Below are 87,827 nucleotides of genomic sequence, written 5' to 3'. Positions count from 1 at the left end.
GCCGTACCGTGGGCGCCGGCGTCGTTGCCAAGATCATTGCGTAATCCAGCAAAGCACTGAAGGAATACACAATGTCCAAGCAAAAGATCCGCATCCGCCTGAAGGCATTCGACTACAAGCTGATCGATCAGTCTGCAGCCGAGATCGTTGACACCGCCAAGCGTACCGGCGCCATCGTCAAGGGCCCCGTGCCCCTGCCGACGCGCATGAAGCGCTTCGACATCCTGCGTTCGCCGCACGTCAACAAGACCAGCCGCGACCAGTTCGAAATCCGCACGCACCAGCGCCTGATGGACATCGTCGATCCCACGGACAAGACGGTGGACGCCCTGATGAAGCTGGACTTGCCGGCTGGCGTGGACGTCGAAATCAAGCTCCAGTAATCCCTTCCTGTTGCTTGCTTCGTCCCGGTCCTCGCTGAGGACCGGGCACCCCCAACGCGGACTTGCTTGTAAAAGCAGTCCGCGTTATACTTTGCGGCTTCGCGTTTTTGCGTCCAATTTTGGATGCGTGATGCGGAGTTTTATCAACCTTCTTTCGCGCACATAGGTGCAAGCCGTCGAGGCCAGCGCCCGTCGTGCAAACGTTCTGGCCAATTGAAGTCGGGGCGGCGGAAGTTTTGGAGAACAACCAATGAGTCTGAGCAACTCCCTCGGGTTGCTGGGCCGCAAGGTGGGCATGATGCGTCTGTTCACCGATGACGGGGACGCAGTGCCCGTCACGGTGGTGGATGTGTCCAACAACCGTGTGACCCAGGTGAAAACCCAAGAGAACGATGGCTACGTGTCCCTGCAGGTCACGTTCGGTTCGCGCAAGGCATCTCGCGTGACCAAGCCTGAAGCTGGCCACCTCGCCAAGGCTGGTGTCGAAGCCGGTGAAATCATCCGTGAATTCCGCGTGACCGCTGAAGCCGCTGGCAAATACGCCGCAGGCAGCACCGTGCCCGTGACGGATGTGTTCAGCGTGGGCCAGAAGGTCGATGTGCAAGGCACTTCGATTGGTAAAGGCTTTGCTGGCACGATCAAGCGTCACAACTTCAGTTCGCAGCGCGCATCGCACGGTAACAGCCGTTCGCACAATGTTCCTGGCTCCATCTCGATGGCGCAGGATCCGGGTCGCGTGTTCCCGGGCAAGAAGATGACGGGTCACATGGGTGATGTCACCGTCACTACGCAAAACCTCGACGTGATTCGCATCGACGAAGCGCGTCAACTGCTCTTGATCAAGGGCGCTGTTCCTGGATCCAAGGGTGGGTTCGTTACGGTGCGTCCGGCCATCAAGGCGCCAGCTTCCAAAGGAGCGAACTAATGCAGCTCGAACTCCTGAATGAACAAGGCCAGGCAGCTTCCAAAGTGGAAGTCCCCGAGACCGTGTTCGATCGTCAATACAACGAAGACCTGATCCATCAGATCGTCGTGGCCTACAAGGCCAATGCTCGCCAGGGTACCCGTGCCCAGAAGGATCGCGAGCAGGTCCGTCACTCGACCAAAAAGCCTTTCAAGCAAAAGGGTACTGGCAATGCACGTGCCGGTATGACCTCTTCGCCACTGTGGCGCGGGGGCGGTCGCATCTTCCCGAACCTGCCTGAAGAAAACTTCTCGCACAAGATCAACAAGAAGATGTACCGCGCCGGTATGGCGTCCATTCTGTCGCAGCTGGCCCGCGAAGGTCGCTTGGCTGTGGTGGAGTCTTTGAAGATTGACACGCCCAAGACCAAGGTTCTGGCTGACAAGTTCAAGGCCATGAACCTGCAATCGGTGATGGTGATCGCTGATGAGGTCGATGAAAACCTGTATCTGGCATCGCGCAATCTGAAGAACGTGTTCGTGACCGAGCCGCGTTATGCAGATCCCGTGTCGCTGGTGCACTACAAGAAAGTGCTCGTCACCAAGGGCGCGATCGACAAACTCAAGGAGATGTTCGCATGAGCACGCTCAAGTTTGACGAAGGTCGTCTGATGCAAGTGTTGGTTGCTCCCATCGTGTCCGAGAAGGCCACCATGGTTGCCGAGAAGTCCAACGCTGTGACGTTCAAGGTGCTGCAGAACGCAACCAAGCCCGAGATCAAGGCCGCCGTGGAACTCATGTTCAAGGTGGAAGTGAAGGGCGTTTCTGTGGTGAACACCAAAGGCAAGACCAAGCGCTTTGGCAAGAGCATGGGCCGCCGCGACAACGTGCGCAAGGCCTATGTGCTGCTGAAGGAAGGTCAAGAGCTGAACCTGTCCGGGGAGGCTGCGTAAACCATGGCCGTTATCAAGATCAAACCCACTTCCCCGGGCCAGCGTGGCGCGGTGAAGATCTCGCGTGACCACCTGTACAAGGGTGAGGCGTTCGCAGCCCTGCTGGAGCCACAGTTCCAGAAAGCCGGCCGCAACAACAACGGTCACATCACCACGCGCCACAAGGGCGGTGGTCACAAGCACCACTATCGCGTGGTGGACTTCCGTCGCAACAAGGACGCTATCCCCGCCAAGGTGGAACGTATCGAGTACGACCCGAACCGCACGGCCCACATCGCTCTGGTGTGCTACGCCGACGGCGAGCGTCGCTACATCATTGCTCCGCGTAACCTGGAAGTGGGCGCCACGATTGTCAGCGGCTCCGAAGCCCCGATCCGTGTGGGCAACACGCTGCCGATCCGCAACATTCCGGTGGGTTCGACCATTCACTGCATCGAGCTCAAGCCCGGTGCCGGTGCGCAGATTGCTCGCTCCGCAGGTACGTCGGCCACGCTGCTGGCCCGTGAAGGCGTGTACGCCCAGGTGCGTATGCGCTCGGGTGAAGTGCGCAAGATCCACATCGAATGCCGCGCCACCATCGGTGAAGTTGCCAACGAAGAGCACAGCCTGCGCCAGTTGGGCAAGGCCGGTGTGAAGCGCTGGATGGGTATTCGTCCCACGGTGCGTGGCGTTGCCATGAACCCGATTGACCACCCGCACGGTGGTGGTGAAGGTCGTACCGGCGAGGGCCGTCATGCTGTTGACCCATGGGGCAACCTGACCAAGGGCTACCGCACCCGTAATAACAAACGCACACAAGTCATGATTGTGTCGCGTCGCAAGAAGTAAGGGGTAGCAAATGACTCGTTCTCTCAAAAAGGGTCCGTTTGTTGACCATCACTTGCTGGCCAAGGTTGAAAAAGCCATTGCCACCAAGGACAAGAAGCCAGTCAAGACCTGGTCGCGTCGCTCCATGGTTCTGCCCGATTTCATCGGTCTGACCATTGCCGTGCACAACGGCAAGCAGCACGTCCCGGTGTATGTCACCGACCAGATGGTGGGCCACAAGCTGGGTGAATTCGCCCTGACGCGCACCTTCAAGGGTCACCCCGCGGACAAAAAAGTCCAGAAGAAATAAGGAACGACCATGTCTGAAACACGTGCAGTCCTCCGGGGCGTCCGTCTGTCGGTGGACAAGGGTCGCCTGGTCGCTGACCTGATCCGCGGCAAGAAAGTGGACCAAGCCCTGAACATCCTGGCCTTCACGCAGAAAAAAGCTGCCGTGATCGTCAAGAAGGTGCTGGAGTCCGCCATCGCCAACGCCGAGCACAACGACGGCGCCGACATCGACGACCTGAAGGTCAAGACCATCTTCGTCGAGCAAGGCACCACGCTCAAGCGCTTCACCGCGCGCGCCAAGGGTCGCGGCAACCGCATCAGCAAGCCCACGTGCCACATCTACGTGACCGTGGGTAACTGAGGCCTAAAGGAAGAATATGGGACAGAAAATCCATCCTACCGGCTTCCGCCTTGCTGTAAGCCGCAACTGGGCCAGCCGCTGGTATGCCAGCAACCGCGACTTCGCCGGCATGCTGGCCGAAGACATCAAGGTGCGCGAGTACCTGAAGGCCAAGCTGAAGAACGCCGCTGTGTCGCGCATCCTGATCGAGCGTCCTGCCAAGAACGCCCGTATCACGATCTTCTCGGCACGTCCCGGCGTGGTGATCGGCAAGAAGGGCGAGGACATCGAGAACCTGAAGAAGGAACTCGCAACCCGCCTGGGCGTGCCTGTCGCCGTGAACATCGAAGAAGTGCGCAAGCCCGAAATCGATGCCAAGCTGATCGCCGACTCGATCACCCAGCAGCTGGAAAAGCGCATCCTGTTCCGCCGCGCTATGAAGCGCGCCATGCAGAACGCGATGCGCCTGGGCGCCCAGGGCATCAAGATCATGTCCTCGGGCCGTCTGAACGGTATCGAAATCGCCCGTACCGAGTGGTACCGCGAAGGCCGTGTGCCGCTGCACACCCTGCGCGCCGACATCGACTACGGCACCTCCGAAGCCAAGACCACCTATGGTGTGATCGGCGTGAAGGTGTGGGTCTACAAGGGCGACACGCTGGGCCGCAACGATCTGCCCGCCGCCGAGACGCCGCGCCCTGAAGAAGAGCGCCGTCCCCGTGGCCCGCGCCGCGATGGCCGCCCAGGCGACCGCGCCGGTGCTGGCCGTGGCGGCCGCCGCCCGATGGGCACCAATGCAGCCCCTGCCGACGGTAGCGACAAGCCTGCCGGCGCTGGTGGCGATTCCGTTAAGCGCGTCAAGAGCGCGCCCGCTGCCGCAGCGGCGGACGGTAAAGGAGAATAAACATGCTGCAACCTGCTCGCCGCAAGTTCCGTAAGGAGCAAAAAGGCCGCAACACCGGCGTTGCCACGCGTGGCAATTCGGTGGCTTTCGGTGACTTCGGTCTGAAGTGCACGGACCGTGGCCGTCTGACGGCCCGCCAGATCGAGGCCGCACGCCGTGCGATCTCCCGCCACGTCAAGCGTGGTGGCCGAATCTGGATCCGCGTGTTCCCCGACAAGCCGATCTCTACCAAGCCCGCTGAAGTGCGTATGGGTAACGGTAAGGGCAACCCCGAGTACTACGTGGCTGAGATTCAGCCCGGCAAGGTGGTGTTCGAGATCGTTGGCGTGCCCGAAGAACTGGCCCGCGAAGCGTTCCGCCTGGCTGCCGCCAAGCTGCCGCTGCGCACCACGTTCGTTGCCCGTCAGATTGGCGCCTAAGGAGAAATCAACATGACGAAATCTGCTGAACTCCGCCAAAAAGACGTGGCCGGCCTGGAAGCCGAAATCAAATCGCTGCAAAAGGCCCATTTCGGCCTGCGCATGCAAAAGGCCACGCAACAGCTGGGCAACACCGCCACGCTGAAGGCCACGCGCCGCGACATCGCCCGCGCCAAGACCATTCTTGCTGAAAAGCAAGCCGCCAAGTAAGGAGCCGACATGACGGAAGCTAAAAAATCCCTCAAGCGCACCTTGGTTGGCAAGGTGGTCAGCGACAAGCGTGCAAAGACCGTGACCGTGCTGGTCGAGCGCCGTGTGAAGCACCCCATCTACGACAAGATCATGATCAAGTCGAGCAAGTACCACGCCCATGATGAGAATGGCGAGTACAAGATGGGCGACACCATCGAGATCACGGAGAGCCGTCCGCTCTCCAAGACCAAGAACTGGGTGGCCACACGCCTGGTGCAAAAGGCCGGGCTGCTCTAAGCCTTCGCAGACGCCGTCTGCGCGCCTCCGAGAAACGACCCACAATGTGGGTCGTTTTTCTTTTTGGGGCCCGCAGATCCTGCCGGGGCCCTCCAACCCAGCAAGGAGATTCTCATGATCCAAGTCGGCGACACGCTGCCCGCCATCACACTGATGGAGTACTCGGAAGTCGAGGGCAATGGCTGCAGCCTCGGCCCGAACCCGGTGGATGTGCAAAAGGCCGCCGCGGGCAAGACGATTGCGCTGTTCGCGGTGCCGGGCGCCTTCACACCCACCTGCTCGGCCAAGCACGTTCCCGGCTACGTGGAGCAGGCGGGCGCCCTGAAGGCTGCCGGCGTGGACGAGATCTGGTGCCTGTCGGTGAACGATGCCTTCGTGATGGGCGCGTGGGCGCGCGACCAGAAGACCGATGGCAAGGTGCGCATGCTGGCGGACGGCGACGCCGCCTTCGCCAAGGCCACCGGTCTGACGCTGGACTTGAACGGCAAGGGCCTGGGCCTGCGCAGCAACCGCTATTCCATGCTGGTCAAGGACGGCAAGGTGGTTGCCCTGAACGTCGAGGCGCCGGGCAAGTTCGAGGTGAGCGACGCCGCTACGCTGCTCGGCCAGGCCAAGGGCTGAGGCTGCTGGTGCTGGCATCGGAGGGCTCCGGTGCTGGCACCACGCCGCAGGCGAAACGCCGCCCCGTCGCGAGATGCGGGTGGCTTTGCTATTATTTGAATAGCTATTAACGCTTTCCTGATAAGCGCTAGAGGCCCAAAAGGTTAGTAAATTTCCGCTTTCAGGTAGTGCGAACCCGGCAGGGGGTTGTGGTAATACGGCGGTATTTCCTCGAAGCCCAGTTCGGAATACAGCGCACGCGCCGATTCCATGCCGTCCAGCGTGTCCAGCAACACGCAGGCATAGCCGGCCTGCCGCGCCTGGTCCAGCATGGCCTCGGCCAACTGCCGCCCCAGGCCGAAGCCGCGGAACGCCTTGCGCACGTACAGGCGCTTCATCTCGCAGGCGTTGGGGTAGTCAGCGGTGTCCAGCGGCCGCAGGGCGCAGCACCCGGCAATGCTGCCCTCCACTTCGGCCAACAGGATATGGCCGCGCGGCGGCGCGTATTCGCCCGGCAGGGTGGCGAGTTCCTGCGCAAAGTTCTGGAACGACAGGTCCACGTCCAGGGTGTCGGCATATTCCTGGAAGATGTCGCGCACCACGTGCATCTCGTGGGGCAGGGCGGGGCTCAGCAGCGTAATGTCAGGGGAATGGTCCACTGTGCAGAAAGAATCCGGCATGAAAAAGGCAGGGGCCAGTGTAGCCGCACCGCTGTGGGCACTCAAAAAGCCCCCAGGCTGGCGACCCACCAGGCCAGCAGCGCGCTCAGAGCCGCCACAAGGGCCGCCCCTGCGCGGCTGAGCGCATCGTCGCGCGACGCGGGTGTGGCCCCGGGCAGTTGACGATCGCCGTGCACCATGGGGCCCACCAGGGCCTGACGGCGCACCAGGGTATAGAAAACAATCGCCGCCAGGTGCAGCGCGACGAGCCCCAACAGCAGGAATTGGCCCACGTCCTTGTGATACCAAGTGGCCTGCGATACCCACTCGCCAGAAACGAAACGCGTGAGCGGACCGGCGAAGGCGATCTCGTCGTCGCTCAGCAGGCCGGTGCCTACCTGGGCCAGCAGCACCGCCAGCAGGGCAAAGACCGACAGTGCGCCCAGCGGCGAATGGCCGGGGCTGGTCACCTTGCCTTCCTGGTTGGCGAAGTGGCTGCGCAGGCGCGCGGGTGTGGGTAGGAAGCTCGCAAAACGCGACCAGCGTCCGCCCACCAGGCCCCAGGCCAGGCGAAAGGCCAGCAGCGCCAGCATCACGTAGCCCAGCCGCAGATGCCACTGCATGGCGTTGCCGCCCAGCTTGGCGGTGACGACCAGGGCGACGGTGGTCACGGCGAGCGACCAGTGGAACAGCCGGGTCGGCAAATCCCAGATGCGTACGGTGTGCGGCATGGCGAAGCGGGGGAGCGGAGGACGCGGCTATTGTGCCCAGCGTGCCCCCGTCGGGCTATATCCGACTGCCCTTCGGGCGCTTGCGGCCATGGCGTCACGCGGCCGCGCCATACTGCGCGCCGGCGCAGGGCGTCCAGCCGTCGCCGCAGCCATTCCCTTCCCCACGACAAGGTGCATTCCATGCCAATCAAAGCCCTCGCTCTTGCCGCCACCGCAGCAGCCGCCACGCTGGTGTCGCTGCCCGCCGCTGCCCAGTTCGCCAAGCCAGAAGATGCCATCAAGTACCGCCAGGGTGCGCTGTTCGTGATAGGACAGCATTTCGGCCGCATCGGCGCAATGGCCAATGGCCGCGTGCCGTTCGACGCGAAGGCTGCGCAAGAGAATGCCGATACCGTCGCCGCCCTGGCCGCTTTGCCGTGGGCCGGCTTCGGCCCCGGCACGGACAAGGGCGCTCCCACCAAGGCCAAGCCCGGCGTGTGGACCGAACAGGCCAAGTTCCAGGAGCATGCCGACAAGTTCCAGGCCGAGGCCGCCAAGCTGGCCGCCGCCGCCAAGACGGGCAGCCTGGACAACCTGAAGGCCGCGTTCGGCCCGGCGGCCAATTCCTGCAAGGCGTGCCACGACGCCTACCGCGCACGTTGATGCGCTATTGAACTAGTAGCTGCTAGCGCTTGCTGCATAAGCGCGAAAGGCCGATTTCGTTCAGGAACTCGGCCTTTTTTTCTGAAGAAAGGTGCCTCAGGCTTCGGCCAGCAGGCGTTCGATGAGCTTGTGCAGCTCCTCGAAATCGGGTGCGCCGATGTAGCTCTTCACGATCTCTCCGCGCTTGTTGACGATGTACGTGGTGGGGGTGAGCTTCACGTCGCCCCAGGCCTTGGCCACGGCGCCGGTGTTGTCGATGGCCACCTTGAACGGCAGCTTGCGCGTTTCGGTGAAGTTGACCACGTAGCTCGGCGGGTCGTAGCTCATGGCCACGGCCAGCGTCTCGAAGCCCTGGCCTTTGTACTTGTCGTAGGTCGCGACGATCTCGGGCATCTCCGCCACGCAGGTGGTGCAGCTGGTGGCCCAGAAGTTCACCAGCGCCACCTTGCCCTTGAGGTCGGCGGTGGTCTGTTGCGAACCGTCGAGCAGAACGAACGTGGACTGCGGTGCCTGGGACGTGCCAGAGCCCAGCACCACCACGGCGCCCACGGCAGCGCCCGCCACCAGGGCGCCCGCCGCCAGCCATTTCTTGATCTGCATAACCAGGTACTCCGTGTGGGCCGCCGTTCGGGTGGCCGTTCGTGTGTTTGACGCGATAGGTACGGGATTGTGCCGCGCGGGGCGTTCCAGCACTCGCCACCATGGGATTGCCTGCAAGGCGGTAAGTTCACCAGACGGCCGGCCGCGAGCGCGCGGTTTGCGCCAGCGTAAAGCCCTGGGGTCCATACCGTGCGCCGTCTAGAGGGGCAACCGCCAGCAGCCAGCCAGGGCGGCGCTGGGAATAATCAGGCACATGACCCTTGCTCCTGCCGGCGCGCGCCGTCTCCTGACCCTGGCCTTCGCGGCCAGCATGCTGGCGCTGGCCGCCTGCAGCCCTGCGCTGAATTGGCGCAGCGTCACCTTGCCCGACGCCGGCCTGGCGCTGACGCTGCCCTGCAAGCCCGAGTATGCGAGCCGGCCCGTGGACCTGGGCACGGGTGCCGTGCCGCTCGCCATGGTTGGCTGCGAGGCCGATGGCGCCACCTTCGCCGTATCCCACATGCCGCTGGCCGAAGCGGCGCTGGCCGGGGCGATGCTGGCGCGCTGGCAGGCGGCCGTACAGGCCGGCATGCGCGCTTCGCAGCCGGCTGCACCCGTCGCCTTCGTGCCCACGCGCGCGCTGGCTGTGCCGCAGTCGGTGCGGCTGCAGGCGCAGGGCCAGGCGCCCGGCGGCTCGGCCGTCACCGTCGATGCCGTGTGGTTCGCGCGCATTGAGGGCGGCCAGGCACGTCTGTACCACGCGGCGGTCTATGCGCCGCGCCGCACGACGGCCACGGCGGCTGACACCTTCTTCGCCAGCCTGGCGCTGCAGCCATGAGCGTGCTCACGCGGCGCACGGCCGTGGTCGTCTTCCTGGCCTTTGCGTTCACCTACTTCATCTCGGCGCTGCTGCGCGCGATCACCGCCACTCTGGCGCCCACACTGGAGGCCGAGTTCCAGTTGCACGCGCGCGACCTGGGGCTGCTGGCGGGTGGCTACTTCCTGGGTTTCGCGCTCACGCAACTGCCGCTGGGCCGGTGGCTGGACCGCCACGGCCCGCGCACGGTGCTGCTCGGCTTTCTGGGCGTGGCGGTGGCCGGGTGCCTGGTGTTCTCCTGGGCCACGGGCTTCTCGGGGCTGCTTGCGGGGCGCATGCTGTGCGGCGCGGGCGTCAGCGCCTGCCTGATGGCTCCGCTCACGGGATTCCGGCGTTGGCTGGAGCCCGGTGCGCAGCTACGCGCCAACTCCTGGATGCTGATGACCGGTTCGCTGGGCATGGTGGCGTCCACGCTGCCGGTGCAGTGGCTGCTGCCACTGGCAGGGTGGCGCCCGTTGTTCTGGGGGCTGGCGGCGCTCATCGTGCTGGCCATGGCGCTGCTGGCGCTGGGCGTGCCGCGCTGGCCGCAGGCGCCGGCAGAGTCGGGAGCAGGCGTAGAAACGGGCTATGCACAGGTGTGGCGCCATCCGTACTTCCTGCGCACGGCGCCGCTGGGCTTCTTCTGCTATGGCGGCATGGTCGCGGTGCAGACGCTGTGGGCCGCGCCCTGGATGCAGCACGTGGCCGGCTATACGCCGTTGCAGGCCGCCACCGGACTGTTCTGGATCAATGTGAGCATGCTGCTCACCTTCTGGACCTGGGGCATGGCCAGCCCGTGGTTGCTGCGTCGCGTGGGCGGGGCCGACCCGGTGATGGCCGCGAGTTTGCCGCTGTCGCTGCTGGTGCTGGCGGGCATTGTGTTGGCGGGCGGACGTGCGGGCGCCGCGGCCTGGGCGCTGTATTGCGTGTCATGCACCAGCGTGGCGCTGTCGCAGCCCGCGGTGGCATTGGCGTTCCCGCAGGCGCTGGCGGGGCGCGCGCTGTCGGCGTACAACCTGGTGATCTTTGCGGGGGTGTTTGCCGTGCAATGGGGTATTGGCCTGGCGGTGGACGCGTTCGTGGCTGCCGGGCTGGACATGGCGCGCGCCTACCGGGCCGCCATGGCGCTGCACCTGGCCTGCACGGCGGGGGCCTATGCATGGTTCATGGCGCGGCGCGGGCACGGTGATAATGCACTGCACTGCAGTACCCCATGAATACGCGCATTCTCATCATCGCCCACGCCCCTTTGGCCCATGCGCTGCGTGAATGCGCGCTGCACGTGTTCCCCGACTGCTGGCAGGAGGTGCTGGCGCTGGACGTGCCGCCCCATGAGGCCCCCGAGGCCACGCTGTCGGCCGCCCGCGCGCTGATGGAGCAGCAGGGCGAGGCCTCGGTGCTGGTGCTGAGCGACCTGTTCGGCGCCACGCCCTGCAACGTGGCCCAGCGGCTGGTGGACGGCCTGCAGTCCCGCCTGGTGGCGGGCGTGAACCTGCCCATGCTGCTGCGCGCCGTGAGCTACCGTAGCGAGCCGCTGGATGCGCTGGTGGCACGCGCCCTCGTGGGTGGCACGCAGGGCGTGATGCAGGTGGGCGCGGCTGCGCCGCAGAATCAAAACCGACGTCCGTCTCATGATCAAGAAGAACATCACCATCAGCAATAAGCTGGGCCTGCATGCCCGCGCCTCCGCCAAGCTCACCAAGATGGCGGGCAGTTTTCCCTGCGACGTCTGGATGCGCAAGGGAGAGCGCCGCATCAATGCCAAGAGCATCATGGGGGTGATGATGCTGGCGGCGGGCATGGGGTCCGAGGTCGAGATCGAGACCGATGGTGCGCAGGAGCAGGAAGCCATGGATGCGCTTGTCGCGCTCATCGATGGCAAGTTCGGCGAGGGCGAATAAACCGCAGGCGAGGCACGCATGACCTTCTCCATCCACGGTCTGGCTGTCGCGCGCGGCATCGCCATCGGGCGGGCGGTGCTCGCGGTATCCAGCCGCATGGAGGTGGTGCACTACTTCATCGAGCCCGGCCAGGTTGAGGCCGAGATCCTGCGTGCGCGCCGCGGACGGGACGCGGTGGCCGAGGAGCTGCAGCGCCTGCAGGCCGACATGCCGCACGACGCGCCGCCCGAGCTGGCCGCGCTGCTGGACGTGCACCTGATGCTGCTGCAGGACGAGATGCTGGTCAACGGCGTCAAGCACTGGATCACCGACCGCCTCTACAACGCCGAGTGGGCGCTGACCACGCAGCTGGAGATCATCAGCCGCCAGTTCGACGAAATGGAGGACGACTACCTGCGCGAGCGCAAGGCCGACCTGGAGCAGGTGGTGGAGCGCATCCTGCGCCACATGCGCGGCGTGGCCAGCCCCGTCGCGCCGCCGCCCTCCGCCCCGCGCCGCCAGGCCGAGGCGGGTGCGGAGGCGGAGTTCCTGCTGGGCGGCGCGGCCGATGCGCCGCTGGTGCTGGTGGCGCACGACCTGTCGCCGGCCGACATGCTGCAGTTCAAGCAGAGTGTGTTCGCCGGCTTCGTGACCGACGTGGGGGGCAAGACCAGCCACACGGCCATCGTGGCGCGCAGCATGGACATCCCCGCCGTGGTGGGTGCGCGCAGCGCCAGCCAGTTGGTGCGACAGGACGACTGGGTCATCATCGACGGCGATGCCGGCGTGGTCATCGTCGACCCCACGCCGATCATCCTGGCGGAATACGGCTTTCGCCAGCGCCAGATCACGCTGGAGCGCGAGCGCCTCATGCGGCTGCGCCACACGCCGGCCGTCACGCTGGATGCACAGGCCATTGAGCTGCTGGCCAACATCGAGCAGCCCGGTGATGCGGGTGCCGCGTTGCGCGCGGGCGCGGCGGGCGTGGGGCTGTTTCGCAGCGAATTTTTGTTCATGGGCCGCAGCGGCCGCCTGCCGGACGAGGAGGAGCAGTACCGCGCCTACCGCGAGGCGGTGGAGGGCATGCAGGGCCTGCCCGTGACCATCCGCACCGTCGATGTGGGCGCCGACAAGCCGCTGGACAAGGGGTACAAGGACAGTTCGCTCAACCCGGCGCTGGGCCTGCGCGCCATCCGCTGGAGCCTGGCCGATCCGGCCATGTTCCGCACCCAGCTGCGCGCGGTGTTGCGCGCGGCGGCACACGGCCCGGTGCGGCTGCTGTTCCCCATGCTCGCGCATGTGAGCGAGATCCGGCAGACGCTGGCCCAGGTGGACCTGGCGCGCGCCGAGCTGGACGCACGCGGCGCTGCCTACGGTGCGGTGCAGCTGGGCGCCATGATCGAGGTGCCGGCTGCGGCGCTCATGGTGCGCCAGTTCCTGCGCTACTTCGACTTTCTCTCGATCGGCACCAACGACCTGATCCAGTACGCGCTGGCCATCGACCGCGCGGACGAGGCCGTGGCCCACCTGTACGACCCGCTGCACCCGGCCGTGCTGCGGCTGGTGGCCGACGTGATCGCGGAGGGCGCGCGCCAGGGCAAGAGCGTGAGCGTGTGCGGCGAGATGGCGGGCGATGTCGCCATGACCCGGCTGCTGCTGGGCCTGGGCCTGCGCAGCTTCTCGATGCAGCCGGCGCAGATCCTGGCCGTCAAGCAGGAGGTGCTGCGCGCCGACGCGCGCAAGCTGGGCGAGTGGGCGCAGCAGCTGTTGGATGCGGACGATCCGGCTGCGTCGTTGCAAGCGCCCTGATCGCTATTTAGATAATAGCTGCTGGCGCTTGTCAGTATTGGCCTGGAGGTCGATTTGACTTGTATTCCGAGTCAAACGCCAGCGGCGTGCGCCTGCTGGTCGGCATGGTAGCTGGAGCGCACCATGGCACCCACTGCGGCGTGGCTGAAGCCCATCTTGTAGGCTTCTTCCTCGAACATCTTGAAGGTGTCGGGGTGCACATAGCGCCGCACGGGCAGGTGGCTGTTGCTGGGGGCGAGGTACTGGCCGATGGTCAGCATCTCGATGCCATGGGCGCGCATGTCGCGCATGACTTCCAGAATTTCCTCGTCCGTCTCGCCCAGGCCTACCATCAGGCCGCTCTTGGTGGGTACGCCGGGGTGCAGTTGCTTGAACTTCTTGAGCAGGTTGAGGCTGAACTGGTAGTCAGAGCCGGGGCGCGCTTCCTTGTACAGGCGCGGCACGGTTTCCAGGTTGTGGTTCATCACGTCCGGGGGCGCGGCCTTGAGGATTTCGAGCGCACGGTCGTCGCGGCCGCGGAAGTCGGGCGTGAGGATCTCGATCTGCGTGCTGGGCGAGAGTTCGCGGGTACGCTGGATGCACTCCACGAAGTGGCCCGAGCCGCCGTCGCGCAGATCGTCGCGGTCCACGCTGGTGATGACCACGTACTTCAGGCGCAGCGCGGCAATCGTCTTGGCGAGGTTCAGCGGCTCGTCTTTGTCCAGCGGGTCGGGGCGGCCGTGGCCCACGTCGCAGAACGGGCAGCGGCGCGTGCACTTGTCGCCCATGATCATGAACGTGGCCGTGCCCCTGCCAAAGCATTCGCCGATGTTGGGGCAACTGGCTTCCTCGCACACCGTGTGCAGCTTGTGCTCGCGCAGGATGTTCTTGATCTCGTAAAAGCGCGTGGTGGGACTGCCTGCCTTCACGCGAATCCACTCGGGCTTCTTGAGCACCTCGCCCTGCTCGACCTTGATCGGGATGCGCGACAGCTTGGCCGCGGCCTTCTGCTTGGCCAGCGGGTTGTAGGCTTCGGTGGACTGCGCTTCGCGCACGACGTCGGGAGTGCTCATGGCTGCTGAGGGAGAGGTCAGGGCGCGAGGCGGCGTGCGAGCTGTTGGCCCAGCATGGCCGCGGCATCGTCCCAGGGGATGTGGACGCCGATTGTAGAAAGGTCCACCGTTTGCAAACCTGCGTAACCGCAAGGGTTGATGCGGGAGAAGGGTTCCAGGTCCATGGCGACGTTCAGCGCCACACCGTGGTAGGTGCAGTGGCGCGCGACCTTGATGCCCAGCGCGGCGATCTTGCCCAAGCCGGTGAAGTCCGGCTGGGGTGGGCCGTCGGCGTGGGCACGTTTTTGCGGGCGCTGCGGCAGCATGCTGTGGCCGTGCGGATCGTCCAGGCGCACGTAGATGCCGGGCGCGCCGGCCACGCGGTGGCCCGTCACGCCGTAGTGGCCCAGCGTGCGGATCACGGCTTCCTCTATGCGGTACACGTATTCCTTGACGTAGTAGCCCGCACGGCGCAGATCGATGAGCGGATAGGCTACGACCTGGCCGGGGCCATGGTGCGTCACCTGCCCGCCGCGGTTGGTGGCAACGACGGGGATGCCGCCGGGCGAGAGGACGTGGTCGCTCTTGCCGGCCAGGCCCTGTGTGTACACCGCGGGGTGCTCACAAATCCACAGCTCGTCGGGCGTCTCGTCAGTGCGCTCCTCCGTGAAGCGCTGCATAGCGGCCACCGTGGCCGGGTAGTCCACCCGGCCCAGCATGCGCAACTCCATGGTGCGGACGTTCAGAGCACGACCTTGACCATCGGGTGCGAGGTCAGAGCCCGGTACAGATCATCGAGCTGCTCCCGGCTGGTGGCAGTCACGGTGATGGTCACGCCCAGATAGTTGCCCGCGCGGCTGTCGCGCAACTCGATGGTGGAAGCGTCGAAGTCGGGGTCGAAGCGGCGCGCAACCTCGGTGACGGCATGCACGAACCCGTTCACGTTTGCTCCCGTGACCTTGATGGGAAAGCGGGACGGATATTCGATCAACGAGTCCTTGCGAGGATCGGCGGAAGAGGGCTGGTTGGGCGTCGTCATTAGGCTCTTTCAAGGCCGGAGGGGCCGAAGGGAAGGGGTGCCCCAAGCGGGTAGCGATGGTATACCCGCGGTTCGCTGTGGCTTTAGGCGGGCCCCGTGGCCGCGCTGCACCACAATAGGCGTTGGCGCGTTGCCACAATGGTGCGGCTATGTGCAGTGATCCACCCGCGCTCCGTTACCGATTGTGGATCGGCCGGGGTTTTTACTTATAATCAAGGGCTTTGTGAAAGTTTTGGTCTGTGGCGCAGGCGTCTTCCAACGATAAAAAAATCGCCTCCGAGACTGAATCTGAGGTTGAGGATTCCGACTTCAAGCCCCTGACTGCACAAGAGGCGCGGGAGTGGCGGTCACGCCATCCGGCGCTGTCGGTCTGGCGCATTGTCTGGGGCCAGGCGGCGGTGGGGGCGGTAGTGGCCCTGCTGGCATGGTGGCTGACGGGCAGGCTGCCGGTGGCATGGTCCGCCGGGTACGGGGCTCTGTCCGTCGTGGTGCCGGCGGCGCTGTTTGCCCGTGGCATGGCGCGCAGGCGCTCCACGGCTGGTGCTGCGATGGTCGGGCTTCTGGGTTGGGAGTTGGTCAAGATTGCATTGACCGTCGCCATGTTGGCGGCGGCGCCCCGGGTAGTGCCGGGGCTCAGCTGGCTGGCGTTGCTGGTCGGCATGGTGGTAACGATGAAAACGTACTGGATCGCGCTGCTGGCGCGGCCTGGTGTCCGACGAACCGATTGATATTTGAGAGAAGAGTTGTCCGATGGCCGCAGATGCGCACGCCCCGACTGCAAGTGAATACATCGTTCACCACCTGCAGCATCTCCAGAACATCAAGCAGAAGTCCATCATCGACTTCTCGGTTGTCAACCTCGATTCCGTTGCCGTCAGCGTGATCTTGGGTGTTTTGGGTCTGTTCGTCATGTGGCTCGCTGCCCGCACGGCCACTTCCGGTGTGCCAGGCCGCTTCCAGGCGGCTGTCGAGATGCTGGTCGAGATGGTGGACAACCAGGCCAAGGCCAACATCCACAACGCGCAAAGCCGTAAGTTCATTGCACCTCTGGCGCTCACCGTGTTCGTCTGGATTTTCCTGATGAACGCCATGGACCTGCTGCCGGTGGACCTGCTGCCCGTGCTCTGGCAGGTCGCCACAGGTGACTCGCATGCCTACCTGCGCGTCGTTCCCACCGCCGACCTGTCCACCACCCTGGGCCTGTCCAGCGCCGTGCTGATCCTGTGCTTCGTGTACAGCATCAAGATCAAGGGGCTGGGCGGCTGGGCGCATGAACTGGTGACCGCGCCCTTCGGCACCAGCAAGAACCCTGTTTTCGCCCTGATCCTGGGCGTGGTCAATCTGCTCATGCAGATCATTGAATACGTTGCCAAGACCGTGTCGCATGGCATGCGACTGTTCGGCAACATGTACGCTGGTGAGTTGGTGTTCATGCTGATTGCCCTGATGGGTGGCGCAGCGGCTATGTCGCTCTCTGGTGTGTTGCTCCCCGTGGGGCACATCATTGCGGGCTCTATCTGGGCGATCTTCCACATCCTGATCATCACCCTGCAGGCCTTCATTTTCATGATGCTGACGCTGATTTATCTCGGCCAGGCGCATGAAGCTCACTGATCCTTTCGTTTCCTTTCTCAACCTTCCTTTCTTTTCATCCTAGGAGTCATCATGGAAAACATTCTCGGTCTCGTCGCTCTGGCTTGTGGTCTGATCGTGGGCCTCGGCGCTATCGGCGCTTCGATCGGTATTGCCCTGATGGGTGGCAAGTTCCTGGAATCCTCCGCACGCCAGCCTGAGCTGATCAACGAACTGCAAACCAAGATGTTCATCTTGGCAGGTCTGATCGACGCCGCCTTCCTGATCGGCGTGGCCATCGCTCTGCTGTTCGCTTTCGCCAACCCCTTCGTTCTGGCCTAAGCCTCCGTCAACGCCCTAGAAAGAAAGGTGTTGCCGTGAGTATCAACGCGACCCTGTTCGTTCAGGCCATTGTTTTCCTGATCCTGGTGCTGTTCACGATGAAGTTCGTGTGGCCCCCGATTGCGAAGGCGCTGGATGAGCGAGCCCAGAAAATCGCCGATGGTCTCGCAGCTGCCGATCGTGCCAAGACCGAGCTTGCTGCTGCCGACCAGCGCGTGAAGCAGGAACTGGCCGCCGCCAGCAACGAAACCGCGACACGCTTGGCCGACGCTGAGCGCCGCGCACAGGCCATCATCGAAGAGGCCAAGGCGCGCGCCAACGACGAAGGCAACAAGATCGTCGCTGCTGCCCGTGCCGAGGCCGAGCAGCAAGCGATCCAGGCACGTGAAGCCCTGCGCGAGCAGGTGGCGGCCCTGGCCGTCAAGGGGGCTGAGCAGATTCTCCGCAAGGAAGTCAATGCCGGCGTTCATGCCGATCTGCTGAACCGTCTGAAGACCGAGCTGTAAGGGAGCATTCAATGGCTGAACTCGCCACCATTGCCCGCCCTTACGCCGAGGCGCTGTACAAGGCCTGCACCGACCAAGCCGGTGTGGACCTGAATGGCGCTACAGCCTGGGTGGACGAGCTGGCGGCGATTGCCGCCAATCCCCAATTGCGCCAACTGGCGGACAACCCCAAGGTGACGGGCGAGCAGGTGTTCGACGTCATCGTGGGCGTGGCCCGCTCGGCGTTGCCTGACCTGGCCAAGAACTTCCTGCGTACCGTGATCGATAACGGGCGCGTGCAGGCGCTGCCTGAAATCGCGGCCCAGTTCCGTACGCTGGTCAATCGCAGCCACGGCACTTCGGATGCCGTGGTGTACAGCGCCTTCCCGCTGGATGCGGGCGCTCTGACCGATTTGGGTGCCACGCTTGAAAAGCGCTTCGGTCGCAAGCTCAATCTCTCCGTGCAGTTGGATGAGACCCTGATCGGCGGCGTGCGCGTGGTGGTGGGCGACGAGGTGCTCGACACTTCCGTCAAAGCCCGTCTGGAACAAATGAAAGCTGCCCTCACCGCCTGATGGGCGTGAGGTCTCAGCTATACCCCCAAGAAAGAAGGAAAGAGTCATGCAACTCAATCCCGCAGAAATTTCTGAACTGATCAAGAGCCGCATCGAAGGTCTGGCAGCCAGCAGCGACATCCGCAACCAGGGCACCGTGGTGTCCGTGACCGACGGTATCGTGCGCGTCCACGGCCTGTCGGACGTGATGCAGGGCGAAATGCTCGAATTCCCTGCCGCGGCAGACGGTCAGCCCTCCTTCGGCCTGGCCCTGAACCTCGAGCGCGACTCCGTTGGCGCTGTGATTCTGGGCGAGTACGAACACATTTCTGAAGGCGATACCGTGAAGTGCACGGGCCGCATTCTGGAAGTGCCGGTGGGCCCGGAACTGATCGGCCGCGTGGTGAACGCTCTCGGCCAGCCGATCGACGGCAAGGGTCCGATCAACGCCAAGATGACGGACGTGATCGAGAAGGTCGCTCCCGGCGTGATCGCGCGCCAGTCCGTGGACCAGCCGCTGCAAACCGGCCTGAAGTCCATCGACTCCATGGTGCCAATCGGCCGTGGCCAGCGTGAGCTGATCATCGGCGACCGCCAGACCGGCAAGACGGCAGTGGCCATCGACGCCATCATCAACCAGAAGGGTCAGGGCGTGACGTGTATCTACGTCGCCATTGGCCAGAAGGCATCGTCGATCAAGAACGTGGTGCGCGCTCTGGAACAGGCCGGCGCCATGGAATACACCATCGTCGTGGCGGCTTCGGCTTCCGAGTCCGCCGCCATGCAGTACGTGTCGGCCTACTCCGGCTGCACGATGGGCGAATACTTCCGCGACCGTGGCGAAGACGCGCTGATCGTGTACGACGACCTGTCCAAGCAAGCTGTGGCCTACCGCCAGGTTTCGCTGCTGCTGCGCCGCCCGCCAGGCCGCGAAGCCTTCCCCGGCGACGTGTTCTATCTCCACAGCCGCCTGCTGGAGCGTGCAGCCCGTGTGAATGCCGACTATGTGGAAGCCTTCACCAAGGGCGAGGTCAAGGGCAAGACGGGTTCGCTGACCGCACTGCCCGTGATCGAAACCCAGGCCGGCGACGTGTCTGCCTTCGTTCCAACCAACGTGATCTCGATCACCGACGGTCAGATCTTCCTGGAAACCAGCCTGTTCAACGCTGGTATCCGCCCCGCCATCAACGCCGGTATCTCGGTGTCGCGCGTGGGTGGTGCCGCCCAGACCAAGCTGATCAAGGGCCTGTCCGGCGGTATCCGTACCGACCTGGCCCAGTACCGTGAACTCGCGGCGTTCGCACAGTTCGCCTCCGACCTGGACGAAGCCACGCGCAAGCAGCTGGATCGCGGCGCCCGCGTGACGGAACTGCTCAAGCAGCCCCAGTACAGCCCGCTGAGCACGGCCCTGATGGGCGCGACGCTCTTCACGGTGAACAAGGGCTTCCTGGACGACGTGGACGTGAAGAAGGTGCTGGCCTTCGAAGCCGGCCTGCACCAGTACCTGAAGACGAGCCACGGTGCGCTGCTGGACCGCCTGCAGCAGAACCGCGCGTTCGACAAGGAAGGCAAGGACGAGGCCGAACTGACGCAAGCCATCACGGCGTTCAAGAAGTCGTTCGTTTAAATCGGACGAGGAACCATCATGGCAGCAGGTAAGGAAATACGCGGCAAGATCAAATCGGTGGAAAACACCAAGAAGATCACCAAGGCCATGGAAATGGTGGCCGCGTCCAAGATGCGCAAGGCGCAAGACCGCATGCGTGCCGCCCGACCCTATGCCGAGAAGGTGCGCAACATTGCCGCCCACCTCGGCGAGGCCAACCCTGAGTACGTGCACCCTTTCATGAAGGCGAACGATGCGAAGGCGGCTGGCATTATTGTCGTGACGACCGACAAGGGCCTGTGCGGAGGTATGAACACCAACGTGCTGCGCGCCGTCACCACCAAGCTGCGCGAACTGCAGTCTACGGGTGTCGATGTGCAGTCCGTCGCTATTGGCAACAAGGGGTTGGGCTTCCTCAACCGCGTGGGTGCCAAGGTCGTGGCGCATGCCACCGGGCTGGGCGATACGCCGCACCTGGACAAGCTGATCGGACCGGTGAAGGTGCTGCTGGATGCTTACGCGGAAGGCAAGATCAACGCGGTGTACCTCAGCTACACCAAGTTCATCAACACCATGAAGCAGGAATCGGTGGTGGAGCAGTTGCTGCCCCTGTCGTCCGAGCAAATGCAGGCCCAGAAGACCGGCCATGGTTGGGATTACATCTACGAGCCTGACGCGCAGAGCGTGATCGACGAACTGCTGGTGCGCTATGTCGAGTCGCTGATCTACCAGGCAGTGGCAGAGAACATGGCCTCGGAGCAGTCCGCGCGCATGGTGGCCATGAAGGCCGCCACCGACAACGCCGGTAACGTCATCAACGAGCTCAAGCTGGTCTACAACAAGACGCGCCAAGCGGCGATCACGAAAGAACTTTCGGAGATCGTTGCAGGTGCCGCGGCAGTCTGACGCCGCCTTCGGGTCTCGGTTTAAATTTTTGGAGCAAATCAAATGGCTCAAGTGCAAGGCAAGATTGTTCAATGTATCGGCGCCGTGGTGGACGTGGAGTTCCCGCGCGACCAGCTGCCCAAGGTGTATGACGCCCTGAAGCTCGAGGGCTCGCCCCTGACGCTGGAAGTGCAGCAGCAGCTGGGCGATGGCGTGGTGCGTACCATTGCGCTCGGTTCTTCGGACGGCCTCAAGCGTGGCCTGATGGTCACGAACACCGGCAACCCCATCACCGTGCCCGTGGGCAAGGCCACGCTGGGCCGCATCATGGACGTGCTGGGCAACCCCATCGACGAGCGCGGCCCCGTGGACCAGAGCCTGACGGCTTCCATCCACCGCAAGGCCCCCGCTTATGACGAGCTGAGCCCTTCGCAGGAACTGCTCGAGACCGGCATCAAGGTGATCGACCTGGTGTGCCCGTTCGCCAAGGGCGGCAAGGTGGGCCTGTTCGGTGGTGCCGGCGTGGGCAAAACCGTGAACATGATGGAACTCATCAACAACATCGCCAAGGCGCACTCGGGTCTGTCCGTGTTCGCTGGCGTGGGTGAGCGTACCCGCGAGGGCAACGACTTCTACCACGAGATGGCCGACTCCGGCGTCGTGAATCTGGAGAACCTGGGCGAGTCCAAGGTGGCCATGGTCTACGGCCAGATGAACGAGCCCCCGGGCAACCGTCTGCGCGTGGCCCTGACCGGCCTGACCATCGCCGAGTCCTTCCGCGACGAAGGCCGCGACGTGCTGTTCTTCGTGGACAACATCTACCGTTACACGCTGGCCGGTACCGAAGTGTCCGCCCTGCTGGGCCGGATGCCTTCCGCCGTGGGCTACCAGCCGACGCTGGCCGAGGAAATGGGCCGTCTGCAAGAGCGTATTACCTCGACCAAGGTCGGGTCCATCACGTCCATTCAGGCCGTGTACGTGCCTGCCGACGACTTGACCGACCCCTCGCCCGCCACCACCTTCGCCCACCTGGACTCCACCGTGGTGCTGTCGCGTGACATCGCCGCTCTGGGTATCTACCCTGCCGTGGACCCGCTGGACTCCACCAGCCGCCAGCTGGACCCGCAGGTCGTGGGTGAAGAGCACTACCAAGTGGCCCGCCAAGTGCAGGGTACCCTGCAGCGCTACAAGGAACTGCGCGACATCATCGCAATTCTGGGTATGGACGAGCTGGCGCCCGAGGACAAGCTGGTCGTGGCCCGTGCCCGCAAGATCCAGCGTTTCCTGTCGCAGCCGTTCCACGTGGCCGAGGTGTTCACGGGCTCGCCTGGCAAGTACGTGCCGCTGTCCGAGACCATCCGCGGCTTCAAGATGATCGTGGCTGGCGAATGCGACCACCTGCCCGAGCAGGCCTTCTACATGGTGGGCACCATCGACGAAGCCTTCGAAAAGGCGAAGAAGGTGGCCTGATGGTCCGAAGGCCGGCCCCGCGTCCGGCCCTCGTGAGCCCCACAGGCTTGCCATTCCCTTTTTCTAGGAGCAAAGATGAACACCATCCATGTTGATGTGGTCAGTGCCGAAGAGTCCATCTTCTCCGGCGAGGCGCGCTTCGTCGCGCTGCCCGGCGAAGCGGGCGAATTGGGCATCTATCCGCGCCACACGCCACTCATCACCCGCATCAAGCCGGGTTCGGTGCGCATCGAATTGCCTGACGGCAATGAAGAGTTCGTTTTCGTGGCCGGTGGCATTCTGGAAGTGCAGCCCGACTGCGTGACCGTGCTGTCCGACACCGCCATCCGTGGCCATGACCTGGACGACCAGAAGGCGCAGGAAGCCAAGGCTGCGGCCGAGGAAGCCCTGAAGAACGCCAAGAGCGAGATCGATCTGGCGCGCGCCCAGGCCGAGCTGGCCGTGATGGCAGCGCAGATTGCCGCGCTGCGCAAGTTCCGCCAGAAGCGCTGATCGACTGGTCGCCTTCCATCGCAAAAGCCGCCTTCGGGCGGCTTTTGTCGTTATGGGTGGGCCCGCTATGGCGCTCGTCCATCGGCGCCGTCCGACGCCAGCCAGGCCCAACGCGACGCTAGCATGGGCCATGGTCAACCCTTTGGCAGAGACTGCGGCAGGCGACCTGGTGGTAGCGCGCCCCGAAGGGCTGTATTGTCCACCGGGTGGCTTTTACATCGACCCCTGGCGGCCGGTGGACCGGGCCGTCATCACCCATGGCCATGGCGACCACGCGCGGCGCGGACACGGACACTACCTGGCGCACGAGCACAGTGCGGGTGTCCTGCGCGGTCGGCTGGGGGCGGACATCGCCTTGCAGACGCTGGCTTACGGCGAACCCCTGCACCACAACGGCGTGCGTATCTCACTGCACCCTGCGGGCCATGTGCTGGGCTCGGCCCAGGTGCGGCTGGAGCACGGCGGTCGCGTATGGGTGGCCTCGGGGGATTACAAGCTGGAGGCCGACGGCACCTGCGCGCCGTTCGAGCCCGTGCGCTGCGACACGTTCATCACCGAATCCACCTTCGGCCTGCCCATCTACCGTTGGCCCGCCCAGGCCGTCCTGCAAGCCCAGGTCAACCACTGGTGGCGTTCCAACGCGGCCCTGCGCCGCCCTTCGGTGCTGTTTTGCTACGCGTTCGGCAAGGCCCAGCGCATCCTGCATGGCGTAGATGCCAGCATTGGTCCGCTGCTCATGCATGGCGCGGTGGAGCCCCTCAATGCCGCTTACCGCGCCGCCGGCGTGCGCCTGCCGCCCACGCAGGGGGCCACCGACGCGTCACTGGACGCCGCGACGCGCGAGACCGCGCTGGTGCTGGCGCCGCCCTCGGCCCAAGGCAGTCCGTGGATGCGCCGCTTCCCACGCCACGCCGATGCTTTTGCCAGCGGCTGGATGCAGTTGCGCGGCACGCGTCGCCGCCGCGGGGTGGATCGTGGTTTTGTGCTCTCCGATCACGCAGACTGGCCGGGGCTGCAGCAGGCGATTGCCGCCACGGGGGCCGAGCGCGTGTTCGTCACCCATGGCAGCGTGGCCGTCATGGTGCGCTGGCTGCGCGAACAAGGGCTGGATGCCCAGGCTTTCGCCACCGAACACGGCGACGAGGACGAGGCCGCGCCGACCGACGCGCCAACTGCAGCGCCCACTGCATCGGAAGGCGACGCAGGCGACGCGGCCGGAGGCACCTCCTGATGCAAGCCTTTGCCGCGCTCTACCAGGCGCTGGATGCCAGCACGTCCAGCCTCGTCAAGCAGGCCGCGCTGCGCGACTATCTGCGGGGTGCGCCACCCGAGGATGCCGCCTGGGCCGTCTACTTCCTCGCGGGTGGCAAACCACGCCAACTCGTGCCCACCAAGCTGCTGCGCGCGGTGGCGCGCGAGGCGGCGGGGTTGCCGGAATGGCTGTTCGACGAAAGCTACGAGGCTGTGGGCGATCTGGCAGAGACCATCGCACTGCTGCTGCCCCCGCCCACGCAGGCGCACGCCCTGGGGCTGGCCGCATGGATGCGCGAACACCTCTTGCCGCTGCGCGGCCTGGCGCCCGACACCCAGGCTGAACGGCTGGGTGCGCAATGGGCGCGGCTGGCGCCCGAGGAGCGGCTGGTGTACTTCAAGCTCATCACGGGGGCCTTCCGCGTGGGCGTGTCGCGCTTGCAGGTCACGCAGGCGCTCGCGGCCGTGAGCGGCGTGGACGCCAAGCGCATCGCCCAGCGCCTCATGGGCTACACCCACGTGGGCGCGCAGCCCGGGGCGGCCGACTACCAGCGCCTCGTGGCGCCCCAGGGAGATGGTGCGGGCGCGCAGGCTGTGGAAGCCCAGGGCCATCCCTATCCCTTCTTTCTGGCGCACCCGCTGCAGCTGCCGGTGGCGCAGTTTGACGCCGCGCTCGGCCCGCCGGCGGACTGGATCGTGGAATGGAAGTGGGACGGCATCCGCGCCCAACTCGTGCGGCGCGCGGGCGCCACTTGGCTGTGGTCGCGCGGGGAGGAGCTGGTGACCGATCGCTTCCCCGAGCTGCAGGCGCTGGGCGACGAAGCCCTGCCCGACGGCACGGTGCTCGACGGCGAGATCGTCGTCTGGCAGCCAGCGCGAGCGGCTGCGCCGGCGCAGCCGCGCCCGTTTGCCGACCTGCAAAAGCGCATCGGCCGCAAGTCGCTGGGCGCCAAGCTGCTGCGCGAGGTGCCCGTGGTGCTATTGGCCTACGATCTGCTGGAGGAACACGGCCAGGACCTGCGAGGCCTGCCGCTGCAGGCGCGGCGCGCGCGGCTGGACGCGCTGCTGGCGCGCGTCGACCACCCGGCGCTGGTGCCCAGCCCGGTGCTGCCGGGACAGAGCTGGGCCGAACTGGCCCGCCTGCGGGACAGCGCGCGTGCCCTGGGCGTGGAGGGCATGATGCTCAAAGGGCGCACGGCGCACTATGGTGTGGGCCGCACCCGGGACGTGGGTATCTGGTGGAAGTGGAAGATCGACCCGATGAGCGTGGACGCCGTGCTCATCTATGCGCAGCGCGGCCATGGGCGCCGCGCCAGCCTGTACAGCGACTACACGTTCGCCGTGTGGAGTGCGCCGCAGGGCACCCAGGGGCGCACTCTGGTGCCGTTTGCCAAGGCGTATTCGGGCCTCACCGATGCCGAGATGGCGCGGGTGGACGCCATCATCCGCAAGACCACGGTGGAGAGCTTCGGCCCGGTGCGCAGCGTGCGGCCCACGCTGGTGTTCGAGCTGGGCTTTGAGGGCATAGCGCGCAGCGCGCGGCACAAGAGCGGCATCGCCGTGCGCTTCCCGCGCATGCTGCGCTGGCGTGAAGACAAGCCGGTGGACGAGGCTGATTCGCTGGATACGCTGGCAGCGCTGTTGCCTGCTACGCCATGATCTGGTGCTATGAATACAAGAGCTGTTGGCGCTGGATGGACGGGCGCTGCAGGCGATTTTCCCTCGAAATGCCATGGCCCGCGCGGCGGCAATGCCTTGGCCGCGCGGTGCAACGGGGGGTGCCGTGACCGCCCCGCGCTTCCCCCTCGCAACCGGCTGGCTGGCCACGCGCGGCTGGGCGCCATTCGCCTTCCAGCGCCAGGTGTGGCGCGCCATCGCGCAGGGACGCTCGGGCCTGCTGCATGCCACCACGGGCGCCGGCAAGACTTATGCGGTGTGGCTCGGGGCGCTGCAGGCCTTTGCGGACTTGGAGTCAAAACGGCCTGTAGCGCCCGTCCATCCGGCGGTACACGCTATAAATAACGAAGCAGCACCGCAGACCGCACCACTCACCGTGGTGTGGATCACGCCCATGCGCGCGCTGGCCGCCGACACGCTGCGTGCGCTGGTGGCGCCGCTGCAGGCCCTGGCCGCACAGCATGCCGGCCTGGCGCGCTGGAGCCTGGGCGCACGCACGGGCGATACCGGCAGCGCCGAACGCAGCGCCCAGGCGCGGCGTCTGCCCACGGTGCTCGTCACCACCCCCGAAAGCCTGTCGCTGCTGCTGGCGCGCGCGGACTCGCGCGAGCAACTGGCCCGCGTGCGCCTGGTGGTGGCGGATGAATGGCACGAGCTGCTGGGCAACAAACGCGGCGTGCAGGTGCAGTTGGCGCTGGCGCGGCTCGCGGGCTGGAACCCGCGGCTCATGGTCTGGGGCATGTCGGCCACGCTGGGCAACCTGCCCGAGGCCATGCAGACGCTGCTGGGCCGGGAGGGCGGCACGCTGGTGCGCGGCCGCGTGGAAAAGCGCCTGGTGGTGGACACCCTGCTGCCCGAGCGGCCCGAGCGCTTCACCTGGGCCGGCCACCTGGGCCTGGCCATGCTGCCGGCGGTGGTGCGCGCGCTGGAGGAGTCGCCCGGCACCACGCTGGTGTTCGTCAACGTGCGCTCGCAGGCCGAGCAGTGGTACCAGGCGCTGCTGGACGCGCGGCCGGACTGGGCGGGGCAGATCGCCATCCACCACGGCTCGCTGGACCGCGGTGTGCGCGAATGGGTGGAGGCGGGGCTCAAGAGCGGCAGCCTGCGCGCCGTGGTCTGCACCAGCAGCCTGGACCTGGGCGTGGACTTCCTGCCGGTACAGCGCGTGCTGCAGATCGGCTCGGCCAAGGGCGTGGCGCGCCTGCTGCAGCGCGCCGGCCGCTCGGGCCACGCACCAGGGCGGCCCTCGCGCATCACGCTGGTGCCCACGCACAGCCTGGAGTTGGTGGAGGCCGCCGCCGCGCGCGCCGCGGTGCATGCCGGGCGGGTGGAAAAGCGCGTCTCGCCGCACCAGCCTGTCGACGTGCTGGTGCAGCACCTGGCCACGGTGGCGCTGGGCGGGGGCTTCGAGCCCGAGGCGCTGTATGCCGAGGTGCGCCGCACGGCCGCGTACCGCGCGCTGCCGCGCGGCGTGTGGCAGTGGTGCCTGGACTTCGTTGCGCGTGGCGGCAGCGCCCTGGCGGCCTACCCGGACTACTGCCGTGTCGTGCCGGACGAGAACGGTGTGTGGCGCCTGCCCGATGCGCGCCTGGCACGCCGCCACCGCGCCAACATCGGCACCATCGTGAGCGATGCCAGCATGCAGGTGCAGATTCTGCAGGGCGCTCGCCTGGGCGCGGTGGAAGAGGGCTTCATCGCGCGGCTGTCGCCGGGCGATTGCTTCGTGTTCGCCGGGCAGGTGCTGGAACTGGTGCGCACGCGCGAGATGACCGCCTTCGTGCGGCGCGCGCCGGGGCGCCAGCCCACGGTGCCGCGCTGGAACGGCTCGCGCATGCCGCTGTCCACCGTGCTGGCCGACTACGTGGTGCAACAGCTCGCGCAGGCGGGGCGGGGCCGCTACGCCAGCCCCGAGCTGCGCGCCGTGCGCCCGCTGCTGGAGGTGCAGCGCCGCTGGTCCGCCCTGCCCACGCCGGGCACGCTGCTGGCCGAAACGCTGCGCACGCGCGAGGGCTGGCACCTGTTCCTCTACCCGTTTGCCGGCCGGCATGCGCACATCGGGCTGGCCAGCCTGTTCGCCTGGCGTGCGGCCCAGGGGGTGCCGGGCACCTTCTCGATCGCCGTGAACGACTATGGATTGGAGCTGCTGTCCGCCACAGAACGCGACTGGCCGGCCTTGCTGCCCGACCTGCTGCGCACCGACGCCGCCGCGCCGCAGGCCGCCCGGCAGGCGCACGCTCTGGCGCCCGACGAGGCGCTGGCCATTCGCAACACTGCCAACGCCACGGCGCCCGAGTCGGTGCCGCAAGAGCGTGACGCGCGCGCAGCGTTGCTGCACGAGGTGCTGGCCAGCCTCAACGCCACCGAGATGGCGCGCCGGCGCTTTCGCGAGATTGCGCGCGTGGCGGGGCTCATCTTTCAAAGCCACCCGGGCGAGCAGCGCAGTGCGCGCCAGCTGCAGGCGTCTTCCCAGTTGTTCTTCGAGGTCTTTCGGCGTTATGACGCGGGCAACCTGCTGCTGCGCCAGGCCGACCAGGAAGTGCTGAGCCAGGAGCTGGACGTGGCACAGCTGCTGGCGACGCTCACACGCATGCAGGCGCAGCAGCTCATGGTGCAGCCTCTCGTGCGACCCGGGCCGCTGGCCTTTCCGCTGATGGTGGAGCGCTTTCGCGAGCAGCTCAGCAACGAGGCGCTGGCCGACCGCATCGCGCGCATGCTGGGCGACATGGAAGCCGCCGCCAGCGCGCGCAAACCCGTACCCGCCCCGCCGGTGCAGGACGTCGTGCCCCCTGACCCGCCGCGCCGCCGGCGCGCCGCCCCCCCGCGGCAGGAAGCATCGTCCGCCGTCACCGACGCACTGCGCGGCACGCTGGACTTTGCCGATGCCTCCGAGGGCACGGGCGCCGCGCGCGCAAACCTTCGCGCCCGTTGCCGCGCCTGTGACCCATGCATGCGCCTGATCCGCCCGCCGACCTGGCCGTGGACCTGGCCGGCACCACCGTGTGGCTGCTGCCCGAGCGCGCGCTGTGGTGGCCGGAGGGCGCCATGCTGTGCCTGGCCGACCTGCACCTGGGCAAGGCCGCCACCTTCCGCGCGCGCGGCCTGCCCGTGCCCGCGGGCACCACGCGGGGCAACCTGGCTCGGCTGGCGCAGTTGCTGGCGCGCCACTCCGGCGTGCAGCGCCTGGTGGTGCTCGGCGACTTCCTGCATGCGGCCGAGGCCCACGCGCCCGCGTTGCTGCGCGCGTTGGCCGCTTGGCGCGAGGACCATGCGGCACTGGAACTGGTGCTGGTGCGCGGCAACCACGACCGCCACGCGGGCGACCCGCCGGCGTGGCTGGGCGCGCGCATCGTGGAGGAGCCTTGGTCTCTGGGACCTTTCGCCTGCTGCCACCATCCACAGCACCGCGCGGGGCAGTGGGTGCTGGCCGGACACCTGCACCCCACGGCCGTGCTGTACGGCGGCGGGCGCGATGCGTTGCGCATGCCCTGTTTCGTGGCGGAGCCGGGACTGCTGGTGTTGCCGGCTTTTGGCGAGTTCACCGGCGGCCATGCCGTGCCCGCCGCGCCGGGGCGCCAGCGCTTCGCGGTGGGGGCGGGGCGCGTCTGGGCGCTGCCCTGAAGGAGTGATCGAAAAGGGAGTTCCGCCTCGCAAGGCGTGCTCTGGTACTCAGTCCACCGTGCCCGGGATGACGGGAGCGTCGGGCAGCTCGTTCGGCCGGTCCACGCCCTCGGTGGCCGGGAAGTGCTCCACGAGCAGCGCAGAGACCTCGCTCAGCGCCTGGGTCAGACCGTCCTCGTACCGGCCTTGGCGGAAGGCCTCGGCCATGTGCGACACCATGCTGCGCCATGTCGCCGGGGGCACGCGGCGCGCTAGAGCGCGGTCGGCCACGATCTCGATGGCATGCTCGGCCAGCATCAGGTAGATGAGCACGCCGTTGTTGTGTTCGGTGTCCCACACACGCAGCTTGCCGAACTGCGTGACCGCGCGCTCGCGCGCCGTGGCGCCGCGCCACAGGTACGACAGCGGCAGGCCGCCTTCCACGCAGATGCGGATCTGGCCGGTGTGGCGGCGCTCGCTGGCGGCCACGCGCTGGCCCAGGCGCTCCAGCACCTCGGGTGGCAGGGCCTGGTGCAGGCCGCCGTCGGACCAACGGTGCCGCAGCAGCCGCGTCAGGCGCGCCAGCACGCCGGAAGGTGGGGATGAAGAGGGTGTGACCATGGTGTTTCGCTCTGTGCTTGCCGCCCTACCAGTCGCCCGATGCACCGCCGCCGCCGAAATCTCCGCCGCCGCCCGAGCCGAATCCACCACCGCCTCCACCGCCCCAGCCACCGCCGTGACCGCCTCCCCAGCCGCCGCCGTGCCACACCACGGGGCCGCCGCGGCCCGCAAAGATCCAGGTGTAGAGCAGCGCCAGCAGCCCCGCGCCACCCGCCAGCAGCAGGCTGGAGGTGACGATGAAGGCCAGGAACCCAGCGCCGCCGCCCATCACCAGGCCGCCCAGGCGCTGGCCGAACAGCCGGCGCACCACGGGGCCCGCCACCATCACGCCGAAGAAGAGGAAGACGGCCAGGTCTGTCCAGTCAAAGCCCGCGGACGCGCCGCGGCCCTGCCCGTCGCCTTGCTGGCTGCTTTGCGGCGCGGGCAGGTTTTCGCCCGCGATGCGCGCGCCGATTTGCTGCACCGCGGCGTCCAGCCCGCCGGCAAAGTCGCCCTCGCGAAAGCGCGGCTTCATCGCGCCGTCGATGATGCGCGCGGCGGCGATGTCGGGTATGGCGCCTTCCAGCGCCTTGGCCACCTCGATGCGCATGCGCCGGTCGTCCTTGGCCACGACCACCAGCACGCCATCGCCCACGTCCTTGCGGCCGATCTTCCAGGCGTTGCCCACGCGGTTGGCGAAGGCGGCGATGTCCTCGGGCGCGGTGGTGGGCACCATCAGCACCACCACCTGCGAGCCGTGCTGCTGCTCGATGGCGGCCAGCCGCGCCTCCAGCCTCTGGCGCTGCGCGTCGTTCAGCGTGCCGGTCTGGTCGATCACGCGCGCCTGCAGCGCAGGCACCGCGCGCAGCGGCTGCGCGGTGGCGGGGAGGGCTCCGATAGCTACAAGAAATATAGCTATCAGCGCTTGAAGGGCAAGCGCTAGCGGCATATTTTGCTTACAACCCCGATGTCAGGGCTTGGAGGCGGGTGCGGGGCTGGAGAAATCCACCTGGGGCGGCGCAGAGATCTCGGCCTCGTTCGCCACCGTGAAGCTGGGCTTGGGTTCATAGCCGAACACCATGGCCGTGAGGTTGGTGGGGAAGCTGCGTGCGAGCACGTTGTACTCCTGCACGGTCTGGATGTAGCGGTTGCGTGCCACGGTGATGCGGTTCTCGGTGCCCTCCAGCGTCACGCGCAGGTCGCGGAAGGCCTGGTTGGCCTGCAGCTGCGGGTAACGCTCGGCCACCACCATCAGGCGCGACAGCGCGCTGGACAGCTCGCCCTGCGCCTGCTGGAACTTGTTGAACGCCTCGGGGTTGTTGAGGGTTTCGGGCGTCACCTGGATCGAGGTGGCCTTGGCGCGCGCCTCGATCACCTTGGTCAGCGTCTCCTGCTCGAACGCCGCCTCGCCCTTGACGGTGGCCACGATGTTGGGCACCAGGTCGGCGCGGCGCTGGTACTGGTTGAGCACTTCGCTCCACGCGGCCTTGGACTGCTCGTCCAGGCGCTGGAAGTCGTTGTAGCCGCAGCCCGAGAGGGCCAGCACGGCGGAAAGCATGGCGATGAGTCGTTTCATGGTGAAGAGGCCTTTTCAATGCAGAAGAAAGACGGGCGGCACGGCGCCGCGCATGCCGATCATTGTGCATGCATCGGCCAGGCGCATGACAGGGCCATCGAACGGCACAATACGCGGCTGGGTTGCAACCACCGACACTTCGCCATGCCCCGAACCCCGCTGCGCGCGGCCGCCCTGGCCGGTTCCCCCGACGATCTGGAAGCCGCGTTCTACGACGCCCTGCAAGCCGGCGACGTGGAGCGCGTGATGGCCTGCTGGGCCGACGAGGACGACATCGTCTGCGTGCACCCCGGCGCCGCGCGCCACGTGGGGCCCGCCGCCATCCGCGCGGCGTTCGCCACCTTGCTGCAGCAGGGCGGCCTCAACGTGCATCCCGCGCAGGTGATGCGCGTGCAGGCCCTGGCGAGTGCCGTGCACAGCGTGCTGGAACATGTGCGTGTGATGCTGCCCGACGGTCCGCGCGAGGCCGTGGTACAGGCCACCAACGTCTACCACAAGACCCCGCAAGGCTGGCGCCTGGTGGCGCACCATGCCAGCGCCGCCGGCATGCACGAGGCCGAGGGCGCTGCGCCCGCCGGGCACCTGCTGCATTGATGCCAAGCCTTTGGTAGGCTGGTTTATGGATCAAATGGGCCTTTAGCACAATACCAGCAAGCGCTGCCAGCTATGAAATATGAAGCGCCTTGGTGGTTGCCCGGCGGCCATGCACAGACCATCTGGCCCGCGCTGTGGGCGCGGCGCACGCTGGGGCCGCCGCCGGCCTATGTGCGCGAGCGCTGGCTGGCGCCCGACGGCGACTTCGTGGACGTGGACTTCCTGTGGCCGTGTGCCGCGGCGGGCGCGGCCCCCGCGCCGCTGCTGGTGCTGTTCCATGGACTGGAAGGCTCGTCGCGCAGCCACTATGCGCAGGCCTTCGCCGGCGTGGCCCGCGAGCGCGGCTGGGGTTTTGCCGTGCCGCATTTTCGCGGCTGCAGCGGCGAGATCAACCGCGCGCCGCGCGCCTACCATTCGGGCGACCATGAAGAGATCGACTGGATCCTCCGGCGCCTGGCCGGGTTGCAGCGGACCGGCGGTGGGGCGCGGGCGCCGCTGCTGGCCGTGGGGGTGTCGCTGGGCGGCAATGCGCTGATGCGCTGGGCCGGCGAGCAGGGCGGCAGCGCGCTCGCCAGCGCGGACGCCATCGCCAGCGTGTGCGCTCCGCTGGACCTGGCGGCCGGCGGCCACGCCATCGGGCGGGGCTTCAACCGGCAGGTGTACACGCGCATGTTCCTGCGCACCATGGTGCCCAAGGCGCTGGCCAAGCTGGCGCAGTACCCCGGCCTGTTCGACCGGGCGGCCCTGCTGGCCGCGCGCGACCTGCACGCTTTTGACGACCTCTTCACCGCGCCGCTGCACGGCTTTCGCGATGCGGACGACTACTGGCGCCGCGCGTCGGCCAAGCCGCTGCTGCCTGCGGTGCGCGTGCCGGCGCTGCTGGTCAATGCGCGCAACGATCCCTTCGTGCCCGGCGCCAGCCTGCCGTGCGACGGTGAGGTGGCGCCCGCGGTCACGCTCTGGCAGCCGGCGCATGGCGGCCACGTCGGCTTTGCGCAGGGCGGCTGGCCCGGCCATGTGCGTGCCCTGCCCGAAGCCGTGGCTGCCTGGCTGGCCGACCACGCGGCGCTGGGGTGAATGCCTGCGGGGGCGCGGACGAGGGCGCACAATCGCTGTCATGGATGACATCGTCAAGCAGGCCATCGCCAAATGGCCCAACGTGCCGGCCTGCTACGGCTGGCTGGGGCTGGATGCGCGCGGCCACTGGTACCTGCGCGATGACGCCGTGCAGTTACAGGGGGGCTTCGCCGTGGCGCGCGGAACGCGGCTGGAGCATGCCAAGCTGATCGAATTCATCCACCGCAACTATGAGGCGGATGGTGAAGGCCGCTGGTTCTTCCAGAACGGACCGCAGCGCGTCTATGTGGAACTGGAGGCCACACCGCTGATTTGGCGTCTGGGCGCCGACGGCGAGCCCGTGGCGCACACCGGCCGGCCGGCCGGTCGGGTGAATGAGTGCCTGGTGGACGAGGCCGGCCGCGTGTACCTGGCCTGCACCGCCGGCCTGGGCCTGGTGCACAGCCTGGATGTGGAGGCGTTGGCGCGCCAGATCGATCAGGGCCGCTGGACGCCACGCGAGGTGCTGGCGGCCGACCTGCCCGGTGCCTACGGCTTTGTGCCGAGCCCGCAGGCGGTTGCGGGCCCACTGCCGGCGTAACGCGCACTGCAGAAAACCCCCGGCCAGAAACCAACAAGCCGGCACGCGGCCGGCTTGTGACGAGGCGAAAAGGGCCTTAGTTGGAGGCAGGTGCGCTCGCAGCGGCCGCGCCGCCTTCGGCGCCGGGACGGTTGGGCTCCTCGAACTTGGCGCCGGCGGCATTGGCCATGTAGGCCACGCCGCGCGCGATCTCGGTGTCGTCGAAGTCGCCGCCACCCTGCGGTGCCATGGCGCCCTTGCCCTTGAGGGCCGATTGCACCAGGGCTTCGAAGCCCGTGGCAATGCGCGGCGCCCAGGCGGCGGCGTCGCCCAGCTTGGGCGCGCCCGCGGCGCCGGTGGCGTGACAGGCGGCACACTGCCCCTGGAAGACGGCTTCGCCTGTGCGCAGCGGGCGGTTGGCGTCGCGCACCTCGACGTTGCCGATCTTCTGGATGCGCTGGGCCACGGCCAGTTCGGGGTTGGCGGAGCCGGCCGCCGGCTTCTTGTCGGCCGTGACGAACAGCACCAGGCCGATGATGGCGAACACCGGGAGCACAAACGCAAAAATGACGGTGACCAGGAGTTGCTTGGGGTTCTTGATCGGTCCGGTATGCGCTTCGTCGTGGGTGTCGCTCATGGGATCCTCTGGTGATTCTGTTGTACTGGGGGCTGAAGGGAAAAGACTTTTCGATTATAGGAGCGCGCTCCACGCCCGCCCGTTGGGGAAAAAACGGGCAGGCGCGCGTCGTGACCTATGTCAGGAGCGTGGGGTCTCTTCGGCGGGAGCGGTCCAGCCGCCGCCCAGCACCTTGTAGAGCGTCACCTGGTTCTGCAGTTGCTGCAGGCGTGTCACCACCAGCGACTGCTGGGTGGCGAACAGCGAGCGCTGCGCATCCAGCAGGTCCAGGTAGCTGGCCACGCCGTTGCGATAGCGCAGGTCCGACAGCTCGAAGCGTTTGGCATCCGCCTGCGCCTGGGCACGCTGGGCGTCGACCTGCTCCTGCAGCGTGGCCTGGCCGGCCAGGGCGTCGGACACCTCGCGGAACGCGGTCTGGATGGACTTCTCGTACTGGGCCACGGCGATTTCGCGGCCCGCGCGCGCGGACTCCAACCCCGCCTGGTTGCGGCCGGCATCGAAGATCGGCAGGGCCAGTTGCGGCGCCAGAGAGAACGCCCACGAGCCGCTCTTGAACAGCCCCGACAGCTCATCGCTCACGGTGCCGAACTGGGCGGTGAGCGAGATGCGCGGGAAAAACGCCGCGCGCGCCGCGCCGATGTTGGCGTTGGCGCCGATCAACTGCTGCTCGGCCATGCGCACGTCCGGGCGGCGCACCAGCAGGTCGGAAGGCAGGCCCGCGGGCAGCGCCTGCATGGGCGTGGCGTCGGCCAGGCGCGAGGAGGGCAGGCTGGCACGGATGTCGTCGGGCAGCGGCTGGCCCAGTAGCAGGACCAGCGCGTTTTCATCGAGCATGCGCTGGCGCTGCTGCTGCGCATAGGTGGCGCGTGCGGCCTGGGCCAGGCTCTCGGCCTGGCGGTTGTCGAGCTCGGAGCTCACGCCGTTCTCCAGGCGCAGGCGTGTGAGCTTGACCGACTCATCGCGCGTTTCCAGCGTGCGACGCGAGATGTCGAGCAGCTCCTCGTCGGCCATCAGTGTGAGCCAGCCCGAGGCCACGGCCGCCACCAGGCTGATCTGCGCCGACTTGCGCGCCTCGTCCGTGGCCAGGTACTGGGCCAGGGCCTGCTCCTTGAGGGCCGCCACGCGCCCGAAGAAGTCGATCTCCCAGGCCGAGATGCCCAAACCCACCTGGAACTGATTGGCGTAGCTGCCCGTGGTCGCGCTGGGTTGGCGCGTGCCGCTGGCGATGGCGTTGACCGTGGGGAACTGGTTGGCGCGCTGGATCTGGAATTGCGCGCGCGCCTGCTCGACATTGAGCATGGCCACGCGCAGGTCGCGGTTGTTGCCCAGGGCCATGCCGATCAGCCGCTGCAGGCGGGGGTCGGTGAAGTATTCCTTCCAGTCGATGCTGGCGGCGCTCTGGGGGGCTGCAGCGCTGGCACTTGCCAGCGGGTAGGTTGGCGGCACTGGCGCCGCGGGCCGCTCGTAGTGCGGGATGAAGCTGCATCCGGCCAGCAGTACCGCTGCCGTCAGGGTGGACAGGGCACGCGCCGGGCGCGTGCTGTGCAGGTTGTGCTTGTGCATGGTGTCTTGCTCCGGCGGGGGGCTTCAGGCTTCTGTGCCGCTGCTGCTGTGCTGCTGGGCCAGTTTGGCGTCGTGATCGTGCTGTCGCTCGCTGCCCCGGAACAGGCTGCGCACCACCACAAAGAACACGGGCACGAAAACCACGGCGAGGACGGTACCGGTGATCATGCCGCCGACCACACCGGTGCCGATGGCGCGCTGGCTGGCCGAGCTCGCGCCGGAGGCCAGATACAGCGGCACGACGCCCAGCGTGAACGCCAGCGAGGTCATGACGATGGGGCGAAAGCGCAGGTGGGCGGCTTCCAGCGCGGCCTCGATGATGTTCTTGCCCTGGGCCTGCAGGTCCTTGGCAAATTCGACGATCAGGATGGCGTTCTTGGCCGACAGACCAATGATGGTCACCAGACCGATCTGGAAGTACACGTCGTTGGCCATGCCGCGCAGCAGCACGCCCAGCACCACGCCCAGCACGCCCAGCGGTACGACCAGCATCACCGAGAACGGAATGGACCAGCTCTCGTACAGCGCCGCCAGGCACAAAAACACCGCCAGCAGCGCGAACGCATACAGCACGAGGGCTTGCGAGCCGGCAAGTTTTTCCTCGCGGGACTGGCCGGTCCACTCAAAGCCAAAGCCTTCGGGTAGCTGGGAGGCAAGGCGCTCCATCTCTGCCATGGCGTCGCCCGTGCTGTAGCCCGGGGCGGCGTCACCGGCGATCTTCATCGACGGATAGCCGTTGTAGCGCACGGTCTGCATGGCGCCGGTGATCCAGCGCGTGGACGCAAACGTGGACAGGGGTAGCACCTGGCCCTTGTCGTTGAGGATAGGGATGTCGAGCACCGACTCGGGCTGCATGCGCGCAAACCCGTCGGCCTGCACCACTACCCGTTGCAGGCGGCCCTGGTTGGGGAAGTCGTTCACGTATGTGGAGCCCAGCGCCGTCGCCAGCGCGCTGGCGATGCGGTCGTAGGACACGCCCAGGGCGTTGGCCTTGTCGCGGTCGATGTCAATCTGCATCTGTGGCGCGTCCTCCATGCCGTCGGGGCGCACGGCGGCGAGCACCTTGCTTTGCGAGGCCATGCCCAGCAGCTGATTGCGTGCCGCCAGTAGCGCATCGTGACCCTTGCTGCCGCGGTCTTGCAGGCGGAAGGTGAAGCCGGACGCCGAGCCCAGTTCGGGGATGGGTGGCGGGCTGAGCGTGAAGATGAACGCATCGCGAAAGCCGCCCAGCGCGCCCATGGCGCGACCGGCCACGGCCTGCGCGGTCTGGTCGGGACCGGGGCGCTCGCTCCAGTCCTTGAGGGTGATGAAGGCCAGGCCGGCGTTTTGCCCCTGACCCGAGAACGAAAAGCCCGAAACGGTGACGATGTCGCGCACTTCAGGCTGTTTGAGCATGAACTCTTCCACCTTGGTCAATGCTGCACGGGTGCGCTCTTGCGAGGCGCCAGGGGGCAGTTGCACGTTGGAGATCAGAAAGCCCTGGTCTTCATTGGGCAGGAACGAGGTCGGCAGACGCATGTACACCACCGCCACCGCGCCCAGCAGCACGGCGTAGATGATCATCATGCGGCCGCTGCGGCGCACGAGCCTGGCCAGAAAGGACTCGTAGCTGTGCGTGGCGTGCTTGAAGGACCGGTTGAACCAGCCAAAGAAGCCTGTTTTGTCGTGGTGTCCCTCGGTCACGGGCTTGAGCAGGGTGGCGCACAGCGCGGGGGTGAGCGACAACGCCAGGAAGGCCGAAAATGCGATGGACGTGGCCATGGTGACCGCGAACTGGCGGTAAATGTTGCCCGTCGAGCCTGCAAAGAAGGCCAGCGGCACGAACACGGACACCAGCACCACGGTCATCCCGATCACGGCGCTGGAGATCTGGCCCATGGCCTTGCGCGTGGCTTGCAGCGGTGGCAGGCCTTCTTCAGCCATGATGCGCTCGACGTTTTCCACGACCACGATGGCGTCGTCCACCACGATGCCGATCACCAGCACCATGCCGAACATGGTCAGCACGTTGATCGAGAACCCCATGGCCAGCAGTGCGCCAAAGGTGCCCAGCAAGGCCACCGGCACCACGATGGTGGGGATGATGGTGTAACGGAAGTTCTGCAGGAACAGGAACATCACCAGAAACACCAGTCCGATCGCTTCAAGCAGGGTATAGACCACTTTTTCGATGGACACCGAGATGAAGGTGGAGGTGTCGTAGGGGATGGTGTAGGCCACGCCCTGCGGGAAGTACCTTTGAAGCTCGGCCAGCTTGGACTTGACGGCGTCGGCAGTGGCCAGCGCATTGGCGCTGGAGGTGAGCTGCACGCCCATGCCCACCGAGGGCGAGCCATTGAGCCGGCCGCTGAAGTTGTAGGTCTGCGCGCCCAGCTCGATACGCGCCACGTCTTTCAGGCGCACGGTGGAGCCGTCGGTGTTGGCGCGCAGGATGACGTTGCCAAACTCTTCGGGTGTGGACAGCTGGCCCTTCACGACAATGGTGGCCGATATGGTCTGGCCCGCTGGGCTGGGCAGCTCGCCCAGGTTGCCGGCGGACACCTGCACGTTTTGCGCGCGGATGGAGGCATTGACCTGATCCAGCGACAGGTTGAAACCCTTGAGCTTGGCCGGGTCGATCCAGATGCGCATGGCGCGCTCGGAGCCGAACTGCGTCACGCCGCCCACGCCAGGCAGGCGCTGGAGTTCGGGCACCACGTTGCGGGCAGCGTAGTCGTTGAGCGCGTCGATGTTTATGTCCGGGTTGTCGGACGTGAGGATGGAAAACAGCAGAAAGTTGGATCGCGATTTCTCGACGCGCACGCCTTGCTGGGTGACGGCCGCCGGCAGGCGCGGCGTGGCCCGCGACAGGCGGTTTTGCACATCCACCTGGGCCAGGTCGTCGTTGGTGCCGGGCTCGAAGCTCAGCACGATGGTGCCGGTGCCGTTGGCCTGGCTGGTGGTCTCCATGTAGGCCAGGCCGGTGGCGCCGTTCATCTCGCGCTCGATGACGGACAGCACGTTGTCTTCCAGTGTCTGCGCCGTTGCGCCGGGGTAGGCCACGGTCACCTGGATGGTGGGGGGAGCCACGGTGGGGTACTGTGCCACGGGCAGCTGGGTGATCGAGACAGCGCCGATCACCATGATGAAAATTGCGATCACCCACGCGAAGATGGGGCGCTCGATGAAGAACTTGGCCATGTGCCGCGCTCCTGGTTCTTATTGTTGGGCCGGCGTTGCGGCGGGCTGGCTGGCGGCGGACGCTGGCGCCGCTGGGGCCTTGGCGGCACCTTGCGGTTGCCACGGCACGGGTTGGACGACGATCGGGTCGCCCGGCTTGCCGCGGGGCAGCTTCTGGAAGCCGTCCACCATGACCTGTTCGCCCGACTTCAGGCCGTCGAGCACCACCCAGTTGGAACCCTGGGCCGGGCCGAGCTTGACCACGCGCGGTGTGACGTGGTTGTCGGGGCCCACCACCATCACCGTGTCGGCCTTGCCGGAGCGGGTGACGGCCTGCTGGGGCAGCAGGATGCCGTTGTCCACCTGGGCCTGTTCCAGACGCACGCGCACGTACAGGCCGGGCAGCAGGGCGCGCTCGGGGTTGGGGACTTCGGCACGCAGGGTCACCTGGCCGCTGGTGGCGTCCACGGTGAGGTCGGTGAACAGCAGGCGGCCGGTCTGCGGATACACGCTGCCGTCTTCCAGCACCACGCGCACGTTGGCCGCATTGGCACCGGACTGCTTGTACTTGCCGCTGGCCATGGCGGCCTTCAGTTTGAGGGCCTCCGAGGCGGACTGCGTGAAGTTGATATACAGCGGGTCGATCTGCTGGATCACCGCCAGTTCGGTGGGTGTGCCCTGGCCCACCAGCGCGCCTTCTGTGACGAGGGCGCGGCCAATGCGGCCCGAAATCGGAGCGGTGACCGTCGCATAGCCCAGGTTGATGCGCGACGTGGTCAGCGCGGCCTTGGCGGCGGCAACATTGGCTTCGGCGGTTTTCTGCGCGGCGACCGCATTGTCGTATTCCTGCTTGCTGATGGCGTTGACGGCCACCAGCGGGCGATAGCGCTCGGCCAGCGCACGGCTTTGCGCCAGGCTCGCCTCGGCCTGGGCGACGCTGGCTTCGGCCTGGGCCACACTGGCCTGGTAGGGCGCGCTGTCGATCAGGAACAGTTGCTGGCCGGCCTTCACATCGCTGCCTTCCCTGAAGAGGCGCTTTTGCAGAATGCCCGCGGCCCGAGCGCGCACTTCGGCAACGCGCGAGGCTTCCAGCCGGCCGGGCAATTCGGTGACCAGCCCGATGTCACCCGGCTGCACGGTGACCACGCCCACCTCCGGTGCGCGGGGTGATGCGCCCGCGGCGGGGGAGTCGCTTTTCTGGCCGCAGGCGCCGAGCGCGAGGGCCGTTGCCAGCGCAACCGCGAGGGCTGCGGGGACAGGGGTGCGCTGGAAGGGGCGGATAGCACGGGCTGTTGCGTTGTTCAGGCGAGGCATGGAAATCCTTTGACGGCGGTATGCGTTAGATGTTGTTTGAGACCGGCGGGTGATGCTGACACGGGTGAATGACAGACGCGCAAAGGGGAATGATTATACATACATCCATGAATGTATAATTACGTGGAAAGCGCGGCCGTTGCCGTATCCACGTTTTGGAGGTTCCCATCCATGGCACGACGTACCAAGGAAGATGCAGATGCTACGCGCAACAGCCTTTTGGATGCTGCCGAGCGTGTGTTCTACGAAAAAGGCGTGTCGCGCGCCTCGCTGAGCGACATTGCCCAGGCTGCGGGCGCCACGCGCGGCGCGATCTACTGGCATTTCAAGGACAAAGTGGCCTTGTTCAATGCCATGATGGACCGGGTGACCCACCCGCTGGAGCAGGTGGGCAGCAAGAGCGCCAGCATGGCCACTCTGCCCCCTTTGGAGCGGCTGCGTTCCATGGTGGATTTCGTCCAGCGCACCATCGTCCAGGACGAGCGCACGCGCCGGGTGTTCGAGATCGCGTTGTACCGGGTCGAATACGTCAACGACCTCGCGGCGGTGCGCGACAACCATATCGAAGGCTGTGCAGATTTTTGCGCGCTGATCGAGGGTGAATTGCGTTCGGCGGCAGAAGACCAGAACCTGCAATTGCCGATGGAGCCACACACCGCCGCGATGGGTGTACAGGCACTGTTCGATGGCCTGCTGCAGTCCTGGCTGCTGACCCATGGACGCTTCGATCTGGTGACCGTCAGCCGAGGCGCCATCGACGCCTATCTGCGGGGGTTGGGTTTTCGTCTGTAGCCACAGCCACGTGCGATAATCCGCCGCTTGTTCGCCATCGGGCGGACTTTCCCAGCGGCTGTAGCTCAGTGGATAGAGTATTGGCCTCCGAAGCCAAGGGTCGTGGGTTCGATCCCCGCCAGCCGCGCCACATTCCCCAGCCCTTGTTCCCAAGGGCTTTTTTGTTCCCACCGTCCATTCGTCAAGCCGCGCCTACGGACGGGTAGTCCCTAGCCTACGGTTGGCCCTTTGCAGTCCCCCGACAGTGAACTTCACACGGCAGTTTCCGTGTGACTTGTTCAACTTACCGGAGATGGAAATGGCAAACACCAATCAGGGCAACCAGAACCAAGGCAACCGCAATCAGAGCCAGGGGAGCCGGGACAATAACCAAGGGCAGTCGGGCTCGGGGCGCGGATTTGCCTCGATGGACCCCGACCGCCAGCGCGAGATCGCCGCAGAGGGGGGGCGTGCAGCGCACGCTTCGGGCAACGCCCACGAGTTCACATCGCAGGAAGCCCGCGCTGCGGGGGCCAAGAGCCATGGCGGTGGGGGCAACAACGCCTTTTCCGGCTCGGGCAATACCCGGGGCGGCAGCGGCCAGCAGCAGGCACACGCCGGCAGCCAGAGCCACAAGAACGACCGTTGACGTCTGGCACGGGACCGGAGGCCCGCAGTAGGCAGGGCCTTCGATCCAGCCGGTGTCCCGCGCGGGTCGGCACGCGCGCTTGAGCCCCAAGCTGTCAGCCATATAAGCGTGCTCCTACATCCCGTACGAGGGCATGTCCGCAGGATGAGACGTTTCAAACGTGATCGAACTCTGGTGGATACCGCATCTGGTCCGCTCCCATAGGACTACCCATGACCACATCAACTCCCCATCCCTGGGGAACGAATCTGCAAAAAGCCCAGACCTTTCAACCGGATTGGGACAGTTACGTCGTCACGAAGGTCAAGCATGTGCGGGCGGCCTTGCTTGCCGGTATCGACACCTTTAGCGCGGAGGGCTTCACCGTGCCCATGGCCACCGGCTTCATCGAGCTGACGGGGATGCGCGCCGGGTCCTTCCGCACGTTTCTGAAGATCGGGTTTTCCGAGTCCAACCGCGTCATGCTGCCGACGTTCCAACTGGTCGACAACGCGGCGGTGGGAACGCTGATCCTGCCTTCCCCCTGCTTTGGCTCCGCGCTCCAGTTCGTCAACAGTCCCATGGCCCATTTCCGCATCGGCGGCGATGGTCGCCGCAACGCATTGGCAACGGACGTCACGCTGTTGAACAGCGCATTGATCGAGGCCGGCGAACCCGAAGGCATGGAAATCTGAACCCCGGCGCACAGCCCGGCGCGCCGTGCGCCCGGTGTCACCGGCCATTGACGGAGTGATCGCATGAAAGCTCTCACCTACCAAGGCGCCAAGGACGTGCGCGTGGAAAACGTGCCCGACCCCGTGCTGCTCGCACAGGACGATGTGCTGCTGCGCGTCACTGCCACGGCCATCTGCGGCTCGGATCTGCACATCTACCGCGGAAAGATTCCTGGGATGAAGGATGGCGACATCCTCGGCCATGAATTCATGGGTATCGTGGAAGATGTGGGAAGGAAGAGGAGTGCCGCAAGGTGGTGTTGACGCCCTAGAGCGTGCTGCTACCCGCTCGTGCTGCTACCGGCGCACGGTGAGGCTGGGCCAGGTTTGGCAGGCCACCGGGCCGTCGGAGTAAGTCAACGCCTCCCTCCTGCGGGTGGCGATGCGGCCACCCGTGGGCCGTGCCTTCATCGCTTGAGGGAAACCGCCAGGTCTTCGGCGTGGTCCTTGTGCGCTTTGAGTTTCGGCAGCGCCTTGAGGGCGAAGCTCTGGATCTCCGGATCGTCTGCGTCTTTGCCGGCCGCCTCGAACAGCGCGATATCTTTGCGGTGGTCGTTAAGGCCCACCTGCGAGAGGAATTCCTGGTCGAAGTTCTGGGCCTTGGCGATCTGGTCCAGCTGCTTTTGCCTGTCGCCAGGGAGGGTGGTGGGCAGCGCGACGCCCTTGCGCGCTGCCAAGGCCCGGAGTTCGTCGTTGGCGGCGGTGTGGTCCTTCACCAGCATCGCGCCAAACGATTTCACTTCGTTGGCCGTAGCGCGGTTCTGTGCAAGCTTGCCGGCCTGGACCTCGTAGAGCCCGCCGGCGGCGGCCTGCGTCAGGAATTCGCGGTCTTTCGTGCTGGCATCGGCATGGGCCGCTGCGGCGAGCACCAGTCCGCAGGCTGCGGTCACCAGCCTGGCGGTGCAGATCTTTGGCATAGCTGTCCCCCTAGAAAAAAGGGCCAGTATCGGAACGGCCCTGCGAAGGGGCTGTCGGCCCGTGCAGGAGGGGTGGGTCAGCCGTCTCCTACCGCCACTGCAAGGCGGCTGCGCCGGCCGGGCCGCTCAGGCGGCCTGGCACTGGCCGTCCACGAACACCCGCATCTCCCCCGACTGGAAGGCGGTCCATTGCTCGTTGGAGGTCAGCGGCGCCGTGACGACCACGGCCACCTTGTCGTTGGGCGTGGTGTGGGCGGAAAAGTCCACGCGCAGGTCTTCATCGCACAGCTGGGCTTGGGAGAACGGGTGGCGGCGTTCGATGTAGTACAGGTGGGTGGACGCGTGCGCCCACAGCGCCTGCCCGTTGGACAGCAGGAAGTTGAAGGTGCCGTGGGGCGCAATGCGCGCCGCCAGCTCGCGCAGCGTCAGCGTCAGCTCCTCGATGCTCGGCATGCCGGCGTGGGACTTGCTCAGCTCTTGCATCAGCCAGCAGAACACATGCTCGCTGTCGGTGGTGCCGACCGGGTGGAAGTGCGCGTGCAGGCGCGGACGGAAGTCCTTGAGGTCGCCGTTGTGCGCAAACACCCAGTAGCGCCCCCACAGCTCGCGCACGAAGGGGTGGCAGTTTTCCAGGCTCACCACGCCCTGGGTCGCCTTGCGGATGTGGGCGATGACGTTGCGGCTCTTGATGGGGTAGCGGCGGATCAGCTCCGCCACGGGTGAATCGGTGGCACGCTCATGGTCCACGAAGTGGCGCAGCCCGCGCCCCTCGAAGAAGGCGATGCCCCAGCCGTCCGTGTGGTCGGCCGTGTTGCCGGCGCGTTGCGCAAACCCCGTGAAGCTGAAGGTCACGTCGGTGGGCGTGTTGGCATTCATGCCAAGGAGCTGGCACATGGGCGATCGGCCTGTGGTGCGTTGGAGGGCGGCTTACTGCCGGTCCAGCCAGAGCTTGCCGCCCGTGGCCCAGTTCTCGCGCTTCACGTCCGTGATCAGGATGTCCACCGACTCGGGGGAGCCTCCCAGGATTTCGACGGACACGCGCGTGATCTCCTCGACCAGCTTGCGCTTTTGCTCGACGGTGCGGCCTTCCATCATCTCGATGTGGTACGTGGGCATGGTGGTGGGATTCCGGTTGGGGTTCAGGGGTTGGGAACGACGGGTGCCGGGGCCTGCGGCGCAGCGGGCTCTTCGCGTGCACACAGCGGGCAGATGCACGCGCGGCCGCGCGCCTCGGCGGGCAGGCGCGCCAGTGCGTCGCGCGAAACGCTCTCGTGCATGCACCAGCATTGCTGCGCCGGCAACCCGGCGGCCACGGCGCAACCGTTGGATTGGCCGCACAGCGGGCAGCGCGTGGTGGAGGGAGCGGTGGTGGGCATGGGGGAGAGTGTACGAAAGCACAACGGCACCCGTGGGTGCCGTTGTGGTCAAAATGGCCCCTGGCGCCCGTCCATCAAGCGCTAGCAGCTATTGTTTGAATAGCAATCAAGCCTTCTTCTGCGCGGCCTTCACCTTCTGGCGCCAGGCGTGCAGCAGCGGCTCGGTGTAGCCGCTGGGCTGCTCTACGCCCTTGAACACCAGGTCGCAGGCGGCTTGGTAGGCCATGGACTCGGCAAAGCGGCCGTGCATGCGCTGGTACAGCGGGTCGCCGCTGTTTTGCTGGTCCACCTTGGCGGCCATGCGCTCGAACGTGGCGCGTACCTGCCCTTCGGTCACCACGCCGTGCAGCAGCCAGTTGGCCACGTGCTGGCTGGAGATGCGCAGCGTGGCGCGGTCTTCCATCAAGCCGATGTCGTTGATGTCCGGCACCTTGGAGCAGCCCACGCCCTGGTCGATCCAGCGCACCACGTAGCCCAGGATGCCCTGGATGTTGTTGTCCAGCTCCTGCTGCTTTTCGGTCTCGCTCCAGTGCGGGTTGCTGCTCACGGGTACGGTGAGCAGGCCGGTCAGCAGGTTGTCGCGCTCGGCGTCGGCGTCCACCTTGAGCAGCTCGGCCTGCACGGCGGCCACGTTGACCTGGTGGTAGTGCAGCGCGTGCAGCGTGGCGCCCGTGGGGTTGGGCACCCAGGCGGTGTTGGCGCCGGCCTTGGGATGGGCAATTTTCTGCTCCAGCATGGCCTTCATCAGGTCGGGCGCGGCCCACATGCCCTTGCCGATCTGCGCGCGGCCGGACAGGCCCATGGACAGGCCCACCAGCACGTTGTTGCGCTCGTAGGCCTGGATCCAGGCGCTGCTCTTCATGTCGCCCTTGCGGATCATGGGGCCGGCCTGCATGGCGGTGTGTATCTCGTCGCCGGTGCGGTCCAGGAAGCCGGTGTTGATGAAGGCCACGCGCGCCGGAGCGGCGGCAATGCAGGCCTTCAGGTTCACGCTGGTGCGGCGCTCTTCGTCCATGATGCCCAGCTTCACGGTGTTGGCGGGCAGGCCCAGCACCTGCTCCACGCGGGCGAACAGTTCGTTGGCAAATGCCACTTCGGCCGGGCCGTGCATCTTGGGCTTGACGATGTAGACGCTGCCCGTGCGGCTGTTGCGGATGCCACCCGCGCCACCCTTGAGGTCGTGGATGGCGATGGCCGTGGTGACCATGGCGTCCAGGATGCCCTCGGGGATCTCCTTGCTCTCGGCACCCCACAGGATGGCGGGGTTGGTCATCAGATGGCCCACGTTGCGCACGAACATCAGCGAGCGGCCGTGCAGCTTCACGGGCTTGCCGTCGGCGCCGGTGTATTCGCGGTCGGGGTTCAGGCCGCGCGTGACCTGCTTGCCGCCTTTGTCGAAGGTGTCGGTCAGCGTGCCCTTGAGGATGCCCAGCCAGTTGCTGTAGCACAGCACCTTGTCTTCGGCGTCCACGGCGGCCACGGAGTCTTCCAGGTCCAGGATGGTGGACAGCGCAGCTTCCACCACCACGTCGGCCACGCCGGCGGCGTCGCCCTTGCCGATGGGGGTGTTGCGGTCCACACGGATGTCGATGTGCAGGCCGTTGTTCACCAGCAGCACGGACGATGGCTCGGCCGCATTGCCCTGGTAGCCCACGAACTGGGCCGCGTTCTTCAGGCCGGTGGTGGCACCGCCCTGGAGCGTGACGGCCAGCGTGCCGCCCTCGACCTTGTAGGCCGTGGCGTCCTTGTGCGAGCCGCTGGCCAGCGGGGCCGCCTGGTCCAGGAAGTCGCGTGCGAATGCGATGACCTTGGCGCCGCGCACGGGGTTGTAGCCCTTGCCCTTTTCTGCGCCGCCTTCTTCGCCGATCACGTCGGTGCCGTACAGCGCGTCATACAGCGAGCCCCAGCGCGCGTTGGCGGCGTTCAGGGCGTAGCGTGCGTTCAGGATGGGCACCACCAGCTGCGGGCCGGCCTGGATGGCCAGCTCGGCATCCACGTTGGTGGTGGTGGCCTGCGCGCCCTTGGGGGGCTCGACCAGGTAGCCGATCTGGCTCAGGAAGGCGCGGTAGCCTGCCATGTCCTGGATGGGGCCCGGGTTGGCCTTGTGCCAGGTGTCCAGTTCCTTTTGCAGGCGGTCGCGTTCGGCCAGCAGGGCCGCGTTTTTGGGCGCCAGGTCGGCCACGAGGGCATCGAAGCCCTTCCAGAAGGCGGCCGGCTCGACGCCGGTGCCCGGCAGCACCTGCTCGTTGATGAAGGCGTGCAGTTCGTTGGCCACCTGCAGGCCGTGGACGTGGGTACGTGCGGTCATGAGAAACCCCCTAGCGGTAATTGAAAAGCCGTGGCCCATGGCGGAGCCTTGCATGCCACTGTATTGGAAATATTTCCATTAATAAATCGCGCACATATCTCTTAACCAATGACTTTTTTGCAAAGGTTGGCACACTCCGCATGGGGAGTGCGGTGCATGCTTTCATGAAATTGATAGCTGCTTGCGCTTGCTGTATAAGGCTTGGAGCCTGATTTGGCTTGTATTCATGGACAAACTCAAAGCGTTCGAGTCATTCGTGTCGGTGGCCACGCGGGGCAGTCTCACCGCCGCCGCCAAGGCCGAGGGCGTGGCCCCGGCCATCATGGGGCGGCGCCTGGACGCGCTGGAGGAGCACCTGGGCGTGAAGCTGCTGGTGCGCACCACGCGGCGCATCGCGCTCACGCACGAGGGCAGCGCCTTCCTGGAGGACTGCCAGCGCCTGCTGTCCGATGTGGCCAACGCCGAGGCCAGCGTATCCGCCGGCGGCGTGAAGGCCACGGGGCATCTGCGCGTCACTGCGCCCGCGGGCTTTGGCCGGCGCCATGTGGCGCCCCTGGTGCCGCGCTTTCATGACCTGCACCCCGAGGTGACCCTCTCGCTGAACCTGAGCGACCGCGTGGTGGACCTGGCGGGCGAGGGCTACGACTGCGCCGTGCGCGTGGGCGACCTGCCCGACTCGTCCCTGGTCAGCGTGCGCATGGCGGACAACCGTCGCCTGTGCGTGGCCACGCCCCAGTACCTGCAGCGGCGCGGCACACCCACCCACCCGGGCGAGTTGGCCCAGCACGACTGCCTGACCCTCTCCAGCGATGCCTCGCAGACGCGCGGCTGGGCGTTTCGCGTGCCGGTGGCCGGCGGTGGCGGCGCCACCGAGGTCGTGCACTTCAAGCCCGGCGGGCCCCTCGATTGCTCCGACGGCCAGGTACTGCACGACTGGTGCCTGGGCGGCTGGGGCATCGCCTGGCGCAGCACCTGGGAGGTAGAGTCCGAGATCGCGGCCGGCCGCCTGGTGGCGGTGCTGGAGGAGTTCGCCGCGCCGCCCAACGGCATCTATGTCGTCTTTCCCCAGCGCAAGCACCTGCCGCTGCGCGTGCGGCTGTGGATCGAGTACCTGAAGCACCATTACGCGCAGCCCGAATTCTGGGCACGGCCCGCCTCTGTCTGACATGAACGCGGGGCACAATGCCGCGGCATTCCTCCCGCCCGGCCCCCATCATGCCGGGGCCGTACGCACGGCCCACCGTACAGGAGCTTTCATGCGCATTCCCGTTCTTTCTGTTCTCCCCGCGTTGCCCGCCGCTCGCTGGATGCTGGCCGTTATGGCGCTGGCCCTGGTCGCCGGCTGCGCCTTGCCCGCCCGGCACGCGGAAACCACGCCGCGCGCCCACGGGGTGCCGGCCGGCATGGTCAGTGTCACCTACGCGGATCCGGCCGGCTTTGCCGAGGCGCGCGAGCAAACCCCGCACGAGCCCGCCGCGGCCCGGCGTGCCTGGATGGATGCGCTGTGCGAACACCTGGCCGAGCGCGTGGCCGCAGCCTTGCCGGAGGGCGAGCGCGCGGAGGTGCACATCACCGACGTGCGCCGCGCCGGTGCATTCGAGCCCGCGGCGCGGGCCACCGCCCAGGCGGTGCGCGTGGTGCGCGACGTGCATCCGCCGCGCATCGCGCTGGAGTTCAAGCGCCTCTCGCCAGACGGCCGTACCTTGGCCGAAGGCAGTCGCACGCTGCCGGGCTTGGCATTCCAGATGCGCGGGGACCGCTATCCTGGCGACAAGCTGCGCCACGAAAAGACGCTGATCGACGATTGGGTGGCGCAGGAGTTCTCCGCGCGCCGCCCATGACCTATGCGCGCCGCGCGTACCTCTGCCGAAAGGAAACCTGTGACCACCGAAGCCCTGCTCGCCTATGCCCACATCTTGGCCTTCCTCATGGCCGCTACCTTCCTCGCCAGCGAGACCGCGCTGTGCCGCAAGGAGTGGATGAACGCGGCCGCAGTCGAGCGGCTGGCGCGGGTGGACATGCTGTACGGTATCTCGGCGCTGCTGGTGCTGGCCACCGGGCTGGCGCGCACCTGGTGGGGCATGAAGGGCGGGGCGTGGTACTGGTCGCAGCCGCTGCTGCATGCCAAGGTCACGTTGTTCGTGGTGATCGGGCTGATGTCCATCGTCCCGACCATGCGTTTCCTGCGCTGGCGCCGTGCGGTGCGCGCCGGCGGCGCGCTGCCCTCGGATGACCAGGTGCGCAGCACGCGCCGTCTGGTGATGATCGAGGCCCATCTGCTGGCGCTGATTCCGCTGTTGGCCGTCTTCCTGGCACGCGGCGTGGGCACGCGCTGAGCGCTGAGGGAAGGGCAAAAAAAGAAACCCCGCGGGCGGCAGGCGCGCGGGGTTTTCTCGTGCAGGCCCGATGGGCGGGCCCGTGCGGTGCGTCGGTCCTTTAGCTGGCCGCGCCGCTCAAGCACTCTTTCATGAAGGCCTTGCGGGCGTCGCCCTTGAGGTTCTTCGCAACGGCGTCCGCGTTACAGCTCTTCATCTTGTCCTGCTGGGTGGACGCCTTGTTGCCGCTCAGGCACTCCTTCATGAAAGCTTTGCGTTCGTCGCCCTTGAGGTTCTTGGCGCCGGCGTCGGCATTGCAGGTCTTCATGCGCGTCTGCTGCGCCGTGGGCGCCTTGGCGGGGGCGGAGGCGCCGGCCGCGGGGGCGTCCGCAGCGTGTGCGGCGAACGAAAGGGCAAAGCCGGCAGCGGCCAACAGGGGAAGCAGTTTCTTCATGTAATGCTCCTGCAAAAAAGGAAAAGGTGAATGCGCCCGCCGGCAACGCAGTGCCCCACGGGCCACCCAGCATAACGCCGGGCGGTCACGAATGGATGACGGGTCGGCCCGTAGAATCCGCCCCCATGCTCTCCGTCAAACAGGAATTGCTCGCGGCGCTGGCCGACGAGCTGGAAAAGGTGTCGCCCGGCGCAGGCAGCCGCGCGGCCTTCGAATCCCCCAAGGTCGCTGCCCATGGCGACCTCGCGTGCACGGCCGCCATGCAACTGGCCAAGCCCCTCAAGCAGAATCCCCGCGCACTGGGCGAACAGCTACAGGCCGCGCTGGAGGCCACGCCCGCGTTCCAAAAATGGGTGCAAGCCATCGAGATCGCCGGCCCCGGTTTTCTGAACATCCGCCTCAAGCCCGCCGCCAAGCAGCAGGTGGTGCACGAGGTGCTGGCGCAAGGCGCGCAATATGGCTACCAGCCGGCGCGCGGCGAGAAAGTCCTGGTGGAGTTCGTCTCCGCCAACCCCACCGGGCCGCTGCACGTCGGTCACGGCCGCCAGGCCGCCATCGGCGACGCCATCAGCCATCTGTACGCCACCCAGGGCTGGAGCGTGCACCGGGAGTTCTATTACAACGACGCGGGCGTGCAGATCGACACCCTCACCAAGAGCACGCAACTGCGCGCCAAGGGCTTCAAGCCGGGGGATGACTGCTGGCCCACCGACGCGGACAACCCGCTGGCCAAGAATTTCTACAACGGCGACTACATCCAGGACATCGCCGACGCCTTCCTCGCCAAGTCCACCGTCCAGGCCGATGACCGCGCGTTCACGGCGAATGGCGATGTCGAGGATTACGAGAACATCCGCCAGTTCGCCGTGGCCTACCTGCGCAATGAGCAGGACAAGGATCTGCAGGCCTTCAACCTCCAATTCGACCAGTACTACCTGGAGTCCAGCCTCTACGCCAACGGCCATGTGGACGCTACCGTGCAGCGCCTCGTCGCCAACGGCAAGACCTACGAGCAGGACGGCGCGCTGTGGCTCAAGTCCACCGACTACGGGGACGACAAGGACCGCGTCATGCGCAAGCAGGACGGCACGTACACCTACTTCGTGCCTGACGTGGCCTACCACATCCAGAAGTTCCAGCGCGGCTTCACCAAGGTGGTGAACATCCAGGGCACGGACCACCACGGCACCATCGCGCGCGTGCGCGCCGGCCTGCAGGCGGCGGACGTGGGCATCCCCCAGGGCTACCCCGACTACGTGCTGCACACCATGGTGCGCGTGGTGCGCAATGGCGAGGAGGTCAAGATCAGCAAGCGCGCCGGCAGCTACGTGACGCTGCGCGACCTGATCGAGTGGACCAGCAAGGACGCGGTGCGTTTCTTCCTGCTGTCGCGCAAGCCCGACACCGAATACACCTTCGACGTCGACCTGGCCGTGGCGCAGAACAACGACAACCCCGTGTATTACGTGCAGTACGCCCATGCGCGCATCTGCTCGGTGCTGCGCGGCTGGCGCGAGGACTACGACGTGGCCGCGCTGCGCGATGTGGACCTGTCGCCGCTGGAAGGCCCGCAGGCCCAGGCGCTGATGCTGCTGCTCGCCAAGTATCCCGAGATGCTCACCGCAGCCGCGGCCGGCAATGCGCCGCACGACGTGACCTTCTACCTGCGCGACCTGGCCGCCGCCTACCACAGCTATTACGACGCCGAACGCATTCTGGTGGACGACGAGGCCGTCAAGCAGGCGCGGCTGGCGCTCGTCGCGGCCACAGCGCAGGTATTGCACAATGGATTGGCGGTGCTGGGCGTGTCTGCGCCAGCCAGAATGTAAGTGACCACTGATATGAAGAAACAGCAACGCGGCGGCACCATCGTGGGCTTCATCCTCGGGGTGATCGTGGGCCTGGGAGCCGCGCTGGCCGTAGCCGTGTATGTGACCAAGGTGCCCGTGCCCTTCCTGAACAAGAGCACGCCGCGTGCGTCCGAGCAGGACGAGGCCACGAAGAACAAGAACTGGGACCCCAACGCGCCGTTGTACGGCAAGAACCCTGTGCGCCCCGCTGCGCCGGCTGCCGCTCCCGCGTCCGACACCGCGACCGCCGCAGCCCAGCCTGCGTCGGGTCCGCGGGCGGCGGCCAGCCGGCCCGGCGCGGCACCGACGTCGGCCGACCCGCTGGGCGACTTGGCCCGCGCCAAGGCCAACGCGGCGCCCGCTCCCGCGACCAGTGCCGATCCTTTCGAATACTTCGTGCAGGCGGGCGCGTTCCGCACCCAGCAGGATGCCGATGCGCAGCGCGCCAAGCTGGCCATGCTGGGCTGGGAGGCGCGCGTCAGCGAGCGTGAGCAGAACGGCCGCACGGTGTTCCGCGTGCGCGTGGGCCCGTTCGGCAAGCGTGACGACGCCGAGTCGCTGAAGGAAAAACTCGATGGCGCGGGGGTGGAGTCCGCGCTGGTCCGGGTGCAGCGCTGAACTTTTGCCCGCGCTGGCGCTCACAACCCTCCATACTGTCCAGGAGTGATCCCAACCTATGAAACGCCGTGAGTTTTCTCTGACCGTCGCCTCCGCGGCCACCGCCCTGAGCCTGCCGCTGGCGGCGCCCGCACTGGCGCAAGGCCGCCAGTTCAAGGAAGGCAAGGACTACGTCAAGCTGGGCAAGCCCGTCGCAACCGAGGCACCTGCCGGGAAGATCGAAGTTATCGAGTTCTTCTGGTACAGCTGCCCGCACTGCAATACGTTCGAGCCTTCGCTGGAGGCCTGGATCAAGTCGGCGCCCAAGGACCTGCACATCCGCCGCGTGCCCGTGGCGTTCAATGCGAGCTTCGTGCCGCAGCAAAAGCTCTACTACGCGCTGGAAGGCATGGGCAAGCTGCCCGAGCTGCATGCGAAGGTGTTCCGTGCGGTGCACGTGGAACGCCTGCCGCTGAACAAGGACGAGCTGATCTTCGACTGGATCGGCAAGCAGGGCGTGGACGTGGCGAAGTTCAAGGAGGTCTACAACTCCTTTACCGTATCCAACCAGGTGCGCAAGGCGTCGCAGCTGCAGGACGGCTACCAGGTCGAGGGCGTTCCCTCCATGGGAGTGGCCGGCCGCTACTACACCGACGGCACCATGGCGGGCAACATGCAAAGCGTGCTGCAGGTGGTGGAGCACTTGGTTGGCGTAGCGCGCAAGGGCTGAAGCGCCCCGCCGCCACCAGCGACAAGCGCGCCTACGGGCGCGCTTTTTTCATGCCTGCGCACCGGTTGGCGCGGCGGCATGGCGGCCGGTGGCAGGCCTGTACGGGTTGATGCGATCCACTGCGGCGGCGGCGCGCTTGCGTCAGTACAATGATCGCAAGATTCGTGCCCTCTATGAGAACCCGATTGCCCTTCCTCCTCCTGTCCCGCGCCGCAGCGCTGGCCCTGGCGCTGGCCGCATCGCCGCTGGTGCACGCCGAAAAAGCCGACCGCAACAAGCCCATGAACATCGAGGCCGATGCCCTGCGCCACGATGAGCTCAAGCAGACCAGCGTTTTCACCGGCCGTGTCGTCATGACCAAGGGCACCATCGTGCTGCGCGGCGCGCAGCTGGAGGTGCGCCAGGATGCCGACGGCTTCCAGTACGGTGTGGTGACGGCCGAGCCGGGCAAGCGCGCCTTTTTCCGGCAAAAGCGTGACACCGCGCCGGGCGCGCCCGACGAGTTCGTCGAGGGCGAGGGCGAGGTCATCGAATACGACGGCCGCGCCGACGTGGTGAAGCTCATCCGCCGCGCCGAGCTGCGCCGCTACCGCGAGGCCACACTGACCGACGAGCTGGCCGGCGCCCTCATCGTCTACAACAACCTCACGGACGTGTTCACCGTGGACGGGCAGAAGACCGCGCCCGCTGGCGCCACTGCCGGCACGCCGGGCGGCCGGGTGCGGGCGGTGCTCGCGCCCAAGGAGCCTGCATCGGGCACCAGCGCCACGCCGCCCGTGCGCACCGAGCCGCCCGCGCTGCGTACCAGCCCCAGCCTGGACGGCGCGAAGTGAGCGCGGCCTTGGACGATGCGCGCATGAGCGAAGGCGTCAGCCGCCTGGAGGCGCTGCACCTGGAGAAGTCCTACGGCAGCCGCAAGGTGGTCAAGGACGTGTCCGTGGTCGTGCAAAAGGGCGAGGTGGTGGGCCTATTGGGCCCCAACGGCGCCGGCAAGACCACGTCGTTCTACATGATCGTCGGCCTGGTGCGCAGCGACGGCGGCCGCATCAGCATCGACGGGCAGGACGTGACGGACATGCCCATCCACCGGCGCTCGCGGCTGGGCCTGTCGTACCTGCCGCAGGAAGCCTCGATCTTTCGCAAGCTCAATGTCGAAGACAACGTGCGCGCGGTGCTGGAGCTGCAGACCGACGAGGCCGGCCGCTCCCTGCCGCGCGCCGAGGTGGAGCGGCGCCTGACCGCGCTGCTGCAGGAACTGCGCGTGGACCACCTGCGCAAGTCGCCTGCACTGGCGCTGTCGGGCGGCGAGCGCCGGCGCGTGGAGATCGCGCGCGCGCTGGCCACGCAGCCGCGCTTCATCCTGCTGGATGAGCCCTTCGCCGGCATCGACCCGATCGCCGTGATCGAGATCCAGCGCATCATTGGCTTTCTCAAGGCGCGCGGCATTGGCGTGCTGATCACCGACCACAACGTGCGTGAGACGCTGGGCATCTGCGACCACGCCTTCATCATCAGCGACGGCCAGGTGCTGGCTCAGGGTACGCCGTCGGACATCGTCGACAACGCGGAAGTGCGCCGGGTGTACCTGGGCGAGCACTTCCGCATGTGAGAGTGATGGGCGACCACGGCGCGATGCAGGACCAGACAGTGGGTTGCAGGCCATGAAGCCCGGCCTGTCGCTGCGCGTCTCGCAGCACCTGGCGCTCACACCGCAGTTGCAGCAGTCGATCCGCCTGCTGCAGCTGTCCACGCTGGAGCTGGCCCAGGAGGTCGAGCAAATGCTCGACGAGAACCCCTTCCTGGAGCGCACGCTGGAAGAGGCCCCGCGCGAGGAGTTCGGCCTGGCCCAGGCCGATGCACCGGTGAGCGAGCAAGACCGCGAAGCCGAGGATGCTATTTATTCAGGAGCTGTCAGCGCAGGGCAGGAAAGCGCTACAAGCCAAAATGATGCAGAAACCTCCACCGCCGAATCCACGGCCGAACCCGCGGACTGGGAAGGCGACGGCTCGGTAGACCTGGCGCCCGACGACAGCGAGTGGGGCGGCGACGCCCCGGCGCGCAACGGTGCCGGCGCGGGGAGCGACGACGAGGTGGACGCCACCGAGCTGGCCCGCAGCCAGGAGTCGCTCACGGCCTTCCTGCACCGCCAGGCGCTGGCGCTGCGCCTGTCCGAGCTGGACATGGCCGCGCTGCGCTTCCTCATCGAATCGCTGAACGACGACGGCTACCTGGACGAGTCGCTGCAGGACCTGGCCGCCAGCCTGGCGGGCACCGAAGACCCCGAGCAACTCGATGAACTGGTGCACCGTTTCACCGTGGCGCTGCGCCTGCTGCAAAGCCTGGAGCCCGCGGGCGTGGGCGCGCGCGGCCTGGCCGAATGCCTCACGCTGCAGCTGCGTGCGATGGACCAGGACGAAGAGGGCGACCCCGACGTGATCCAGGCCGCGCTGGCCATTTGCGGCCAGCCGCTGGACCTGCTGGCCAAGCGCGACGTGCGCCGCCTGGCGCAGGCCTGCGGCACCAGCGAAGAGCGCACGCGCGCCGCGATGGCCTTGATCGCGCGGCTGGAGCCACGCCCGGGCAGGCGCTTTGCCGACGTGGACCGCAACATCATCGTGCCCGACGTGATCGTCAAGAAAACCGGCCGCGGCGGACAGCAGAACTTCAGCGTGCAGCTCAACCCGGACGTGATGCCGCGCCTGCGCGTGCACGACATCTACGCCGGTGCGTTGCGCGGCGGCCGTGGCGAAGGCCACCAGGCGCTGCAGGCACGGCTGCAGGAGGCGCGTTGGTTCATCAAGAACATCCAGCAGCGTTTTGACACCATCCTGCGCGTGTCGCGCGCCATCGTGGAGCGGCAGAAGAACTTCTTCGTGCATGGCGAACTGGCCATGCGCCCGCTGGTGCTGCGCGACATTGCCGATGAACTGGGCCTGCACGAGTCCACCATCAGCCGCGTGACCACCGCCAAGTACATGGCCACGCCGCAAGGCACCTACGAACTCAAGTATTTCTTCGGCTCGGGGCTGGGCACCGAAACCGGCGGCAACGCCTCCAGCACGGCCGTGCGCGCGCTCATCAAGCAGTTCATCGCGGCCGAGAACCCGCACAAGCCGCTGTCGGACAGCCAGATCGCCGAGATGCTCAAGGAGCAGGGCATTGAATGTGCGCGCCGCACCGTGGCCAAATACCGTGAGGCGCTCAAGATCGCCCCGGCCAACATCCGCAAGGCACTTTGAACCATGGCACGCGTCGTCTTCGACCTTCCCCCGCACTTCGGCTTCAGTACCGAGCTGCAGATCTACATCAGCCATGTCAACCAGGGCGGGCACCTGGACAACGCGCAGTTGCTCAGACTCGTGTCCGAGGCGCGCGTGCGTTTCTTCAAGTCGCTGGGCTACCCCGAGGCCGACGTGGCGGGCCTGTCCACCGTGGTGGGCGACATCGTGGCGCAGTACAAGTCCGAGGCGTTCCACGGCGAGACGCTGCGCGTGGAGATGACGCCGCAGGACTTCAACCGCTACGGCTTCGACCTCGTCTTCCGGTTGACCGAGAAGAGCCAGGGGCGCGAGATCGCGCGCGGCAAGACCGGCATCGTCTTCATCGACCGTGCGGCCCGCAAGCCCGCACCCATTCCTGAATCCGTGCTCCAGCCATTGCTGCAGCGCGCAGCACAGCCGCAATGAACCAGCTTCAACTCTTTTTGCCCTGCGCCGCTGGCGTGGAGGGCTATCTGGCCGACGAGGTGCACAGCCTCACGGGGCTGGCCGGGCAGGACCTGCTCGTGGGCCGCGCGGGCGTGCTGCTGCGCGCCTCCTGGCGCGACGCGCTGCGCCTGAACCTGCACAGCCGCCTGGCGCAGCGTGTGCTGGTGCAACTGGCCGAGCGGCCCTACCGCAACGAGGACGACATCTATGCCGCCGCGGCCGACGTGGCCTGGGAGATCTGGTTCACCCCGCGCCAGAGCTTCAAGGTGGAGGTGACGGCGCAGCACAGCCCGCTCAAGAGCCTGAACTTCGCCGCGCTGCGCGTGAAGGATGCCGTGGCCGACCGCTTCCGCGCCAAGGCCGGCGTGCGCCCCGACGTGCAGACGCAGTGGCCCGACGTGCGCGTGCACCTGCACCTGACCAGCGACCGCGCCCAGATCTACATCGACACCTCGGGCGAGCCGCTGTTCAAACGCGGCTGGCGCGAGGACAAGGGCGACGCGCCGCTCAAGGAAACGCTGGCCGCCGCCATGATCGCCGCCACCGGCTGGGACCCGCATGGCGAGCAGCCGCTGCCGCTGTACGACCCTTGCTGCGGCAGCGGCACCGTGGTCATCGAGGCCGCGCAGATCGCCTGCCGCATCGCGCCGGGCCTGCAGCGGCGCTTTGCCTTCGAGAAGCTATTGCCGCACCAGGCCCATGTCTGGTCTGCGATTAAGGATGAAGCGGCCAGCGCCGTTACCGCGGCCTCGGTGCCGATTTTTGGCAGCGACGTGTCGCACCGCATGGTGGACTTTGCCCAGCGCAATGCCGTGCGCGCCGGCGTGGCCGACGCGGTGCAGCTGCGCGGGGGCGACGCGCTGCAGCGCATGCCGCCCAGTGAACAACCCGGGGTGATGCTGCTGAATCCGCCGTATGGCGAGCGCATCGCCGCGGCCGGCACGGCGGGGCGCAATGCGCGTGAGCGCATGTCCACGGTCGAGCGCATGGGCCGCGAGACGGCGCAGACCGAGGACGGCGTGGACTTCTTCGCGCAGTTGGCCGCGCACTGGAAGAAGCACTACGCCGGCTGGCAGGCCTGGATGCTCACGCCCGACCTCAAGCTGCCCGGCAAGATGCGCCTGAAGGAGTCGCGCCGCGTGCCGCTGTGGAACGGCCCCATCGAATGCCGCCTGTTCCGCTTCGACCTCGTGGCGGGCGCCGTGCGGGATCGGCCGCGCGCCGGCCACGCGGGGGAGGGCGGCGCGGCCAACGGTGCGCCGGGTGCGCCGGCCGGCGGAGCCTCGGATGCGTCCTGAGCTGCGCCTGCCCGCCGTGGCGCCGGCGGGCGAGAGCGCGCGTGCCGTGGTGCTGGACACCAACATCGTGCTCGACCTGTTCATCTTCGCCGACGCGGCCGTGGCCGCCGTGCGTGCGCTGCTGCAGGCCCAGCGCCTGGACTGGATTGCCACGCAGCACATGCGGGACGAGCTGGAGCGCGTGCTGCAGTACACCCACCTGCAGCCGCGCATGGCGTATTACGGCGTGGGTGCGGATGACGTACTGACGGCGTTCGACGCGGGCGTGCGCCTGGTCGAGGTGGCGCCGCGCGCGCCCTGGGCCTGCAAGGACGCGGACGACCAGAAGTTCATCGACCTGGCGGTCGCGCACCGCGCCATCATCGTGTCCAAGGACAAGGCTGTGCTTTGCATGCGAAAACGGCTGTTGACGCAGGACACGCATGCGGTGGCAGCTATTGTTTTTGAAGAGGTTTGCGAACCATGTCCAACCTGATCGTGCATGGCGGCACGCCGCTGCGTGGCCGCGTCACCCCCTCGGCCAACAAGAACGCGGTGCTGCCCGTGCTGTGCGCCACGCTGCTCACGCGCGCGCCGCTGCGCCTGGTGGGCGTGCCCGACATCACCGACGTGCGCAAGATCCTGGAGATCTTCCGCACCCTGGGCAGCGAGGTGCGCTGGGACCATGCCAGCGCCACGCTGGAACTGCACCACCAGGCCACGCACTTCGACGCCGCCACGCACCGCCTGCCCGAGGAGATGCGCTCGTCCATCATGCTGGTGCCGCCGCTGCTGGCGCGCTTCGGCGTGGCGCGGCTGGAGGACAACGTGAAGGGCTGCACCCTGGGTGTGCGCGAGATCGACCCGCATGTGGAGGTCTTTCGCAGCTTCGGCGGCCAGGTGGAGCGGGCCGAGGGTTCGTTGCTGGTGCGCCGCGTAGGCATGCTCACGCCGGTGCACCACTGGCTGGACTATGCCTCGGTGACCACCACCGAGAACTTCGTGCTGTGCGCCGTGGCCGCGCAGGGCACCTCCACGCTGACCAACGCAGCGTCCGAGCCGCACGTGCAGGAGTTCTGCCGCTTCATGCAAATGCTGGGCGCGCAGATCGAGGGCGTGGGCACCTCGCGGCTTACGGTGCATGGCGGCGGCGACCTGGGGGGCGGTGAATTCCGCTTTGCCGAGGACTTTCACGAGATCACCACCTTCCTGGCGCTGGGGGCCATCACCGGCGGCGACGTGGTGGTGAAGAACAGCGCGCCGGAGAACTTCCCGCTGATCGACCGCACGTTTGCCAAGTTTGGCGTGCGCGTGGAGCACCGGGACGGCTGGTCGCGCGCCTTCGTGGACGGGCCGCTCACGGTGCAGACGCCCTTCACCCCCAACGTGCTGACCAAGGTGGAGGCCGCGCCCTGGCCCTATTTCCCGGTGGATCTGCTGCCGATCTTCATCGCGCTGGGCGTGCGCGCGCAGGGCAACGCCATGTTCTGGAACAAGGTGTACGACGGCGCTTTAGGCTGGACGGGCGAGCTGTCCAAGTTTGGCGCGCATGTGTACCAGTCCGACCCGCACCGCATCGTCACCTTCGGTGGCGGGCAGCTCGCGCCGGCGGTGGTGGAGAGCCCCTACATCATCCGCGTGGCGATCGCGCTGTTCATGGTCGCGGCCAGTATCCCGGGGCGCTCGGAGATCCGCAACGCCACGCCCATCCGCCGCGCGCACCCGCACTTCGTGGAGAACCTGCGCAGCCTGGGGGCCCGGGTGGAGTGGACGGCAGAGGAGTAGCCGCGCCCTGATCGCCCCAGCCTTCGCTGCGCTGCAGCACAAAAGTGGATTGTGGTTCATACTTACGCCTAAGGGTTAACACCTAGTGGTTAACCCGGTGTTGGTCGGCGTATGAGATGCGCGCCGTTCCGCACCGGATGAGCATCTCAGTCAGGAAACCACACCATGCGCGAAGCCGTCCGTCTGATCCTCGAGTTCATCCAAGAAGCCCGCGAGGCCCATCTGGAAATCGCCAGCCAATAAGGCTGGGTGGGCCGCCCAGACGGCCCTTTGTTACCGACCGCTGCGCCCCATTGCCCTGGCATGGGGCGTTTCTGTTTTTAAGCCAAATCAAGCTCTAGCGCTTGTGTAATAAGCGCAAGCAGCTATTAATACAATAGCTAGTGCGCAACCTGCGGCGTTACACTGCGCGCCTCAGGCCTCCTGGGGCCCTGTTCCTCCCCCTCCTTAGCCCGCGGGTCCAAGCCCCGCCCGATTCCGCATGAACGCCACCTCCGACACCCCCGCATCCGCCGCCGCCCCCGCCCTGGGGCCGGACGAACTGGACGAACTCGACAGCCTGCTGGACGACCTGCGCACGCGTGAGGAAGATGTGCCGCAGTGGGAGTTCTGCGACGGCTTCCTGACGGCGCTGGTCTGCACGCGCCGCCCAGTGCCCGCGGCGGAATGGCTGCCCATGCTGCTGGGCGACGGCCTGGAGCTGGACGTGGCCGAAGGAGAGCCCCTGCCGCTGGTGCCCACGTTCAAGGACCTGGCGCAGCAGGAGCGCTTCCTTGCCTTGTGGGAGCTGCGCCGCGCCGAGGTGCAGGCGCAACTGGACGAGCAGGCCGAATCGCTGGACGCCGACAACGCCTTCCAGCCCGAGGTGATCGACATGCGCGGCGCCATCGCCAGCCTGCCCGAGGAGGAGCGCGCCGAGATGGCGGGGCAGGAGATTCCTTCCTTCGGCCAGGTCTGGGCGCTGGGCTTCATGTTCGCCGTGGAGAACTGGCCCGAGGACTGGGCCACCCCGCGCGACAAGGAAGCCGCCCAGTGGCTGGACGGCGCGCTCGAATCCATCGTCGCCCTCACTGAGGACGACACCGGCAAGCCCGAGATCTGCATGTACGCCGAAGACGGCCCGCCCAGTACCAGCCAGGAGCGCCTGGAGGTCTTTGGCGAGGCCATCTGGGGCGTGTACGACCTGCGCCAGCTCTGGCGCAGCCTGGGTCCGCGCCAGGAAACCATCGTCAAGGGCGAGCAGCCCGGCCGCAACGACCCCTGTCCTTGCGGCAGCGGCAAGAAGTACAAGAAGTGCTGCGGCGCGGCTTGACGCGGCTGTGGCCAGGTGTGGCTGCCCTGGCGCGGCCTTGCCTGGTGTAGCTGGCCTGGCGCGGCTCGGCCTGGCGCGGATCGGTCTGACGCGGCCCGGTCTGACGCGGCCCGGTCTGACGCGGCCCGGTTCGATTCGCCGGCATTGAGTGGGCGGCACGCAGCCGGTGGCCCGGTATTGCGCTCTGGGCCTGCCCAGGTGCTACGGCGCCGCCAGGCCCAGTGGGACCGTCAGGAGCGCGAAGGGGCGGGCGCCTGGGCCAGCAACTGCGCCAGCCGTCCCAGTGCGTGGCGCACCGTGGCGGCGCGCACGGCGGCGCGGTCTCCGCCAAAGCGCCGCAGTTCCGAATGGGTGGCGCCCGCCACGCACCAGCCGAACCACACCGTGCCCACCGGCTTGTCCGGGCTGCCGCCCGTGGGGCCGGCCACGCCCGTCACGGCCACGCTGACCTGCGCGGCGCTGTGGCGCACGGCGCCCTCGGCCATGGCGCGGGCCACGGGCTCGCTCACGGCGCCGTGGGCCGTGATGAGATCGGCGGGCACGCCCAGCAGCGCGGTCTTGGCGGCGTTGGAATAGCTGACGAAGCCGCGCTCGAACCATTGGCTCGACCCCGACAGGTCGGTGCAGGCCGCGGCGATCAGGCCGCCGGTGCAGCTCTCGGCCGTGGCCAGCATCCAGCCGCGTGCGAGCAGGTCCGTGGAGATATGAATCAAATCGGCCTCCAGCGCTTGTCCATCAAGCGCTGGCAGCTCTTTTTTTGATAGTTCCATGGCATTCACCCGAACCAGTGGCGCCACAGCGCGATCACCAGCAGCGTGCAGAACCCGGCCACCAGGTCGTCCAGCATGATCCCCAGGCCGCCGCGCCAGCCGAAGCCCTTGAACAACCGGTCGGCCCAGGCCACGGGGCCGGGTTTGGCGGCATCGAAATAACGGAACAGCGCAAAGGCGGCGAGCTGGCCCCAGAAGCCCATGGGCATGGCCAGCCACAGCACGATCCAGATCGCGACGATCTCATCCCACACGATGTGGCCGGGGTCTGCCACGCGCATGTGGCGTGCGGTGACGGTGCAGGCCCACCAGCCCAGCAGCAGCGACAGCGCGATCAGCAGCCCCATGCCGCGCGGCGTGAGCCACAGTTGCAGCACCAGGAACGCCAGCCACCCCCACAGCGTGCCCACCGTGCCCGGTGCCACACGCGACAGTCCGCTGCCAAAGCCCAGCGCGATGCAGTGCGCGGGGTGCACGAACAGAAAGCGGCGCAGGGCGTGGGGCGGCAGCGGGGTGGGGGGCGGCGTATCGGGCATGGGCGGCAAGGATGCAAGGGCCGGCCGATGCTACCAGCGGCGCCGGCCCGGTAGCGGGAGCGGTCAGGCGAAGTGGTCGAACGAGGCGAAGTGTTGCGCCACGGGCTGCCCCTGGCCGTCCACCACACGCAGGCCGGGCGCGGGCTCGACGCGGCCGATGCGCGTGGCGCGCGTACCGCTGGCCTGCGCGGCGGCCTGCACGGCGGCCTGCTGTGCGGGAGGGGCGGTGAAGACCAGTTCGTAGTCGTCGCCGCCGGCCAGCGCGCATTGCATCAGCGTTTGTGCGCCAAAACCGGCTGTAGCGCCCGCCTGCTGGGCGCTAGCAGCTAGTAAATTGGTAGCGACGGTGGCGTCCACGCAGGCGCCCACGCCCGAGGCCTTCAGGATGTGACCCAGGTCGCCCAGCAGGCCATCGCTCACGTCGATGGCGCTGCTGGCCACGCCGCGCAGCGCCAGTCCCAACGCCACGCGCGGTGTGGGCTGCTCCAGCCGTGGGCGCAGCTGCTGCAGGGCGGTGGGCGGCAGCGCCAGGCGGCCGCGCAGCGCATCCAGCGCCAGGCGCGCCTCGCCGGGCGTGCCGCTCACGTAGATGTCGTCGCCCACCCGCGCACCGCTGCGCAGCAGGGCCTGGCCCGTGGGCACTTCGCCAAACACGGTGACGCAGAGGTTCAGCGGCCCCTGCGTGGTGTCGCCACCGACCAGCTCGCACTGGTGCGCGTCGGCCAGCCGCAGCAGGCCGTCCGCAAACGCCTGCAGCCAGGGCGCATCCACGCGCGGCAACGCCAGCGCCAGCGTGAAGGCCAGCGGCCTGGCGCCGCAGGCGGCCAGGTCCGACAGGTTCACCGCCAGCGCCTTGTGGCCCAGGTGTGCGGGGTCCACGTCGGCAAAGAAATGGCGGCCCTCGACCAGCATGTCGCTGGACACGGCCAGCTGCATGCCGGGCGTGACCGACAGCAGCGCGCAGTCGTCGCCCACGCCCAGCGTCGCACGGCGCACCGGGCGCGTGAAGTAGCGCGCAATCAGGTCGAACTCACCCATGGGCGGCTGCCGCGTTCAGATGTCGTGCCCGCGAAAGCGCAGCGCGGCCTGGCGGCTGACCTCGGCCAGCAACTGCTCTTCGCGCTGGCGCTCGCGCAGCCAGCGGGCGTCGTTCTGGCCCAGCGCGGTCTCACCGCGCAGCATGTGCAGCGCGCCCGATGCGCCATGCGTGCCGGCGTAGCGCGCCACGTGGTCCAGCGTCTGCAGGATGTGGTCGCGCAGCGGCATGTGGTCGCCGCTGGCAGGGTCCACGTACACCGCGTCCAGTCCGAAGCGGCAGGCCTGGAAGCGGTTGTAGGTGTAGACGAGGTAGTCGTCCTCGGTGGGGGTGAAGGGCTGCTCGGCCAGGAACCACGCGGCCAGCGACTGCACGTAGCCGGCCAGCGCCGCGGCGCGCTCGATGGTGAGCGGCGTGTCGAACACGCGGATCTCGATGGTGCCGTACTCGGGCTTGGGGCGGATGTCCCAGTAAAAGTCCTTCATGCTCTTGACCACGCCGGTGCGCGTCATTTTGTTGAAGTACTGCTCGAACTCGCTCCAGGTGAGTACGCAGGGCGCGCGGCCCGACAGCGGGAACGCGAACACCGAGTTGAGGCGCGCGGAGTCGAACTGCGTGTCCTGCGCCTGCACGTACGGGCTGGAGGCCGACAGCGCGATGAAGTGCGGGATGTAGCGGCTCATGCGGTGCAGCATGAGCAGGGCGGAGTCGGCGTCGGGGCAGCCGATGTGCACGTGCTGCCCGAAGATGGTGAACTGCTTGGACAGGTAGCCGTACAGCTGCGACAGCTCCTGAAAGCGCGGCTTGTCGTAGATGCGCCGCTCGTGCCATTGCTGGAAGGGGTGCGTGCCGCCGCCGACCACGGCGATGTTGAGCTTGTCCGCGCTCTTGACCAGCGCGTCGCGGATCTGCGTGAGTTGGCCCAGCACCTCGGAGCTGCTGTGGCACACGCCGGTGGAGATCTCGATCATGCTGTTGGTCATCTCGGGCACCACGCTGCCGGGCAGCGGCACCTTCTTCATGAGGCGCAGCATGTCTTCGGCGTAGGGCGCGAGGTCGTAGTCGTTGGTGCTCACGAGCTGCAGTTCCAGCTCGACGCCCAGCGTCAGGGGCTCGGAATGGTGGAAGGCTTCAAGACTCACGTTGGGTGTCTCCGGTGTTGCTGCCGCGGCTGCTCAGGGGCGCCCAGGGCTTGGAGCTTTCGCCCGCGCGGTAGATGGCCACGGTGGCGATCACTGCGCCCAGCACTTCCATCACCAGGATGGCCGGCAGGGCGATGCGCGCGATCAGGTGGCCCGTGGAGGCCGAGGCCACCACGAACTGCGAGGCCACCAGCAATGCGATGGCCGACATCGGCGCCATGGCGCAGCTCAGCCACAGGGCCTGGCGCCAGCTGGCGCCACTGCCCACGTTGCCCACGCCCACGCCCAGCGCCTTGGCCAGCAGGCGCACGAAGATCAGCGCCAGCACGGCGCCGACCACCGGGCCGCTCCAGTCGGCCTGCGCGGCGACGGTGGAGACGAGCACAAACATCAGCATCGTCAGCAGCGAAGAGGCGGTGCCCATCTGCCGCGGCCAGGCCCAGGGGCGCGGGTGCAGCTGCTTGAGCAGCATGCCGCCCAGCAGCGCGGCCAGCGGGGCCGAGCCGCCCATGTGCGCGGTGACGGCGGTGCTGGCGGCGATCAGGGCCATCAGCAGCATGGAGGTGTTCTCGCTCGTCGGGCTCATCACGCGCAACGCCAGGCGCAGGATGAGTGACAGCAGCGCACCCACGGCCACAGAAACGCCCAGCACCACCAGCGCGGGATACAGCGTGCCCACCAAGCCCACGCCGGGGCGGTTGATGAGCTCGGCCTGCGCGCTGCCCAGCGCCAGCGCATACAGGGACGACAGCGTTGCGAGCACCACGGCACGGTCGGTCACGGGGCCGGCGGCGCGCGTGTCGGACACCACGCGCGTCAGAACCGCCGGTGATGCCGCCATCGCGACCAGGGCCAGCGGGCCGGCGGCGCGCTCGGGTACGTCGAACCACAGCATCGTCCAGTACACCGCGAAATAGGTGAAGGCGGACTCCGCGATGCTCTGCACCAGCACCATGGGGTTATGGCGGAACCAGCGCAGCGGAATGCGACCGCCCGCCTCGAACAGCACCACGGCCACGCCCAGCTCCACCAGGAACAGGCCAATGCCCTGCAGCGGCCACACGGCGCCGCCAAAGCCCAGCAGGCCCACGATGGTGCCCACGAGCGTGTAACCCACGACCTTGGGCAGGCCGCTGTAGCGTTGCACCAGATAGCCCGTGATGGAGGCCACGGCCAGCAGCAGCGACCACTGCACCGTGGGCAACCCCGCCGATGGGCGCAGCCACTGCGCCCAAAAGCTCATCAGCTCATTCATTGTTGTAGATCCTCTGTCTCGTGCGGGCAGGCCCGCTGGATGCCCGGGCGCAGCCTGCCCCAAGGGTGCGCGCTGCGGCTGCGTGGAACGTGACTACGTTCCCAGGCTATTAACTGAATGTATCTGCAGCGGTCGCGTTGCTTCTGTAGGACGGCGCGCAGCCTGTGGTGGGCGCACCTTATCAGACGGTGCGGCGCGGGGGCAGGAAAAAGCCCAGCGGCGCGCTGCGCCAGCGCGCCAGCAGCGCGCGGTAGATGCGCGCGCGGTCCACGCTGCCCACGTTGTGCGCACGCAATGCCAGGCGGAACGCCAGGTAGAAGCTGACGAGGACGTTGAGCGCACCGTTGAAGGGCACCATGGCCACGGCCCACCAGAAAGCCGGCTGGTGCAGCACGTCCATGCCCAATGTGGCGCTGGCCACGCCGATCTGCCCGGTGGACAGCGTAACGTGGCGCACATCCAGGCCCAGCCCGAAGAACGCGGCAAAGGCCGGCGTCAGCCCCAGCATGAAGCCGAGCGAAATGTTGGCCGCAAAGCCCGAGATGTTGCCCCGCAGGAAGCGCGCCCAGCGGGCGGCGCGTGCAGCACCCAGCATGTGCGTGATGCGCGGGTTGTACTGGATGGCCGAGTCCAGCCGGCGCAATACGAACCAGTTCTCCACCCAGCCCGCGAAAATGCTGGACGCGAACAGCAGCACGCCGGTGAAGGCCGCGAACAGCAGCGAGGGGCCCAGCAGGTGCAGCGACTGCAGCACGTGTTCCGCCTGGGCCGTGCCGATGGCCGGCTGCCCGAGCATCTGCGCGATGAGCAGCGCCAGGGCCAGCGCCCCGGGGAACACCAACAGCACGTTGCCCAGCACGGCGGCCACCTGCGAGCGCACGAGATGCGCGACCTCGTCCACGAAGGATTCCAGCCCCTGCGCCTCGTCCAGGTCCTTGAGCTTGGCGGCCATGGCGGGTGCCGTCATGGCGGGCTGCTTGGTGGCCACCGTGAAGTGCAGCAGCTGGATCAGCACGAAGCTGACGGCGTAGTTCACGCCCGCCATGAAGCCGCCCCAGAACGCGGACAGCGCCAGCGCGTACAGCCCGAACTTGGCCAGCGTGGTGAAGGCCATCACCAGCCCGCCACCCGCCGCCTTGCGCACCATGGCCAGGTATTCGCCCGCCGTGCGGGTGATGTAGTGCTCGCCCGTCTCGGCGCTGCGCTCGGCGACCTTGGCCGCCAGCATGGACGAGTTGGACGCCACCAGCGCACGCAGGCTGCGCCGCTCGCGCCCCACGGTCACCAGGCGCGCAAGGAACTTGGCCGCCGCCACGGCGGGGCGGGGCGACAGCAGGCATTCCAGCAGCTCGCGCACGCGCAGGATGCGCTCGCGCAGCTGGCGCAGGCGAAACACCAGGCCCACGGAGATGCCGTTGTCCTCGAAGTGCGCATACACCGTGTTGGTGGCGGCGCGGCAGGCGTCCAGGCGCTCGCGCAGGCGCTGCACGGCTTCCTGTAGGCGGTCGCCGGTGCGCAGCGGGTGCTCCACCTCCACGCGCAGGCTCTCCACGTCGCGGATCAGCGCATGAAAGGGCTGGGCCTCGCGCGCCTCCTCGCTCATGCGCAGACGCAGCTCGGGCGCAAAGCCGGTGGACAGGATCTGCCCGGCGCAGTAGGTGATGGCGTCCAGCAGCGCGCGCTGCCAATGGCTGGCGCCGCCCTGCTCGCAGGCGGGCACCAGCACGGCCAGCAGGCGGCCCAGCAGGGTTTCGTCCAGCGACGCCAGCCAGCGCGCGTCGAAATCGCCAGGCAGCGCCAGCATGAACAACTCCGACGCATCCAGCGTTTCGGGGCTGGAGGGCAGCAGTTTGTAGCGCACGCGCTCGGCCAGCTCGCTGGCCATGGAGGTGCGCTGGGCAAAGCCGAAGTCCGCCAGCAGCGTGGTGATGTCCACCTGCTGCGTGAGCGCTGCCCACCAGGCCTGCAGCCGCACCTGGATGTCGGGCGAGCGTTCCGCCGCGTCGACCAGCAGAGCCACGCGGCCTGCGGCGCCCTCCGTGGACTGGCCGTCGCCGCGCACCCAATCCAGCACGGCGATGAGTTGCAGGTGCCGCTGTGCCAGCGGTGCGGTCGGGTCGATCCCGGCGAGCAGCTGCGCCAGGTCAGGGCCGCTGCGGCTCAATGCAGCACCCTTGCCGCCATGGGCTGGCCCGGTTGGCCGGGCGAGAAGGCCTCCAGCACGAACAGCTCGATCGGACAGGTGAACGGCTCACCATCCTCGGCCACGCAGAAATAGCTGCCGTGCATGCTGCCGCTGGCGGTGCGCAGGCGGCAGCCGCTGGTGTACTGAAATGCCTCGCCGGGCTTGAGCAGCGGTTGTTGGCCCACCACGCCCAGGCCCTTGACCTGCTCGGTGTGGCCATTGGCATCGGAGATGATCCAGTGGCGTGAAATCAGCTGCGCGGTCACGTCGCCCGTGTTGGTGATCGTGATGGTGTAGGCAAAGCTGTATACGCCTTCGTCGGGCGCGGACTGGTCGGGAAGGTACTGCGGTTGCACCTCCACCTGGAACTGGTATTTCGGCATCGTGCAATGGTAGCGGCGATGGTGAGTCCCGTGCCGCACAAGGCCCCGCTCCGGCTGTGCCCGGCATGCGACCGTCGCGCCGCGGCGGCGTCAACTGCGACAATCGCGGCCATGAGCCGCACCTACCGCATCGCCCCTTCTATCCTGTCCGCCGACTTTGCCCGCCTGGGTGAGGAAGTGCGCAACGTCATCGCCGCCGGCGCCGACTGGATCCACTTTGACGTGATGGACAACCACTATGTGCCCAACCTCACCTTCGGCCCCATGGTGTGCCAAGCCCTCAAGCCCCATGCCGTGACGCCCGCAGGGCACGCCGTCCCGATCGACGTGCACTTGATGGTGCAGCCCGTGGACGAACTGGCCACGGCGTTTGCCAAGGCGGGGGCGGACCTCATCAGCTTCCACCCCGATGCCTCGGCGCACGTGCACCGCAGCATTCAGAATATCCGCGCGCAGGGCTGCAAGGCGGGCCTGACCTTCAACCCCGCCATGCCGCTTGACGTGCTGGACTGGGTGATCGAGGACATCGACCTGATCCTGTTGATGAGCGTGAACCCCGGCTTTGGCGGACAGAGCTTCATCGAGAGCACGCTGCGCAAGATCGAAGCGGCCCGCAAGCGCATCGAGGCCTCGGGCAAGGACATCCGCCTGGAGGTGGACGGTGGCATCAAGGCCGACAACATCCGCCGGGTGGCGGATGCGGGCGCGGACACGTTCGTTGCAGGCAGCGCCATCTTCGGCAAGAGCGACTACAAGGCGGTGATCGACGCCATGCGCGCCGAACTGGCGTGAGGCGCCGCCGCGCGGCTTGATCGCAATCCGCTGAAAAAGCCTATTGCACCGGCGTGGTGGCTTCGCGCAGCACGCCACCGCCTTCCACCGAGCCCGACACCGTGGCGCTGCTGCGCACGCGCGCCTCGCAATCGGACCGGTCCTGTGGAGTCTTGAAGGCCTCGCAGCGGGCCAGCGCGTTGCGCTCATAGATGCTGGTGTCGCTGCTGGACAGCTGGCCCGTGCGCGCGGCCTGGGCGGCCGCCCCTGCCTCGCGTACGCAGGCGGCGCGGCTTTCCGCGGGCACGGACGCGCAGGCGGCACGGTCGCTGCTGTACTGGCTGCGCACTTCGTTGGCAGCCTGCGCCGCGCCGGCGCACAGCAACAATGCGGCGGGAAGCAGGGCGGTGAATCGATGCAATGCCATGGGATGACCTCCTGAAGGGCGATGGTTTTGACGGTTCCAACAATGGCTGTCCAGCGTAGGGCGCCACCCGGAAGGCGTCTGTCCGCATGCGGCGCCGTGGTGTGTCGGACGGGTCGGACAGCGCATACACTGCCCGCGCTCAATGCATGACTGACAAGGACAAGGGATGGAACGGGTGCAACAAGACCTCGCCGCGCTGCTCGCGCGCACCGACGCCGCGATCGTGGACCTCGACGGCACCATGGTGGATACGTTGGGCGATTTTGCCGAGGCGCTCAATCGCATGCTGCGCGACCTGCAGCTGCCCGCCATCGCGCCGGGGGCGATCGAGCGCATGGTCGGCAAGGGGTCGGAGCATCTCCTGCGTTCAGTGTTAAAACACGTTCTAGCGCCCGACCAGCAAGCGCTGACAGCTATGCAATTGGAAGCAAAGGCCGAGGCCTTGTATCCCCAGGCGTGGGAGCGCTACCAGCACCATTACCTGGCCATCAACGGCCAGTATGCGGCGCTGTACGCCGGCGTGGCCGAAGGGCTTGCGGCGCTGCACCGCACCGGTCGGCCGCTGGTGTGCCTGACCAACAAGCCCACCGACTTCGCCCGGCCTCTGCTGCGCGCCAAAGGGCTGGACGGCTTCTTCACCCACGTGTTCGGCGGCGATGCGTTCGCGCGCAAGAAGCCCGACCCGCTGCCACTGCTCAAGGCCTGCGAGGCGGTGGGAACCTCGCCGGCGCGCACGCTGATGATCGGCGACTCCAGCAACGATGCCCAGGCCGCGCGTGCGGCGGGCTGCCCCGTGGTGCTGGTGACGTACGGCTACAACCACGGCCAGCCCGTGCGCGGCGTGGACGCGGACGGCTACGTGGATGCGCTCACCGAGCTGATCGCTAGGGCCTGTTCACACTATTTTTGCCAGTGCGAATGGCGTGAAAACCGCGCCAATCTAGGCGCGTGACGACGCCAAGGCCGGGGCCTTGGCTAGGAGGGCAACGACGAATGGCGCGGTTTTCACTCCGTTCCCTCCGGGTTGCGATCAAAAAGGGCCATTCGCGGCGTTGCCAAGCCTCGCTGGGGTAGCACCCCAGCTTCGTTTGGCGCCTTGCGCCTGGCCCTTTTTGATCGCAACGCATCTGGCAAAAATAGTGTGAACAGGCCCTAGCTGAATTCCTCCGGCCGCATGCGCGCCATAGGCGCCGCGCGGGGCGCCCGGGTCCTCAGAAGCTCTCCCATTCGTCGTTATCGGCAGCCGTGCGGGCCGCCTGCGCGGGTTGAGGGCGCGCTGCTGCCGGACGTGCCAAGGCGGCCGCAGGCGCCCGGGCGGGCGCCGGCGGCGTGGCGGGCCGGGCAGGGGCGGCGGGTGTCGCGGAGGTGGCGGGTACGGGAGCCGGCGCAGCCGTGGCATGCACGGGCGCCATGCGCGGCAGGGCGGAGGCCTTCTGCGCCAGCTTGAACACGGCGACGGCCTCGACGAGCTCGCGGGCCTGGCCGCTGAGGCTGCTGGCGGCGGCGGCCATCTCCTCGACCAGCGCGGCGTTCTGCTGCGTGGCCTGGTCCATCTGGGTGATGGCCTCGCCCACCTGGGCCACGCCCGCGCTTTGTTCGCTGCTGGCGGCGCTGATCTCTCCCATGATGTCGGTCACGCGGCGAATGGCGGTGACCACCTCAAACGCCATATGCCTACCGCCGCGATGACCACGGTGATGAGCAGAACCAAGCCGAAGGACAAGGCCAGGCGCGTGCCGACCTTGAGGTTGCTGAGATGCATAGAGGCCCCTTGCTGCGCAATTGCAATAAAGTGTATCGCCAAGGGGAGATGGCTGAAAACGCCATCAAAGGGGCAATGGCATGCTTTCTCTGCGCATCGTCACTGCGTGGGTCGATGGGCTTTATTCCTTGCCCAGCAGGGCGTCCTTGAGCTTCCAGTCGGCCGGCTGGCTGCCGAGCCAGATACCCAGCAATGCGTTGAAGAATTCGGGCTCCTTGAACGGTTCGCCCTGCGGGACGCCCTTCACCGTCACCTGCGTGCCCGTGCCGGGCAGCCAGTCCACGACGAACTGTTCGCCCGCCATGAGCTTCTTGTGCTCCGAAAAGATCTGGCTCATGCGCAGCACGCCCGGGATGAGCTTGGAAAAGGCGGCCTTGTCCATGTTGTCTTCCATACCGCGCGAAAACAGCTTGCCGAGTTCGGTGGAGTCGATGTCGCGCAGCATGGTCACGCTGATGCGCTTGGGGCCGCGCAGCGCGTAGACCTCGGCAGGCGTGGACGCCTTCTTCTCCAGGTACAGGCCTGCGGCATACACCTTGAACACGGCCTTGTAGCGCACACCGGCGCCATTGAGTTGCAGCTTGCTGCCGCCCAGGTCGAGGGTGGGCTCGAACTTGACGCCGGCTGCGGTCGTCGGCTCCGTCGATGCGGGAGCCGGAAGCGCCAGGCACAGGGGAAGGGCCAGAGCACCCCACTGCAGGGTGCGACGACGGGTGAAGGGCATTGCGCAACTCCAAAAAAGAACGCTCGTTCGTTTCTAAATGTTGCGCCATCGAGGGGCGGTCGGCAATAGGGTTTTCGCGTGGATGCGCTGCAGCATCCACCGCGCAGGTGACAAAGTGCTTTGCTACACTGCGGGTCCATGTTCATTCACCACACGTTCATCACAGGTTGCAGCGACCGGGGAGCCTGGCCCTGGCGCAAGCCTGCGTCGTTGAACCCCTGACTGCACCTGGGCGCCTCCCCAGCGTGCGCCCGTGGCCCCACACGTGCTGTCCTGCACGGGGCCGACTCCTCTGAATGATCCTGCGGCGCACTGGCGCAGCCAGCGACCGCGCCGCACGAGCTGGGAATCTTCTTGTGATCACTGAACTGGAATTCAAAAGCCTGGCCAGCGAAGGCTACAACCGCATCCCGCTGATGGCGGAAGCCTTTGCGGACTTGGAAACCCCTCTCTCCCTGTACCTCAAGCTGGCCCATGGCAAAGGCGACGGCAAGCACAGCTTCCTGCTGGAGTCGGTCGTCGGCGGCGAGCGCTTCGGGCGCTACAGCTTCATCGGCCTGCCTGCGCGCACCTTGCTGCGGTCCAGCGGCTTCGGCGATGCGGCGCGCACCGAGGTGGTGACCGACGGCCAAGTGGTGGAGACGCACCCGGGCAACCCGCTGGACTTCATTGCCGCCTACCAAGAGCGCTTCAAGGTGGCGCTGCGCCCGGGGCTGCCACGCTTTTGTGGCGGGCTGGCGGGCTACTTCGGCTACGACGCGGTGCGCTACATCGAGAAGAAGCTAGAGGCCACCTGCCCGCCCGACACGCTGGGCTGCCCCGACATCCTGCTGCTGCAGTGTGAGGAACTGGCGGTCATCGACAACCTCTCGGGCAAGCTGTATCTCATCGTCTACGCCGACCCGGCCCAGCCCGAGGCCTATGCCAAGGGCAAGAAGCGCCTGCGGGAGCTGAAGGACCAGCTCAAGTATTCCGTGAGCGCGCCCGTGGTGCGGCCCACCGAGAGCCACACCGCACAGCGCAGCTTTGCCAAGGCCGACTACTTGGCAGCCGTGGAGCGCGCCAAGGAGCTCATCGCCGCGGGCGACTTCATGCAGGTGCAGGTGGGCCAGCGCATCCACAAGCGCTACACCGAATCGCCGCTGTCGCTGTACCGCGCGCTGCGCTCGCTGAACCCGTCGCCGTACATGTACTACTACAACTTCGGCGATTTCCAGGTGGTGGGCTCCAGCCCCGAGATCCTGGTGCGCCAGGAGAGCACGCCCGAGGGGCAGAAGGTCACCATCCGCCCGCTGGCCGGCACGCGCCCGCGCGGCGCCACGCCAGAGGCCGACAAGGCCACCGAAGTGGAGCTGGTGAACGACCCCAAGGAACGCGCCGAGCACGTGATGCTGATCGACCTGGCGCGCAACGACATCGGCCGCATCGCCAAGACCGGCACCGTGAAGGTGACCGAGGCCTTCGCGGTCGAGCGCTACAGCCACGTGATGCACATCGTGAGCAACGTGGAGGGCATCCTCAACGACGGCATGACCAGCATGGACGTGCTCAAGGCCACCTTCCCGGCCGGCACGCTCACCGGCGCGCCCAAGGTGCACGCCATGGAACTGATCGACCAGTTGGAGCCCAGCAAGCGGGGCCTTTACGGAGGCGCCTGCGGCTACCTGAGCTATGCGGGCGACATGGATGTGGCCATCGCCATCCGCACCGGCATCGTCAAGGACGGCACGCTCTACGTGCAGGCGGCGGCCGGCGTGGTGGCCGACTCGGTGCCCGAGCTCGAATGGAAGGAAACGGAACACAAGGCGCGCGCCCTGCTGCGTGCGGCCGAATTGGTGGAGGAGGGGCTGGAATGACCACCCGTGCAATCGACAAGACCCAGCCCTGCGCCAGCATGGCCGAGGTGCGCGCGCGCATCGACGCGCTGGACGACATCCTGGTGCCGCTGCTCGTGGAGCGCGGCGGCTACATGACCCAGGCTGCCATCAACAAGCCGCGGGAAGACCAGGTGCGCGACGAAGCGCGCATCGAGGCCATCGTGCAGCGCGTGCGCGCGCGTGCGGCGGCCGAGGGCGGCGAGCCCGACGTGATCGAGGCCATCTACCGCAGCATGATGGAGGCCTACATCGCCTACGAACACCGTGAATTCGCGCGCCTGTGCGCAGAGGGCCGCAAGGGCCAGGAGGTGACGCCATGACGCGCGTGCTGATGGTCGACAACTACGACAGCTTCACCTACAACATCGTGCAGTACTTCGGCGAGCTGGGCGCCGAAGTCGAGGTGTTTCGCAACGACGAGATCACGCTGGAGGGCATTGCCGCGCGTGCGCCCGACCGGCTGGTGATCTCGCCCGGGCCCTGCTCGCCGGCCGAGGCGGGTATCTCGGTGGCGGCGATCCAGCACTTCGCGGGCAAGCTCCCCATCTTGGGCGTGTGTCTGGGCCACCAGAGCATTGGCGCGGCCTTCGGCGGCAAGATCATCCGGGCGCAGCAACTCATGCATGGCAAGACCAGCGTCATCACCACCACGCAGACGGGCGTGTTCGCCGGCCTGCCCAAGCAGTTCACGGTGAACCGCTACCACTCGCTGTCCATCGAGCGCGCGAGCTGCCCTGAAGTGCTGGAGGTGACGGCCTGGACGGACGACGGCGAGATCATGGGAATCCGCCACCGCGAGCTGGCCATCGAGGGCGTGCAGTTCCACCCCGAGAGCATCCTCACCGAGCACGGCCACGCGATGCTCAAGAACTTCCTGGATCAAAAATAATAGCTGCCAGCGCTTGCCTGTCAACGAATTCACTGCGAAAAATGCTTGAAATGCATATACAGCAAGCGCAAGCAGCTATCAAAAATAGAGGTACTTCCATGACCCCCATCACCCCCCAGGAAGCGCTGCAGCGCACCATCGAGCACCGCGAGATCTTCCACGACGAGATGCTGCACCTCATGCGCATGATCATGAGCGGCGAACTCTCGCCCGTCATGACCGCGGCCATCACCACCGGCCTGCGCGTGAAGAAGGAAACCATCGGCGAGATCACCGCCGCCGCGCAGGTGATGCGCGAGTTTTCCCACAAGGTGCAGGTGCACGACACCAAGCACCTCGTGGACATCGTGGGCACGGGCGGCGACGGCGCCAACACCTTCAATATCTCCACCTGCGCCACCTTCGTGATCGCCGCCGCGGGCGCCAAGGTCAGCAAGCATGGCGGGCGCAGCGTCAGCAGCAAGAGCGGCAGCGCCGACGCCATGGAGGCGCTGGGCGTGCACATCAACCTGCAGCCTGCGCAGATCGCGCAGTGCATTGGCGACGTGGGCATCGGCTTCATGTTCGCGCCCAACCACCACCCCGCCATGAAGAACGTGGCGCCGGTGCGCAAGGAGCTGGGCGTGCGCACCATCTTCAACATCCTGGGGCCGCTGACCAACCCGGCAGGTGCGCCCAACATCCTCATGGGCGTGTTCCACGAAGACCTGGTGGGCATCCAGGTGCGTGCGCTGCAACGCCTGGGCGCCGAGCACGCGCTGGTGGTCTACGGCCGTGACGGGCTGGACGAAATCAGCCTGGGCGCGGGCACGCTGGTGGGTGAATTGAAAGACGGCGCGGTGCGCGAGTACGAGATCCACCCCGAGGACTTCGGCCTGCGCATGGCGGGCACGCGGGCGCTGCGCGTGGAGAACCCGACCGAATCCAAGGCCATGCTGATGGGCGTGCTGCAGGGCGACGAAGGCCCGGCGCGCGACATCGTCTGCCTGAATGCCGGTGCCGCCTTGTATGCTGCCAACGTGGCCGACTCGCTGGAAGACGGCCTGCGCCGCGCCCAGCAGGCCCTGGCCAGCGGCGCGGCCCTGGCCAAGCTGCAGCAGCTGGTCGCCTACACCCAGAAGCTCGCGGCCTGAGCGCACGGCGATGAGCCTGCTGGACGCTCCCATCTGGAACGACCCCGCGACGTGGATCGTGCTGGGCGTGTCGCTGCTGTTCATCGTCGTGGGCATCGTGATGCACCGCATCATCATGAAGGTGGTGCGCGGCCCGGCACCGCCCACGCAAGGCCACAAGGGCCCGGTACCTCCGCGCGAATGAGCGGGACGGGCGCTGGCGCCAGTGCGCGCCGTCACCATTGACGCTCCCTGCGGGGAGCAAGGAAGCAAGCATGTCCGACATCCTGAAGAAAATCTGCGACGTGAAGGTCGAGGAAGTGGCCGCCGCGCAAAAGCGCGTGTCCTTCACCGACATGCGCCGCGACGCCGAGAGCCGCGTGCTCACGCGCGACTTCGTGGGCGCGCTGCGCGCCAAGATCGACCAGGGCCAGGCCGGCGTGATCGCCGAAATCAAGAAGGCCAGCCCCAGCAAGGGCGTGATCCGCGAGGATTTCATCCCGGCCGACATCGCGCAAAGCTACGCCGAGGGCGACGGCAAGGTCAGCGCGGCCTGCCTGTCGGTGCTGACCGACCGCCAGTTCTTCCAGGGCCAGCCCGATTACCTGAAGCAGGCACGCGCCAGCTGCCCGCTGCCGGTGCTGCGCAAGGATTTCATGGTCGATCCGTACCAGATCTACGAGTCGCGCGCTTTTGGAGCCGACTGCGTGCTGCTGATCGCCGCCTGCCTCGAGGATGGCCTGATGGTCGAGATGGAGCAGATCGCCCGCAGCCTGGACATGGCCGTGCTGGTGGAGGTGCACGACGGTGCCGAGCTGGAGCGCGCGCTGCGCCTGCAGACGCCGCTCGTGGGCATCAACAACCGCAACCTGCGCACCTTCGAGGTCAGCCTGCAGACCACGCTGGACCTGAAGAAGGAAGTGCCTGCCGACCGCCTGCTGGTGGCCGAGTCCGGCATCCTTGCGCCGGTGGATGTGCACACGCTGCGCGATGCCGGCGTGAATGCGTTCCTGGTGGGCGAGGCCTTCATGCGCGCGCCCGACCCGGGGCGGGCGCTGGCCCAGCTGTTCGCCTGACGGCCGCAGGCCGGGCGTCCCCCGGGGTTGGGGCGGTGGCGGCATACTGCGCCCATGAAAGTCATCGGGCCGCGTCGATGAGCCTTGCCTGAGGCGGTTACCCGGCCATTCTTATCGTGCCCGCATGGAGGAGTTGCCTTGCGCGAGAGACCGGATACGCAGGCCGAGCGTTTTCGCAGGGAGTGGTGGTTGCTGGCGGGCCTGTGGCTGGCGCTGGGGGCGCTGATCGCGGTCGTGCTGATCCTGGAGCGGCGCGACACCGAGGAACGCGAGCGCCAGCAGGTCGCGCACCAGGTGCATATCGTCCATGAGAACCTGGAGCGCCAACTGCATGCCGTGAACCAGGCGCTGGGGGATATTGTCGCGAACCTGGCGCAGTGGCGCGCGCGCCCTGAAGGCGCCTTGCCATTCAACGAGCGGCTGCGGGCCTTCAGCGACGCCATGACCGGCGTGCGCACGCTGACCGTGCTGGATGCCGAGGGTACGGTGGTCGCCTCCAGCCGCGCCGAACTGCTCGGGGAGAACTTTGCCTACCGCGATTACTTCCAGTCGGCGCGGCGACTGGCAAGCCGCGAGCAGCCCTCGCTGATCGTCAGTGCGCCCATGCGCACGGTGTTGGGTATCTGGGCCATCACGTTGTCGCGCCCGGTGGTGGCGGAAGATGGGCTGCCCGGCGGCGTGGTCGCGGCGACGCTGGACCCCGAGGAGTTCAAGACCTTGCTGGATTCCGTGCGCTACGCCCCCGACGTGGAGAGCACCCTGGTGCACGGCGACGGCGTGCGCTTCCTGCGCGTGCCCGAACGGGCGGGGCTGCTGGGCGCCACGCTGGCGCAGCCCGGCACGCTCTTTCAGGCGCACCTGGACAGCGGGCGGATGGAAAGCCTCTTCGTCGGCGCGATGGAGCCGGACCCGGCCGAGCGGCTGGTGGCGCTGCGCACCATCTTTCCGGCGCACCTGCACATGGACAAGCCGTTGGTTGCGGCCGTCGCGCGGGACTGGAGCCAGGTGTTCGCCGCCTGGCGCGCGCGCGCCTGGACGCTGGGTGTGGCATGGCTGCTGACGGGGGTTGCCATTGGGCTGGGCCTGGGCTTCATGCAGCGCCGGCGCCGCCAGCTGTGGCGCCGCGAGCAGGCGCTGGCTGCCCAGGAAGCCGCCTTGCAGGCCCGCTGGCAGGCGGTGCTGCACGCCACCCAGCAGGGCGTGTGGGACTGGGACGTGGCCTCGGGCACGGTGTATTTCTCGCCGGTATGGAAGACCATGCTCGGCTACGCGGAAGGCGACATCGGCGACAGCCTGCAGGAATGGGAAAGCCGCGTGCATCCCGACGACCTGGCGCGCGTGCAGGCCGACGTGGCGCGGCACCTGGCGGGTGAAACGCCGGTGTATGAGAACGTGCACCGCCTGCGCTGCAAGGACGGCAGCTACAAATGGGTGCAGGACCGCGGCCAGGTGGCCGCGCGCGACGCCAGCGGCCGACCCACCCGGCTCATCGGCACCCACACGGACGTGACCGCGCAGCGGCAGCACCAGGAGACGCTGGACCGCCTGGCCGAGAACGTGCCCGGCGCGCTGTACCAATACCAGCGCGAGCCCGACGGGCGCAGCCACTTCCCGTACGCCAGCCCCGGGGTGCAGGACATCTACGGGCTTCCCCCGCAGGCCCTGTGCGTGGATGCGGAGCAGGTCTTCGCGCGCATCCACCCCGACGACCTGCAGGCGTTGCGCGAAAGCCTGCTGGCATCCGCGCAGACCCTGGAGCTGTGGCGCACCGAGTACCGCGTGCTCGTGCCCGGGGAGCGCGAGCGCTGGGTCAGCGGCCAGGCACGGCCCGCGCGCACGGCCTCGGGCGCCGTGCTGTGGCATGGCTATATCCACGACGTGACGCTGGCCAAGCAGCAGGCGCTGCAGCAGCAGGAGACCGAGCGCCTGCTCACGCATCTGATGCAGGAGATGCCCATCGGGCTGTGCATGATCAATGCCGCGGGCGTGATCTATTTTCGCAACCGGCGCTTCCAGGACCTGTTCGGCTACACCGAGGCCGAGGTGCCCACGCTGGGGCAGTGGTGGCCGCGCGCCTATCCCGATCCGCACTACCGCGAACAGGTCATCGCCGCGTGGAACGCAGACCTGGCGCAGGCAGGCGCGCAGGGGGGCGAGATCGCGGACAGGGAATACCGCGTCACCGACCGTGACGGCAGGCTGCATACGATGACCATCGGCGGGCTCGCGTTTGGAGACCATTGCATGGCCACGTTCGTGGACGTGACCGAGCAGCGCGCGCAACATGAACTGCTGCGCAAGCTGGCCTTCATGGACGGGCTGACGGGCCTGGCCAACCGCCGCCAGTTGGACCGCACCCTCAAGGCCGAATGGCGGCGCTGCCGGCGCAGCGGCCAGCCCCTGGCCGTGGTGATGGTGGACATCGACCATTTCAAGCAGTTCAACGACCTGTATGGCCACCAGCAGGGCGACGATTGCCTGCGCGCCGTGGCCGCCGCGCTGCGCGGCGGCCTGGGGCGGTCGCACGACCTCGTGGCCCGCTACGGCGGCGAAGAATTCGTCTGCCTGTTGCCCGAGTGCGACCTGGACGGCGCGCGCGCCAAGGCGCAGGCGCTCTGCCGGGCCGTGCATGCGCGGCAGATGGAACACCGCGGCTCGCCGGTGGCGCCCGTGGTCACGGTGAGTGCCGGGGTGGCCTGTGTGGTGCCCAGCGCCGAAGACACCCCCGAACAGTTGCTGGCGCGCGCGGATGCGAACCTGTACCGCGCCAAGGCGGCAGGCCGCAACCGGGTGCATGACGGAATGGATTCGCTATCGTAAATATAGCTTGTAGCGCAGAATGGATAAGCCTTGGAGCATGATTTGATGCTAAATACTCCCGCCGCCACGCAACTGCAAAGTGCCGACCCTGCCGACTGGCCTGTCGCGCCGGGCTGGCAGCCGCTGGTCGACACGTTCTTTGCCAGCGCGCGCGGCCGGCAGTTGCTGGCCTTCCTGCAGGCGCGGCTGGAGGCCGGCGCCGCCATCTTCCCGCCGCAGCCGCTGCGGGCGCTGCAGCTCACCGCCCCCGAGGACACGCGCGTGGTCATCCTGGGGCAGGACCCGTACCACGGCCGTGGCCAGGCCGAGGGGCTGGCGTTCTCGGTAGCGCCGGGCGTGCGCCTGCCGCCCTCGCTGCAGAACATCTTCAAGGAAATGCAGCGCGACATGGGCGTACCCTTCCCACCGTTTCCCAACCCGGGCGGCAGCCTGGTGAAGTGGGCACAGAACGGTGTGCTGCTGCTCAACACCTGCCTCACGGTGGAAGAGGGCCAGGCCGCGAGCCACGCGGGCAAGGGCTGGGAGCAGTTGACCGATGCCGTCATCCGCGAGGTGGCCGAAGGGCCGCGCCCCGTGGTGTTCATGCTCTGGGGCAGCCATGCGCAGTCCAAGCGCGCCTTCATCCCGCAGGACCGGGGGCACCTGGTGCTTACCTCCAACCATCCCTCGCCGTTGTCGGCGCTGCGCCCGCCCGTGCCGTTCATCGGCAACGGCCACTTCGGCCAGGCGCGGGCGTTCCGCCAGCAGTACGGTTACTGATCAGCGCCGCTCGCGCACCGTCAGCCACGCGCTCGCGGCGCCGCTGGCGGCGATCAGGCAGATGCCCAGCAGCGACCAGCGGTCCGGCATGTGGCCGTACACCGCCCAGCCGGCCAGCATGGCAAACGCGATCTGGGTGTAGAGGAACGGCGCGATCGTGGCGGGCGCTGCGCAGGCGTAGGCCCGCAGCAGCAACAGATGGCCCAGCGCGCTCGACAGTCCCATGACCACCAGCCCCAGCCATACCCAGGCGCTGGTGATGGCGGTCCACACGAAGGGCGCCGCCAGCGTCATCAGCCCGGCGGCAATCCAGCTGGTGTAGAACTGCGTGGTCGTGGGGGCCTCCTGCCCGGCCATGCGGCTGCTCAAGATCTGGTACCCCGTGCCGCAGGCCAGCATGCCCAGCGGCAGCACCAATACCCCGCTGAAGGACTGGCCGCCCGGGCGCAGGATCAGCAGCACGCTGGCCAGCCCTGTGGCCACCAGCAGCCAGCGCAGTGGGCTGACCGGCTGGCGCAGCCACAACGCGGCCACGAGCGTCACGCACAGCGGCGTGGCGGCCACGATGGCGGTGAACTCCGCCAGCGGCATGGCGCGGATGCTGAAGATGCCGAACAGGCTGGTGGCCGTGAACAGCACCGCACGCAACAGTTGATAGCGCGGATGGTCCGTACGCGGCGGGCTCCAGCCGCTGCGTGGCAGCACATAGGCGCTGGTGACCAGCGACTGGAACACATAGCGCAGCCACAGCGCCAGCAGCAGCGGCGTGGTGGCGCTCACCAGCTTGGTGGCGGTGTCCAGCAGCGCGAACGAGGCGCAGGCGCCCACCGTGAGCGCGATGCCGGCCAGGGCGGTGCGGGGGCTGTGCCCGGCCGGCGCGGCGCTCATGCGCGGGGGCGCTCCAGCAGCATGCAGTCGCCGTAGCTGAAGAAGCGGTAGCGCTGCGCGACCGCGTGGCGGTACAGCTGCATGATGTGCTCGTAGCCCGCAAAGGCGCTCACCAGCATCATCAGCGTGCTCTTGGGCAGGTGGAAGTTGGTGAGCAGCAGGTCGACCACCTGGAATGGAAAGCCCGGCGTAATGAAGATGCTGGTGTCGCCCGCGGCCTGGCCGCTCGCGGCCCAGGATTCCAGCGTGCGCACCGTGGTCGTGCCCACGGCCACCACGCGGCCGCCGCGCTGGCGGCAGCGCTCCAGCGCCGCCAGCGTGGCCAGCGGCACCTCGTACCACTCGCTGTGCATGCGGTGCTCGGCCAAGTTCTCGGTCTTCACGGGCTGGAAGGTGCCCGCGCCCACGTGCAGCGTGACGCTGGCGCGCTCGATGCCGCGCTCGGCCAGGCGGGCCAGTACGGCATCGTCGAAGTGCAGCGCGGCCGTGGGTGCGGCCACCGCGCCGGGCGCGCGCGCGAACACGGTCTGGTAGCGCTCGCTGTCCTCGCCGGCATGGGGGTCGTTGCCGCTGGCCTGCTGGCGCTCGATGTAGGGCGGCAGCGGCAAGTGGCCGTGGCGCTCCATGAGCTCCCAGGGGCTCTCGCCCGCAGGGCCGCGCAGGGCCAGGCGAAACAGCGGGCCGTCCGCATCCGGGTAGCGGCCGAGCAGCGTGGCGTCGAACCCGCCCGCGGCCGCGCCGCCGGCCAGGTGGAGCGTGGCGCCGGGCAGCGGCTTTTTGCTGACCTTCATGTGGGCCACGACCTCGTTGCCCGTGAGCACGCGCTCGATCAGCAGCTCCAGCTTGCCGCCGCTGGCTTTCTCGCCGAACACGCGGGCCTTGACCACGCGTGTGTCGTTGAACACCAGCAGGTCGCCCGGTTGCAGCAGGTCGGGCAGTTCGCGGAAGATGCGGTCGGTGGGCGGGGCGGTGCGCCCGTCCAGCAGGCGCGAGCCGCTGCGCTGGGGGGCCGGGTGCTGGGCGATGAGCAGTTCGGGCAGCTCGAAGTCGAAGTCGCCCAGGGTGAAGGTGCGGGGTGCGGTGGAGGCAGAGGACATGCGGGGCTTGAGGGCCGGACGGGCCCGTTCCAAGGCAGAAAGACAAGCCCGCGATTCTCGCAAAGATGCCGCCGCCGTGCAGCGCGTTGGTGCACCTCGGGCGCTACCAGCGAGGATCGGGCAGGTCGGACCAGAGTTGCGCGAGGTCGGGGAACTGCCAGCGCGCCGGGTCCTCGCGCGCGATGATCTTGTCGCGGCAGTCGGGCTCGGACAGGTCCACCACCTCGGGGGGGATGCGCAGATCGGATCGGGTGGAGTAGAAGACCCTCACGCGCGGCGCGATCAGCTTGCCCGGCGACTGCTCGGTCACCACACCCAGGCGGCCCGAGGCGAGGCGCACCAGCGAGCCCACGGGGTAGATGCCGATGCTCTTGACGAAGGCCTGGAACAGCCGGCTGTCAAAGTGGTCGCGGGTCCATTCCGCCATGCGGCGCAGCGACTCCGAGGGGTCCCAGCCGCGCTTGTAGGGCCGGTCCGACGTGATGGCGTCGTACACGTCGCAGATGGCGGCCATGCGCGCCAGCGTGCTGATCTGCTCGCCCACGAGGCGGTGGGGGTAGCCCGTGCCGTCCATCTTCTCGTGGTGGTGCAGGCACGCGTCCAGCACGGGCCCGGGCAGGTCGGTGCCCTGCAGCAGGGCGTAGCCGGCCACGGGGTGGCTGCGCACCACGGTGAACTCGTCGTCGGTCAGCTTGCCGGGCTTGTTGAGCACTTCCAGCGGCACGGCCGCCTTGCCGATGTCGTGCAGCAGCCCGGCCAGCCCGGCCATGCGCGTGGCGCCATCGTCCATGCCGATCTGCCGGGCCAGCGCCACCATCAGCGCGGACACGGCGACCGAGTGCATATAGGTGTACTCGTCGGCCGTCTTGAGCCGCGCCAGGCTGATGAGCGCACCGGGGTTGCGCGTGACCGAGTCGGTGATCTCGTCGACCATCTCCTGCGCCACGGCGGTATCGATGGCGCGGCCCAGGCGTGCCTGGCCGAACATTGTGACCACGGCCTGCTTGGCCTGCGAGCAGATGGCCGCCGCGCGGCGCAGCTCCTGGTCCATGCCTGCCGGCTGGGGCGTCACGGCCGGGGCCGGCGCGGGCTGGGCAGGCAGGTCCTCCAGTTGCTGGAAGTCGCTGTCCAGTTGCGCGTCGGCTTCGGCGCGGGACACGCTGGCCGTGCCGGGCGCGATGTCCAGGCCCTTGGATGTGTCGATCCAGACCTCGTGGATCTCCGTGGCGCGGATGCGCGCCAGGTCTTGCGGATCCTGCAGCAGAAAGCGCGAGCGCCAGAAGGGGTGCTCCATCCAGGAGCCGCAGAACTCATGCAGGTACATGCCCAGGGTGAGATGCTTGACTTCGATACGCTTGAGCATGGCGGGAGACGACGAGACGGTAACGTGCGGTAACTGCGGGCATGGTAGCCTTTTTGCCGTGCCCAGACCCACACGTTCCTCCACGTCCGCCTCGTCCTCCGCGAAGCCCGCCCCCAGCCCCGCACAGCAGGCCCTCGTCAAGCTGGGGCTGGTGCGCGACATTGACCTGGCCCTGCACCTGCCCCTGCGCTACGAGGACGAGACACGCATCACGCCGATCCGCAGCGCACGCGATGGAGACACGGTGCAGATCGAGGCCACGGTGACCGCCAGCGAGGTGCAGATGCGCCCGCGCCGGCAACTGGTGGTGACCGTGGAGGACGGCACCGGCAGCTGCGAGCTGCGCTTCTTCAGCTTCTACCCTTCGCACCAGAAGACCATGGCCGTGGGCGCGCGCCTGCGCGTGCGCGGCGAAATCAAGGGCGGTTTCTGGGGCCGCCAGATGCTGCACCCGGCGTTCCGCAAGGCCGAAGGGGACTTGCCCGCGGCGCTGACACCCGTCTATCCCACCGTGGCGCAGCTGCCTCAGGCGTACCTGCGCCGCGCCGTGGCGAGCGCCCTCACGCGCGTGGAATTGCCCGAGACGCTGCCGCCGGGGCTCGAACCCCCCGCGGTTCCCTCGGGGGTGCGGATTGATGACCAAAACGGCCTCCAGCGCCCATGGAGCCTGCGCGAGGCGCTTCTGTTTTTGCATCACCCCACGCCCGATGTGGCGCTGGCCACGCTGCAGGACCACAGCCACCCGGCGTGGCAGCGCCTGAAGGCCGAGGAACTGCTGGCGCAGCAGCTGTCGCAGCTCACCGCCAAGCGCGAGCGCGCCCGCCTGCGTGCCCCGGCGCTGCGCCCGCAGACGCAGGCAGGGGGCACGCCGCTGCACGAGCAATTGCTGGGCGTGCTGCCCTTCAGCCTGACGGCCGCGCAGCGCCGCGTGGGTGAGGAGATCGCGCGCGATCTGGCCCGGCCGGTGCCCATGCACCGTTTGCTGCAGGGTGATGTGGGCTCGGGCAAGACCGTGGTGGCCGCGCTGGCCGCCACGGTGTGCATGGACGCGGGCTGGCAGTGCGCGCTCATGGCGCCCACCGAGATCCTGGCCGAGCAGCACTTCGCCAAGCTCATCGGCTGGCTGCAGCCGCTGCTGGCCGCGCGCGGGCGCCAGGTGGCGTGGCTGGTGGGCGGGCAGAAGAAGAAGGAGCGTGCCGAGATGCTCGCGCGCATCGAAAGCGGCGAGGCCGCGCTGGTTGTGGGCACGCACGCCGTCATCCAGGAGCACGTGCGTTTCAAGAACCTGGCGCTGGCGGTGATCGACGAGCAGCACCGCTTCGGCGTGGCACAGCGCCTGGCGCTGCGCAAGAAGCTGGAGCACCACGGCCTGGAGCCGCACCTGCTGATGATGAGTGCCACGCCCATCCCGCGCACGCTGGCCATGAGTTACTACGCCGATCTGGACGTGTCCACCATCGACGAGCTGCCGCCCGGGCGCACGCCCATCGTCACCAAGCTGATCGCGGACAGCCGCAAGGATGAGGTGGTCGAGCGCATCGGCGCGCAGGTGGCGGCGGGCCGGCAGGTGTACTGGGTGTGCCCGCTGATTGAGGAGAGCGAGGCGCTGGACCTGTCCAATGCCACCGCCACACATGCCGAGCTGAGCGAGGCATTGCAAGGCGTGATGGTGGGCCTGCTGCACTCGCGCATGCCCGCCGCCGAGAAAAAGGCGGTGATGGACTTGTTCAAAGGCGGGCAGATGGGCGTGCTGGTGTCCACCACCGTGATCGAGGTGGGCGTGGACGTGCCCAACGCCAGCCTGATGGTCATCGAGCATGCCGAGCGCTTTGGCCTGAGCCAGCTGCACCAGCTGCGCGGGCGCGTGGGGCGCGGCGCGGCCGCGTCGGCCTGCGTGCTGCTGTACTCGACGGGCGAATCGGGCCGGCTGGGCGAGACCGCGCAAGGCCGCCTGCGGGCCATGGCCGAGACTACCGACGGCTTCGAGATCGCGCGGCGCGACCTGGACATCCGCGGGCCGGGCGAATTTCTGGGCGCGCGCCAGTCGGGCGACGCGCTCTTGCGCTTTGCCGACCTGGCCACCGACACGCTGCTGCTGGACTGGGCGCGCGAGACCGCGCCGCAAATGCTCGACCGTCACCCGGACCTGGCCGAGCGGCATATTCAGCGTTGGCTCGGTGCAAAAAACGACTATTTGAAGGCGTGAGTGCATAGCGCCAACACATTACGCCGTAGCACAATGGCATGACATTTGCCGGCAGGATTCGCCATGACTCTTACAGAACTCAAATACATCGTTGCGGTCGCCCGCGAAAAACACTTTGGCCGCGCTGCCGAGGCCTGCTATGTGTCGCAGCCCACGCTGTCGGTGGCCGTCAAAAAGCTGGAGGACGAGCTGGAGGTCAAGTTGTTCGAGCGCAGCGCGGGCGATGTGACCGTGACGCCGCTGGGCGAAGAAATCGTGCGCCAGGCGCAAAGCGTGCTGGAGCAGGCCGCCGCCATCAAGGAGATCGCCAAGCGCGGCAAAGACCCGCTGGCCGGCGCCCTCACGCTGGGCGTGATCTACACCATCGGCCCCTACCTGCTGCCCGAGCTGGTGCGCCACGCCATCGCGCGCACGCCGCAAATGCCGCTGATGCTGCAGGAGAACTTCACCGCCCGGCTGCTGGAGATGCTGCGCACCGGCGAGATCGACTGCGCCATCCTGGCCGAACCCTTTCCCGACACCGGCCTGGCCATCGCGCCGCTGTACGACGAGCCCTTCATGGCGGCCGTGCCCTCCAGCCATGCGCTGGCCCAGCGCAAGAGCGTGTCGGCGTCGGAACTGAAGAACGAGACCATGCTGCTGCTGGGCGTGGGCCACTGCTTTCGCGACCATGTGCTGGAGGTCTGCCCCGAGTTCGCGCGCTACGCCAGCAACGCCGAGGGCATACGCCGCACGTTCGAAGGCTCGTCGCTGGAGACCATCAAGCACATGGTCTCTGCCGGCATGGGCGTGACGCTGGTGCCACGCCTGTCGGTGCCGCGGGATGCGCTGCACACGGGTGCACGCCGGCGCAAGAGCGACGACACGCACATCCGCTACCTGCCCATCAAGGAGAGCGACGGCAGCCCGCCGCCCATGCGCCGCGTGGTGCTGGCCTGGCGGCGCAGCTTCACGCGCTACGAGGCCATCGCCGCGCTGCGCAACGCTGTCTACGCCTGCGAGTTGCCCGGCGTCACGCGCTTGTCTTGACGCAGGGCGATGCTGCGCGGCGCGGCAGTTGGTACAGTCATGGCAGAGTCATCCCAACCACCCAGAAAGGACGCACCATGGCCAAGCCCAGCAGCAAATCCGTCAGCACCAAGAGCGGCGCACCGCGCATCAACATCGGCATCAGCGACAAGGACCGGGCTGCCATCGCGCAGGGCCTGTCGCGCCTGCTGGCCGACACCTACACGCTGTACCTCACGACCCACAACTTCCACTGGAACGTGACGGGCCCGATGTTCAACACGCTGCACACCATGTTCATGGCGCAGTACACCGAGCTGTGGAACGCCGTGGACCCGGTGGCCGAGCGCATCCGCTCGCTGGGCCATGTGGCGCCGGGCTCCTACGCGCAGTTCGGCCAGCTCACCAGCCTGCCCGACGTGCCGGCCCAGCCGCCCAAGGCGACCGAGATGATCCGCATCCTGGTGGAAGGCCATGAGGCCGTGGCCCGCACCGCGCGCGAGCTGTTTCCCCTGGCCGACAAGGCCAGCGACGAGCCCACGGCCGACCTGCTGACCCAGCGCCTCACGGTGCACGAGCAAACGGCCTGGATGCTGCGCTCGCTGCTGGAGGACTGAGTAACCGTCTTCGAAGTCAAGCGCAATGAAGCGACTTG

Annotated in this window: 94 protein-coding genes, 1 tRNA gene and 3 pseudogenes; 66 read left to right on the top strand and 32 right to left on the bottom strand. The window is 67.4% G+C overall.

All coding sequences use genetic code 11. The features are described 5' to 3' along the window. The first annotated feature begins 71 nt into the window (after window positions 1–71). The 12 genes from rpsJ to OX89_RS02040 all read left to right on the top strand — a co-directional run bounded on the left by rpsJ (window position 72) and on the right by OX89_RS02040 (window position 6,110). The gene (gene rpsJ, locus OX89_RS02095; RefSeq protein WP_003059431.1) at window positions 72–383 is read left to right on the top strand and encodes a 30S ribosomal protein S10; all 312 of its coding nucleotides are present in this window, start codon (window positions 72–74) and stop codon (window positions 381–383) included. A 250-nt stretch (window positions 384–633) separates the two neighbouring features. After that, a complete protein-coding gene (rplC, locus tag OX89_RS02090) occupies window positions 634–1,308 on the top strand; it encodes a 50S ribosomal protein L3 (RefSeq protein WP_047349372.1) in 675 nt (224 codons plus the stop codon). Beyond that, window positions 1,308–1,928 carry a 50S ribosomal protein L4 gene (rplD, locus tag OX89_RS02085; RefSeq protein WP_047349371.1) on the top strand — a complete coding sequence of 207 codons (621 nt, stop codon included), beginning with the start codon at window positions 1,308–1,310 and terminating at the stop codon, window positions 1,926–1,928. Before rplC ends, rplD begins: the two co-directional genes overlap by 1 nt. Next, a complete protein-coding gene (gene rplW / locus OX89_RS02080) occupies window positions 1,925–2,239 on the top strand; it encodes a 50S ribosomal protein L23 (protein ID WP_047349370.1) in 315 nt (104 codons plus the stop codon). Before rplD ends, rplW begins: the two co-directional genes overlap by 4 nt. A gap of 3 nt (window positions 2,240–2,242) precedes the next feature. Next, window positions 2,243–3,067 carry a 50S ribosomal protein L2 gene (gene rplB / locus OX89_RS02075; RefSeq protein ID WP_047349369.1) on the top strand — a complete coding sequence of 275 codons (825 nt, stop codon included), beginning with the start codon at window positions 2,243–2,245 and terminating at the stop codon, window positions 3,065–3,067. Window positions 3,068–3,077: 10 nt separating this feature from the next. After that, complete coding sequence (rpsS, locus tag OX89_RS02070) at window positions 3,078–3,356, top strand: 30S ribosomal protein S19 (RefSeq protein ID WP_047349368.1); 279 nt, start codon at window positions 3,078–3,080, stop codon at window positions 3,354–3,356. Between the two features lie 9 nt (window positions 3,357–3,365). Beyond that, window positions 3,366–3,698: a 50S ribosomal protein L22 gene (rplV, locus tag OX89_RS02065; protein WP_011803747.1), complete on the top strand. Its 333-nt coding sequence runs from the start codon at window positions 3,366–3,368 to the stop codon at window positions 3,696–3,698. 16 nt (window positions 3,699–3,714) lie between these two features. Then, the gene (gene rpsC, locus OX89_RS02060) at window positions 3,715–4,581 is read left to right on the top strand and encodes a 30S ribosomal protein S3 (protein ID WP_047349367.1); all 867 of its coding nucleotides are present in this window, start codon (window positions 3,715–3,717) and stop codon (window positions 4,579–4,581) included. Between the two features lie 2 nt (window positions 4,582–4,583). Then, window positions 4,584–5,000, top strand: a complete 417-nt coding sequence (rplP, locus tag OX89_RS02055) for a 50S ribosomal protein L16 (RefSeq protein WP_011803749.1) — start codon at window positions 4,584–4,586, stop codon at window positions 4,998–5,000. 12 nt (window positions 5,001–5,012) lie between these two features. Continuing rightward, window positions 5,013–5,210, top strand: a complete 198-nt coding sequence (rpmC, locus tag OX89_RS02050; protein ID WP_011803750.1) for a 50S ribosomal protein L29 — start codon at window positions 5,013–5,015, stop codon at window positions 5,208–5,210. 9 nt (window positions 5,211–5,219) lie between these two features. Then, window positions 5,220–5,489: a 30S ribosomal protein S17 gene (rpsQ, locus tag OX89_RS02045; protein WP_011803751.1), complete on the top strand. Its 270-nt coding sequence runs from the start codon at window positions 5,220–5,222 to the stop codon at window positions 5,487–5,489. A gap of 114 nt (window positions 5,490–5,603) precedes the next feature. Beyond that, window positions 5,604–6,110: a peroxiredoxin gene (locus tag OX89_RS02040; RefSeq protein ID WP_041835851.1), complete on the top strand. Its 507-nt coding sequence runs from the start codon at window positions 5,604–5,606 to the stop codon at window positions 6,108–6,110. Between the two features lie 143 nt (window positions 6,111–6,253). On the opposite strand, the gene OX89_RS02035 is transcribed toward OX89_RS02040, so the two are convergent. After that, window positions 6,254–6,769 (bottom strand): GNAT family N-acetyltransferase, encoded by a 516-nt coding sequence (locus OX89_RS02035; RefSeq protein ID WP_011803753.1) that lies wholly within the window; start codon window positions 6,767–6,769, stop codon window positions 6,254–6,256. Window positions 6,770–6,810: 41 nt separating this feature from the next. Then, a complete protein-coding gene (locus OX89_RS02030; RefSeq protein WP_011803754.1) occupies window positions 6,811–7,479 on the bottom strand; it encodes a cytochrome b/b6 domain-containing protein in 669 nt (222 codons plus the stop codon). A gap of 180 nt (window positions 7,480–7,659) precedes the next feature. Here OX89_RS02030 and OX89_RS02025 point away from each other — a divergent pair, with 180 nt between their 5' ends. Further along, complete coding sequence (locus OX89_RS02025; protein WP_011803755.1) at window positions 7,660–8,121, top strand: cytochrome c; 462 nt, start codon at window positions 7,660–7,662, stop codon at window positions 8,119–8,121. Between the two features lie 96 nt (window positions 8,122–8,217). On the opposite strand, the gene OX89_RS02020 is transcribed toward OX89_RS02025, so the two are convergent. Then, the gene (locus OX89_RS02020) at window positions 8,218–8,721 is read right to left on the bottom strand and encodes a TlpA disulfide reductase family protein (RefSeq protein WP_011803756.1); all 504 of its coding nucleotides are present in this window, start codon (window positions 8,719–8,721) and stop codon (window positions 8,218–8,220) included. A 253-nt stretch (window positions 8,722–8,974) separates the two neighbouring features. Here OX89_RS02020 and OX89_RS02015 point away from each other — a divergent pair, with 253 nt between their 5' ends. Genes OX89_RS02015 through ptsP form a run of 5 tightly spaced genes read left to right on the top strand, consistent with a single transcriptional unit; the run spans window position 8,975 to window position 13,245 of the window. Further along, window positions 8,975–9,538 carry a hypothetical protein gene (locus tag OX89_RS02015; protein ID WP_047349366.1) on the top strand — a complete coding sequence of 188 codons (564 nt, stop codon included), beginning with the start codon at window positions 8,975–8,977 and terminating at the stop codon, window positions 9,536–9,538. Beyond that, the gene (locus OX89_RS02010) at window positions 9,535–10,773 is read left to right on the top strand and encodes an MFS transporter (RefSeq protein WP_047349365.1); all 1,239 of its coding nucleotides are present in this window, start codon (window positions 9,535–9,537) and stop codon (window positions 10,771–10,773) included. Before OX89_RS02015 ends, OX89_RS02010 begins: the two co-directional genes overlap by 4 nt. Beyond that, a complete protein-coding gene (locus tag OX89_RS02005; protein ID WP_047349364.1) occupies window positions 10,770–11,219 on the top strand; it encodes a PTS sugar transporter subunit IIA in 450 nt (149 codons plus the stop codon). The genes OX89_RS02010 and OX89_RS02005 overlap by 4 nt, the downstream gene beginning before the upstream one ends. After that, window positions 11,188–11,457, top strand: a complete 270-nt coding sequence (locus tag OX89_RS02000) for an HPr family phosphocarrier protein (protein WP_011803760.1) — start codon at window positions 11,188–11,190, stop codon at window positions 11,455–11,457. Before OX89_RS02005 ends, OX89_RS02000 begins: the two co-directional genes overlap by 32 nt. Window positions 11,458–11,475: 18 nt before the next feature. After that, the gene (gene ptsP / locus OX89_RS01995; RefSeq protein ID WP_047349363.1) at window positions 11,476–13,245 is read left to right on the top strand and encodes a phosphoenolpyruvate--protein phosphotransferase; all 1,770 of its coding nucleotides are present in this window, start codon (window positions 11,476–11,478) and stop codon (window positions 13,243–13,245) included. A 71-nt stretch (window positions 13,246–13,316) separates the two neighbouring features. Here ptsP and lipA read toward each other — a convergent pair whose 3' ends face one another. The 3 genes from lipA to OX89_RS01980 are packed head-to-tail and all read right to left on the bottom strand — an operon-like array spanning window position 13,317 to window position 15,315. Beyond that, window positions 13,317–14,297, bottom strand: coding sequence for a lipoyl synthase (lipA, locus tag OX89_RS01990; RefSeq protein ID WP_011803762.1), 981 nt, complete (start codon window positions 14,295–14,297; stop codon window positions 13,317–13,319). 17 nt (window positions 14,298–14,314) lie between these two features. After that, on the bottom strand, window positions 14,315–15,007 hold the full coding sequence (gene lipB / locus OX89_RS01985) for a lipoyl(octanoyl) transferase LipB (protein WP_041838775.1): 693 nt from the start codon (window positions 15,005–15,007) through the stop codon (window positions 14,315–14,317). Between the two features lie 11 nt (window positions 15,008–15,018). Beyond that, window positions 15,019–15,315 (bottom strand): YbeD family protein, encoded by a 297-nt coding sequence (locus OX89_RS01980; protein ID WP_011803764.1) that lies wholly within the window; start codon window positions 15,313–15,315, stop codon window positions 15,019–15,021. Window positions 15,316–15,554: 239 nt separating this feature from the next. Between OX89_RS01980 and OX89_RS01975 the strand changes: the two genes are divergently transcribed. The 13 genes and pseudogenes from OX89_RS01975 (at window position 15,555) to pdeM (ending at window position 29,267) form a co-directional block, all read left to right on the top strand. Next, entirely contained in the window at window positions 15,555–16,043 is a 489-nt protein-coding gene (locus tag OX89_RS01975) for an ATP synthase subunit I (RefSeq protein WP_011803765.1), read from the top strand. Between the two features lie 22 nt (window positions 16,044–16,065). Further along, on the top strand, window positions 16,066–16,929 hold the full coding sequence (atpB, locus tag OX89_RS01970) for a F0F1 ATP synthase subunit A (RefSeq protein WP_047349362.1): 864 nt from the start codon (window positions 16,066–16,068) through the stop codon (window positions 16,927–16,929). A 51-nt stretch (window positions 16,930–16,980) separates the two neighbouring features. Further along, window positions 16,981–17,229 carry a F0F1 ATP synthase subunit C gene (gene atpE, locus OX89_RS01965; protein WP_011803767.1) on the top strand — a complete coding sequence of 83 codons (249 nt, stop codon included), beginning with the start codon at window positions 16,981–16,983 and terminating at the stop codon, window positions 17,227–17,229. 35 nt (window positions 17,230–17,264) lie between these two features. After that, on the top strand, window positions 17,265–17,735 hold the full coding sequence (locus tag OX89_RS01960) for a F0F1 ATP synthase subunit B (RefSeq protein ID WP_012655376.1): 471 nt from the start codon (window positions 17,265–17,267) through the stop codon (window positions 17,733–17,735). Window positions 17,736–17,746: 11 nt separating this feature from the next. Continuing rightward, on the top strand, window positions 17,747–18,289 hold the full coding sequence (locus OX89_RS01955; protein ID WP_047349361.1) for a F0F1 ATP synthase subunit delta: 543 nt from the start codon (window positions 17,747–17,749) through the stop codon (window positions 18,287–18,289). 46 nt (window positions 18,290–18,335) lie between these two features. Beyond that, window positions 18,336–19,895, top strand: coding sequence for a F0F1 ATP synthase subunit alpha (gene atpA, locus OX89_RS01950; protein ID WP_011803770.1), 1,560 nt, complete (start codon window positions 18,336–18,338; stop codon window positions 19,893–19,895). Window positions 19,896–19,913: 18 nt separating this feature from the next. Next, on the top strand, window positions 19,914–20,780 hold the full coding sequence (gene atpG, locus OX89_RS01945) for a F0F1 ATP synthase subunit gamma (protein WP_011803771.1): 867 nt from the start codon (window positions 19,914–19,916) through the stop codon (window positions 20,778–20,780). Between the two features lie 42 nt (window positions 20,781–20,822). After that, a complete protein-coding gene (gene atpD, locus OX89_RS01940) occupies window positions 20,823–22,229 on the top strand; it encodes a F0F1 ATP synthase subunit beta (RefSeq protein ID WP_047349360.1) in 1,407 nt (468 codons plus the stop codon). Between the two features lie 75 nt (window positions 22,230–22,304). Next, on the top strand, window positions 22,305–22,721 hold the full coding sequence (locus tag OX89_RS01935) for a F0F1 ATP synthase subunit epsilon (protein ID WP_047349359.1): 417 nt from the start codon (window positions 22,305–22,307) through the stop codon (window positions 22,719–22,721). A gap of 130 nt (window positions 22,722–22,851) precedes the next feature. Next, window positions 22,852–23,952, top strand: a complete 1,101-nt coding sequence (locus OX89_RS01930) for a ligase-associated DNA damage response exonuclease (RefSeq protein ID WP_047349358.1) — start codon at window positions 22,852–22,854, stop codon at window positions 23,950–23,952. Next, window positions 23,952–25,631, top strand: coding sequence for an ATP-dependent DNA ligase (locus OX89_RS01925; RefSeq protein WP_047349357.1), 1,680 nt, complete (start codon window positions 23,952–23,954; stop codon window positions 25,629–25,631). Before OX89_RS01930 ends, OX89_RS01925 begins: the two co-directional genes overlap by 1 nt. 91 nt (window positions 25,632–25,722) lie before the next feature. Further along, window positions 25,723–28,589: pseudogene (locus tag OX89_RS01920) on the top strand (ligase-associated DNA damage response DEXH box helicase). Window positions 28,590–28,592: 3 nt separating this feature from the next. After that, window positions 28,593–29,267: a ligase-associated DNA damage response endonuclease PdeM gene (gene pdeM / locus OX89_RS01915; protein ID WP_047349356.1), complete on the top strand. Its 675-nt coding sequence runs from the start codon at window positions 28,593–28,595 to the stop codon at window positions 29,265–29,267. Window positions 29,268–29,315: 48 nt separating this feature from the next. On the opposite strand, the gene OX89_RS01910 is transcribed toward pdeM, so the two are convergent. From OX89_RS01910 to OX89_RS01900, 3 genes are read right to left on the bottom strand one after another with little or no spacing between them, the layout of a single operon-like run. Further along, window positions 29,316–29,867, bottom strand: a complete 552-nt coding sequence (locus OX89_RS01910) for a TPM domain-containing protein (protein ID WP_011803778.1) — start codon at window positions 29,865–29,867, stop codon at window positions 29,316–29,318. Window positions 29,868–29,892: 25 nt separating this feature from the next. Continuing rightward, window positions 29,893–30,795, bottom strand: coding sequence for a YgcG family protein (locus OX89_RS01905; protein ID WP_047349354.1), 903 nt, complete (start codon window positions 30,793–30,795; stop codon window positions 29,893–29,895). Window positions 30,796–30,816: 21 nt separating this feature from the next. Further along, on the bottom strand, window positions 30,817–31,422 hold the full coding sequence (locus OX89_RS01900; RefSeq protein WP_012655384.1) for a LemA family protein: 606 nt from the start codon (window positions 31,420–31,422) through the stop codon (window positions 30,817–30,819). Window positions 31,423–31,566: 144 nt separating this feature from the next. On the opposite strand from OX89_RS01900, the gene OX89_RS01895 reads away from it, so the two are divergent. The 3 genes from OX89_RS01895 (at window position 31,567) to OX89_RS01885 (ending at window position 33,673) form a co-directional block, all read left to right on the top strand. Further along, window positions 31,567–32,016 carry a nuclear transport factor 2 family protein gene (locus tag OX89_RS01895; RefSeq protein ID WP_011803781.1) on the top strand — a complete coding sequence of 150 codons (450 nt, stop codon included), beginning with the start codon at window positions 31,567–31,569 and terminating at the stop codon, window positions 32,014–32,016. 72 nt (window positions 32,017–32,088) lie between these two features. After that, window positions 32,089–33,093, top strand: a complete 1,005-nt coding sequence (locus OX89_RS01890; protein ID WP_047349353.1) for a YheT family hydrolase — start codon at window positions 32,089–32,091, stop codon at window positions 33,091–33,093. A gap of 40 nt (window positions 33,094–33,133) precedes the next feature. Next, a complete protein-coding gene (locus OX89_RS01885; protein ID WP_047349352.1) occupies window positions 33,134–33,673 on the top strand; it encodes a DUF2946 family protein in 540 nt (179 codons plus the stop codon). Between the two features lie 76 nt (window positions 33,674–33,749). Here OX89_RS01885 and OX89_RS01880 read toward each other — a convergent pair whose 3' ends face one another. The 4 genes from OX89_RS01880 to OX89_RS01865 all read right to left on the bottom strand — a co-directional run bounded on the left by OX89_RS01880 (window position 33,750) and on the right by OX89_RS01865 (window position 40,325). Beyond that, on the bottom strand, window positions 33,750–34,289 hold the full coding sequence (locus tag OX89_RS01880) for a cytochrome c5 family protein (RefSeq protein ID WP_012655387.1): 540 nt from the start codon (window positions 34,287–34,289) through the stop codon (window positions 33,750–33,752). A 120-nt stretch (window positions 34,290–34,409) separates the two neighbouring features. After that, window positions 34,410–35,852, bottom strand: coding sequence for an efflux transporter outer membrane subunit (locus tag OX89_RS01875; protein WP_047349351.1), 1,443 nt, complete (start codon window positions 35,850–35,852; stop codon window positions 34,410–34,412). Window positions 35,853–35,876: 24 nt separating this feature from the next. Then, on the bottom strand, window positions 35,877–39,032 hold the full coding sequence (locus tag OX89_RS01870) for an efflux RND transporter permease subunit (RefSeq protein ID WP_047349350.1): 3,156 nt from the start codon (window positions 39,030–39,032) through the stop codon (window positions 35,877–35,879). 18 nt (window positions 39,033–39,050) lie between these two features. After that, window positions 39,051–40,325 carry an efflux RND transporter periplasmic adaptor subunit gene (locus OX89_RS01865; RefSeq protein WP_047349349.1) on the bottom strand — a complete coding sequence of 425 codons (1,275 nt, stop codon included), beginning with the start codon at window positions 40,323–40,325 and terminating at the stop codon, window positions 39,051–39,053. A 171-nt stretch (window positions 40,326–40,496) separates the two neighbouring features. On the opposite strand from OX89_RS01865, the gene OX89_RS01860 reads away from it, so the two are divergent. The 5 genes and pseudogenes from OX89_RS01860 to OX89_RS01840 form a co-directional block, all read left to right on the top strand. Further along, window positions 40,497–41,117, top strand: coding sequence for a TetR family transcriptional regulator (locus tag OX89_RS01860; RefSeq protein WP_012655391.1), 621 nt, complete (start codon window positions 40,497–40,499; stop codon window positions 41,115–41,117). A gap of 54 nt (window positions 41,118–41,171) precedes the next feature. Then, window positions 41,172–41,247, top strand: a tRNA-Arg gene (locus OX89_RS01855). Window positions 41,248–41,415: 168 nt separating this feature from the next. After that, complete coding sequence (locus OX89_RS01850; protein ID WP_047349374.1) at window positions 41,416–41,745, top strand: KGG domain-containing protein; 330 nt, start codon at window positions 41,416–41,418, stop codon at window positions 41,743–41,745. 212 nt (window positions 41,746–41,957) lie between these two features. Beyond that, window positions 41,958–42,419, top strand: a complete 462-nt coding sequence (locus OX89_RS01845) for a hypothetical protein (RefSeq protein WP_047349348.1) — start codon at window positions 41,958–41,960, stop codon at window positions 42,417–42,419. A 63-nt stretch (window positions 42,420–42,482) separates the two neighbouring features. Continuing rightward, a pseudogene (locus OX89_RS01840) lies at window positions 42,483–42,692 on the top strand (alcohol dehydrogenase catalytic domain-containing protein); the annotation flags it as partial. 173 nt (window positions 42,693–42,865) lie between these two features. Here the strand turns inward: OX89_RS01840 and OX89_RS01835 are convergent. The 5 genes from OX89_RS01835 to OX89_RS01815 all read right to left on the bottom strand — a co-directional run bounded on the left by OX89_RS01835 (window position 42,866) and on the right by OX89_RS01815 (window position 47,059). After that, window positions 42,866–43,375: a DUF4142 domain-containing protein gene (locus OX89_RS01835; RefSeq protein WP_047349347.1), complete on the bottom strand. Its 510-nt coding sequence runs from the start codon at window positions 43,373–43,375 to the stop codon at window positions 42,866–42,868. A gap of 126 nt (window positions 43,376–43,501) precedes the next feature. After that, a complete protein-coding gene (locus OX89_RS01830; protein WP_011803798.1) occupies window positions 43,502–44,269 on the bottom strand; it encodes a class II glutamine amidotransferase in 768 nt (255 codons plus the stop codon). A gap of 33 nt (window positions 44,270–44,302) precedes the next feature. Beyond that, entirely contained in the window at window positions 44,303–44,491 is a 189-nt protein-coding gene (locus OX89_RS01825) for a 4-oxalocrotonate tautomerase (RefSeq protein WP_011803799.1), read from the bottom strand. Between the two features lie 23 nt (window positions 44,492–44,514). Continuing rightward, complete coding sequence (locus OX89_RS01820; protein WP_011803800.1) at window positions 44,515–44,751, bottom strand: cysteine-rich CWC family protein; 237 nt, start codon at window positions 44,749–44,751, stop codon at window positions 44,515–44,517. Between the two features lie 106 nt (window positions 44,752–44,857). After that, entirely contained in the window at window positions 44,858–47,059 is a 2,202-nt protein-coding gene (locus tag OX89_RS01815; protein ID WP_047349346.1) for a malate synthase G, read from the bottom strand. Between the two features lie 226 nt (window positions 47,060–47,285). On the opposite strand from OX89_RS01815, the gene OX89_RS01810 reads away from it, so the two are divergent. The 3 genes from OX89_RS01810 to OX89_RS01800 all read left to right on the top strand — a co-directional run bounded on the left by OX89_RS01810 (window position 47,286) and on the right by OX89_RS01800 (window position 49,395). Then, the gene (locus OX89_RS01810) at window positions 47,286–48,224 is read left to right on the top strand and encodes a LysR family transcriptional regulator (RefSeq protein WP_047349345.1); all 939 of its coding nucleotides are present in this window, start codon (window positions 47,286–47,288) and stop codon (window positions 48,222–48,224) included. A 91-nt stretch (window positions 48,225–48,315) separates the two neighbouring features. Next, a complete protein-coding gene (locus OX89_RS01805) occupies window positions 48,316–48,900 on the top strand; it encodes a DUF3016 domain-containing protein (RefSeq protein WP_047349373.1) in 585 nt (194 codons plus the stop codon). A 39-nt stretch (window positions 48,901–48,939) separates the two neighbouring features. Further along, the gene (locus OX89_RS01800; RefSeq protein ID WP_011803804.1) at window positions 48,940–49,395 is read left to right on the top strand and encodes a DUF2214 family protein; all 456 of its coding nucleotides are present in this window, start codon (window positions 48,940–48,942) and stop codon (window positions 49,393–49,395) included. Window positions 49,396–49,495: 100 nt separating this feature from the next. Here OX89_RS01800 and OX89_RS01795 read toward each other — a convergent pair whose 3' ends face one another. After that, window positions 49,496–49,828 carry a PsiF family protein gene (locus OX89_RS01795; protein WP_011803805.1) on the bottom strand — a complete coding sequence of 111 codons (333 nt, stop codon included), beginning with the start codon at window positions 49,826–49,828 and terminating at the stop codon, window positions 49,496–49,498. Window positions 49,829–49,953: 125 nt separating this feature from the next. On the opposite strand from OX89_RS01795, the gene argS reads away from it, so the two are divergent. The 11 genes from argS to OX89_RS01740 all read left to right on the top strand — a co-directional run bounded on the left by argS (window position 49,954) and on the right by OX89_RS01740 (window position 61,086). Next, window positions 49,954–51,657 (top strand): arginine--tRNA ligase, encoded by a 1,704-nt coding sequence (gene argS, locus OX89_RS01790; protein ID WP_047349344.1) that lies wholly within the window; start codon window positions 49,954–49,956, stop codon window positions 51,655–51,657. A 12-nt stretch (window positions 51,658–51,669) separates the two neighbouring features. Further along, complete coding sequence (locus OX89_RS01785; RefSeq protein ID WP_047349343.1) at window positions 51,670–52,296, top strand: SPOR domain-containing protein; 627 nt, start codon at window positions 51,670–51,672, stop codon at window positions 52,294–52,296. 58 nt (window positions 52,297–52,354) lie between these two features. Then, window positions 52,355–53,005 carry a thiol:disulfide interchange protein DsbA/DsbL gene (locus OX89_RS01780; RefSeq protein WP_011803808.1) on the top strand — a complete coding sequence of 217 codons (651 nt, stop codon included), beginning with the start codon at window positions 52,355–52,357 and terminating at the stop codon, window positions 53,003–53,005. Between the two features lie 173 nt (window positions 53,006–53,178). Then, complete coding sequence (lptA, locus tag OX89_RS01775) at window positions 53,179–53,838, top strand: lipopolysaccharide transport periplasmic protein LptA (protein ID WP_041838776.1); 660 nt, start codon at window positions 53,179–53,181, stop codon at window positions 53,836–53,838. 23 nt (window positions 53,839–53,861) lie between these two features. Further along, window positions 53,862–54,614, top strand: a complete 753-nt coding sequence (lptB, locus tag OX89_RS01770; protein WP_012655406.1) for an LPS export ABC transporter ATP-binding protein — start codon at window positions 53,862–53,864, stop codon at window positions 54,612–54,614. A gap of 52 nt (window positions 54,615–54,666) precedes the next feature. Continuing rightward, window positions 54,667–56,244 (top strand): RNA polymerase factor sigma-54, encoded by a 1,578-nt coding sequence (locus OX89_RS01765; RefSeq protein ID WP_047349342.1) that lies wholly within the window; start codon window positions 54,667–54,669, stop codon window positions 56,242–56,244. A gap of 3 nt (window positions 56,245–56,247) precedes the next feature. Then, window positions 56,248–56,691, top strand: a complete 444-nt coding sequence (locus tag OX89_RS01760; protein WP_047349341.1) for a thioesterase family protein — start codon at window positions 56,248–56,250, stop codon at window positions 56,689–56,691. Further along, entirely contained in the window at window positions 56,688–58,010 is a 1,323-nt protein-coding gene (locus OX89_RS01755; protein WP_047349340.1) for a class I SAM-dependent RNA methyltransferase, read from the top strand. Before OX89_RS01760 ends, OX89_RS01755 begins: the two co-directional genes overlap by 4 nt. Further along, a complete protein-coding gene (locus OX89_RS01750) occupies window positions 58,000–58,485 on the top strand; it encodes a putative toxin-antitoxin system toxin component, PIN family (RefSeq protein ID WP_047349339.1) in 486 nt (161 codons plus the stop codon). Before OX89_RS01755 ends, OX89_RS01750 begins: the two co-directional genes overlap by 11 nt. After that, on the top strand, window positions 58,473–59,774 hold the full coding sequence (locus OX89_RS01745; RefSeq protein WP_047349338.1) for a UDP-N-acetylglucosamine 1-carboxyvinyltransferase: 1,302 nt from the start codon (window positions 58,473–58,475) through the stop codon (window positions 59,772–59,774). Before OX89_RS01750 ends, OX89_RS01745 begins: the two co-directional genes overlap by 13 nt. 481 nt (window positions 59,775–60,255) lie before the next feature. Next, window positions 60,256–61,086: a YecA family protein gene (locus OX89_RS01740; protein WP_011803816.1), complete on the top strand. Its 831-nt coding sequence runs from the start codon at window positions 60,256–60,258 to the stop codon at window positions 61,084–61,086. Window positions 61,087–61,316: 230 nt separating this feature from the next. On the opposite strand, the gene OX89_RS01735 is transcribed toward OX89_RS01740, so the two are convergent. The 7 genes from OX89_RS01735 to apaG all read right to left on the bottom strand — a co-directional run bounded on the left by OX89_RS01735 (window position 61,317) and on the right by apaG (window position 68,393). Further along, window positions 61,317–61,856, bottom strand: coding sequence for a CinA family protein (locus OX89_RS01735; RefSeq protein WP_047349337.1), 540 nt, complete (start codon window positions 61,854–61,856; stop codon window positions 61,317–61,319). A 5-nt stretch (window positions 61,857–61,861) separates the two neighbouring features. Then, a complete protein-coding gene (locus OX89_RS01730) occupies window positions 61,862–62,392 on the bottom strand; it encodes a phosphatidylglycerophosphatase A (protein ID WP_047349336.1) in 531 nt (176 codons plus the stop codon). Window positions 62,393–62,455: 63 nt separating this feature from the next. After that, the gene (gene thiL / locus OX89_RS01725) at window positions 62,456–63,430 is read right to left on the bottom strand and encodes a thiamine-phosphate kinase (protein ID WP_047349335.1); all 975 of its coding nucleotides are present in this window, start codon (window positions 63,428–63,430) and stop codon (window positions 62,456–62,458) included. A 15-nt stretch (window positions 63,431–63,445) separates the two neighbouring features. Continuing rightward, window positions 63,446–64,570, bottom strand: coding sequence for a YbdK family carboxylate-amine ligase (locus OX89_RS01720; RefSeq protein ID WP_012655413.1), 1,125 nt, complete (start codon window positions 64,568–64,570; stop codon window positions 63,446–63,448). Further along, a complete protein-coding gene (locus OX89_RS01715; RefSeq protein WP_011803821.1) occupies window positions 64,560–65,825 on the bottom strand; it encodes a cation:proton antiporter in 1,266 nt (421 codons plus the stop codon). Before OX89_RS01715 ends, OX89_RS01720 begins: the two co-directional genes overlap by 11 nt. 181 nt (window positions 65,826–66,006) lie before the next feature. Next, window positions 66,007–67,989 (bottom strand): site-specific recombinase, encoded by a 1,983-nt coding sequence (locus OX89_RS01710; RefSeq protein WP_047349334.1) that lies wholly within the window; start codon window positions 67,987–67,989, stop codon window positions 66,007–66,009. Then, window positions 67,986–68,393 carry a Co2+/Mg2+ efflux protein ApaG gene (gene apaG / locus OX89_RS01705; RefSeq protein ID WP_047349333.1) on the bottom strand — a complete coding sequence of 136 codons (408 nt, stop codon included), beginning with the start codon at window positions 68,391–68,393 and terminating at the stop codon, window positions 67,986–67,988. Before apaG ends, OX89_RS01710 begins: the two co-directional genes overlap by 4 nt. A gap of 111 nt (window positions 68,394–68,504) precedes the next feature. Here apaG and rpe point away from each other — a divergent pair, with 111 nt between their 5' ends. After that, window positions 68,505–69,185, top strand: coding sequence for a ribulose-phosphate 3-epimerase (gene rpe / locus OX89_RS01700; protein ID WP_047349332.1), 681 nt, complete (start codon window positions 68,505–68,507; stop codon window positions 69,183–69,185). Between the two features lie 40 nt (window positions 69,186–69,225). Here rpe and OX89_RS01695 read toward each other — a convergent pair whose 3' ends face one another. Continuing rightward, window positions 69,226–69,591: a hypothetical protein gene (locus OX89_RS01695; RefSeq protein ID WP_011803825.1), complete on the bottom strand. Its 366-nt coding sequence runs from the start codon at window positions 69,589–69,591 to the stop codon at window positions 69,226–69,228. Window positions 69,592–69,757: 166 nt separating this feature from the next. Here OX89_RS01695 and gph point away from each other — a divergent pair, with 166 nt between their 5' ends. Next, window positions 69,758–70,543 (top strand): phosphoglycolate phosphatase, encoded by a 786-nt coding sequence (gene gph, locus OX89_RS01690; protein WP_011803826.1) that lies wholly within the window; start codon window positions 69,758–69,760, stop codon window positions 70,541–70,543. A 259-nt stretch (window positions 70,544–70,802) separates the two neighbouring features. Here the strand turns inward: gph and OX89_RS01685 are convergent. Both OX89_RS01685 and OX89_RS01680 read right to left on the bottom strand, forming a co-directional pair. Beyond that, a pseudogene (locus tag OX89_RS01685) lies at window positions 70,803–71,252 on the bottom strand (hypothetical protein); the annotation flags it as partial. Between the two features lie 222 nt (window positions 71,253–71,474). Then, on the bottom strand, window positions 71,475–72,077 hold the full coding sequence (locus OX89_RS01680; RefSeq protein ID WP_011803828.1) for a chalcone isomerase family protein: 603 nt from the start codon (window positions 72,075–72,077) through the stop codon (window positions 71,475–71,477). Between the two features lie 356 nt (window positions 72,078–72,433). Here OX89_RS01680 and trpE point away from each other — a divergent pair, with 356 nt between their 5' ends. The 8 genes from trpE to OX89_RS01645 all read left to right on the top strand — a co-directional run bounded on the left by trpE (window position 72,434) and on the right by OX89_RS01645 (window position 80,610). Continuing rightward, a complete protein-coding gene (gene trpE, locus OX89_RS01675; RefSeq protein WP_041835856.1) occupies window positions 72,434–73,933 on the top strand; it encodes an anthranilate synthase component I in 1,500 nt (499 codons plus the stop codon). Beyond that, window positions 73,930–74,274 (top strand): chorismate mutase, encoded by a 345-nt coding sequence (locus OX89_RS01670; protein WP_047349330.1) that lies wholly within the window; start codon window positions 73,930–73,932, stop codon window positions 74,272–74,274. Before trpE ends, OX89_RS01670 begins: the two co-directional genes overlap by 4 nt. Next, complete coding sequence (locus tag OX89_RS01665) at window positions 74,271–74,843, top strand: aminodeoxychorismate/anthranilate synthase component II (RefSeq protein WP_012655422.1); 573 nt, start codon at window positions 74,271–74,273, stop codon at window positions 74,841–74,843. The genes OX89_RS01670 and OX89_RS01665 overlap by 4 nt, the downstream gene beginning before the upstream one ends. 98 nt (window positions 74,844–74,941) lie before the next feature. Next, window positions 74,942–75,976: an anthranilate phosphoribosyltransferase gene (trpD, locus tag OX89_RS01660; RefSeq protein ID WP_011803832.1), complete on the top strand. Its 1,035-nt coding sequence runs from the start codon at window positions 74,942–74,944 to the stop codon at window positions 75,974–75,976. Between the two features lie 10 nt (window positions 75,977–75,986). Further along, entirely contained in the window at window positions 75,987–76,160 is a 174-nt protein-coding gene (locus OX89_RS18785) for a hypothetical protein (RefSeq protein WP_172205614.1), read from the top strand. 70 nt (window positions 76,161–76,230) lie between these two features. Next, window positions 76,231–77,031, top strand: coding sequence for an indole-3-glycerol phosphate synthase TrpC (gene trpC, locus OX89_RS01655; protein ID WP_047349329.1), 801 nt, complete (start codon window positions 76,231–76,233; stop codon window positions 77,029–77,031). A 138-nt stretch (window positions 77,032–77,169) separates the two neighbouring features. After that, complete coding sequence (locus OX89_RS01650) at window positions 77,170–79,851, top strand: diguanylate cyclase domain-containing protein (protein ID WP_047349328.1); 2,682 nt, start codon at window positions 77,170–77,172, stop codon at window positions 79,849–79,851. Window positions 79,852–79,896: 45 nt separating this feature from the next. Next, window positions 79,897–80,610, top strand: a complete 714-nt coding sequence (locus OX89_RS01645; protein WP_011803835.1) for a uracil-DNA glycosylase — start codon at window positions 79,897–79,899, stop codon at window positions 80,608–80,610. Here OX89_RS01645 and OX89_RS01640 read toward each other — a convergent pair whose 3' ends face one another. The 3 genes from OX89_RS01640 to OX89_RS01630 all read right to left on the bottom strand — a co-directional run bounded on the left by OX89_RS01640 (window position 80,611) and on the right by OX89_RS01630 (window position 83,958). After that, the gene (locus OX89_RS01640; protein ID WP_047349327.1) at window positions 80,611–81,498 is read right to left on the bottom strand and encodes a DMT family transporter; all 888 of its coding nucleotides are present in this window, start codon (window positions 81,496–81,498) and stop codon (window positions 80,611–80,613) included. Continuing rightward, entirely contained in the window at window positions 81,495–82,595 is a 1,101-nt protein-coding gene (gene queA, locus OX89_RS01635; protein ID WP_047349326.1) for a tRNA preQ1(34) S-adenosylmethionine ribosyltransferase-isomerase QueA, read from the bottom strand. Before queA ends, OX89_RS01640 begins: the two co-directional genes overlap by 4 nt. 103 nt (window positions 82,596–82,698) lie before the next feature. Continuing rightward, complete coding sequence (locus OX89_RS01630) at window positions 82,699–83,958, bottom strand: HD-GYP domain-containing protein (RefSeq protein ID WP_047349325.1); 1,260 nt, start codon at window positions 83,956–83,958, stop codon at window positions 82,699–82,701. 58 nt (window positions 83,959–84,016) lie between these two features. Here OX89_RS01630 and recG point away from each other — a divergent pair, with 58 nt between their 5' ends. The 3 genes from recG (at window position 84,017) to OX89_RS01615 (ending at window position 87,789) form a co-directional block, all read left to right on the top strand. Beyond that, a complete protein-coding gene (gene recG / locus OX89_RS01625; protein ID WP_047349324.1) occupies window positions 84,017–86,164 on the top strand; it encodes an ATP-dependent DNA helicase RecG in 2,148 nt (715 codons plus the stop codon). Between the two features lie 63 nt (window positions 86,165–86,227). Then, window positions 86,228–87,193, top strand: coding sequence for a LysR substrate-binding domain-containing protein (locus OX89_RS01620; protein WP_047349323.1), 966 nt, complete (start codon window positions 86,228–86,230; stop codon window positions 87,191–87,193). 77 nt (window positions 87,194–87,270) lie between these two features. Beyond that, complete coding sequence (locus OX89_RS01615; RefSeq protein ID WP_011803840.1) at window positions 87,271–87,789, top strand: Dps family protein; 519 nt, start codon at window positions 87,271–87,273, stop codon at window positions 87,787–87,789. Window positions 87,790–87,827: the final 38 nt, after the last annotated feature.

Source organism: Diaphorobacter sp. J5-51 (assembly GCF_001023515.1).
Taxonomy (GTDB): Bacteria; Pseudomonadota; Gammaproteobacteria; order Burkholderiales; family Burkholderiaceae_C; genus Diaphorobacter; species Diaphorobacter nitroreducens.
This window is presented reverse-complemented; position numbering and strand designations above follow the sequence as displayed.

Excerpts from the sequence above, each read along its gene's own strand:
- rpsJ (WP_003059431.1), top strand. The coding sequence starts at position 72 with ATGTCCAAGCAAAAGATCCGCATCCGCCTGAAGGCATTCGACTACAAG.
- rplC (WP_047349372.1), top strand. The coding sequence starts at position 634 with ATGAGTCTGAGCAACTCCCTCGGGTTGCTGGGCCGCAAGGTGGGCATG.
- rplD (WP_047349371.1), top strand. The coding sequence starts at position 1,308 with ATGCAGCTCGAACTCCTGAATGAACAAGGCCAGGCAGCTTCCAAAGTG.
- rplW (WP_047349370.1), top strand. The coding sequence starts at position 1,925 with ATGAGCACGCTCAAGTTTGACGAAGGTCGTCTGATGCAAGTGTTGGTT.
- rplB (WP_047349369.1), top strand. The coding sequence starts at position 2,243 with ATGGCCGTTATCAAGATCAAACCCACTTCCCCGGGCCAGCGTGGCGCG.
- rpsS (WP_047349368.1), top strand. The coding sequence starts at position 3,078 with ATGACTCGTTCTCTCAAAAAGGGTCCGTTTGTTGACCATCACTTGCTG.
- rplV (WP_011803747.1), top strand. The coding sequence starts at position 3,366 with ATGTCTGAAACACGTGCAGTCCTCCGGGGCGTCCGTCTGTCGGTGGAC.
- rpsC (WP_047349367.1), top strand. The coding sequence starts at position 3,715 with ATGGGACAGAAAATCCATCCTACCGGCTTCCGCCTTGCTGTAAGCCGC.
- rplP (WP_011803749.1), top strand. The coding sequence starts at position 4,584 with ATGCTGCAACCTGCTCGCCGCAAGTTCCGTAAGGAGCAAAAAGGCCGC.
- rpmC (WP_011803750.1), top strand. The coding sequence starts at position 5,013 with ATGACGAAATCTGCTGAACTCCGCCAAAAAGACGTGGCCGGCCTGGAA.
- rpsQ (WP_011803751.1), top strand. The coding sequence starts at position 5,220 with ATGACGGAAGCTAAAAAATCCCTCAAGCGCACCTTGGTTGGCAAGGTG.
- OX89_RS02040 (WP_041835851.1), top strand. The coding sequence starts at position 5,604 with ATGATCCAAGTCGGCGACACGCTGCCCGCCATCACACTGATGGAGTAC.
- OX89_RS02035 (WP_011803753.1), bottom strand. The coding sequence starts at position 6,769 with ATGCCGGATTCTTTCTGCACAGTGGACCATTCCCCTGACATTACGCTG.
- OX89_RS02030 (WP_011803754.1), bottom strand. The coding sequence starts at position 7,479 with ATGCCGCACACCGTACGCATCTGGGATTTGCCGACCCGGCTGTTCCAC.
- OX89_RS02025 (WP_011803755.1), top strand. The coding sequence starts at position 7,660 with ATGCCAATCAAAGCCCTCGCTCTTGCCGCCACCGCAGCAGCCGCCACG.
- OX89_RS02020 (WP_011803756.1), bottom strand. The coding sequence starts at position 8,721 with ATGCAGATCAAGAAATGGCTGGCGGCGGGCGCCCTGGTGGCGGGCGCT.
- OX89_RS02015 (WP_047349366.1), top strand. The coding sequence starts at position 8,975 with ATGACCCTTGCTCCTGCCGGCGCGCGCCGTCTCCTGACCCTGGCCTTC.
- OX89_RS02010 (WP_047349365.1), top strand. The coding sequence starts at position 9,535 with ATGAGCGTGCTCACGCGGCGCACGGCCGTGGTCGTCTTCCTGGCCTTT.
- OX89_RS02005 (WP_047349364.1), top strand. The coding sequence starts at position 10,770 with ATGAATACGCGCATTCTCATCATCGCCCACGCCCCTTTGGCCCATGCG.
- OX89_RS02000 (WP_011803760.1), top strand. The coding sequence starts at position 11,188 with ATGATCAAGAAGAACATCACCATCAGCAATAAGCTGGGCCTGCATGCC.
- ptsP (WP_047349363.1), top strand. The coding sequence starts at position 11,476 with ATGACCTTCTCCATCCACGGTCTGGCTGTCGCGCGCGGCATCGCCATC.
- lipA (WP_011803762.1), bottom strand. The coding sequence starts at position 14,297 with ATGAGCACTCCCGACGTCGTGCGCGAAGCGCAGTCCACCGAAGCCTAC.
- lipB (WP_041838775.1), bottom strand. The coding sequence starts at position 15,007 with ATGGAGTTGCGCATGCTGGGCCGGGTGGACTACCCGGCCACGGTGGCC.
- OX89_RS01980 (WP_011803764.1), bottom strand. The coding sequence starts at position 15,315 with ATGACGACGCCCAACCAGCCCTCTTCCGCCGATCCTCGCAAGGACTCG.
- atpB (WP_047349362.1), top strand. The coding sequence starts at position 16,066 with ATGGCCGCAGATGCGCACGCCCCGACTGCAAGTGAATACATCGTTCAC.
- atpE (WP_011803767.1), top strand. The coding sequence starts at position 16,981 with ATGGAAAACATTCTCGGTCTCGTCGCTCTGGCTTGTGGTCTGATCGTG.
- OX89_RS01955 (WP_047349361.1), top strand. The coding sequence starts at position 17,747 with ATGGCTGAACTCGCCACCATTGCCCGCCCTTACGCCGAGGCGCTGTAC.
- atpA (WP_011803770.1), top strand. The coding sequence starts at position 18,336 with ATGCAACTCAATCCCGCAGAAATTTCTGAACTGATCAAGAGCCGCATC.
- atpG (WP_011803771.1), top strand. The coding sequence starts at position 19,914 with ATGGCAGCAGGTAAGGAAATACGCGGCAAGATCAAATCGGTGGAAAAC.
- atpD (WP_047349360.1), top strand. The coding sequence starts at position 20,823 with ATGGCTCAAGTGCAAGGCAAGATTGTTCAATGTATCGGCGCCGTGGTG.
- OX89_RS01935 (WP_047349359.1), top strand. The coding sequence starts at position 22,305 with ATGAACACCATCCATGTTGATGTGGTCAGTGCCGAAGAGTCCATCTTC.
- OX89_RS01930 (WP_047349358.1), top strand. The coding sequence starts at position 22,852 with ATGGTCAACCCTTTGGCAGAGACTGCGGCAGGCGACCTGGTGGTAGCG.
- OX89_RS01925 (WP_047349357.1), top strand. The coding sequence starts at position 23,952 with ATGCAAGCCTTTGCCGCGCTCTACCAGGCGCTGGATGCCAGCACGTCC.
- pdeM (WP_047349356.1), top strand. The coding sequence starts at position 28,593 with ATGCATGCGCCTGATCCGCCCGCCGACCTGGCCGTGGACCTGGCCGGC.
- OX89_RS01910 (WP_011803778.1), bottom strand. The coding sequence starts at position 29,867 with ATGGTCACACCCTCTTCATCCCCACCTTCCGGCGTGCTGGCGCGCCTG.
- OX89_RS01905 (WP_047349354.1), bottom strand. The coding sequence starts at position 30,795 with ATGCCGCTAGCGCTTGCCCTTCAAGCGCTGATAGCTATATTTCTTGTA.
- OX89_RS01900 (WP_012655384.1), bottom strand. The coding sequence starts at position 31,422 with ATGAAACGACTCATCGCCATGCTTTCCGCCGTGCTGGCCCTCTCGGGC.
- OX89_RS01895 (WP_011803781.1), top strand. The coding sequence starts at position 31,567 with ATGCCCCGAACCCCGCTGCGCGCGGCCGCCCTGGCCGGTTCCCCCGAC.
- OX89_RS01890 (WP_047349353.1), top strand. The coding sequence starts at position 32,089 with ATGAAATATGAAGCGCCTTGGTGGTTGCCCGGCGGCCATGCACAGACC.
- OX89_RS01885 (WP_047349352.1), top strand. The coding sequence starts at position 33,134 with ATGGATGACATCGTCAAGCAGGCCATCGCCAAATGGCCCAACGTGCCG.
- OX89_RS01880 (WP_012655387.1), bottom strand. The coding sequence starts at position 34,289 with ATGAGCGACACCCACGACGAAGCGCATACCGGACCGATCAAGAACCCC.
- OX89_RS01875 (WP_047349351.1), bottom strand. The coding sequence starts at position 35,852 with ATGCACAAGCACAACCTGCACAGCACGCGCCCGGCGCGTGCCCTGTCC.
- OX89_RS01870 (WP_047349350.1), bottom strand. The coding sequence starts at position 39,032 with ATGGCCAAGTTCTTCATCGAGCGCCCCATCTTCGCGTGGGTGATCGCA.
- OX89_RS01865 (WP_047349349.1), bottom strand. The coding sequence starts at position 40,325 with ATGCCTCGCCTGAACAACGCAACAGCCCGTGCTATCCGCCCCTTCCAG.
- OX89_RS01860 (WP_012655391.1), top strand. The coding sequence starts at position 40,497 with ATGGCACGACGTACCAAGGAAGATGCAGATGCTACGCGCAACAGCCTT.
- OX89_RS01850 (WP_047349374.1), top strand. The coding sequence starts at position 41,416 with ATGGCAAACACCAATCAGGGCAACCAGAACCAAGGCAACCGCAATCAG.
- OX89_RS01845 (WP_047349348.1), top strand. The coding sequence starts at position 41,958 with ATGACCACATCAACTCCCCATCCCTGGGGAACGAATCTGCAAAAAGCC.
- OX89_RS01835 (WP_047349347.1), bottom strand. The coding sequence starts at position 43,375 with ATGCCAAAGATCTGCACCGCCAGGCTGGTGACCGCAGCCTGCGGACTG.
- OX89_RS01830 (WP_011803798.1), bottom strand. The coding sequence starts at position 44,269 with ATGTGCCAGCTCCTTGGCATGAATGCCAACACGCCCACCGACGTGACC.
- OX89_RS01825 (WP_011803799.1), bottom strand. The coding sequence starts at position 44,491 with ATGCCCACGTACCACATCGAGATGATGGAAGGCCGCACCGTCGAGCAA.
- OX89_RS01820 (WP_011803800.1), bottom strand. The coding sequence starts at position 44,751 with ATGCCCACCACCGCTCCCTCCACCACGCGCTGCCCGCTGTGCGGCCAA.
- OX89_RS01815 (WP_047349346.1), bottom strand. The coding sequence starts at position 47,059 with ATGACCGCACGTACCCACGTCCACGGCCTGCAGGTGGCCAACGAACTG.
- OX89_RS01810 (WP_047349345.1), top strand. The coding sequence starts at position 47,286 with ATGGACAAACTCAAAGCGTTCGAGTCATTCGTGTCGGTGGCCACGCGG.
- OX89_RS01805 (WP_047349373.1), top strand. The coding sequence starts at position 48,316 with ATGCGCATTCCCGTTCTTTCTGTTCTCCCCGCGTTGCCCGCCGCTCGC.
- OX89_RS01795 (WP_011803805.1), bottom strand. The coding sequence starts at position 49,828 with ATGAAGAAACTGCTTCCCCTGTTGGCCGCTGCCGGCTTTGCCCTTTCG.
- argS (WP_047349344.1), top strand. The coding sequence starts at position 49,954 with ATGCTCTCCGTCAAACAGGAATTGCTCGCGGCGCTGGCCGACGAGCTG.
- OX89_RS01785 (WP_047349343.1), top strand. The coding sequence starts at position 51,670 with ATGAAGAAACAGCAACGCGGCGGCACCATCGTGGGCTTCATCCTCGGG.
- OX89_RS01780 (WP_011803808.1), top strand. The coding sequence starts at position 52,355 with ATGAAACGCCGTGAGTTTTCTCTGACCGTCGCCTCCGCGGCCACCGCC.
- lptA (WP_041838776.1), top strand. The coding sequence starts at position 53,179 with ATGAGAACCCGATTGCCCTTCCTCCTCCTGTCCCGCGCCGCAGCGCTG.
- lptB (WP_012655406.1), top strand. The coding sequence starts at position 53,862 with ATGAGCGAAGGCGTCAGCCGCCTGGAGGCGCTGCACCTGGAGAAGTCC.
- OX89_RS01765 (WP_047349342.1), top strand. The coding sequence starts at position 54,667 with ATGAAGCCCGGCCTGTCGCTGCGCGTCTCGCAGCACCTGGCGCTCACA.
- OX89_RS01760 (WP_047349341.1), top strand. The coding sequence starts at position 56,248 with ATGGCACGCGTCGTCTTCGACCTTCCCCCGCACTTCGGCTTCAGTACC.
- OX89_RS01755 (WP_047349340.1), top strand. The coding sequence starts at position 56,688 with ATGAACCAGCTTCAACTCTTTTTGCCCTGCGCCGCTGGCGTGGAGGGC.
- OX89_RS01750 (WP_047349339.1), top strand. The coding sequence starts at position 58,000 with ATGCGTCCTGAGCTGCGCCTGCCCGCCGTGGCGCCGGCGGGCGAGAGC.
- OX89_RS01745 (WP_047349338.1), top strand. The coding sequence starts at position 58,473 with ATGTCCAACCTGATCGTGCATGGCGGCACGCCGCTGCGTGGCCGCGTC.
- OX89_RS01740 (WP_011803816.1), top strand. The coding sequence starts at position 60,256 with ATGAACGCCACCTCCGACACCCCCGCATCCGCCGCCGCCCCCGCCCTG.
- OX89_RS01735 (WP_047349337.1), bottom strand. The coding sequence starts at position 61,856 with ATGGAACTATCAAAAAAAGAGCTGCCAGCGCTTGATGGACAAGCGCTG.
- OX89_RS01730 (WP_047349336.1), bottom strand. The coding sequence starts at position 62,392 with ATGCCCGATACGCCGCCCCCCACCCCGCTGCCGCCCCACGCCCTGCGC.
- thiL (WP_047349335.1), bottom strand. The coding sequence starts at position 63,430 with ATGGGTGAGTTCGACCTGATTGCGCGCTACTTCACGCGCCCGGTGCGC.
- OX89_RS01715 (WP_011803821.1), bottom strand. The coding sequence starts at position 65,825 with ATGAATGAGCTGATGAGCTTTTGGGCGCAGTGGCTGCGCCCATCGGCG.
- apaG (WP_047349333.1), bottom strand. The coding sequence starts at position 68,393 with ATGCCGAAATACCAGTTCCAGGTGGAGGTGCAACCGCAGTACCTTCCC.
- rpe (WP_047349332.1), top strand. The coding sequence starts at position 68,505 with ATGAGCCGCACCTACCGCATCGCCCCTTCTATCCTGTCCGCCGACTTT.
- OX89_RS01695 (WP_011803825.1), bottom strand. The coding sequence starts at position 69,591 with ATGGCATTGCATCGATTCACCGCCCTGCTTCCCGCCGCATTGTTGCTG.
- gph (WP_011803826.1), top strand. The coding sequence starts at position 69,758 with ATGGAACGGGTGCAACAAGACCTCGCCGCGCTGCTCGCGCGCACCGAC.
- OX89_RS01680 (WP_011803828.1), bottom strand. The coding sequence starts at position 72,077 with ATGCCCTTCACCCGTCGTCGCACCCTGCAGTGGGGTGCTCTGGCCCTT.
- OX89_RS01670 (WP_047349330.1), top strand. The coding sequence starts at position 73,930 with ATGACCACCCGTGCAATCGACAAGACCCAGCCCTGCGCCAGCATGGCC.
- OX89_RS01665 (WP_012655422.1), top strand. The coding sequence starts at position 74,271 with ATGACGCGCGTGCTGATGGTCGACAACTACGACAGCTTCACCTACAAC.
- trpD (WP_011803832.1), top strand. The coding sequence starts at position 74,942 with ATGACCCCCATCACCCCCCAGGAAGCGCTGCAGCGCACCATCGAGCAC.
- OX89_RS18785 (WP_172205614.1), top strand. The coding sequence starts at position 75,987 with ATGAGCCTGCTGGACGCTCCCATCTGGAACGACCCCGCGACGTGGATC.
- trpC (WP_047349329.1), top strand. The coding sequence starts at position 76,231 with ATGTCCGACATCCTGAAGAAAATCTGCGACGTGAAGGTCGAGGAAGTG.
- OX89_RS01645 (WP_011803835.1), top strand. The coding sequence starts at position 79,897 with ATGCTAAATACTCCCGCCGCCACGCAACTGCAAAGTGCCGACCCTGCC.
- OX89_RS01640 (WP_047349327.1), bottom strand. The coding sequence starts at position 81,498 with ATGAGCGCCGCGCCGGCCGGGCACAGCCCCCGCACCGCCCTGGCCGGC.
- queA (WP_047349326.1), bottom strand. The coding sequence starts at position 82,595 with ATGTCCTCTGCCTCCACCGCACCCCGCACCTTCACCCTGGGCGACTTC.
- OX89_RS01630 (WP_047349325.1), bottom strand. The coding sequence starts at position 83,958 with ATGCTCAAGCGTATCGAAGTCAAGCATCTCACCCTGGGCATGTACCTG.
- OX89_RS01620 (WP_047349323.1), top strand. The coding sequence starts at position 86,228 with ATGACTCTTACAGAACTCAAATACATCGTTGCGGTCGCCCGCGAAAAA.
- OX89_RS01615 (WP_011803840.1), top strand. The coding sequence starts at position 87,271 with ATGGCCAAGCCCAGCAGCAAATCCGTCAGCACCAAGAGCGGCGCACCG.